The organism is Vibrio sp. YMD68 (genome assembly GCF_029958905.1).
GTDB lineage: Bacteria > Pseudomonadota > Gammaproteobacteria > Enterobacterales > Vibrionaceae > Vibrio.
Genome location: NZ_CP124614.1, coordinates 230,686 through 343,813, shown reverse-complemented (window position 1 = coordinate 343,813; position 113,128 = coordinate 230,686). Strand labels below are relative to the sequence as shown.

Below are 113,128 nucleotides of genomic sequence, written 5' to 3'. Positions count from 1 at the left end.
AACCTGGCTTGAACACTGCGTAATGTAAGTGTACAAGGAACTCACATCCCCCCACTAAATGGCAAACTTGTTCTGTCTCCACGCGCTCTAAACGCACGGTTGGCAAGACTTCTAAATAAGGTGTGTGCCAAATCCCCATTCGAGCTTCAATGTCATTCGATACGATAGGGGTTAGATTGCCGATGTCATCGTGTTCTTCGTCGAGTAACCAATCATCATCGGGTTCAAGAAATAGAATTTCAAAACGATTTCTCCCCAATTGAAGATAGGGAAGCACATCTTTTCGATAGTGTTCTTGAAAGTCGTCACAATCAAAAATGGCCTCTCCATTGATTCGAATTTCAGCATGATAACCAATACCTGATATCACTAGATCTACCGCTGAATTAGCCAACATCTCTTCATCAACGTCAATATCATGCATTAGGTGCCATTCCTGCTTCAAGATATCGTCTTCCGAAAGGTTACTCGGCAACACCGCGCTGAGTGGCCCTGGAAAAGTAATATCATCTTGAGGGATAGAAAGGTCAGTCAGTGGCGATAGCTGCCATAAACCGGCTAAAGGGATGTGCATAATAAGTTTGCGCTAGATCAAGTTTGCTAAAGTATAGGGAATTCACTGTTCTAAATAAACCGCTAAATAACGGCCAAAAAAAAAGACCTAGCAACGAGCTAGGCCTTTAATAGCAAAATATCTTACTGTGCGATTAAGCCAGCAGCTCTTTTGCTGTGTTAACAACGTTTTCAGTCGTGAAACCAAACATCTTGAATAGCTCACCCGCTGGTGCAGATTCGCCGAACGTTGTCATACCGATGATCTTGCCACCGAAACCAACGTACTTGTACCAGAAGTCAGCGATGCCAGCTTCCACTGCGATACGAGCTGTTACGTCAGACGGCAGTACAGACTCACGGTACTGTGCGTCTTGCTTGTCGAACGCATCAGTTGCAGGCATAGAGACTACGCGTACCTTTTTGCCTTCAGCCGTGAGTTCAGCAGCCGCGTTAACCGCTAGCTCAACTTCAGAACCGGTTGCAATAAGGATTAGCTCTGGCTTGCCTTCACAATCTTTCAGGATGTAACCGCCCTTCGCGATGTTTGCTACTTGCTCTTCGCTACGATCTTGCTGTGCAAGGTTTTGACGAGAGAAGATTAGAGACGTAGGACCATCTTTACGCTCAATCGCCAGTTTCCACGCCACGGCTGATTCAACCTGGTCACATGGGCGCCATGTGCTCATGTTTGGAGTCAGACGTAGAGAAGCGATCTGCTCAACCGGTTGGTGAGTAGGGCCATCTTCGCCAAGACCGATAGAATCGTGCGTGTAAACTTGGATGTTCTGAACTTTCATCAGAGCCGCCATACGCATCGCGTTACGAGCATATTCCATGAACATTAGGAACGTTGCGCCGTACGGTACGAAACCACCGTGCAGAGCGATACCGTTCATGATCGCCGTCATACCGAATTCACGTACACCGTAGTGGATGTAGTTACCAGAGAAATCATCCGCCGTCAGAGACTTAGAACCCGACCACATGGTTAGGTTAGATGGCGCTAAATCCGCAGAGCCACCCATAAATTCAGGAAGCATAGCACCGAACGCTTCCAGTGCATTTTGAGAGGCTTTACGTGATGCGATGTTTGCTGGGTTGGCTTGAAGATCAGCAATGATCGCGTTTGCTTTCTCTTCCCACTGCGTTGGAAGCTCGCCGTTAGTTCGACGTTTAAATTCTGCCGCCAACTCTGGGTATGCTGCTGCGTAAGCATCAAACTTAGCATTCCAAGAAGCTTCTTTGGCTGCGCCTGCTTCTTTCGCATCCCACTCTGCTGCAATATCTGCTGGGATTTCGAAAGGACCGTGATTCCAACCAAGGAATTCACGTGCTGCTGCAATCTCTTCGTGACCAAGTGGTGCACCGTGACAATCGTGAGAGCCCGCTTTGTTTGGCGAACCAAAACCAATGATAGTTTTAGTACAGATAAGTGTCGGACGACCTGTTTCAGCTTTAGCCGCTTCAATAGCTGCGTTAATCGCTTCAGGATCGTGACCGTCTACGGCTGGAATGACATGCCAACCGTACGCTTCAAAACGCTTAGGGGTATCGTCAGAGAACCAACCTTCAACTTCACCATCGATAGAAATACCGTTGTCATCCCAGAAAGCAACCAGCTTACCAAGACCAAGCGTACCCGCTAAAGAACAGGCTTCGTGAGAAATACCTTCCATCAGACAGCCATCACCCATGAATGCGTAGGTGAAGTGATCAACGATGTCGTGGCCTTCTTTATTAAATTGTGCCGCCAGTGCTTTTTCAGCCATCGCCATACCAACAGCGTTAGTGATGCCTTGACCTAGAGGACCCGTCGTTGTCTCGATACCAGGAGCATAACCGTACTCTGGGTGACCAGGTGTCTTAGAGTGAAGTTGGCGGAAGTTTTTCAAGTCTTCAATAGAAAGCTCGTAACCGGCTAGATGAAGCAGAGAGTAAATCAGCATTGAACCGTGACCGTTTGAAAGAATAAAACGGTCGCGATCTGCCCACTCTGGGTTTTGTGGGTTGTGGTTCAAGTGACCACGCCAAAGAACTTCAGCGATGTCAGCCATACCCATAGGTGCGCCAGGGTGGCCTGAATTTGCTTGTTGAACACCATCCATACTAAGTGCGCGGATTGCATTGGCTAGATCTTTACGAGAAGGCATGTCTGCTCCTGAGTGCGTAAGCGATTTAAAAAATTATAGGATCTGAATTATTCGTTGAATTCAGGCGCCATATTCTCTCAAAGCCCCCCTGCTACTGCAAACGTTTTACTGGAGATTTCGCTCAAATTTACAACTATTTTCACAACGGCATACATTCACCGAATCAAAGAGCAATATTCAGACGCAAACGTTTAGTTATGATATATCCAAAAAAGAACTTGTAATTCACTCGTTCAAAATTAGAATGGACGTCTAGATGTAGAAACACCTACAATTATTTATCCAACATTATTGTGGTGAATGCTAACGTTCATCATCAACAATCAAATTAGTGGAGCTCTCATGGCTAAGCACCTATTTACTTCTGAGTCTGTTTCAGAAGGTCATCCAGATAAAATTGCAGATCAAATTTCTGATGCTGTTCTTGATGCCATCATTGAACAAGATCCAAAAGCCCGCGTCGCCTGTGAGACTTATGTAAAAACTGGCATGGTGATGGTTGGCGGTGAAATCACAACGTCAGCTTGGGTTGATATCGAAGAGATCACTCGCCAAACCGTTCGTGAAATTGGCTACGTCCATTCAGACATGGGCTTTGATGCCGATTCTTGTGCTGTACTCAACACGATCGGTAAGCAATCACCAGACATCAACCAAGGCGTTGATAAAGCCGACCCGAAAGAACAAGGTGCTGGCGACCAAGGCATCATGTTTGGTTACGCCACAAACGAAACGCCAATTCTAATGCCTGCTCCAATTACTTACTCTCACCTTCTGGTTAAGAAGCAAGCGGAAGTACGTAAGAGCGGCAAACTCGATTTCCTTCGCCCTGATGCGAAATCTCAAGTTACTTTCCAGTACGACCAGGGCAAGATTGTCGGTATTGATGCGGTTGTTCTTTCAACTCAGCACAGCGATTCAGTCTCTACACCGGACCTTCGTGAAGCGGTAATGGAAGAGATCATTAAGCCAGTATTGCCTTCTGAGTGGATCAACAAAGACACGAACTTCTTCATCAACCCAACCGGCCGTTTTGTCATCGGTGGACCAATGGGAGACTGTGGTCTGACCGGTCGTAAGATCATCGTTGATACCTACGGCGGTGCTGCTCGTCACGGTGGTGGTGCATTCTCTGGTAAAGATCCATCAAAAGTTGACCGTTCTGCAGCTTACGCAGCTCGTTACGTTGCGAAAAACATCGTTGCTGCTGGCATGGCTGACCGCTGTGAGATTCAACTTTCTTACGCAATCGGTGTTGCAGATCCAACTTCAATCATGGTTGAAACATTTGGTACTGAAAAAGTCTCTCAAGAGATCATTGTTGAAGCGGTTCGCCAAAACTTTGATTTACGCCCATACGGTCTGCAAGAAATGCTGAACCTTCTTCAGCCAATCTACAAACAAACAGCCGCTTATGGTCACTTCGGTCGTGAAGAATTCCCTTGGGAAGCGACGGACAAAGCTGAAATGCTGCGTGATTTTGCTGGTATTAAATAAGCGGTTATGAAATAAACTGTTTAACCGCTACATACGTTAAGCCCTTGCATATTTGCAGGGGCTTTTTATTTTTGGCTAAAAATTCATCAAATAATTTGTGTTTTTTTCTATTCACACCAATAGTTAATAAAGTGTTAAATGTACTCTCTTGGTCGAAGCTCGTTATCGAAGTTCTATATCGACGCTTTATATAGAATCGGGCAAGTGAGTCACTCCAACACCGTCAGTCGGCCACCAAGGTCATTTACGATTCATGAGAATAGATCAAGGAGGGTGTATGCCTCGTACGGTGAACCCAACAGATTTTGAACCAAAAGATAACAAAATTCCTGATAATGAATATGCTCGAACTCTACCCTGTAATCAGTTAAGCGTTTCAGCACCTTTTCACTGGCTATCACTCGGGCTTCATGATTTTATACGAATGCCTCTCATCAGTATGTTCTACGGCGTCTGTTTTATGGCTGCTGCTATAGGGATTGTATTGCTCGTACAGTGGCAAGGTACGCACCTTGTTGTCATGCCTAGCTTGATTGTGTATATGCTGATTGGGCCTTTCCTTGCTCTCGGGATGTACGATGCCAGTTGGGAAAGAGAAAAAGGCCACCAGCCAAGCCTGATGCACTCTATGAAAGCGATCACTAGAAACTCGACTTCACAGTGGGCGTTTGCCGTTTTGCTCACCGTGGCTATGATTTTTTGGATGCGTGTTGCTGCTTTGATTCATGCTCTCTACCCCGCAGTACAAGGAGCGTCACTAACTGAGTTTGCGCCATTTTTAATTATTGGCTCAATAGCCGGTTTTGTCTTTGCGGTGATCATCTTCAGTATTTCCGCCTTTTCTATCCCATTAATGATGGAGAAACGAGTGGATGTTATGACCGCGGTTTTCTCGAGTTTTAATGCCGTCAAAAGTAATATACCCGCGATGATCGTTTGGGCTCTAGTGATTACGGGTGGGATTCTCATCGGCTTTGCCACTTACGGTATAGGGATGTTTTTCACCATGCCTATTCTAGGGTATGCCACTTGGCATGGTTACCACGAAACCATCAAAAAGAAACATAACATCTAGCCTAGCTGTTGATTGACCTTATTTTCAAAACATGATTTTTAAAATACGGCTTTCATAGCATGACTTACATAATAAAATTTAATGCTATTATCTTAGCCTCAGCTTTCATGCTGGGGCTTTTTATCATCCAAAGCATCATTAACAGAGCTTCATCAACAACACCAATTATGATCGTGCGTTATTTCAAGGAAAGACAGTGGAAGATTTTGAACTTCATTACCGTGCCCAAACCAAGTTAAAATCTTGTGTTGACCTCGCCTCTCAATACTTCCAATGCATATTCAAACTTCCAACACTGAGCTATAAACTCCGTGGTAAAGCAGCAGGAAAAGCCTACCTTCAACTCTGGGAAATCCGTTTAAATCCGGTTCTTTTTGCTGAAAACCCGCAAGCTTTCTTAGATGATGTGATCGCTCATGAAGTTGCTCACCTAATTACATTCCATCAATTTGGCCGCGTTAGACCGCACGGGAAAGAGTGGCAATCGGTGATGACACTGGTATTTGGATTGAATGCCAACACAACTCATAACTTTTCAGTACGCTCCGTTCAAGGAAAAACCTTTGAATATACCTGTGGCTGCACGCAACATTCACTCTCGATCCGACGCCATAACAAGGTAGTCAGGCAGCAAGCCAACTATCGTTGCCAATCTTGCCAGAAAACACTGACCTATTCAGGGCGGTAAGCAAGAGCAGGACATAAAGAAAAAATCAGAGAACTAAACGCACAGAATCGAAGCCAATCAAGAAAATCAAAAGAGACAGCCGGCATACAAACCAATGACGACTTTAATCCCTGTGACACCTTGTTTTTTGCCCTAAAAGCATCCATGTTAGGGTCTAACTCTTTTTCACTTAGGACCTTGCAATGAGAACCCCTCGTATCTACCACCCACATCCGATTCTACAACTGGGTATGCTTGATCTGGATGACGATGCCGCAGGCCACATTGGACGTGTTTTACGAATGAAGACAGGGCAAGGTGTTATCCTATTTGATGGCAGTGGTGCCGAGTTTCCAGCAACCATCCAAGAAGTCACCAAAAAGCGAGTAAGTGTTGAACTGTCTGAACGAGTGGAACACAGCAGTGAATCTCCTTTAGATCTTCATCTTGGTCAGGTTATCTCTCGCGGTGACAAGATGGAGTTTACGATTCAAAAATCGGTCGAGTTAGGGGTTAACACCATCACTCCTCTGATTTCTGAGCGCTGCGGGGTTAAACTCGACGCGAAAAGATTTGAAAAGAAATTAGCTCAATGGCAAAAAATCGCTATCAGCGCTTGTGAGCAGTGTGGACGTAATACGGTTCCTGTTATTCGCCCAATAATGCAACTTGAAGAGTGGTGCAGCGAACCCAGCAAAGCGTTAAAGCTAAACCTTCATCCTCGTGCAAAATATTCAATAAACACCCTTCCAGAACCGATCAATAAGGTGCGCCTGTTGATCGGCCCTGAAGGTGGATTGTCAGCTGAAGAAATCAGCATGACAGAACAATACAAATTTGAAGAGACGCTACTCGGTCCACGAGTTCTTCGTACCGAAACAGCGGCTCTAACCGCAATTACCGCCTTACAAGTTCGTTTTGGCGATCTTGGCTAACTGGAGAATTTCAATGATTAAACTGGGTATTGTGATGGATCCGATCTCATCCATTAACATTAAGAAGGATTCAAGCTTTGCCATGATGCTAGAAGCGCAGCGTCGTGGTTATGAAATCCACTATATGGAAATGAATGATCTACACTTAGATCAAGGTGAAGCGATTGCAGACACAAAAGTCGTCGAACTTAAAGAAGATCCAAACGGTTGGTACGAATTTAAATCAGAACAAACCATCAAGCTATCTGAATTAGACGCGGTACTAATGCGTAAAGATCCACCTTTTGATACTGAATATATCTACGCGACCTATATTTTAGAAAGAGCCGAAGAAAAAGGAACATTGATCGTCAACAAGCCACAAAGCTTACGTGACTGCAATGAAAAGCTCTTTACCGCGTGGTTCCCTGAACTCACACCAACAACCATTGTGACGCGAAAAGCAGAAAAGATTAAACAGTTCCAGCAGCAACACGGCGATATTATTTTAAAACCATTAGATGGCATGGGTGGCGCTTCTATATTCCGAGTGAAAGCCAACGACCCCAATGTGTCAGTCATCATTGAAACGCTGACCAATCACGGTCAAAACTATGCCATGGCGCAGACTTTTGTACCCGATATCAGCAATGGCGATAAACGTATTTTGGTCGTCGATGGTGAGCCAATGCCATTTTGCTTAGCGAGAATCCCGGCAAAAGGAGAAACGCGTGGCAATCTAGCAGCCGGTGGTCGGGGTGAAGCTCGCCCGCTTAGCGAAACCGATAAACAGATCGCACTGGCTGTTGCACCGACACTCAAAGAAAAAGGCCTTATCTTTGTAGGCTTAGACGTTATTGGTGATAAGTTGACGGAAATTAATGTCACAAGCCCAACCTGCATCCGAGAAATTGAAGCTGCATTTGATATATCAATCACAGCGAAATTAATGGACGCAATAGAGCGACGCTTAAAAGCCTGATATTGAGACACCTAATGTTATTTGGGCAGTTTTTCTGCCCACTTCCTGATTGGAGTTGTTATGAATCTAACAAATCACTTCTTAGTTGCGATGCCTGGAATGGAAGACCCCTATTTCAAGGACCGAGTCATCTATCTTTGTGAACATAATCAAGACGGTGCTATGGGATTAGTGATCAATGCGCCGATTGATATTACCGTTGGTAATATGCTGAAAAAAGTCGATGTTGAGTCGACCCAGCCTCAGCTCCGCACAGACAGTTTAGATAAGCCGGTTCTCAATGGCGGTCCCGTTTCTGAAGATCGCGGATTCATCCTCCACCAACCAAAGGATGAATATGAATCCAGCATTCAAATGACCGATCAAATCTCTGTCACCACCTCTAAAGATATCTTAGCGGTATTAGGAACAGAGGCTGAACCAGGCAGCTACGTTATCGCTCTAGGTTACTCAGGTTGGGAAGCTGGGCAGTTAGAAACTGAATTAGCAGAAAACACCTGGCTCACGATTGAGGCCGATCCCGATGTAATCTTTAATACCCCCATCCATGAGCGTTGGCGAAAAGCAGTCCAGATGCTGGGAATAGATGCCGCGCAGCTATCCACACAAGCAGGGCACGCTTAATCTCTCCCGCAGAATCTTTTGAACTCTTAGCCACATCATACGGTTGTTTGCAGATAAAGAAGTGATGGCCAGTTCAATACTGGCTATCTCTATACCGGTTAACGGTTAACGGTTAACGGTTACATTCATTTTGGAATAAGAAATGTCTCGCACAATAATGGCGTTTGACTACGGTACAAAAAGTATTGGTAGTGCAATTGGCCAAGATATTACAGGTACCGCCTCTCCTTTAAAGGCATTTAAAGCAAAAGATGGGATCCCACAGTGGGATGACATTGAAAAACTGATTAAAGAGTGGCAGCCCGATCTCATCATCGTAGGGCTACCCACAGATTTGCACGGAAAGGATTTGGCAACCATTACACCCAGAGCCAAAAAGTTTGCCAATCGCTTGTTTGGCCGATATGGCATTCCCGTTGAACTGCACGATGAACGCCTTTCTACAACAGAAGCTCGATCTGACTTGTTTAATATGGGGGGGTATAAAGCGCTCAGCAAAGGCAATGTGGATTGCCAATCTGCGGTGGTGATTTTAGAGAGTTGGTTTGAGTCTCAGTGGGACGAATAGCTCAGCAATAAAAACTCGGTTAGCAATGGATATTACTTACGCTTCTATTGCTTATCAGAACGTGCTTATCAGAACGTGCTTATTAGATCGCTTAGAAACGTCTTACGTCGCCTAGAAGCTTATTATAGCGCCTAGCACATCGTGAATATAAAAAGCTGACCGAGTCCTACACTTAATCCATATCTATTTTAACGTTCTGCAACGTGCCAGTATCGAAGCTTTCCCCACGCTGAGTTTTCAACATCAATCTCAGATCATTGGCAGAATCAGCGCTGTGGAGTGCATCCTGCTCGCTGATCTTTCCATCAACCACCAACTGGTAGAGAGCTTGATCAAACGTCTGCATTCCGATCTCTTTCGACTTCGCCATCGTTGTTTTTAGTTCATGAAGATCACCACGACGGATAAGATCCGATACTCTTGGGCTATTCAAAAGCACTTCAAACACACCATGACGGCCTTGACCATTTTTGTCACGGATCAGCTGCTGACCAATCACACCTTTTAGATTCATTGAAAGATCAAACAAGAATTGCTCTTTTTGCTCTTTCGGGACCAGGTGTAAAATACGTTCCAGTGCTTGGTTGGCATTATTAGCATGCAGTGTTGCCATGCATAAATGACCCGTTTCGGCAAAGGTCATCGCGTATTCCATGGTTTCTCGACTGCGTATCTCACCGATCAAAATCATGTCAGGAGCTTGGCGCAGCGAGTTTTTCAGCGCAACTTCATAGCTTTCAGTGTCAAGCCCGACCTCACGCTGGGTTACTATGCAGCGTTGGTGCTCATGGACAAACTCGATAGGATCTTCAACGGTAAGAATATGCCCAGTTCGATTCGCGTTGCGGTACCCTGTCATCGCGGCCATCGTGGTTGACTTCCCTGAGCCTGTCGCTCCAACCACCAAAACTAAACCTCGCTTTGCGATTGAAAGGTTTTGCAATACATCGGGCAGTTTCAACTGCTCAAAGGTTGGAATTTGCGTTTCAATACGACGAATTACGGCGCCCGGCAACTCTCGCTGATAAAACGCACTGACTCTAAATCGCCCGATATCTCGCACAATTGCGAAGTTCGCTTCTCGGGTTTGCTTGTATTCTGAAGCGCGCTCTTGATCCATCATTGCGCCCAGCAATTGCTCAACCTCGGCTTCCCCTAACTTGGCACCTTCCGCTCTAAGCTCGCCGTCAACACGAAACAGGATTGGCGCACCAACGGTAATATAAACATCCGAAGCTTTCTGCGTAATCATGCCTTGCAAACACTGATTCAGTTCCATTTACACTTCTCATTTACACTAGATTATTCATTCCAAATACATTGGCTACTTACAATAGAATCCGTTTGTACAAAAGGGGCTGTTTGTAAAAAGTAGAATGCATGACTGCGTTTGTTTCTATCTAAAAGCTCGATGATTCAATTTCGATTTTTTTCGCTACTTCTTGTGGATCAACCAAACCTTTTGCGATCAATTGTTTCGCATTTTGCTCCATGGTTTGCATGCCATGGGCCGCACCGGTTTGAATAATCGAATACATCTGTGCCACTTTGTCTTCTCGAATCAAGTTTCGGATCGCTGGCGTCGCAAGCATCACCTCATGACAGGCGACCCTTCCCCCACCGACTCGTTTCAATAGCTTCTGCGCAATAACCGCCCTCATTGATTCAGAAAGCATCGAACGCACCATGTCTTTATCACTACCAGGAAACACATCGATAATCCGGTCAACAGTTTTCGCCGCCGAGCTGGTGTGAAGCGTACCAAAAACTAAATGCCCCGTTTCAGCCGCTGTTAAGGCGAGACTGATGGTTTCTTGATCTCGAAGCTCACCCACTAAGATCACGTCTGGATCTTCACGCAGTGCCGAACGGAGGGCATTCTTAAAACTATGGGTATCTTTGTGTACTTCTCGTTGATTCACCAAGCACTTGTTGTTCTCATGAACAAATTCAATCGGATCTTCAATGGTTAGAATGTGTTTATTATGATTACGGTTAATGTAATCCACCATCGCCGCTAAGGTTGTTGATTTACCTGAGCCTGTAGGCCCTGTGACGAGCACTAGGCCTTTTTCATAATTTGCTATTTTTTCAAAGATATCGGGAGCTTCAATTTGCTCTAAGGTAGGGATATGCACTGGGATTGTACGAAATACCGCAGAGCTACCACGCGTCTGATTAAACGCATTCACACGAAATCGGCCAACATTCGGCAGTTCAAAAGAAAAATCCACTTCAAGCTTTTCTTCATATTCACTGCGCTGAGCATCGTTCATGATCTCAAAAACAAGTCGATGAACCTCTGCATGGCTAAAAGCAGGAACACCAAGCTTTCTTACTTCACCATCTATCCGTACCATTGGAGGCACCCCTGCAGAAAGGTGTAGATCTGACGCATTATGCTTTACACTAAAATCCAATAACTCTGCAATATCCATTAAATATCCTTAAAAAGTTAGCTATGAGTAGTATTGAACAAAATATTGAACATATCACCTCACAAATAGAAAGCGCACAACAAAAGTGTGGACGACCTCGAGAGTCCGTGCAACTTTTAGCAGTGAGTAAGACTAAGCCTCTTGAAGCCATTCTCGATGCGGCTCAGTGCGGGCAGCGACGGTTTGGTGAAAATTACGTGCAAGAAGGGGTCGATAAAGTGATTCACTTTAATCAATCTCATCCGTCACTCGACCTCGAATGGCATTTTATTGGCCCAATTCAATCCAATAAAACCCGCTTGGTGGCCGAGCATTTTGACTGGGTTCATACCATTGACCGAGCAAAAACAGCACAAAGGCTCAATGATCAACGACCTGACGCTATGGAGCCACTTCAAGTGCTTATTCAGGTCAACACCAGTGGTGAAAAAAGTAAATCTGGGATCAGCGGTGACGAGTTATTTACACTGGCGGAGTTGATTTCTACCCTTCCAAACCTCACGTTAAGAGGAGTGATGTCCATTCCCGCTAATGTGGCTGATTACCAAGCCCAGCGTGCTGAATTTGACAAACTAGCGCTACTAAAGCAACAACTTAGCGAGAAATATAGCGAAATAGATACTCTATCCATGGGGATGAGTGGGGATATGGAAGCGGCGATCCATGCGGGCAGCACGATGGTACGCATCGGCACCGCTATTTTTGGTGCTCGAGACTACGCCAAAAAACCGTAGTCGCTTTGCTTTATGCGTTCTTATCACATGCAAACTGATGACATAAGAACGAGATATATAAAACGAGAGACAAACGATCGAGTAACTTTGCTGGCTCTCGCCATGAGTTTCGATATCGACAACGGTCATTAACATTTAGGTTGAATAGAATGGAACATAAGAAGATTACCTTCATTGGTGCTGGGAACATGACTCGCTCAATTATTGCGGGCCTGGTGGCGAGTGGCTACCCAGCGTCTTTAATCACAGCGACCAATCCAAGTCAGCCTAAACTTGATTATCTCAGTGAGCAGTACGGCATTAACACTCAATCAGACAACACCACAGCCGCAAAAAATGCCGAAGTCATTGTCCTTTCAGTGAAGCCTCAGCTCATGGAAACGGTTGGTAAAGAACTCCAAAGCGTCGACTATAGCGACAAACTGGTCATCTCGATTGCAGCAGGCATTAACTCTGCTCGCCTCAATGAAATGTTTAATACAACATTAAGGCTTGTTCGTGTTATGCCGAACACGCCTTCTTTAGTTGGCCAGGGCATGAGTGGATTATTTGCCGCTGATGAGGTACAAGAACAGGATAAAAAATTTGCCGCTGAACTCATGAGTGCGGTGGGTAAGGTGTGTTGGGTTGGGCAAGAATCGGGCATTAATAGCGTGATTGCAGCAGCGGGCAGCGCACCGGCTTATTTCTTCCTATTTATGGAAGCCATGCAAGCGGAAGCGATAGCTCAAGGTTTTGACCAAGAAACCGCACGGCTATTGGTTCAACAATCAGCGCTAGGTGCGGCAGAAATGGTGGTAGCAAATCCAGAAACTGAGCTAGCAACCTTACGTGAACAGGTGACCTCAAAAGGCGGTACAACAGCCGAAGCATTGAAAACATTTAATCAGCATCAGCTTTCAAGTATTGTTGCTAAAGCCATGCAATCAGCAGTGGCAAGAGCACAAGAGATGGAAAAAGAATTTTAATTTTACCGTTTGTTTAAACGATTTTACTTTTACTAGTGACGATTATTTTTTGTCGTAAGGACCCATTATGAGCTCAATGAGTTTTTTAATTTCAACGCTGTTTGACCTATATATCATGGTTGTCTTGCTGCGTATTTGGCTGCAAATTTCTCGCGCCGATTTCTACAATCCGTTTTCCCAGTTCATCGTTAAAGCGACTCAACCTGTGGTCGCTCCACTGCGCAGAGTGATCCCTTCAATCGGTAGCTTAGACGTTGCAACGGTTTTATTTGCGTACGTTCTTTGTGTACTCAAATTTGTCGCTTTAGTTCTTGTAAGCTCTAGTGGATCATTTGTCTTCAGTGCAGATTTCTTATTCTTAGGCTTATTATCACTGCTTAAAGCCGCCGGAGGCCTACTGTTTTGGGTATTGCTGATTCGCGCTATTTTAAGCTGGGTGAGCCAAGGCCGTAGCCCAATCGAATTTGTATTCCACCAGCTAACAGAGCCAATGCTGGCGCCCATTCGCCGTATCTTGCCTGCGATGGGAGGCTTCGACTTAAGCGTTCTCGTTCTCTTTATTGGCTTGCAGTTTGCTAATTTCTTAATGGGTGATTTAATCGGTCCTATCTGGCATCAGCTATAATAGCCAGCTATCAGCCCAAGTGACGTCAAAGCCATCTCACGATGGCTTTTTATTTACATCAGAAGTAAGGAAACAAGATGAACCGATGGATACTCATAGTAATCAGTGCCATTCTAGCAAGCCCTTCTTGGGCCGGTCAGTTCACAAAGATAAAGGATGTAGAGGTCCACTACTCCGCCTTTAACTCGACGTTTTTAACGAAACAGGTAGCAACCAGTTACAAATTAAAACGTAATGGCTATTCCGCTGTTTTGAATATCAGCGTACTGGATAACTCACTGGTTGGAAAACCCGCCGTCACCGCTAAAGTGTCAGGAACCGCCAGAAACTTACTCGGACAAACTCGCACGTTAACGTTTCGCGAAATCAAAGAAGCCGATGCCATCTATTACTTGGCCGAATTTCCAATCAGCAATGAAGAAAATCTCACCTTCAATCTAGACATTCACGCTGGTAATTCAGGCGCGGGTCCGTTAACGTTCAGCCAAAAATTTTACGTTGAAGAATAACCCCTTCATCCACTCGATTTGAGAACATCATGAAAAAAATAGTATTAGCGACAGGAAACCAAGGCAAAGTCCGTGAGATGGCCGATTTGCTTGCCGACTTTGGCTTTGATGTGGTGGCACAAAGTGAACTCAATGTCTCTGACGTTGCAGAAACAGGCACAACCTTTATTGAAAATGCTATCATCAAGGCTCGCCATGCGGCAAAAGAAACCGGCCTCCCTGCGATTGCTGATGATTCAGGTTTAGAAGTGGATTTTCTTCAAGGCGCTCCGGGTATTTACTCTGCTCGGTATGCTGGTGAAGGAGCAAGCGATCAACAGAATCTAGAAAAATTGCTTGATGCATTGAAAGACGTTCCAGAAGCACAAAGAACCGCTCGTTTTCACTGTGTCCTAGTTCTGATGCGCCATGAAAACGATCCGACTCCCGTGGTTTGCCATGGCAAATGGGAAGGCCATATTCTGACACAAGCAGAGGGCGAAAACGGCTTTGGTTATGACCCTATTTTCTATGTCCCTGAAGAAGGTTGTTCGTCAGCATTGCTTGAATCATCACGAAAAAAGCAGTTATCACATCGTGGTAAAGCTCTAAAAAGCTTATTTGCAACATTAGAAAAGCAGTCATAACGGTCATGCTAATCCCCCCAGCACTCAGTCTATACGTGCACATACCCTGGTGTGTGCAAAAGTGTCCATATTGCGACTTCAATTCTCATGCGCTGAAAGGCAACATCCCTGAAGACGAGTACATCTCAGCCTTGTTAGATGACCTTGATAGCGACATTGAACGCTACCAATTGAATGCAAACCCTCGCCCTATACATTCAATATTTATTGGCGGTGGTACACCCAGCCTGATTTCAGCCAGTGGCATTAAAACCTTGCTCGATGGAATTGAAACGCGAATTCCATTTAAGCACGATATTGAGATCACGATGGAAGCCAACCCGGGTACGGTTGAAGTGGAACGCTTTAAGGGCTATAAGGCCGCTGGAGTGACACGAATATCTATTGGTGTGCAAAGCTTTGAACAAGAGAAGTTGGAACGTCTTGGCCGTATTCATGGCCAGCAAGAAGCGGTGGATGCCGCTAAACTCGCTCATCACATCCAGTTAACTAGCTTCAATCTCGATCTGATGCACGGCTTACCCGATCAAAGCATCGATCAAGCACTATCGGATCTCGATAAGGCGATTGAGCTTAACCCTCCGCACCTATCTTGGTATCAACTCACCATTGAACCGAACACCTTGTTTTACTATAAAACGCCAACACTGCCAGATGACGATGATTTGTGGGATATCTTTGAGCAAGGGCACAAGAAACTCAGTGATGCGGGGTATGTTCAATATGAAATTTCGGGTTACAGCAAACCTGAGTTTCAGTGTCAGCACAACCTGAATTACTGGCGCTTTGGTGACTACTTAGGGATTGGTTGTGGATCTCACGGTAAACTCAGCTTTGCCGATGGACGCATTGTCCGCACGACAAAAATCAAACACCCAAAGGGGTACTTGTCGGCTTATCAAAACCTCACCAAACCTTATCTGTCTGATGAAAACTGTGTAGAGAATGACGATCGCCCATTCGAGTTCTTTATGAACCGTTTTCGATTGATAGAAGCCTGCCCCAAACAAGACTTTATAAATACCACAGGCTTACCACTGAGTGCGATTAACGACACCATTCATTGGGCACTGGATAAGCAGTATCTGACAGAGACGCAAACTCACTGGCAGATAACCCAGAAAGGAAAACTGTTCCTCAATGATCTGCTTGAAGCCTTTATGGTGGAAGAGTCGTAGCGGTCATACGAGAAAGAAAAAGCAGAAGAAAAAAGTGAAAAGATAAGGGGAAAAAGGGGAAGAAAAACAAACTAGGAAACTCGCGTCCTGTTTATTTTTCTTCCCTATTTTGACTAAAATATTGAGCGTCCAATTCGCCCGGATAGCAATTCTAACGCTTGGGTACCCGCTAACGAATTGCCAGATGGATCCAGCTCAGGGGACCATACCGCAATACTCATTTCATTCGGTACAATCGCCACAATCCCACCGCCAACTCCCGATTTCCCTGGCATGCCCACTCGATAAGCAAACTCGCCCGCTCCATCATAAAGACCACACGTTGCAAGCAGAGCATTCAATTGTTTCGTTTGGGTTGGGGTAATGATTTGTTTACCACTTTGCACCGACACCCCTTTATTGGCCAAGTAACTAAACGTCTTCGCCAAATCAACACAGCTCATTTTCAGCGCACAAGAGTGGAAGTAATTGTTGAGTACTGGAATGACTTCATTTTCAAAATTACCAAATGAACGCATCAAATAGGCAATCGCCGCATTCCGGTCGCTGTGCATCATTTCTGATGCGGCGACGACTTTATCGTACACAATGTGTGTATCACCCGCTAACTGACGCACAAAATCGAGTAAGTGCTGTCTCGGAGCAGACAAGCGGCTATGAAGTAAATCTGCAACCACAATGGCACCCGCATTAATAAACGGGTTTCTAGGAATCCCTTGCTCCATTTCAAGTTGAATCATCGAGTTAAATGCTTGCCCAGAGGGCTCTTTACCCACACGCTGCCAGATTTCTTCTGGTTTATACAAAGCCATAGCGAGCGTTAAACTTAGTGCCTTAGAAATCGATTGAATAGAAAAAGCATCGTCTGCATCGCCGGCCTTTATCACTTCACCTTCTTTGGTATAAACGGCAATCGCCAATTTATCGTTGGCTACTTTTGCCAGTGCGGGAATGTAATTAGCGACCTTTCCTTGGCCAATCAAAGGGCGAACTTCTCGTAAAATATCTTCCAAGATCAATGGTGTCGGTTTCATACTGCAATCCAAATAAGAGAGTAGCCACAGCATCTGTGAATGAAAGGAGATGCTCTAAGGTCAAAAAAGCCAACATAGATATGCTGGCTCTTACTTCATTGTTTATTCATTGCGAGATACTCGCTATCAGCATCAAGCGGTGCGACGATACTTAATATCCCAAACGCCATGACCTAAACGGTGGCCGCGAGCCTCAAACTTGGTCAAAGGACGCTCATCCGGACGCGGAATGTAATCCCCGTCTTTGGCAATATTCTCAAAACCTGGGGCAAGGTTCATAACGTCAATCATGTGCTCTGCGTAGTTTTCCCAATCTGTCGCCATATGGAAAATACCCGTGTCCAATTGAAGCTTAGCTCGGACCATTTCAGCAAACTCGGCCTTAACAATACGGCGCTTGTGATGACGCGCTTTATGCCAAGGGTCTGGGAAAAAAAGTTGTAGTGTATGCAGGCTATCGTTTGGAATCATATGCTCAAAAACTTCAACCGCATCATGACACATCACACGCAAATTCGTTACCCCAGCATCACGTGCTGAACCTAAACATGCACCAACACCTGGGCTATGAACTTCAATACCTAGAAAATTCTTTTCCGGTGAGTTCTTCGCCATTTCAACCAATGAAGCCCCCATACCAAAGCCGATTTCTAGTACAACAGGGTTGTCGTTACCAAACACTTCGCTCCAATTTAGCAGCTCAGGGCGATAATCAATCCCCATCGTAGGCCAGCAATTATTCATCGCGTTTTCTTGGCCTTTTGTTAAGCGGCCTTCTCGACGGACAAAACTACGTATTTTACGTACTAATTTTCCGTCATCGGTATATTCGTTAGTGGTCACTTCACTCATTGGTCTTGCCTGCACATTCATGAATCAAAGCGGGGATTATCCAAAGAATTGACGCTGGTGCAAGTCTTTCTATCGATTAATTACCGCGCAATTTATCGGTTTTACGCCTTTAGTTTTTACTTCTGAGATTTGGCTTTTACTTCTAGCGGTAAGTATGGTGCAATTTTACTCCCAATGATAATTAAAAATTGAGTAACCTGTGACCCCTTTTGCACACGCTATTTTACAATGGTACGACGCCTACGGGCGAAAAGAGCTACCTTGGCAACAAAACAAATCGGCCTACAGTGTTTGGCTATCTGAAATTATGTTGCAGCAAACGCAAGTTGCGACCGTTATTCCTTATTATCAACGGTTTTTAGAACGCTTCCCTACCGTGATTGATTTGGCCAGTGCGAAACAGGACGAGGTATTGCATCTATGGACTGGGCTTGGGTACTACGCCAGAGCACGAAATCTCCATAAAGCGGCGCAAATTGTGGCGACAGAGTATCACGGTGAATTTCCACTCGAGCTGGAAAAAATGAATGCACTACCGGGCATTGGACGCTCGACAGCGGCGGCCATCCTCTCTTCGGTTTACAAACAGCCTCATGCGATATTAGACGGTAATGTAAAAAGAACTCTCGCTCGTAGCTTCGCCGTAGAAGGTTGGCCAGGGCAAAAGAAAGTCGAAAATAAATTGTGGGAAATTGCTGAAGCACACACTCCCGATAAGAATGTCGATAAATACAATCAAGCGATGATGGACATGGGCGCTATGGTCTGCACACGCAGCAAGCCTAAGTGCACATTGTGCCCAATTGAAGATTTATGCGTTGCAAACAAGCAGGATAACCCACTCGATTACCCAGGGAAAAAACCAAAAAAAGAGAAACCAGTTAAAGAAACATGGTTCTTGATTTTACATTACAAGAATCAAGTTTGGTTAGAGCAGCGCCCACAAAGTGGTATATGGGGTGGTCTGTATTGTTTCCCTGAGCATACTAATCACGAATTATCACACCTACTTGATCAGCGTATGATTCAAGATAAAGACATCGTGAAACAGCAAACCCTGATCTCATTTCGACACACTTTTAGCCATTATCACCTCGATATCACCCCAATATTGGTCGAGTTGTCTAAACAACCTAACATGGTAATGGAAGGAACGAATAGTCTTTGGTATAACTTGTCTCAACCCGATGAAGTCGGCTTGGCAGCGCCAGTAAAACTGTTACTAGAGAGTCTGCCTTATGAACTTCAATCATCATTAAAAAAGGAATCACTATGAGCCGTACAGTATTTTGTGCTCGTTTAAATAAAGACGCGGAAGGATTGGATTTTCAACTGTATCCAGGAGATTTAGGTAAGCGTATTTTTGACAACATTTCAAAAGAAGCCTGGGCGCAGTGGCAAAGTAAACAAACGATGCTGATCAACGAGAAAAAGCTCAATATGATGGATCCAGAGCACCGAAGCTTGCTGGAAACAGAAATGATGAATTTTCTTTTTGAAGGTAAAGACGTTCATATTGAAGGTTATACTCCACCAAGCGCCTAACTCGCATAGTGTTATGAGCTAGTAGAAGTTATGGCATAGTTGAAGTTATGGCATGGTGAGAGCATCAATGATATTTATCGATGCTCTCACTGGCATTTTGGGAAGCAAAACATAAGGACCCTATGAAAAAGTTAGCTTACTTTTTTACAGCAGCGCTCATTAGTTCAACGACCCTGACAGGGTGCAGCCGAGAGTTCATTGAAAACATTTACACCGTAGATTATGAACCAACCAATCGTTTTGCTACCAATCTCGCCGAGCTTCCTGGTCAGTTTGAAAAAGACATCGGAGCGTTAGATGCTCTTATCAGCAGCTTTAACGGCAACATAGAGAAACGCTGGGGTAGCCGTGAGGTTAAAGTCGCGGGGAAAAGTAATTATGTAAAATATATTGACAATTATCTGAGCCGCTCTGAGGTAAACTTTGACAAAGGAACGATCATTGTAGAAACGGTATCTCCTACCGATCCCAAAAAGCATCTAAAGAACGCCATTGTTACGACTTTACTCACCCCTGATGACCCCATGAATGTCGATCTATTTTCGTCTAAGGACATCAAACTTGAAGGTCGACCTTTTCTCTATCGACAAGTGCTCGATCAAGATAAAAAGCCCATTCAATGGTCTTGGAGAGCGAATCAGTTTGCCGACTATCTCATCGCCAACCACCTAAAAGTCAAAGATGTTGATTTCAAGAAAGCGTATTATGTTGAGATCCCGATGGTGGAAGATCAAGTAGAGATCCGCAGCTACAAATACGCAGATATCGTCCGTCGCGCCTCCAATAAATACGACATTCCAGAAGATCTTATCTACGCGATCATCAAAACAGAGAGCAGCTTTAACCCTTACGCGGTCAGTTGGGCTAACGCTTATGGATTAATGCAAGTCGTTCCCAAAACAGCAGGGCGAGATGTTTTTACCTTAGTTAAGAAAAAATCCGGGGAGCCTTCACCTGAATACCTTTTTGATCCAGAGAAAAACATCGATACGGGTACTGCGTACTTCTATATTCTAAAAAATCGTTACCTCAAGGACGTCAATAACCCTCTGTCTCTCGAATACAGTATGATCTCTGCATACAACGGGGGCGCTGGCGGAGTACTAAACACTTTTAACCGGAGTGATCGTAAGCGCGCAATGCGAGACCTTAACTCGTTACAACCTAACCAAGTGTATTGGGCTCTAACTAAAAAGCACCCCAATGCAGAAGCTCGACGCTATCTAGAAAAAGTAACGAACTACAAGAAAGAATTTAACGCAGGGAAAATATAAATCACACAATTGCTTAAATCATCAGCAGTTAAACGGTTTTTTGCGTTTTTTTATAAAAATCAGTTGACGAAGCAACAGAAAATCCGTTTAATAGCGCTCCGTTGCCCGGATAGCTCAGTCGGTAGAGCAGAGGATTGAAAATCCTCGTGTCGGTGGTTCGATTCCGCCTCCGGGCACCACGATTTATTTTGTTGGTGTCTACGTAAAATTAAACACGAACAGAAGCAATAAGAATTTAGTGTGCCGACTTAGCTCAGTAGGTAGAGCAACTGACTTGTAATCAGTAGGTCACCAGTTCGACTCCGGTAGTCGGCACCATTCTTTTGCCTCGATAGCTCAGTCGGTAGAGCAGAGGATTGAAAATCCTCGTGTCGGTGGTTCGATTCCGCCTCGAGGCACCATTATTTGGTGCTTAATGTTGAAAAACATTACACAAATAATTCCCCTTTAGTTCAGTTGGTAGAACGGCGGACTGTTAATCCGTATGTCGCAAGTTCAAGTCTTGCAAGGGGAGCCACTTTTAAAAAGGCCTCATCATCTGATGAGGCCTTTTTGCATTTAGGCTCATACTGCTACCCTTCACTTAATAAACACCCTCACTACCCTACCATTGAGCCGACGAAACATTTACCTGCCATGATTAAAACTTCACGACTCATAATGAACAACTGTTCCTTAATGAAGGATTGATACAATCAGTTACATATAGAAGTATTTGAAAATGACTTTTTTTGCGGTAGAAATTTAATCTCTATCATACTTTGAGGCTAACGATATTTTCGCGGCTATACTTCTAAACTATGCTTCTGAACTATGCTTTATTGATACATCCGCTGATACGACGGTATCACTTTTAAAACCACGTAATGTGTGGGGACTGCTTAATGAAACTAAAAACACAGGCTTATTTGCTTTCAGGGATCATCTTGATTGCACTACTCGCTCTAACCATGACCGGTTTATGGACACTTCGCGTTGCCAGTAATCTTGATAACAAAGCGCGAGTGACTGAATTATTTAAAAGTGCTTATAGTATTTTAACCGAAGTCGAGAAAATGGCGGCTGATGGTACACTCGAAGAGGAAGAAGCCAAGCAGCTTGCGACACGCCTTCTACGAAATAATATTTATAAAGACAATGAATACGTTTATGTCGCTGATGAAAATATGATATTTGTTGCAACGCCACTTGATCCTCAGCTTCATGGCACAAGCTTCCACGATTTTAAAGATGGAGATGGGAATAGTATTGGTGAAATACTGATTAATGCAATCCGTAAAACACCATCAGGTATCGCAGAATATGAATGGACTTCGGCCTACCCTGATGGGTCAATTGACTACAAACTGTCCATAGCTCAAAAAAGCCCAAGATGGGGCTGGTTTGTTGGAACGGGAATCAGTTCTGATGAAGTAAATGAGCGATTTTGGTCTACGGCTCAGTGGCAGCTTATCTTATGTCTGATTATCGCAAGCTCTATTCTTACGATCGTCATCATTTCTATTAGAAAGATCTTGGCTTTACTTGGTGGAGAGCCTCAAGAAGTAAGCGATGCCGTACAAGCTGTCGCCAAAGGGGAAATTCAGGTTTCGTTTACTACAAACCCACCCAAAGGGAGTATTTACTACGCTGTTCAAGATATGAGCCGCTCTCTTGCCGAGCTGGTCAATAACCTTGACACCTCCATGCACGCGTTGCGCAATGAGTTAAGCCATGTGGAGTCCCGTGCGGGCAGTATCGCCAGCCTAACGGATACACAACAACAATCTACGGCTATGATAGCAACAGCGATGACGGAGATGGCTTCCTCAGCAAATAACGTTGCAGAGTCTGCACGAGATACGGCCAGCAATACTGATGAAGCAGATAAACAAAGCCAACATACTCAGCAGTTGATCCACAATACCGTGCATAATATCGAAGGACTGGCGACCCAATTAGGTACCGCTAGTCAGGCGGTGGCTGACCTAGATAATGATGTCAACAACATTGTAAAAGTGCTGGATGTTATCGGCGGTATTGCCGAGCAAACCAACTTACTCGCGCTAAATGCAGCGATAGAAGCAGCGCGTGCAGGTGAACAAGGACGTGGTTTTGCGGTGGTAGCAGATGAAGTTCGCAACCTCGCAGGTCGAACTCAGGACAGTACCAAAGAAATCCAACAGATGATTCATAACCTACAAGAAGGCTCTCGTAAGGCCATTGATACTATGGAAATCTGTGCTGAAACCAGTCAAAGTACTGTCACCGAGTCTCAAAATGCCTCAGAAGCCTTACAGCAAATTGTAGTGGCACTTGAGTCTATTTCTGCAATGAGCCATCAAATTGCCACAGCGGCTGCAGAACAGACACAGGTTGGGGACGATATATCAATGAGAATCAACATGATTGAAGAAAGCGGCACACAGCTCAGTAGCGTCGTTACAGAAAGTCATGACAGCACACAAACACTTGCCTCTCTTTCTAATGAATTAGAAACCTGGGTGAACAAGTTCACTGTTAAGCAGTAATTCTATTATTTGATAGTAAAAAGCACGCTTTCTAGTGTGCTTTTTTTATACTTATTCAAGCTAGGTAGAGTGTTCAGACCTCATCAGAATCACCATATACAGACGTTTCATGGTGAATAATGAGCAAAAAGGCCTCACTGAGTATAGAAAAACAACAAACGATATTTTTTTTGCAATTTAATGTTGACGTTAAAAGAGAAAAACCGTTTAATACACCTCGTTGCCCGGATAGCTCAGTCGGTAGAGCAGAGGATTGAAAATCCTCGTGTCGGTGGTTCGATTCCGCCTCCGGGCACCATCATTTAAAATTGTTGGTGTCTTGATATCGACAATTATAAAATAAGAAGAATACAATGTGCCGACTTAGCTCAGTAGGTAGAGCAACTGACTTGTAATCAGTAGGTCACCAGTTCGACTCCGGTAGTCGGCACCATTCTTTTTACACCTTCTCATAGAGAAGTAAAATCTGTTCCCTTTTAGTTCAGTTGGTAGAACGGCGGACTGTTAATCCGTATGTCGCTGGTTCAAGTCCAGCAAAGGGAGCCATATTAGAACTAACGTGAAAACGGTAGTTAAAAAATTAGTGCCGACTTAGCTCAGTAGGTAGAGCAACTGACTTGTAATCAGTAGGTCACCAGTTCGACTCCGGTAGTCGGCACCATTTCTTCCTTTTGAAGAAACACAAAATCTGTTCCCTTTTAGTTCAGTTGGTAGAACGGCGGACTGTTAATCCGTATGTCGCTGGTTCAAGTCCAGCAAAGGGAGCCATATTTGAAGAAGCCTCATCTTATGATGAGGCTTTTTTTTTGCTCACTTAAAACACCCCTACCTAAACCTAAAACATTCCTATAGATTTTACCGCTTTCCAAGGTCCACGAATCGAATACTGTGCAGGTATCATTTTTCTCGAAAGCAGCAGAGTTTACTTTCCCTCTCTATCAACAAGCCCCAGAAGGCCGTTCAATCTAAACTTGAAGTATAAGCTTTCGCTTATTTCATTCGATAATACTGTGCAGTCACATAGAGAGCCCTAACGTGGCTTCAGCTAAGCATTTACTGCCGACATAAAAAAACCAGCACATAGGTGCTGGCTAATCAATGAACGTTGAATTTAATGCGAGTGAATCGCTTACTCTTTTACTGCGCCCGATTGATTCAGTATTTCCACTTCTTTATCTAGCGCTTCAAGCTTTTCTTTCATTCGCTCACGGCAGTCATTAGCAAGTTCTCGAACATTAGTTTTGCTGTAACCCTCTGTACTGACAGGTGGCAACATTTCGACGATGACATGACCGTTATCCCATCGATTAAGCTTAACATTCTGTGTAGAGCTACATACGATAGGGACAAGAGGAACTCTCGCACCAATAGCCGCATGAAAAGCGCCCGTTTTAAATGGAAGCAACCCACGGCCTCGTGAACGTGTGCCTTCTGGGAACATCCACACCGAAACGCCACTGGTCTTAATGTTATCCACCACCTGATCAATGGTACCTTTTGCTTTAGAGCTGTTAGCGCGATCAATCAGTATATTACCCGTTAACCAATACAACTGACCGAACAAAGGCATCCAGGCTAAGCTTTTTTTACCAACAGTAACAACCTTAGGAGTTACTGCGGAAGAAATCGTAAACAAATCCCAGCTATTTTGGTGGTTGGCAATATAGACATGCTGCCCACGCTCATAAGCATCATCAGGTATGCGCAACTCAAGTTTAATGCCAAAAACCTTCGACATACGGCCGAAATAACGCCCAAATGTGAATACATGTTTCGGGTTACGCGGACTAAATAAACAGTAGCCACAACCAAATACAAACATGACGATCGCAAAAACAGCCAAAGCCAATATACGAAAGAGTGCAATCATTTTTGTTCTCCAGTAGAACCTTATAAAAAAGCCGAAACGCCAGTTCTAATCAGACAAATGCCCCATTAGACTCAGGTTTCGGCTCTAATTCTTACGCAAACATTAACTTGATTCTTTGAATCGCTCAATATTTGCGCCTAGCCCAGACAATTTATCTTCTATCTTGTCATAGCCACGATCGATGTGATAGATACGGTCAACGATGGTTTCACCCTGAGCAATACAGCCAGCAATAACGAGGCTTGCTGAAGCTCGAAGGTCCGTAGCCATCACTTGAGCGCCGCTTAGTGACTCGACATCGCCACAGATTACGGTATTACCTTCAATCTCGGCTTTCGCTCCCATACGCATAAGTTCAGGAACATGCATGAAGCGGTTTTCAAAGATATTCTCAGTGATTATACCCCCGCCTTTCGCCATTAAGTTCAACAGCGTGAATTGAGCCTGCATATCGGTAGGGAACCCAGGGTGAGGCGCAGTACGAATGGTGACGGCTTTTAACTCTCGAGCGGTCATATCAACACTGATCCAATCATCGCCCGTTTCCACCAGTGCGCCCGCTTCTTCTAACTTTGCTAATACCGCTTCTAGTAAGTGTGCTTTAGTATTACGACAAACCACCTTACCGCCAGAAACCGCTGCTGCGACTAAGAATGTACCGGTTTCAATGCGATCGGCGACAACTGAATGGCTTCCACCACCAAGACGCTCAACACCTTCGATAGTGATGGTATCGGTACCCGCACCGGTAATTTTGGCACCCAGCTTATTGAGGAAATCAGCGGTGTCGACAATCTCAGGTTCTCTTGCTGAGTTATCCAGTACGGTTGTACCCGTTGCCAGTGTTGCTGCGCACATGACCGTTATGGTGGCTCCAACGCTGACTTTATCCATCACGATATGAGCCCCTTTCAAGCGCCCATCGACCGATGCTTTAACATAACCATCTTCAAGTGTAATGGTCGCGCCAAGCTGCTCTAATCCGTGAATATGCAAATCCACAGGGCGAGCGCCAATCGCACAACCACCAGGAAGTGACACTTGACCATAACCAAATCGAGCGACAAGTGGACCTAACGCCCAAATTGAAGCGCGCATGGTTTTCACTAAATCGTAGGGAGCGCAATATTCGTCAATGTTACTCGGGTCAACATGCACTGAACCATTACGTGATACTTTTGCGCCTAAACGTTTTAGTAGCTCCATTGTCGTATCAATATCACGCAAGCGAGGGACATTGCTGACTTCAACGGGCTCTTCCGCCAGGATAGATGCGAATAAAATAGGAAGTGCTGCATTTTTAGCACCAGAGATCGTTACTTCGCCGCATAGCGGTTTGTCCGATCCAATGACTCGAAACTTTTCCATTAAATAACCTTACAACGACATCAGTTTTTTATCGCGCGCCCATTCATCAGGCGTGAACGCTTTTATTGATACTGCATGGATGTCGTTTCTTTGAATGAATTCCATCAGAGGTGCATAAATCAATTGTTGTTTTTTAACGCGACTCATCCCATCAAAACAAGCATCAACAGCAACGACTTCGTAATGGCTTCCTTCGCCTTTTACGTGCACTTCTTGAAGGCTCAAAGCCTGCTCTAATATCTGTTGTACTTTTGCGTTATCCACAATTCACCTCTGCTTAATGTTTATGTGGTCCGTTAAGACTGATTCTATATGGCTTAACTTGAACAAAGTGCTCAGCTGTTCTGGCACGAAGCTGAGCATTATATGACAGTTTTGTTTTTTTGCATGCTCTATTAAGTGAATTAACATCACCATTCCCGCAGAATCGATTCTTTCGACGTTTTTCAGCGAAAGTTGCACCTCTTTTTCGCTCGTTTTCCAACGTTGAGCATAATCCCAAAGTGACGGAACCGTGTCTCTGTCAATAATGCCAAGTAAACTCACACTATCAAAACTTGATTGTTGCCATTGAGGATGACTCATTGCTGAACGCTCTTGAATTGAATAGGTTGAGCTGCCAGCGATTCTAATTCTTTAGCCACCGCTAGAATGCCTTCCTGGCGAATTTTACCACTCCACTCTGACTGCTTACTAGAGAGCAAACTGATCCCTTCCGCAATAATATCAAACGCTAGCCACTCGCCTGTTTTCTTATCTTTACGTAACTTAAACTCAAGATGAATATTTGGCCTTGGTGGATCGAGAATATCAACTTTAATGGAGGTTATTCGTTTATTCTCTTCAAGATAGGGCTCTGGTCCTAACTCTATCGTCTGATCGGTATATTGGGTTAATACTTGTGCATAAGAGGTCACCATATACTGACGAAACGCCTGCATGAATACACCAACATCGCTGCGATTGGCGCCTTTCACATTTTGTCCAAGTAACTTGAGCGCTGCGTATCGGTCGTTGACATAAGGCATTAACTCTTCTTCAACGATCACCTTGAGATGCTCTGGGTTTTTCTGAACAATGTCTTGTTCTAATTTTAGTCGCTCAAAGGCCTGTTCAGACACTCGCTTCATCATTTGATATGGCTGGGTCTTATCCAGTACCTCAGCCTGCACTGAGGAAGAGACTAAAAGACTGCCTATAAGCCCCCACACAATAGTTAAAATGGATGCTTTCAAAGAATGAATCCGTCTTAATTGAGACTGTAACATCAAACTACTCCCCCGATTCATTTTCGTCAGAGCCACCGAGACTGTAGAGTACTTGGCCTATCAAATTCTCAAGTACCAATGCAGATTTGGTGTCTTCGACATAATCCCCGTCTACTAACATTTCTTCGTCATCAAAAACGAAGCCAGGCACGAGACTGATGTATTGCTCACCGATAAGGCCAGAGGTCAATATTTGTAAGCTTGAGGTTTCCGAAAACTGCTGATAATCACTGTTAATATCCATGGACACGACTGGCAATAAGCTGTTTGGGTTTAAACCAATGCTGGTGACTCGTCCAATCACAACCCCACCAACTTTGACTGGAGATCTGACCTTTAGGCTGCCGATATTGTCAAACTCTGCATTTAGAGAGTAAGTATCGTTTGAGCCTAGACCTTTAACGTCAGCAACTTGAAAGATCATTATCAAGATGGCGCAAATTCCAACCAATACAAAACTGCCAACCCAGAATTCCATTTTTTTATTTTGTTGCATGATTAATTCCCAAACATCAATGCGGTCAGTATAAAGTCTAGCCCTAATACGGCTAGAGACGAATGCACAACAGTGCGTGTCGTGGCTTGGCTAATTCCTTCTGAAGTAGGAACTGAATCATAGCCATTAAACAAAGCAATCCAAGTAATAGTGAAAGCAAACACCATACATTTGATGACGCTGTTACCGATATCTTTACCCAGCTCGACAGACGATTGCATTGCCGACCAAAAGCTTCCGTGATCGATGCCCTTCCAATCTACCCCAACAATCTGGCCACCCCAGATCCCCACGGCAATAAAAATCATTGCTAGAAGCGGCATAGAGATGATCCCAGCCCAAAACCTTGGAGCAACAATACGCTTTAAAGGATCAACCGCCATCATCTCAAGGCTTGAGAGCTGCTCAGTCGCTTTCATTAAACCAATTTCCGCGGTTAATGCAGAACCTGCTCGTCCGGCAAACAACAAGGCCGTCACCACAGGACCAAGTTCACGCAATAACGATAATGCTACCATTTGACCCAAGCTGCCCTCAGCGCCGTAATCCACCAAGACAACATAGCCTTGCAAGCTCAAGACCATACCAATGAACAGCCCTGACACGATAATGATCGCTAAAGACTGGACGCCGACACTGTGGAGTTGCTTAACCAATAGTGGAAAGTTTTTGCGCGGTTGAGGGCGAGATACAAGTGCGCCAAAGAGCATAAAACTTGCACGACCAAACGCCTCACACACAGAAATAGCACGCCGACCCGTAGCATTGATAAACGTCTTCAACGTCGTCATCATTGGAATAGCTCCTGTTTAAGATCACCTGCAGGATAGCGAAATGGCACCGGACCATCTGCGATCCCCTGTAGGAACTGCACTACTTTAGGATCAGGGTTTGCTTCTAATTCCTGTGGCGAGCCTTGCGCTATAACTTTCCCATCCGCAATCAAATACACCCAGTCAGCAATACTCATCACTTCAGGGACATCGTGAGACACCACAACAGCAGTCACACCTAAGGCTTGATTCAGGTTTCGGATTAATTCAACCAGAACACCCATGGTAATGGGGTCTTGGCCGACAAAAGGTTCATCGTACATAATCAGATCAGGGTCCAGAGCAATGGCCCGCGCCAAAGCAGCACGTCTTGCCATTCCGCCAGAAAGCTCACTCGGCATCAATTGAGCCGCACCACGCAGGCCCACCGCCTCAAGCTTAAGCAGTACTAAGGTTTGAATTAACGCTTCATCTAAATCGGTATGCTCTCGCAAAGGAAAGGCGACATTATCAAACACACTGAGATCAGTGAACAGAGCACCGGATTGAAACAACATGCTCATCTTTTTCCGCGCTTGATAAAGCTGGCTGCGATTTAATTGAGGGATGTTTTCGCCATCAAACCAGATTTCACCAGAATCAGGAGCCAATTGACCACCAATCAAACGCAATAAGGTTGTTTTTCCGATGCCCGATGGCCCCATAATTGCGGTAATTTTTCCTGTAGGGACAGATAAACTTATATCATCAAAAATCACTCGGCCTGAGCGAGAGAAATTCAATTGATTGATAGTAATTAAATCGTTTGAAGACATAGGCACTCTATAACATCCATCAATGTGCATCCTTTAGATGATGAATCATAAGCATATTGCTTATGAAATTAAAGTAATTGGCATCGAAATCAGTATTGAATCGAAATTCACCAAACTTATTGTAGTAATAAGAAGATAATACACACTGACTGCGAATTAATTTCATCTAAATCTTCCCTTTTACGAATCAAACCGTCAAAATTAACGGTTAATTCACTTCTTTATATTTTTAGGAATCATCATGCTGGAAGCGGTAGCATTTCTCATTGTCGGACTGATATTTTTAGTATGGAGTGCGGACAAACTGGTTTTTGGCGCCGCTGCACTGGCACGAAATGTCGGTATCTCCCCTCTCGTTATTGGTATGACTATATTAGCAATGGGATCGTCTGCGCCAGAAATGATGGTTTCAGCCACAGCGGCTTTAGACGGCAAGACTGATACGGCTGTCGGAAACGTTCTCGGGTCCAACATTGCTAACATCGCGTTGATCCTCGGTATTACCGCATTAATTAAACCGCTCTCTATTAGCTCCGCAGTATTAAGACGCGAACTTCCCCTGATGATAGGGGTGACTCTGGTTGCTGGGGCTATTTTATGGAACAACCACTTAGGCCGAGCCGAAGGTGTGTTGCTTTTTGTACTCTTTGCTTTTTTCATCTTAGCGATGCTACGTATTAGCCGCAACGAAAAGAAAAATGGTGACGCACTCATTGATGAGCAAGAATCGGAAGTCCCAGAAGGGGTCAGCAACGTCAAGGCCGGAATATGGGTCGTGGTGGGATTGATTATCCTTCCTGTTGCAGCAAGTGTGTTAGTTTCAAACGCCGTCATTATCGCTAAATTCTTTGGTATGAGTGACCTGGTCATTGGCCTAACCATCATTGCAGTCGGCACCAGTCTGCCTGAACTTGCTGCCTCGTTAGCCGGTGTCTTAAAAGGCGAAGATGATATGGCCGTTGGCAACATTATCGGCTCAAATGTCTTCAACATCCTCGCAGTCATGGGGATTCCCGGTATTTTAAACCCGTCTATCATCAATGAGCATGCAATGGGAAGAGACTTTTGGGTCATGCTTGGTGTCTCTTTGCTACTGGTGGTAATGGCATTAGGTAAATCACGCAGTATTAACCGCATTGAAGGAGGGGTATTATTCACTCTTTTCATTGCATACCAAGCTTTCCTCGTCATTAATATGACTGCGTAACGCAGAATTGGAGTCGCCCAATGTCATCAACTTTTGACTATCACCGTGTTGCTAAACAAGTTCTGACGACAGAAATTCAAGCGCTTGAACAACTCGAGCAGTATTTTAATCAAGACTTCAACGGCGCTTGTGAACGAATATTAAGTAACAAAGGCAAAGTCGCCGTAATGGGTATGGGAAAATCTGGCCATATTGGTAATAAAATTGCTGCCTCACTTGCTAGCACGGGTACCTCTGCCTTCTTTGTTCACCCTGGCGAAGCCGCCCATGGCGATTTAGGTATGATTGGAGCGGGTGACATTGTGCTTGCCATTTCAAACTCGGGCGAGTCTTCTGAAATACTCTCACTCTTTCCAGTGTTAAAGCGCCGTAATATTTGCATTATCAGCATGACAGGCAAGCCAAGTTCTAACATGGCAACGCTAGCGGACTACCATCTACAAATCACTGTACCAAAAGAAGCGTGCCCACTGGAACTTGCTCCAACCTCTAGCACAACCGCTACATTGGTGATGGGTGATGCATTAGCCGTCGCTCTAATGGAAGCTCGTGGTTTTACCGCCGAAGATTTTGCCCTGTCTCATCCTGGCGGTGCGCTAGGCCGTAAATTGCTGCTCAAACTCTCCGACATCATGCATTCAGGTAACGCTCTACCGGCAGTAAAAGCAGAAACATTAATACGTGATGCATTATTAGAAATCAGCCAAAAAGGCTTGGGAATGACCGCCGTTACTGACCATAAGCAACAACTGGTTGGAATATTTACCGATGGGGATTTAAGGCGTATTCTAGACAAGCGTATTGATATCCACAGCTCGACGATTGGTGAAGTGATGACAAAGAATCCAACCGTGGCGCATCCTGATATGCTGGCCGCTGAAGGACTCAACCTGATGCAAGATAAGAGTATTAACGGCTTAATGCTTTGTCATGATGGTCAACTGGTTGGCGCATTGAATATGCACGACTTACTAAAAGCGGGAGTAATGTAATGACTACCTTAGTAGAAACACTGTATGGCGACGTCGACGCTGAGATTCTCGCCTTGGCAAAAGAGATCAAGCTTCTCATTTGTGACGTTGATGGTGTCTTTTCTGATGGCCGTATCTACATGGGTAACAATGGCGAAGAACTCAAAACGTTTCATACTCGTGATGGCTATGGGGTTAAATCTCTGATGAACGCAGGTATAGAAGTCGCCATCATTACAGGTCGTCAATCTCAGATTGTAGAGAATCGCATGAAAGCGCTGGGCATTTCACTGATCTATCAAGGTCAAGACGATAAAGTCAAAGCGTATCAAGACATTTGTGACAAACTCAATATTGCCCCACAGCAAACAGGCTATATTGGTGATGATTTAATTGATTGGCCAGTCATGGAAAAAGTAAGCTTAAAAGTCTGTGTCGCAGATGGGCACCCTCTACTCGCAAAACGGGCGAACTATGTGACATCCATTAAGGGTGGCTATGGCGCGGTGCGTGAAGTGTGTGACTTGATTCTTCAGGCGCGTGATGAACTCGACTGCCATAAAGGGCTCAGTATATGAGTCTAGCCCGCATTGCTTATATCTTGCTGTTTTTTGTTGCTACGTGGTCTGGCTATTATCTGTATGACAAAGAGCAAGAGTTTGATATTCAAGTCGCTCCCAATCAAGAGCTACCGATGTTTACTGGTCGTAATATTGAGAATACCTCTTACACCGAGCAAGGCCTTCGTAGCTATATCATAACCTCGGTATATTTAGAGAACTTCGCTGAAAATGGGGATACTTGGTTTGATCTACCGGTACTTAAAGTGTACAAAGATGGGACCATTCAGGAGTGGGAGATCACCGCAGATAGAGCGAAACTCGATAGCGATCAGATACTCACTCTTTATGACAACGTGATTGCGAATAACATGCTCGATGAATCCGGCTTCGATACAATGACCACATCAGAGCTCAGCATCAAATTAACCAATCGTGATTTTTGGGCCGATAACCAAGTTGTCCTTATAGGCCCACAATTTGAAACGGAAGGACAAGCGATGAAAGGCAATTTTGCTGACAATAACGCTGTTCTTTATAACTATGTTCAAGGTAGATATGAAACTCTCGCACCTTAGCCTGATAGCTTGTTTGGTCGCATCAGGTAGCGCTCTGGCGCTCTCGACAGATAAAGACCAACCTGTTTACATTGATTCAGATAGCCAAAATCTTGATATGCAAAGTAATCGAGTCACCTTCTTAGGTGATGTAAAACTTAGACAAGGCAGCATTAATATTAATGCCGACAAAGTCATCGTTTTGCGTAACCCTACCGATGGCACGATTGAAGAAATCGAAGGTTACGGCGATCTCGCGACTTTTTCACAGCTAACCGATGATGGCAAAACACTTTACGGTGAAGCTGAAGAGCTATACTACAAGCTTGTCGATGATCGCTTAACCATGATAGAACGAGCGATGCTTTCCCAAGATGGCAGTATCATCCGTGGTACCAAGATTCGCTACCAAATCACCGAACAAAAACTAATGGCAGATGGTAAAGAAGGTGATCGTGTCTCAACCGTTCTTCAACCTCAAACTGTCCAAGAGTAATTATGTCGATACTAAAAGCGGAAAACTTAGCCAAAAGCTATAAAAATCGTCGAGTGGTTTCTGACGTGAGTCTTCAAGTTGAGTCCGGACAGATCGTTGGCCTGCTTGGCCCCAATGGTGCCGGAAAAACCACATCGTTTTACATGATCGTCGGCTTAGTCGCACGGGATGAAGGCAAAATCAGCATTGATGGCAAAGACATTAGTATTTTGCCAATGCACAGCCGCTCTCGAATGGGTATCGGCTACTTGCCACAAGAAGCCTCCATTTTTCGCAAGCTATCAGTAGAAGATAATATTATGGCGGTTCTTCAGACTCGTGAAGAGATCACCCATGAAGAGCGCCAGGACAAACTGGAAGACTTACTGGAAGAGTTCCACATACAGCATATTCGTAAGAGCGCAGGTATGGCTCTGTCTGGTGGTGAAAGACGTCGAGTAGAAATTGCTCGAGCCTTGGCTGCTAACCCTCAGTTCATTTTGCTTGATGAGCCCTTTGCTGGTGTTGACCCTATCTCCGTCATCGATATAAAGAAGATCATTGAACACCTCCGAGATCGTGGATTAGGCGTGCTGATCACCGATCACAATGTTCGCGAAACCCTTGATGTTTGTGAAAAAGCTTACATCGTGAGCCAAGGGCACCTCATCGCAGAAGGAACTCCGGCGGACGTTCTCAATAATGAACAAGTAAAACAAGTTTATCTCGGTGAACAATTCCGTCTATGATTAAATAGAGAGCGAAGTGGATTATAAAAATAACAAGGTAAACGATACTGAATGAAACCCTCATTACAGCTCAAGCTAGGTCAACAGTTAGCCATGACACCACAATTACAGCAAGCGATTCGCTTGTTGCAATTGTCTACTCTCGATCTTCAACAGGAAATTCAGGAAGCGCTTGATTCTAACCCTTTACTCGACGTGGAAGAATCTAACGATGAGCCGAGCGTTAATGAGGAAAAAAACACCCAGGCAGAACAAGCGCCCACAGTCGAAGTCACAGAACCGGATCAAAAAGACAGCTCTGAGCTTATTGAAAAGTCAGAGATCAGTAATGAACTTGAAATCGACACCACATGGGAAGATGTTTACTCAGCAAATACGGGCAGTACTGGTATTGCATTTGATGATGATGCCCCGGTCTATCAGGGTGAAACCACTCAATCACTTCAAGACTACCTGCTATGGCAGCTCGATTTAACACCATTCAGCGATACCGATAGAACCATCGCTTTGGCGATCATAGATGCGATTGATGATTACGGTTACCTCACGGTTTCAACCCAAGATATTTTAGAAAGCTTTGATAACGAAGATATCGAGCTAGATGAAATTGAAGCGGTTCGAAAACGCATTCAGCAATTTGACCCATTGGGTGCAGGCTCCGTCAACCTACAAGACTGCTTATTGCTGCAATTGGCGACCTTCCCAAAAGAAACCCCCTGGTTAGAAGAGGCTAAACTGGTCCTCAATGACCATATCGATCAGTTGGGCAATCGTGATTATAAGCTGATCATCAAAGCCACCAAGCTGAAAGAAGACGACTTACGTAGCGCATTATCTCTTATTCAACAGCTTGACCCACGGCCAGGCAGTCGAATTACGCCAGACCACGCTGAATATGTCATTCCAGATGTCTCTGTTTTTAAGGATCACGGTAAGTGGGTTGTCACCATTAACCCAGATAGCGTGCCAAAGCTTAAAGTCAACCAGCAATACGCCAGCCTTGGAAAAGGTAATAGCCCCGATAGCCAATACATCAGAAGCAATCTTCAAGAAGCAAAATGGTTAATCAAAAGCTTAGAAAGTCGAAACGAGACGCTGCTCAAAGTTGCTAAATGCATAGTTGAACATCAGCGCGATTTCTTCGAGTATGGGGAAGAGGCGATGAAACCTATGGTACTCAACGATGTAGCATTGTCGGTTGAAATGCATGAGTCCACCATCTCCCGAGTCACAACACAGAAATTTATGCATACCCCGAGGGGTATCTTCGAGTTGAAATATTTCTTCTCTAGCCATGTCAGTACAGACAATGGAGGAGAATGCTCCTCAACTGCAATACGTGCGCTTATCAAAAAGCTGGTTGCTGCAGAAAATACAGCCAAGCCACTTAGCGATAGTAAAATTGCAGCCCTACTGGCCGAACAAGGGATTCAGGTAGCTAGAAGGACGATAGCGAAGTATCGTGAATCTTTGGGGATTGCCCCGTCGAGTCAGCGCAAACGCCTGTTATAAGGCAACAAATCGAAAAGGAAAGTCTATGCAAATCAATATTAATGCCCATCACGTTGATCTTACCGATTCAATGCAAGACTATGTAAACACCAAATTTCAAAAGCTTGAGCGATTTTTCGACCACATAAATAACGTTCATGTGGTTTTGAAGGTTGAAAAAGTAAGCCAGATCGCTGAAGCTACCCTCCATATCAATCAGGGAGATATTCACGCCACTGCAAATGATGAAAATATGTATGCAGCGATAGATGCACTCGTGGATAAACTCGTAAGACAACTGAACAAACACAAAGAAAAGCTAAGTAGTCATTAATCATGCAATTAAGCGAAGTATTGTCACTGGACTGCACGAAAAGTGCCGTCCAGTGCACCAGTAAAAAAAGAGCCCTTGAAATGATCAGCGAGATCGTTGCAAACCAAACAGGGCAAGACTCTACAGAGTTATTTGAATGTATGCTAAGCCGAGAAAAGGTTGGCAGCACCGGCATTGGCAATGGTATCGCCATTCCTCACGCACGAATGAACTCTAGCGATCATGCCGTTGCAGTACTGCTGCAATGTGAGCAACCAATCGAGTTCGACGCGATCGATAACCGACCAGTAGACTTACTCTTCGCATTACTTGTTCCTGAAGATCAGTGTAAAGAGCACCTAAAAACATTGTCATCAATGGCTGCTCGCCTTAATGATAAACAAGTTTTAAAGCAGCTTCGTAATGCGCAAAATGACGAAGAATTGTATAACATCATGATCAATCACTGAGTTCTACTATGCGTCTAATTGTTGTAAGTGGCCATTCTGGGGCCGGAAAAAGTGTCGCTTTACGCGTGCTGGAAGATCTTGGTTACTACTGTGTGGATAACCTTCCGGTCAACTTGTTAGATGCATTCATGGAATCGGTGAATGACAGCACACAGAACGTTGCCGTCAGTATCGATATTCGGAACCTGCCCAAAGAACCGAATTTAGTGGATGACCTTCTTGCAAAACTCAAAGAAAACGACAGCATCAGCGTTCTCTTTTTAGATGCTAACCAAGAAACGCTCCTCAAACGCTATAGTGAAACTCGCCGCATTCATCCACTGTCATTAAGTGATTCAAAGCCCTCTCTCGCCCAAGCCATTTCTTTAGAGAAAAAAGTCCTATCACCACTCAAAGAACACGCAGATTTAGTCATCGACAGCAGCAATCAATCGCTGCATGAACTCAGCGAGACGGTCAGGGTAAAAGTAGAAGGCACTGAGAGCAAAGACCTCATCATGGTCTTTCAATCCTTTGGCTTTAAATATGGCCTGCCGAATGATGCCGACTATGTTTTTGACGTGAGGTTTCTCCCTAACCCACATTGGGAGCCAGAACTTCGCCCAATGACAGGACTTGATAAGCCTATCATTGAATTTTTAGAAGGTCATGATGAGGTCGGTCAGTTACAAGAACAGATTCAAACCTTCATCTCTAACTGGCTACCTAAGCTTGAAAAGAATAACCGTAGCTATTTAACGATTGCTATCGGTTGCACTGGCGGCAAACATCGCTCTGTTTATCTGACTCAGCAATTAGGCGAGTATTTTTCAAAGCAAGGCAAACAAGTTCAAATTCGACACGCCTCTTTAGAAGAGCATCATTCGTAGCCAAGCCAGAATGCCCTCAACAACATAACTATTTGGAAGGTAGTAGCATGCAGCAACAAAGCCGTACCGTTTTAATTCAAAACCGTCTTGGGCTACATGCGCGAGCGGCGGTTAAGCTCGTTGAACTGGCTCAGTCTTTTGATGCCATTCTTACCATTGTTAATCATGAGGGTACAGAAGCCACGGCCGACAGTGTCATGGGGCTACTGATGTTAGAGTCCGCCCAAGGCCAATACGTGACGATTAATGCTGAAGGTGACGATGCCATCAACGCTTTAGAAGCGGTTTGTCATCTTATTGAAGACCGATTTGAAGAAGATGAGTGATTTTTATCGCTACTTCTCGGTGTTTTTGGTCTGTCGATTATTATCCAATATTCAGTCACATAAGTAGTTGCTTAGGTATAGAATTAAGTTACTATTCAAAATATTGTAAGCATATAGAGTTAGGGGGAATCAATGGCAGAGCAAACTGAATTTGACCAGGCTCACCAAACCCTCCAAGAAGTGACCGATGCACTGGAAAACGGTCGTTTTGTTCATGTCCGACGCCAATTGCAGGACATGGAACCTGAGGATATCGCTCACCTGTTGGAAGCCTCGCCACGCAAAGGCCGAAATGTTCTTTGGCAATTAACCGATCCCGAAGACTATGGTGAAATCCTCGATGAACTAAGCGAAGACGTTAAAGATGAACTCGTCTCTAAAATGGCGCCAGAAACCATTGCTGAAGCCACCGAAGGGATGGACACAGATGATGTAGCGTATGTCTTACGTAGCCTTCCTGATGATGTCTCACGCGAAGTCCTTTCTCAAATGGACATCGCTGATCGCCAACGTGTAGAAACCGCTCTGTCTTACCCCGAAGATACCGCGGGTGGGATCATGAATACTGACGTCATCACTATCCGTGCGGATGTGGATATTGATGTTGTTCTTCGCTATTTGCGCATGAAAGGTGAGTTACCCGAGGCGACCGATGCTCTCTATGTCATTGATGAACAAAGCCGACTTATCGGCCATCTTTCACTAACCGCCCTACTAACAACCCAACCTGATACACCGATTACTGATGTGATGGATGACGCTGATGAAGCGATTTCCGTCGACACCAGTGATACCGATGTCGCCAGTTTATTTGAACGACGAAATTGGGTTTCAGCGCCCGTCGTAGATAAAGATCAACACCTAGTTGGCCGAATTACCATCGATGATGTGGTTGATGTCATTCGTGAAGATGCCGAGCACTCCATGATGAGTATGGCCGGTCTTGACGATGACGAGGATACCTTTGCACCCGTGGTGAAATCGGCGCGAAAACGAAGCGTATGGCTTGGTGTCAATGTACTCGCGGCGCTCACCGCAGCGTCTGTTTCTAATATGTTTGAAGCCACCCTTGAGCAGATGGCAGCCATTGCGGTACTGATGACCATCGTTCCTTCGATGGGCGGTGTTGCCGGTAACCAAACGGTCGCTCTGGTCATTCGCGGCTTAGCGCTTGGACATATCGGCGACTCTAACAAGCGAGAGTTGTTACTAAAAGAAGCGGCAATTGGCTTCTTAAATGGCATTCTTTGGGCTCTGATTATTGGTGCGATCGTTGTCGCATGGAAAGGAGACTGGGTGCTTGGTGGGATCCTGTCTGCCGCCATGATGGTCAACTTACTGGTTGCAGGCGTAGCCGGTGTGAGTATCCCTATCCTACTTAAAAAAATGGATATTGACCCAGCATTGGCGGGGGGAATGATGCTGACCACTATCACAGACGTGATTGGATTGTTTGTCTTCCTTGGACTGGCAACGCTCGTTATCTAGCTGAGTGGTTCAAATCAGCGTCGATCGTATCAAAAGTACCTATTAGCTCGATCCAGACCGGCTAAATAAAACTCAACAAAAAGACTTAATAAAAAAGGCTTAACAAATAATGTTAAGCCTTTTTCAATGTTATCGATTCAAGCTCTGGCGACTCAATCAAACTCTGGTTATTTTTATTTCATCAGATGACATCAAACTTTCATCTACCAACAGCTTACTCACCAGCAATCTTCATATTATCTAACAAGATAGAGCCCGTTTGAATTTGAGAGCGCGTTTCTACATCACTGCCAACCGCAACGATTCGAGAGAACATGTCTTTTAACTCACCCGCGATGGTGATTTCAGAAACTGGATACTGAACCTCTCCATTTTCGACCCAAAAACCCGCAGCGCCACGAGAGTAATCACCAGTGACGATATTGACCCCTTGCCCCATCACTTCAGTAACCAGCAGCCCCGTGCCAAGCTCTTTTAGCATTTGATCAAAGTTCTGACCGGTTGATTTCACATACCAGTTGTGAATACCACCAGCGTGACCGGTGACTTGTCGATTCATCTTACGAGCAGCGTAACTGGTGATCAGGTAAGTCGCGAGAACACCATCCGTGATGATTTCACGATCTTGTGTGAATACGCCTTCACTATCAAAAGGACTGGACGCTAAACCGCGTAAAACATGCGGGCGCTCAGAGATATTGAACCACTCAGGTAGAATTTGCTCTCCGAGTTTATCCAATAAGAAAGAAGATTTGCGATATAAATTGCCGCCACTTATCGCCATCACCAAGTGACCAATAAGCCCCGTAGCAACATCCGAAGCAAACATAACTGGGTAGCTGCCCGTCGGCAGTTTTCTGGCATCCAAGCGACTGATTGTCTTCTCAGCGGCCTGCTGACCGACAGTTTCTGGCGTCCACAGGTCATCACGGTGACGGGCAACGGTATAGCTATAATCGCGTTCCATTTCACCGTTTTTCCCTTCACCAATCACACTACAACTGATGCTGTGACGGCTAGAGGCATAACTCGCAAGCAAACCGTGGCTATTACCATAGACTTTCACGCCATAATGGCTATCGTAACTTGCCCCATCACTTTGCTTTATTTTATCGCTGTAAGAGAGGGCTTTCTGTTCTGTCGCAATCGCCACTTGTGCCGCATAGTCGGGATCAGGCGTATCCGGATGGAACAGGTCGAGATCAGGGATATCCTTGACCATAAACTCTTCTGGTGCAGGGCCAGCATACGGGTCGGTTGAAGTATACTGAGCAATATCTAACGCGGCTGCGACGGTTTGAGCTATCGCTTTATCACTCAGATCAGAGGTGGACGCACTGCCCTTTTGCTGATTTCGATATACGGTAATCCCTAACGCACCATCACTATTAAATTCAACATTCTCTACTTCACACATTCGTGTCGAAACACTAAGACCTGTGGATTTAGTAATGGCTACTTCTGCTGCGTCTGAGCTGACTGAAGCCATCTCTAAGGCTTTCGCGACCGCGGCTTCTAAATCAACACGTTGTTGAGCGACTTGCTGTTTTACATCCATATCTAATTCTAATCTGAGTCATTTGTGAATTATATTGCTTAGGATAACAAGAATTTCGCAATCTCCCCACGATTGTTGTTAAAATAGGCCTAATATTAGTTTAAGACAGTGATATAGGCAGAAAAGATGGCACGTAAAAATCAGAAAGCGCCTTGGGAACCAGAAGAAGAGATCATTTGGGTCAGTAAAACCGAAATGAAACACGACATGGACATACTACAAAAGCTAGGTGAAGAGCTTGTCGCTCTGACACCAACCATGTTGAAGAAGATCCCAATGAGCGAAGACCTTGCTGATGCGATTAAAGATGCACAGCGATTCAAAAATGAAGCAAAGCGTCGCCAGCTACAATACATTGGCAAAATTATGCGTAATATCGATACGGAACCTCTGCAAGCAGGGTTAGATAAAATCCGTAATAAACACTCACAAGCGACTGCAGAGCTACATAAAATTGAAAAACTGCGAGACCGAGTGATTGAAGAAGGTGATAGCGCCATTGCTGATGTAATGGATTTATATCCAGAAGCAGATCGCCAGCGTTTACGCCAACTCGCTCGTCAAGCGAATAAAGAGAAAAAAGCAGGCAAGCCAGCAAAGGCTTTCCGTGAAGTATTTCAGGTGCTAAAAGAGCAGCATGAAAAGTCGCAAGACTAGCGCACCTATTTAGGCTGTGGTTTTGATCACTGGCTTTTGATAGCCTGTTTTCAATAGCTTGTTTCAATAGCGTAGTTTAGACAAAAAAGGTTGATGACTTTCATCAACCTTTTTTGTTGCCCAATTTTCATTACCCAACAGAGTCTTTACTGACCGAAAAATCACGGTCAATACGATGTACTATTGTGCGGCTTTCACAAATTCAGCCAGTTGCTCGTTTGAATGAAACGCGGTTAATTGATCGATTCGGCCGGTACTTTCTACCTGAAAGTTTGCAATAAAGGCAAAGTGGCTGGCCATCGCTTTAGCATCATTAACGTGATGGGTCACCATCAATACGGTAATGTTTCTCTCCGTGGCTAAACGCTTAACGAGCGTCAACATCTCTTCTCGCAACACAGGGTCTAGCGCCGAAAATGGTTCATCTAAAAGCCAAATAGGATGAGCTTGCACAAAGCACCTTGCCAAAGCGACACGTTGCCGCTGACCGCCAGACAAATGCTCAGGGAGCCTATCCAATAAGCTATCGACACCCACTTGCTCTGCGGCATGAATAACTTTCAGCTTTTGTTCATCGGTTAACGTTAGCCCAGGGTGGAGCCCCAACCCTATATTCTCTCGTACGCTCAAGTGAGCAAAGAGATTATGCTCTTGAAATAACATTGAAAAAGGGCGTTGGTAAGGGTCTTTGCCGATGACAGACTGACCGGACACTTCAATAGCGCCCGATACGGGATCGATAAAGCCAGCCACCAAACTCAACAAGGTTGATTTCCCTGCCCCACTCGGCCCCATTAAAGCCGTGATTGAGCCTTCTTCAACCTCTAAATCAAAGCGAAAGGATTCTTGTTGGTAGCGGTAATCAATCTTTTTTAAACTTAGCATTTATCGATACTCTTACTTGGCTTTAAACAGTGTTTCTATCACAGCAAAGCAGCTGATACTTAATAATAATAATGTCACCGATACCACCGCAGCCGCATCCATTTGATAACTTCCTAGTAGCTGAAACAGATACAGGGGCAGTGTTCTAAACTCTTGGCTACCAAAAAGAGCGATGGCACTTAAATCCCCCATCGAAAACATAAAGCTGATGGCAAAAGCGTGAGCAAACGGTTTGCGGAGGGCTCGAAACTCAATAACTCTAAAGCGCTGCCACCCCTTCATCCCCAAACTCGCGCAAACATACTGATACTGTTGAGCAATATGCAACATAGGTTGAGCCAGTGTTTTTATCACGTACGGCAGCGCCATCAATGCATTCACCGCAATAACAACTGCCCCTGCCACACTGAATACATCGGTGATATTACGCAATAAAAGAAACAAGCCAGTACTCACCACTAAACCGGGTGTCACCAAAATAATGGTTCCCATAAGTTCGATTTGATCCGCTTGTCGCGATTTACTTTGTAAACGAAGGGCTCGGCTGGTCACAAGTATGGCAATACCCACGGTGACAGCAATAATACTGGCTAAACTCGCTACTTTCAGTGAAGACCATAGGGCAGACCAAAAACGAACATCGGTTAACACGTGTGGAAGCTGGCTGTTTATCCCACTAATAAAGACCATGAATAATGGGGGTAATACAAGCAATAGAGCACCGATGATCCAAACGCTATCCCACCCTCTCGATACCCAGGAGTCATTAACCAAATAAAGGCGCTTTTGCATTGCGCCAGTGCTGACCGACAACGGAGCTGATAGACGCTGAATACTGAGTGCGATAAGACCACAGAGCAGCATTTGCCAAATCGCCAATAAAGCACCGGCCTGCAAATCGAAATCAAACTTGATGGCTTGATAAATCGCCAATTCAATGGTTGTAGACTTTGGCCCGCCACCCAATGCCATTACGGTCGCAAAACTGGTGAAACAGAGCATAAACACTAAGCCAAACACATGGGGTAATTGTTGCTTCAGCCTCGGCCATTCTACCCATTTAAATTTTGTCCAGTGGCTCATTCCTAGGTGGGCGCAAAGTTTATGTTGCTCGGCGGGCACGGTTTCCAATGCTTGCAGAAGTAATCGGCTCGCATAGGGAAGATTGAAAAAAACATGCGCGAGCAAGATCCCATTTAACCCATAAATTGAAAATGGCATCGAAGTGTCGAATTTATGTAGCCAAACAGATATCAACCCACTATTGCCATAGATGGCGAGCAAACCAAACACACCCACTAATACGGGCAGAACTAATGTTGTTGCAAACAATTTAAGTAAGAGCTCTTTGCCTTTGAAATGGCGACGCGATAAAGCATGAGCCACTGGAATAGCAAAACCAACACTCAATACACTTGAAAGCAATGCCTGATAGAAGCTGAACTTGGTGACATGTCGATAATACGGATCACTCCATATTTGACGCATGTCCAGTGAAGGCGCTTCAAACAACAGCGCTGCTAACGCAGAAACAACAAAGGTCGCGATAGCAATCGCGACCCAAAACCCTATTTTAGGAATAGCGTTCAAAATAGATTCTCAACCAACATCATCGACATTGGTTACATGGTTAATGCATTCTGCCATTCTCTGATCCATGTTTTACGCTCTGTCGCAACGTCATCAGAACTGAAGCTTAATGCTTTTTCAGGGACGGTTAACGTTTCATAGCCTGTCGGAAGTTCAATCCCCGTTACAGGGTACATCCAGTTACCCGTTGGCATCGCTGACTGAAACTCATCACTCAAAATAAAAGCCATGAATTCATCCGCCAATTTTTGATTGGTTGAACCGTTCACTTTTGCCGCTACTTCTACCTGTGTGTAATGCCCTTCAGAAAAATTAGCCGCTGCGTATTTGTCATCATTTTCAGCGATGAGGTGATAAGCAGGCGATGTCGTGTAAGAAAGCACTAAATCAGACTCTCCTTTTAAGAACATGGAATAGGCTTCAGACCAACCCTTAGTAACCGTCACGGTTTTCTTCGCCAATTGTTGCCATGCCTCAGTGCTTTGATCACCATACACCGACTTCATCCAAAGCAGTAAACCTTGGCCTGGTGTTGAGGTGCGAGGATCTTGATAGATAACGGTCAGATCATCCCGTTGTTCAACCAATTCTTTTAAGCTTTTTGGTGGGTTAGTCAGCGCTTCTTTGTTATACACAAAAGCAAAGTAGCCGTAATCGTAAGGGACAAAGGTATCGTCATTCCAACCGTTTGGAAGCGTTACAGAAGAAGTATCAACACCATGAGTGGTCAACAGCCCTGTTTTTTTCGCCTCTGCCATCAGATTGTTATCTAGACCTAAAACGATATCCGCTTTGCTATTTTTTCCTTCTAAGCGAAGGCGATTCAAAATAGACACACCGTCATCAAGTGCCACTAATTTCAAGTCACACCCACATTGAGCTTCAAAGGCTTTTTCAACAACGGGACCTGGGCCCCAATCTGCGGCAAATGAATCGTAGGTGTATACGGTCAAAGTGTCGGCGGCATGAAGCGATAGAGGGGCCACTGATAAAGACGTTATGGCCGCTAAGGTAAATAGATTTAGAGGGGTTTTCACTGCTCTCTCTCCTTGGTTGAGCAGCGTAGATAATCGGGTGGAGATATGTAGGCACAGAGAGCGATGATATAGAGCACTGCTACTGTAGAGAGCTATTGTATATAACGCTATGATGCCGCAATAAAATCCACACTCAATTCCTACGCCAGCATTATCTGGTTCAGGTTCGGTATCACTGTTGCTTAAAGCATTAGCAATAGTACGGGTCCCAAGCTTGGCTTGATCTCAGCTGATACCTAGTGGGTATCTGGCTCCCCGATGAGTGGTTTCGATTGTATGTGGTATTGAGAAACATATCTATAAAGATTAACGTTAATTCAACAATTAACCCGGTGAATCATTTCACGCCGTTACTTCGTGTATCCCCAACGAGGAACAAGGCCTTGATCGATGCCTAAATGATCTAAAATTCTAGCGACCATAAAATCCACAAGATCGTCAATCGACTGTGGTTGATGATAAAAACCCGGTGCAGCTGGCATAATAGTGACGCCCATTTGAGAAAGCTTGTGCATGTTTTCTAAATGAAGCGTAGAAAATGGCGTCTCGCGAACAACAAGTAACAACTGGCCACGCTCTTTCATTACCACATCTGCAGCGCGTTCAATGAGATTATCAGACATACCATGCGCTATCGCGGCGACACTTCCTGCCGAGCAAGGACAAACCACCATCTGCTTTGGTGCTGCCGACCCCGATGCCACGGGAGAAAACCAATCTTCTTTGCCACTGACAAGCAGCTTGTCTCCATCACACCCTAAATGCTCGACCAATGCTTTTTTGCAAGCGTCTGGCCCACTGGGTAATTTCAAATCATGCTCCGTGGCTAAGACCACCCTAGCCGCAGATGAGATTAATAAATGCACGGTATAATCGGCGGCCAGCAAACATTCTAATAAACGAATTCCGTAAGGAGCCCCCGATGCTCCAGTAAAGGCTAAGGTAATGGCTTTATTCGTTGCTGTTTTCATTTATCGATCACTTACTATTTAGGGTTATTGAGAGAAGAACCGGGCGCTTCTAACGCCGCAAGCAACTTGCCATGTATGCCTTCAAATCCGCCATTACTCATGACGAGTATTTGATCACTAGGCTGAGCTTCTAAAGCAATTTTAGCAACAAGTTCATTGATATCATCGCTGACATACGCCGGTTGCTCACATCGGCTTGCCACATCTTGAAGCGACCAATCGATATTATCCGGTTGATAGAGGTAGACGGAATCCGCTTTCGAGAGTGATAAGGCCAGGGTGTCTTTATGAACCCCTCGCTTCATCGTTGCTGATCGGGGTTCTAACACCGCGATGATTTTTTTATCACCTACTTTATTACGTAAGCCATCCAAGGTGAGATCAATCGCGGTTGGATGATGGGCAAAATCATCGTAGACCGTCACTTGATTCACCACACCTTTTAACTCTAATCGGCGCTTAGTATTAATAAACTTCCCTAAAGCGTCACAAGCTAAATCCGCAGTGACGCCAACGTGTCTCGCTGCGCTAATCGCCATCAGTGCGTTTTCGACATTATGATCACCCACCAGATCCCAGCCCACACGACCAACGCACTGATTTTTGAAATACACATCAAAGACCGAGCCATCTTTGACGATTTTTTCCGCGCGCCAATCCCCCTGAGAGCCCATTGACTCCGTTTCACTCCAACAGCCACGCTTTAGAACATCATCAATGTCTGTGCTTTGCTGCGGATGGAAAATACGCCCATTACTGGGAACCGTTCTGATCAAATGATGAAATTGGCGCTTGATCGCTTCAAGATCATCGAAGATATCAGCATGATCGAACTCTAAATTATTCATCACCAGCGTCCGAGGGTGGTAATGCACGAACTTAGAACGCTTATCAAAAAAAGCACTGTCGTATTCATCAGCTTCAACAATGAAAAACATGCTGTCACCTAGCCTTGCTGATACCCCAAAGTTTCCAAGAACCCCACCAACCAAAAAGCCAGGTTGATAGCCGCAGGATTCAAGAATCCAAGCGAGCATGCTGGAAGTCGTTGTTTTCCCATGAGTACCCGAAACAGCCAAGACCCAGCGATCATGCAGCAGAAATTCTTGAAGCCATTGTGGACCAGACGTATAACGAATATTGCTGTTTAATACATGCTCGACACAAGGGTTCCCACGGCTCATCGCATTACCGATAACGACTAAGTCAGGTTGAGGGCTAAGCTGAGAAGGATCGAAACCTTCAATTATTTCAATACCTTGAGATTCAAGCAAGGTACTCATTGGTGGATACACGTTGGCATCTGAGCCTGTGACCTTATGCCCGAGTTGACGAGCCAATACTGCTGCGCCTCCCATGAATGTGCCACAAATTCCCAAGATATGAATATGCATACAACTTTGCCTTACGAAGTGATTTTCGATTGAGACTCTCATTATCGCCATTTCAACATCAAAAGAAAGCGCGAATGTAAATCGCTGGAAATCGACAAATGAATTGAGAACTCAAGCGGTTAGTTCATTACCATAAATAAGATCTAACGCTTACACTACAATGAGTGTGATGACCTACAGCCCAACAAGAGGCAATGGTTATCGCTATGCCCCCATACTCATAATTGTTAAGGATATAACATGTCTGAAATGCGCACCCTTGGCGAGTTCATTGTTTCAAAACAAGCGGACTTCCCCCACGCTAGCGGTGATCTTTCATCTCTTATCTCTTCGATTCGACTTGCTGCAAAGATCGTAAACAGAGAAATCAACAAAGCTGGTTTAGTCGATATTACTGGTGCTGTCGGTACTGATAACATTCAAGGTGAAGAGCAACAGAAGCTGGATCTTTACGCGAACGACAAATTTAAAGCCGCACTTGAAGCGCGCGATCAAGTTTGTGGTGTTGCCAGTGAAGAAGAAGATGAAGCCGTTGCTTTTAATAAAGAACTGAACAAAAACGCGAAATATGTTGTGCTAATGGACCCGCTGGATGGTTCATCAAATATCGATGTTAACGTTTCTGTTGGTACGATTTTCTCAATTTATCGCCGCGTTTCCCCCGTTGGTACCCCTCCAACACAGGAAGACTTCCTTCAGCCTGGGAACAAGCAGGTTGCCGCGGGTTATGTCGTTTACGGCTCATCGACCATGCTGGTTTACACCACCGGCAACGGCGTGAACGGTTTTACTTATGATCCTTCGATTGGCACTTTCTGTCTTTCTCATCCAGATATGATGACGCCCGACGATGGTAAAATTTACTCTATCAATGAAGGGAACTACATTCGTTTCCCGACAGGGGTAAAAAAGTACATTAAATACTGCCAAGAAAATGTGCCGGAAGATGGTCGCCCGTATACGTCTCGATACATTGGTTCACTGGTTTCAGACTTCCACCGTAACCTGCTTAAAGGCGGTATCTACCTTTACCCAAGCACTCAAAGCCACCCTAACGGTAAACTGCGCTTGTTGTACGAATGCAACCCAATGGCATTTATCATTGAACAGGCAGGGGGTTCTGCTTCCGATGGTGTTAATCGCATCTTGGATCTAAAACCCACTGAATTACACCAACGCGTGCCTTTCTTTACGGGCTCTAAAAGCATGGTTGAAAAAGTTGAAGAGTTCATTGAAAAGAACCAAGACTGATCATCGATAAAATTAAAGGTAAGCGATGAGTACGTTCGCTTACCTTACTTTATTTCTTGCATGCTTTTTTTGCTTTAATTCAGTAACCACCAGCCAAGGTGTCACCGATCTCTTCGCCCTTCTTGAACAACACTCCACTCCCGACAGATTCATCGCCAATGATTAAAGTGATGATATTTTTCAATTCTAAATCTACCAACTAGACTTACATAGCTGACTAATTATTCCTTAGAGGAGCTCGAAATGAGTCTAAAAAATGTCCCCGCAGGCCTATCTCTGCCTGACGATATTTATGTCGTTATCGAAATTCCTGCGAATGCAGATCCTATCAAGTACGAAGTAGATAAAGACACGGGCGCCGTTTTCGTCGACCGCTTCATGTCGGCCCCGATGTTTTATCCATGTAATTATGGCTACATCAATCACACTCTTTCTTTAGATGGTGATCCTGTCGATGTACTGGTCCCGACGCCTTTTCCGTTGATACCTGGATCGGTGATTCGTTGTCGACCGGTTGCTGTATTGAAGATGAGCGATGAGTCAGGGGAAGATGCGAAAGTCTTTGCGGTACCGCACCAAAAGCTATCAAAAGAATACGACAATATTCAAGATGTCGACGACATACCAGCGCTTCTAAAAGCACAAATCACGCACTTTTTTGAGCGTTACAAAGAATTAGAAAGTGGTAAATGGGTAAAAGTGGAAGGCTGGGAAGATATCAATTCAGCAAAAGAAGAGATTGTTCAGTCTTTTAAACGAGCTAAAACATAAGCACGATGTGTAGTGATGAAAAGAGTGATAAAGCTTAGCTGCCTGTAACCCATTAAGCAGCTAAGGCTCTACGAATCAACATGCTGTCTCTACATGAGTGATCCTGACTCTCTGCCAGAGTCATAATCCGCACGGAAAAAGACGTTTACGTCATCGCATATTCCTCGGTAAGGCTTTCCTGACACGCCGAGCATACGAGCATCTTGAGCGCAATATTCTGCTTTACCTTCTTGGTAACCCTTATCGTACGCCATGTATAGGTTGTCGTTGAGCACACCTTTTTCATCGAGCTTATTTAGCCTAGATTGAGAGTCATACAGCTGGCCGTCTATTGCTCTTTGCTTACCGAACTCAGCCCAATCATTTACAGCGTATGAATCTGGCGTTTGTACCTGTGCACAGCCCACCATAAATAAGACCACTAATAAATATAAGTACTTCATTGTTTATCCCCCGTGACATGAAGTTGAAGCGATAACCACTATCGTTCATCCACTTACAACGAGACCCGATAGCCATTAGTTTTCTTTCACTTATCAATACGTGTATCGAATAAAAAAGATCACTCAAATTCAAATTGATAAAGCAAATCGACGGCATTATCAGCACCCGATAAGACTTCAAGGTAAAGATCACTCATTAAACGGTATCGGACAGTAAACTCCCCAATGGATTCGAAAATCCCAACCCCATACTTAACTTGCAGTCCAGGTAACACGTAACCACTAACTGTGACTTGAGATTCCTCACCAGAGCCCGCCGTATCTAATTGTAGGTCTTGGACACCAAAAGCTTCACCAATTTCGCCAACCACCTTACCGCTTTTCGCTAAACTCAGGCCAATCAATGTGGTTGTCATCGCATTGCCGCCGGTTTCGGCGTCGATATCCTGCCCTCGTAGAAGATATGACAACGCATTCGCTTGTGGCATAGCGGGCTCAGAGAAAATAGTAACACTAGGCTCGTCAGCCGGGCCATCCACTCGTACCCCTGCAACGACATCATCTCGGGTATTGTCTGGATTCCGAATCGCACTAATGGAGACATACGGTTGATCCGCCGGGCCATTCATTAGAATCTTGCCTTCATCTATAATCAATTCTTGACCAAAAGAACGATACGAGCCATCGACGATATTAATTTCACCGTGAATGATTGGGCCTTTGTCTTTTTGCGTGACGTTCAGCTTACCTACTAGATTGCCTTCGAGCCCAAAGGCGGACAACGTGAATTCATCACCAATAGAAATGTTGATATCCGTTTCAATAGCAAAAATACTCGAGCCCGAGTCATCGATAGGTTCGAGCTGAGCATTCAAAATAACCTGATCTTTTGAGATACCAATGGCACTTGGTGGAAGCTCTTCTACAACAATGTTACCCCATGGTAAATCGATGCTTCCCGTCACCTTAGCGTATTCTGGCGATAGGCTGATCGTCATGTCTGGACTCACTTTCATTTCAATCATCGGGGGCTGACTGACCAACAACTTATCAGCAAAAACTCGAATATTGCTATTCCAGGCCTCAAGATCCGTCCAGTTAGCATCGCCTTGAATATTCAGTGGTCCGTCTGGAGTATCGATGTTTGCCTCTAAATTGGCTTTCGTCCCTGAAAATTTAGCAACCACTTCTCCACTTTGGATATCCAGAGGAGAGACCTCACCTTTCAGTATTAGATCATCGACTCTTAGATCGCCAATCACCTTAGGCTGAGCGAGTGAGCCACTTAACGCCAATTGTGAATTGATCTGCGCATCAAACTCACTGTACTCACCAAGAAGCGGGGCAAGAAAATCCAATCCAATTTGAGACACACGAATATCACCGGCTAACTCTTTATCTGCAACAGTAATATTGGGGATCGTAATATCACCTGACAACTCGCCATTATCGGTAAAGTCCAACAGCCAATTGGCTTGCAGTTGGTTTTCAGCAAGATTTGCATTAAACGCCATCGAATTCCAGCCAATCACTAGTGGGGCATCTGGCATGCCGCTGAACTGACCTTTTGGCATTTCAACGTCAACCGTAACCTCAGGTGCAACGTCTGGCGCCCACTTGGCGCGTGCTTGAGCATTTACCTCTCCATCGACGACGACACCTTGTGGCATAAAAGCAGCCAATTGAGAAAAACTGAACCGGTTAACCGACAATCGTGCTTCACCTTTCTCACCGACACTGATGTCGTTATCGAGACACACCGACGCATTGTCTTGCAGCCAGCAGTGAGCAGCAATGAATGCTTGCTGGTTATCCGTATCGAAACCAACCGGTGTGCTCTTGTTGAGCGTCCACTGACCTTGCTCTGTACTGAACAACATACGCTCTAAATCACCACTCCAGCTTAGCGTTGGCTCTTGCTGAAGCTCCCCTGAAATGGCGAGATTGGTCGCCACAATATCGGACCCCACCTCTAGCATCAGGTTATGATCATTCAGTGATCCTGCAAGTTTAAGATCGACACTATCCACCACATTGTTCTGGTACTGAATAGTACTCGCTTGTAAATGAAGGTCGGCATAAGGTTCTGGAAGTGGTTTAAGATCGCCAGAGATCGTCAGCTGTTGCAGGCTTGCTTCTTCACGCCAATCGACGTTGTTTGCGGTTAATGTTAGGGTGACGCTTGGCTCTTCAATCTTCCCTTTTAGCGACACATCCCCTACCACTGAACCGTTAAGATCAGGCACCGACTTGGCGAGATCAGGAATATTTAAAGCCACGTTCATTTGCCAAGTTTGACTAAGCTCTCCTTTGGCTTGGACAGAGTTAGGCCCGTGAGCAAGCGTCAAACTTGGGGTTTGAATGCTGAACTCCCCCTTTCCTTCTTTATCGGACGCGAACAATGAGCCAGCAATATTAAGCGGGTAGTCCCTTAAAATCCCGTCGATATCAATGACCGTGGTCTCGGTTATCCACCCCCCTTCCGGAGTTAACGAACCTTGGGTATGAATATCCCCGCTGATGTTCCCTTCAGCCTCAGGCCAATACAGGCCTGGCTGAATTTGATTCAGATGAAGTTTTCCTTGCCAATTGATGGGCGCATTCCAATTTGCAAAGACTTCACCCTCAACGGTTCCACCAAGCGTTGATAATGCTATCTCGCGCAGCTCTATTTGTTCTAGGTTGCCATTGCCTTTCACCTCAACATCGAGATCAGGGAGACTCACCCCTTTGATGCCCGCTTTTAAATCAAGTTCGTAGCCTTCTAAACTGCCCGAACTGGACAATTTATTAATCGCTACCTGATAATCAGCCGCCCCAGTAAGAGGCCACTGTGCATTCATTTTGTTGAGCAAGAGTTGATACGGCAACGTCGGCTCTAGTGGTTTTACGTTGCCTTGTAGATGGGCTTCGATTAATCCACTCAACTGACTTTCAATGGTAAGATCAGCCACACTTCCCGAGGCTGATAGAGCAATTTTTTGTCCATTCGCTTGAGGGTGTTTCACATCTGCAGATAACTTGGCATTCAGTGGGTAAGCCCCTTGAAGATCCACATCGGCAAACAAATTAGCTTTCACTTCTGGCATATCAAGATCAAGCGTTTTAATGACTACCTTCGAACCAGACGCACTCGCTTCTAACCCGAGATGATTGATTGAAATCGGCGACTCTTGCTCTAGCTTAAACTGCTTAATATCGAACCGTTCAACGACTAACGATAATGGCATCGTAAACGGGGGCAATACGATAGGGCTAGGGTCTGAGCTGTTCTCTATAGGTGACGTCGATGAGCTCTCTTTCCCCTCTACTGAAGGCGCTAAAGATAGCGAAATATCCTGCCAAAGGGTCGGGAATAGTCGCAGCTGATTGTTCTGGAATCTTGCTCCGGCATTTAGGCTTTGCCAAGTGACTCTGTTATGTAAAATATCGAGATCAATATTGGATAGCCTGACACGGCTAATGTGAATTGGGATCGGGGTGGATAATTTAAAAGGTTTATCGTTTGTGTTAACCGTGGCTTCCGGCTCTTCTGACTCGGCCAGCTCAGGCATTGAAAAGTTCAAGCCATCGACGGCCAGATCGTTAATGCAAATGGATGGTTCTAAGAAGCAACTCGGATTCACGGCAAGCGTCAATGATTGAGCGTCAAACTGAATCAATAACGCCTCATCCTGAAAAGCGACTTTTTTTAGAGTAAATCTGGGAAATACAGAACCTTGGGTGCTTCCGATTTGTAACTGAGGCACCGCGTTCTGCGCTCCCCACACAAGCACATTTAACCCCGTATTGGTGTACAGTAAACCAATCACGAAAACCAACACCAGTAACACCAACGAGGTCACCGTAATGGACAACCATTTTGTCCATTTTAAGACGATTTTCTTCATAACTCAGGACCTAGTGTAAAGTGGATCTGATATTCATCGCCTTCTTCTGCATCTAACCCTAACGCAAAATCAAGCCGAATAGGCCCCACTGGCGATGCCCATCGAACCCCAACACCTGTGCCCGCTTTAAAGTCGGCTTTTTGGTTAAATGCACTACCATAATCATAGAAAGCCGCTACCCACCAATTACCCACTAGGCGATATTGATACTCTAACGAGGTGGTCACCATATATTGGCCCCCGGTCAATGCACCACTTTCATCTTTTGGCGAAATAGATTCATAGCTATAGCCACGTAAGTTGTTATCGCCCCCGGCAAAAAACAGCAATGATGGGGAGAGTTTTTCAAACTCTTCAGTAAAGTTAGCGCCTCCATCAACCCGAAATAGGCCTCGGTGATTATTGCCTATTCCTCTAATCCATGACGTCCCACCAACCAAACGCACTAAACGGGTTTCAGACAATAAAGCCGGATCGCCATATTCAAACGTTATGGTTTGGCGATCCCCCCACATTGGCATGCTGCCACCTTTCGTGCGTGTACGAGAAAAGGACACACCTGGCAAAACAAAGTGGCCAACATCGTCTTGTAACCCTTGTTCATAGTTTTCAATCAAATAGCGTGCTCTCACCGTTTGATGCCAACCATTATCAAGTAACCAATGTCGACCAATAGACAGGTTAGATTCCAGACTGTTGGTATCGCGGCTATCGACCTTTTTCATACCGTACTGAATTTTATAATACTCATGCAAAGCATCATCTAACGGGATCTTATAACCTGCAACCACACTCTGCTCTGGCTTTGACAAAGAAATACTGCTGTTAAAACTGTGTCCACGATCGTTCACCCAAGGTTTATTCCACTTCAAGGTTCCTCGAACACCCACATCGGTTGAATAACCCAGACCGGTTTCTAATTGATTTCTTGATTGAGGAGATAAAGACACCTTCATTGGGAGCTCACGACCTTCATCTAAGCGAGTTAGATCTGGCTCAACAAAGACGGAGGAAAACCAATCGGTATTAGAGAGATTTTGATTGTATTCTCCGACCTTTGACACAAGGTATGGATCGCCGGATTGATATGGCTGCAAAGATTGAACCCGTTCATCTCTGATTTGGCTACCAGAAATCGATGTAGACCCAAAGTGATAACGCATGCCACTGTCGTAGTGTAAGCGCACCATTGCCTTGTTTTGGCTCGGCACGATTTCTAAGCTGCTCTTAGTAAAATCACCTTTAAAGTACCCTTTTTGTAAAGCCTGACTGCGAATGGATGATTTCAGTGCATCATAACGTCCATGGTTAACGGGTTGATTTAGCGTCAATCCACTTTCTGCAATGAGTTTTGAAAAGGCAGGGTCTTGTTGAGCTTCGCCTGTGACGATGATGTCCAGTTCCGTAAGCAGTACGGGATCGCCTTTCTCCACATGGACAATGAGCTGTTTATCTTCAATAACTTCAAAGCGAAACTTAGGGTTGTAGTATCCGAGGGCATTAAGCGCTTCGGTCATGCTATTACTCAAGCGAGACTTAAAACGCAATGTGATTTCATAATCATTTTCAGGAATCGACAACAAGTAAGCATCAACATTATCCAGCAATTCCCCCTCTAAGCCGACAATACTTAACTTAACTTCGTTAGCATTAACAAAGCCAGATAAGACAAGGCTGAATATAAAAACTGGAAATCGCTTAATGAACATGCTTAATTATTACAAACCTAAAATGAGTATTACGGCGAATAAAAATGATACCTAGATTAACTCGGTTAGTCTTTAGCTATGTCAACGTATTCGCATTATTTGTTCATTCTCCCGTACTAATAAGGTCTTACATACCATGGGCTCAACCGCGAACAACATAAAAACAAGCTTGGTGTCACCTCAAGATGCTCTTAAAGGCAGAGAGGAAAGTATCCTGGCGCCAGCCGTTCACTTTGTCACTCAAACCCCTATCCGTCATTCACCTCAAGAAGGCCAACAGCAGGTTTTATTGGGGTTAGGCTGCTTTTGGGGTGCAGAACGCCTATTCTGGCAGCTTGACGGCGTGACCTGCACAACCGTTGGATACGCGGGTGGTTACACAAAAAACCCAACCTATAACGAAGTGTGCACAGGCCAAACGGGTCACACTGAAGTCGTTCAAGTGTTCTTTGATCCTGCGGTTATTTCTTTTTCGCAACTTCTGACATATTTTTGGGAACGACACAACCCGACTCAAGGTATGCAACAAGGAAACGACTCCGGGACTCAATATCGATCGGCTATTTATGTCTATGATGAAGAGCAAGCAAGCACGGCTATAGATTCGCAACAACGCTACCAAGCACTATTGACCGAGCAAGGAAAAGGCATCATTACGACCGAAATACTGCCAGCAGGCCAGTTCTACTATGCGGAAGAATATCACCAGCAGTATTTGGCGAAGAACCCCAATGGGTATTGCGGGCTAGGTGGAACCGGTGTGTGCTTTGTCAAATAATCCATCAAGATCACAGCTTAGCCATTTGATTATCAGCCTTTTTCTCGGCTTGGGACTATACTTTTTCGGCGTAATTAAAAGGAAAAAAATAATGACTAAAAAACCACTTGTTACCCTACTACTCGCTTGCTCTCCATTGTTCGCTGCGGCTCATAACCTATCTTTGGGCCAACCCGTGATTGATGTTGAGGTCACAAGCTATGGTGAGATCATACTGACGGATAACGAAACCCGTTATCAACCTTGGGACAATCAATCCATGCTTGGTAAAGTTCGTGTCATTCAAGCCATTGCAGGACGCGGTAGCTCCAAAGAACTCAATGCGCCTCTTATGGCAGCCATTACCGCCGCAAAATTCCCAGTAGAAGCGTACCAAACGACCACCATTATTAATCAAGATGATGCAATGTGGGGAACAGGCTCTATTGTGAAATCTAAAGCTCAAACCAGTAAAGAAGAGTTCCCTTGGTCATCAATGGTACTCGATTCCGATGGTGTGGTAGCCAACACCTGGGGGCTAGAAAAAGAATCGTCCGCCATCATCGTTCAAAGTAAATCAGGTGAAGTACTGTTTATTAAAGAAGGCGCACTCGATGACAGTGACGTGACATCAGTATTAGCACTAATTCGTGAGCACTTGTAATCGACCATTTGGAAACACCACAACGAAATAAAGCGATGGCCTGAATGCTGTCGCTTTTTTAAGTGAACACAGAAGTGGACATAAACAAAAGTTCTTAACGTTAGTTCAAATTGTGCTGACAATTCCCCAAGGGTTATTGTTATACTATAACATTGAAACTCCATAGGACCTTTCTTTTGCCATCAACTCATCCAATACAGTCTGTAAATAGATTTGTCGTTGCTTGCGCACTGATCGGCGTCTTGTGGCTCAACTTCGCCTATATTGAACATCAAACCGACTTAACGCCTGAGCATCACAATCAACACCAATGTGAGCTTTTTTCTGGCTTAGGTAATGGGTTAAACCATTCACTGACACTCGCCGATATGACTGTAACCCAATACAGTCCGTTACTGACTTACATGGCAAACACGGTTACTGCTTCTTTTTATGCCTATTTGGCTCGCTCACCACCGCGTTCACTGATCTCTGAACAATCGTGTTTTTTATATTAACCATTTAGGATTAGAACCAATGCAAATTAAGACAACTATCGCGACCAGTATCGGCTTACTTTTGAGCTTTCCTTCTCTTGCAGACGATACGTTCCGTCAGCATGATGCCCACGTACATGGCCATGTTGAGTTCAACATTGCGCAAGATGCCCACGAGCTACTGATTGAAATTACCGCACCTGGTGCTGACGTTGTAGGCTTTGAACACCAACCCCAAAATGAACAGCAAACAGAGCAGTTATCAAACGCTGTCAAAGTGCTCAATGAAGCGAGCAATGTTGTCTCTTTAAATAGCTCAGCCAAATGTCATATCGAGTATAAATCCGTGACTCATACTTTGGGTGATGACAATCATGATCATGATGAAAAACACGAACATCATGACCATGACAAACATGCACATCATGATGATGAAAAACACGAGCATCATGACCATGACAAACATGAACATCATGATGATGAAAAACACGAGCATCATGACCATGACAAGCACGAACATCATGATGATGAAAAACACGAGCATCATGACCATGACAAGCACGAACACCATGATGATGAAAAACACGAACATCATGACCATGACAAGCATGAACATCACGATGATGAAAAACACGAACATCATGACCATGATCACAGTGATGGGCACGGAACCTTCACCGTTGAGTACCATTTTCATTGTGATGACATAAACAAACTGCAAACTGTCTCGACAGATTGGTTTACATTGTTTGAACCAACTCAATCGATCAGTGTCAACTTACTCACAGATAAAGCGCAATCCGCGACTAAGTTAACGCCAAAAAACAACACACTATCTTTCTAACCTGTTTTGTTAGGGGGTGATTCCCCCTAACAAACTTTTAATGATTGGAATTTGAGATGGACAGCACCCTGTCTGATGCCGTGACTCCGGTTGTCAACATTACGAACTTACGTTTCTCTTGGCCAAATGCCCACCAAGCGATTTTAGATATCCCTGAATTCTCTATTTTAGAAGGTGAACACGTCTTCATTAAAGGCCCCAGTGGCTGCGGAAAATCGACACTTCTAGGATTGCTTACTGGCATCAACCAAGTTCAACAAGGCCGAGTGGATGTGCTAGGGACGGAGATTCGATCACTAAGCCCAAGCTTACGCGATAAATTCCGAGCGGATAACATCGGGTATATCTTTCAGCAATTTAACTTATTGCCTTATTTAAGTGTGATTGAAAATGTCATTTTACCCTGCCAGTTTTCTTCTCGACGCAAGCAGCAACTTCAACAATCGATGCAGCAAGAAGCGAAAGATCTATTGAGCCGTTTGCATTTGCCGCAAGAGCTCCTCGACAAGCCGGTGATTGAACTCAGTATCGGCCAACAACAGCGTGTGGCTGCCGCGCGAGCATTAATCGGTTCACCCAAGCTGATTATCGCGGATGAACCAACCTCCGCACTCGATCACGACAACCGAACGGCCTTCATTGAGTTACTTCTAGAGCAAGCGAACCTAGCCAACTCAACCTTAGTGTTTGTGAGTCACGATCCAACTCTCGAAGCACTCTTTGATCGCTCCATTAACCTAAAGCAACTGAATAAAGCAGGTGAAAGCCAATGACTGCGATAACTAGCCTAGCTTGGAAGAGCGTTCGAAACCGCAAAACTACCGCCATTCTAACTATTTTAACCGTCGCTATTTCCGTCATATTGCTGATGGGTGTCGAGCGGATCCGAACTCAAGCCAAAGACAGCTTTGCCAATACCATATCGGGCACCGATTTAATCATCGGTGGCCGTTCAGGGCAGGTGAATTTACTGCTCTATTCTGTGTTCAGAATCGGAAATGCCACCAACAACATCGACTGGAAAAGCTATCAAGAGTTCAGTCAACATAACGCGGTTGACTGGGCCATTCCAATTTCACTGGGGGATTCTCATCGTGGATTTAGAGTCATGGGAACCAATGAAAGCTACTTCCAACACTATAAATACGGAAGTAAGCAATCACTAACCTTCAATAGTGGTCAGTCATTTAATCAGCTATTTGAAACGGTGGTGGGCTCGGATGTGGCTAAATCTCTTGGTTACCAGGTTGGCAGTGAAATCATTATTGCCCATGGCATCGGAGATGTCGGGTTTGCGAGACACGATAATCTTCCCTTTACCGTCGTCGGTATTCTTGCACCAACAGGAACTCCAGTAGATAAAACTGTGCATGTTTCACTGGAAGCGATTGAAGCCATTCATGTCGGCTGGGAGTCAGGTGCGCACTTAGGGAACACGCCATCAGCCGAACGACTGAGTCAACATCAATTTGAACCGAAGCAAATCACAGCAATGATGGTGGGACTGAAATCAAAAATTCAGACCTTTGCATTGCAACGCCAAATTAACACTTACACGCAAGAGCCTCTTAGCGCCATCATGCCTGGTGTTGCACTTCATGAACTTTGGGGAATGATGTCTGTCGCAGAGCAAGCCCTTATGGCTGTTTCGGTATTTGTTGTTATTGCTGGTCTCCTTGGTATGCTCAGTAGCCTCTTAACCAGCTTGCAAGAGCGCAGAAGAGAAATGGCCATCCTCAGAGCAATGGGAGCGCGACCAAGGCATGTGTTTGCACTATTGATAAGTGAAGCGAGTGCGCTGACATTTTTAGGTATCTTAGTCGGCGTAGGCGGCTTATATTTCGCTTTGGCCATTGGGCAACCTATCATTCAGCAACAATTTGGGATCACCATCACCATGGGGGCCATTACAGCCTATGAATGGATTCTATTAGGGTTTGTCCAACTTGCTGGTATCATCATCGGCTTTATTCCAGCGCTAAGAGCTTATCGACAATCGCTTAGTGATGGCATGACAATCAGAATTTAGGTAACACTATGAACAAAATTTTCTTATCGATAATGCTGTGTTTTTCGGCCCTGCTACCCAATATCGCCCTAGCGTCTGACGATGCAATGGTACTTGATTGGATTGATTTAGTGCCTGAAAATGAGCGTAATCAATTTGATGCGGTAGGGATGCCGGCTTTAGATCACTCTGGTGATGTAATGGCACAGTCTAAGGTAGGTTCGGTACGCCAAGAACTGAACAACAGCATAGTCAAAATACCGGGCTTTGTTATCCCACTCGAAGGGGATGCAAACAAGGTAACTGAATTTCTTTTGGTGCCGTATTTTGGAGCATGTATTCACGTTCCACCGCCGCCACCAAATCAAATCATTTACGTGAAATTCCCTGAAGGCGCACCCGTTCAACAACTGTGGGATGTGATATATGTAATAGGGACGTTAAAAACAGAAACGCTCAGTCACGAACTTGCTGAAACCGCGTATTTAATAGAAGGGACAGCCATCGCTGAATACGATGATATGTAATTGTTAAATCAGTTTAAAGCCTATCAATCCTCTATTTTATGATAGAAAACTAGATAAATACGCTAGCACAGCCATATATAGCAGTAATAGCAAAGCGATTGATAGGTGCTTCTTAAATTTATTCTCTTTTACGTACTTCATAAACCCTCACAACCAATGATAACAACTTTAACAAATTGTTATCATTTTGGGTAGTCTCATTTTTTAACTGCCATTCTTTGTTTCTCTAGAACTCCGATTCATAACACGTTACATTTTAATCAGTTGAAACTACTCAGTGGCATGAGGAAATATGCATGGCAAACGATAATAAGCCCGTCACTATCGAACACGAATCGACAGGCAGTAGCACAAAGCAGCAAGAGAAAAAGTCGAGTTATATTAAAGACAGCGCAAGCTGCGTGCTGAATATTGCTCAAACCTACGGCTTAGATGCGTTACTTCAAGACGATTCTGGTGACCTATCTCCTCTTGACCGTGCACTGAAAAGAGAACGAAAACGTCAAGAACAACGCCAAAAAAATCTAGAGCAAATTTTAAAAGCCACGCACATGGCATGTCGTGATGAAACGGCAGGAAAACCAGACAAAGATTGGCTATATCGCTACTTTGATATGGCGCAAGAGATACACAACCCTTCAATGCAGAGGCTATGGGCTCAAGTTTTAAAAAGAGAAATTACCAACCCAGGCTCAACCTCAATGAAAGCACTCAAAATATTACAAGACATGAGTCCGAAGGAAGCACAAGTTCTGCAGAAGGCAGCGTCTCTAGCCTGCAGTTTCGGTGCAGACAACAGTAAGAAGCTATTGGTTGGCTATAAAGCACGCAATGGTATTTTTAGCTTAGGGAAACGAGATACGACAACCGCGGTCAATACAGGCAACTTCCAATTACCCTATTCAAGCCTCTTAGTGCTGATCGAGCTCGGTTTACTGCACGGTACTGAACTCGAATCTGGAGAGATCGAAGTGGATCCACCCCTTCCACTCAGTTATCAAGGGAAGAATCACTCTCTCCAACCTCAAGGGAAAGGAACTCGGCTGCTCTATTACCGCTTTACCCCGACGGGAAATGAACTGTGTAAACTACTCGGAAATAAACCGAATACTCAGTACTACGACCAAGTGATCGCACTACTGAGTCAAAAATTTATCGTGCACTCAGATGTAAAAGGCACAATACATCACACCGTTTAATCGGCTTGAATAATGCCTTGAGCTTTCAGTACCACAAGGCATTGTTCGACTAACTCGTCAATCGTGTACTTACCCGCCAGTAAATCAATCTCAGGATCAACAGGCGCCTCATACACGGAGTCAATGCCAGTAAAGTTAGCAATTTCACCCGCTCTCGCTTTCTTATAAAGACCTTTAGGATCACGCTTCTCACACACATCTAAAGGTGCATTGACAAAGACCTCCAGAAACTCACCATCAGGCAGCATCTCACGGACTAACTGACGCTCTGAACGGTGTGGAGAAATGAAAGCAGACAATACTATAAGCCCAGCATCGGCCATCAATTTAGACAACTCGCCAATGCGACGAATGTTTTCTCGGCGATCTTTTTCTGAGAAGCCCAGATCACTGCATAAACCGTGACGAACATTATCACCATCAAGCAAATACGTGTGGTAGCCCATTTCTGCAAGCCTATTTTCAAGTGCGCCGGCAACCGTTGATTTCCCAGCACCAGACAACCCAGTAAACCAAAGCACTGATGGCTTCTGTTGCTTTATCTTCGCTCGGTATGTTTTATCTATAACATGTTGGTGCCAAACAACATTTTCATCTTTATTTTGCGTCAATGTCGTCATTGCATGGCCCTCATAGTTCGTTTCTTAGCACTCTTTCTCACAATACAGTCCTTTAAATTAAAATGGAAAGAAAACAGGGATTAGGCTTAATACAAGCACTGAATACACAATCGAAATTGGGATCCCTATTTTGATATAATCGGTCAGCCTATAGTTGCCAACACTGTAAACCATAAGGTTCGTTTGGTACCCATAAGGGGAAATAAAACTCGCACTTGCACCAAATAGTACCGCCATGATGAATGGCATAGGATCAACGTTGTATCCCAATGCCATGCTATAAGCGATGGGAAAAGCTAAGGCTGCTGCTGCATTGTTGGTCACTAACTCGGTTAAGATCAACGTCATCAAATACACCGCGATCAATGCCCCAAAGACGCCCCAACCATTAAAGGCTTCCATAAACATTTCGCCCATCCTCATCGACAAACCGGAAGAGAGCATCAACTGAGCGATCGACAGCGCGGATCCAACGATAACAACGATATCGACGGGAAAACGGCGGCGTAATTCGTTGATTTTGACAATTCCACACGCCAGCATCACCAGCAAATAGACAAGCAGCCCTTTGATAATAGGCACGACTTCAGTCAAGGCCAGACTAATAACCAAAGCAAAACCGAATAGCACGATGCTGGATTTATTGGCATCAAGCTTGGCACTCGAATCCAAATCATTAATCAATACAAATTCACGGCGATGAGCACGGCGCTCCGTTTCAAAACGCTTTCCTGGCACCAACACCAAGGTGTCTCCAGCCGCTAAAACAATATTACCTAAGCCGCCTTCTAGACGCTCATGGCCTCTTCTGATAGCGACCACAACGGCATCAAATCTGTCTCTGAAGTGGCTCGATTTGAGTGTTTTGTTGCAAAAGCTCGCCGATGAGCTCACGACAGCCTCTATAAAGCCCTGACCATTAAGATGATGCTGTCCGAACAGGGTTAAACCTTGAATTTCTTGCAGCGTTGCTACGCTTTCTATGTCGCCACAAAACAGTAATCTGTCTTTGGCTTGAAGCACAAAATCCGGTTCAACCGATGGGACACTTTTCCCATCACGAATCACCTCTGCGAGAAAGAGTTTTCTCAAAGCGCGCAATTTATTTTCGCTAATACTTTTGTCCACCAGCGGAGAACCGGGCTCAACGATGGCTTCTAAGAAATAAGGTAAGTCATCTTGTCCATGATCATCATAATCCGGGAGAAGATAACTGAGTGGAATCAAAATTAGTACCCCACCGACTAATACCGCGAGGCCAATTAATGTCGGGGTAAAAAAGGTTAAACTGGGTAAGCCTACATCTTCAACAAAGCTGTTGATGATAAGGTTTGTTGAGGTGCCAATGAGAGTGAGTGTCCCCCCTAAAATCGCCGCATAAGAAAGTGGAATGAGGAGTTTTGACGGCGCATGTCTCTGGTTGCGTTTTATCGCCCCAATTAACGATACAACCACGGCAGTATTATTAGTAAAGGAAGACAATAATGCCGTGGATATACCCAGTTTTGCCACCACAGTGCCCAAGCGACCTTCAGAAATATTTCGGCTAACCCAACTGATTAAACGCGTTTTTTCTAAAGCACACGAGGCTAAAATCAACAAAACCAATGTTAATAAGGATGAATTAGTGAAATTAGTCGCAATGGATTTCAGCTCAATAGATCCAACCATAAAAGCTAAAAACGACGCTCCAGCAAAAATGATACTTGGCTTAATCCGTGTGACGAGCAAGCACGTGATGATGCCAAGTAGCATCGCCATAACCAATCCTTGCTCCCACATAATTCATCCTTAAATATGATAGTGACTGCTCACTTCATACTGTTACTTTTCCAATTGTTACTTTAATTTCTGGGTTTAAATACTTAACTATGTCTATTTAGCTATGTACGTTTCACTCGGCGCGCTTACTTTAGTAGCTGACTCAGATCTTTTGCACCCCAATGAGGGAAATGCTTACGAACCAGTGCATTAAGCTCTATTTCAAACGCTGAAACATTGCTAACCGGCTGTTCAACCTGTGCCAAGCTTTCTCGCACTAAACCTGCACCAACCGTCACGTTTGTAAGACGATCGATAATGATAAAACCACCGGTGTCTGTACAAGCTTGATAGCTATCTAAAGCCACTGACTCAGTAAATGACCACTCACATGAGCCTATTCCATTCAAAGGAAGCTCAGCGGCTGAATGCGTCGAAAGGTTGTTGATATCGTATTGGTAACGAATGGATTCCACTCGTCCAACCGTCTTTTTACCTGCGATCTTGATGTCGTACTCTCGACCAGGCTGCAGCGGTTGCTCTGTCATCCAAACCACATCAGCAGTAAGATGATTTGATGATTCCACTTTTGACTGCTCTAACACAATCAAATCACCACGGCTGATATCGATTTCATCTTCTAACGTTAAGGTCACAGCAAGACCCGCCTGTGCTTCTTCTAAATCCCCATCAAAAGTAACGATTCGAGCCACTTTGGAGCGTTTTCCAGAAGGTAACGCTTTAATCTCATCTCCAACTTTAACGATGCCAGATGAGATCGTACCGGCAAAGCCGCGGAAATCGAGATTCGGACGATTCACGTATTGAACTGGGAATCTAAATTCGCCTTCCGTTTTAGAACGATCGACATCAACGGTCTCTAGAAGGTGAAGCAGCGTTGGACCTTCAAACCACGTCATCTCTTGGCTTGGAGAAGCTACATTCTCACCTTCTAATGCTGAAAGCGGAACAATCTGAATATCGGTTTCACCTTGTAGATTCTCAGCAAACGCTAAGTAATCATCGCGAATGGCTTCAAACGTCTGTTGCGAATAATCAACCAAGTCCATTTTATTGACCGCAACAACAAAGTGCTTAATGCCAATTAAATTAGAAATGAATGAATGACGACGTGTTTGGTCCAAAATACCTTTACGTGCATCGATCAAAATGATGGCAACATCACAAGTAGACGCACCTGTGGCCATGTTTCTTGTGTACTGCTCGTGCCCAGGAGTATCGGCAATAATGAACTTACGTTTCTGCGTCGAGAAATAACGATACGCCACATCGATCGTAATGCCTTGCTCTCGCTCAGCCTGTAAACCATCAACTAGAAGCGCTAAATCTGGCTTCTCACCTGTCGTACCGACACGTTGGCTGTCGTTATGAACCGCCGCTAACTGATCTTCATAAATCTGATGCGTGTCATGCAGCAAACGTCCAATTAAGGTACTTTTACCATCATCTACTGAACCGCAAGTCAGGAATCTAAGTAATGATTTATGCTGATGTTGGTTTAGGTAACCTTCAATACCAAGCTCTTCTAACTGAGCTTCAATTACATTGTTCATAGTCTGTCCTTAGATCCTTAGAAATAACCTTGTCGCTTCTTCAATTCCATCGATCCTGATTGATCGTGGTCGATCGCACGCCCTTGGCGCTCACTTGAGGTCGCCACCAGCATTTCTTCTATAATGCCCGGCAATGTATTGGCTTCTGATTCAACCGCTCCGGTTAATGGGTAGCAGCCAAGAGTACGGAAACGAACCGACTTCTCTTCAATGACTTCGCCTTCTTGCAGTTCCAAACGATCATCATCAGCCATGATGAGCATGCCATCTCGTTCAACGACTGGACGCTTATCAGCAAGGTAAAGCGGTACAATTTCAATGTTTTCTAGATAGATGTATTGCCAGATATCAAGCTCTGTCCAGTTGGATAGTGGGAACACTCGGATGCTTTCGCCCTTATTCACTTGGCCGTTGTAGGTTTTCCAAAGCTCTGGACGTTGGTTCTTAGGATCCCAAGTGTGATTTTTATCTCGGAATGAATACACACGCTCTTTCGCTCGTGATTTTTCTTCATCTCGACGTGCACCACCAAAAGCAGCATCAAAACCATACTTATTTAACGCTTGCTTTAAGCCTTGCGTTTTCATGATGTCGGTATGCTTTGAAGAGCCATGCTTAAACGGGCTACACCCCATTGCCAGACCCTCAGGATTCTTATGAACCAAAAGATCAAAACCATATTTCTCAGCGATACGATCTCTAAATTCGATCATTTCTCGAAACTTCCAATCCGTATCAACGTGAAGTAACGGGAAAGGAATCTTTCCTGGGTAGAAAGCTTTGCGTGCAAGGTGAAGCATGACCGAGGAGTCTTTACCAATCGAGTACATCATGACTGGGTTATCAAACTCAGCAGCGACCTCTCGAATAATATGAATACTCTCAGCTTCAAGTTGCTTCAAGTGAGTTAAGCGTTGTTGATCCATGTCTATTTCCTTGTAAGCCTTTAGGCTTAATTTTATCCCTAAATCTTTGGTCAAGATTATATTGAGTTGGCAATAGCACTATTGTTGATTTGAGCATTAGATAAGAACCAATCTAACTTTTGAGACAGGACATTCATCTCACTCTATAACAACAGCGCTTTAAACTTGTCACACCGTTAGACACGCTTCGTATCCATACGATGAATCCCTAAATACTCTATAGTCACCTAGGCATCATCCAGGTAAAAAAAGATGGGAAAGGAGGGCTTTAACCGTCGCTATCGAGGCATTCCCTCTTGATGTTTATCCATTATGGCGATCTCTTCATATTACTTGAAATTCTAAAAGTGTCTTTTTTATAACCTAATAACATAAAGGTTCTATAACGGTGATTTTTCAATTCACTATTAATCAGTCAGACAATCTATATTTATGGGATCTTGTAGGCAGTTACAGCACTCTAGGTATGGATTCGTCACACTTTAACTAAACGGTAACGCATTGTTACATTATGTTTTGTTACATTACTCGTAGTTATTCTTTATCCTCGTAATGGAGTAAACAATGAAAATTGCAGTGAAACCTATTTCAATGGCGGTACTTGGTGGCATGCTAATGATGGCTGGCCCAGTCATGGCTGACACTATCAAGCTACGAATTATTGAAACAACCGATATACACACGAATGTGATGGATTATGATTACTACAAAGACAAACCATCACAAAAAATTGGCCTTGCTCGCGCAGCCACTCTTGTTAAACAAGCCCAGCAAGAAGTCACAAATAGTGTGTTGGTTGATAATGGCGATCTGATTCAAGGCAGCCCTATGGGTGACTACATGGCGGCCAAAGGCATTACGGAAGGTGAAGTTCACCCTGTCTACAAGGCGATGAATCAACTCAATTATGATGTAGGTAATATTGGTAACCACGAATTTAACTACGGGTTAGAGTTCTTAGCCGAAACCATCAATGACGCAAACTTCCCTTATGTCAGTGCCAACGTATTCGATAAAAAAACCGGTGAGCACTACTTCAAACCCTATTTAATCAAAGCGCATAGCTTTACCGATATGGATGGGCAAACCCATGAGATCAAGGTGGGTTACATTGGCTTTGTACCGCCACAGATCATGGTTTGGGATAAGAAGAATCTCGAAGGTAAAGTCTTTGCCAAAGATATCAAGCAAATAGCTGAAGAACTTGTGCCTCAAATGAAGAAAGAAGGGGCGGATGTTATTGTTGCGATTCCTCACTCTGGTGTTTCTTCCGATCCTCATAAGCTAGGTGCAGAAAACTCGACTTATTACCTCTCAGAAGTCGACGGTATTGACGCTATTGCTTTTGGCCACTCTCACTCTGTGTTCCCAGGTAAAGGTTTTGATAATATTCAAGGGGTCGATAACGAAAAAGGCACCATTAATGGTGTGACTGCCGTTATGCCTGGTCGCTGGGGAAGCCATGTTGGCGTGATGGACTTAGTTCTTAAGCAAAAAGACGGGAAATGGGCGGTTGCTGAAGGGCAATCACAGGCACGTCCTATCTTTGATAAAGCCAGTAAGGCATCACTAGCGGAAGCCGATGCAGGCATTATCGACGCGCTGAAAGACGATCACAAGGGAACGCGTGAATTTGTAAACCAGCCCATTGGTAAAGCAAATGATGTGATGTACAGTTTCTTGTCGCTGGTTCAAGATGATCCTACCGTGCAAATCGTCAACCTTGCGCAGAACGATTATGTAGAAAGGTTTATCCAAGGTGATCCAGACCTAGATGGTATTGCGGTACTTTCAGCTGCGGCTCCATTCAAAGCAGGTGGGCGTAAAAATGATCCCGCCAACTTTACTGAAGTTGAATCGGGGCAGCTAACATTCCGTAATGCGGCGGATTTATACCTCTATCCGAACACACTGGTTGCACTTAAAGTCACGGGCCATGAAGTTAAAGAGTGGCTAGAGTGCAGTGCAGGTCAATTCAAACGCATTGATACCAGTGTCACAGCACCACAATCGCTGATTGATTGGGATGGCTTCCGTACTTACAACTTTGATGTTATCGACGGGGTTAATTACCAAATCGATGTAACCCAGCCCGCCAAATATGATGGCAACTGTAAAGCGGTTAACCCTGATGCTTCACGTATCATTGGTTTAACGTATCAGGGTAAGCCTATCGACCTTAAACAAGAGTTTATTATTGCAACAAATAACTATCGTGCTTTCAGTAACAAATTCCCAGGAACAGGTTCTGACTACATCGCCTTTGAATCACCAGATGAGAACCGAACGGTTGTTGCCAACTATATATCTCGCGTAAGCCAAGATAAGGGTGAAGTGACACCAAGTGCTGATAACAACTGGTCGTTTGCGCCAATTATGGCAGAGCAAGCGCTGGATATTCGCTTCGAGACCTCTCCAAGCGATAAAGCGGCACAGTTTATTAAAGACAAAGGCCAATACCCAATGCAAAAAGTGTCAACAGACGATGTTGGGTTTGCTGTTTATAAGATAGATCTACAAAAATAACTGACAGTTCGTTAGAGTAATAAGCCGCTACTCTGGCGTAGCGGCTTTTTTATGGGGCAAAAATGACGGAACGTTTTAAAACATATCTAACTGAGCAACATTTCAGCTCTACCGATATTGATGCGCTTGTTCAATCTAGCTCGCTGCTTGAATTACCGACTCGCCATATCTTAGTCAATCAAGGTGATCTTGCTGACGGGATCTATTTTGTCTTAGAAGGGATCTGTCACGCGAGCTATCTTACCGAGAAAGGAAAAGAGTTCAGTAAAGAGTTTTATTGGGAGCAAGACTGGATGATAGGTTTTGAAAGTGTCATCAAAGCTGAGCCTTCGCCCTACCTGCTAGAAACATTGACTCCAACGCTTCTCGTTCACCTTCCAATCGATGTCCTTCACCACTGGAGATCTGAAAAACATAGCGTCTATCTGACCTTACTGGAAAGCCAGCTCATGTTTAAAGAAAGCAAAGAACGTTTTATGCTGCTGTTCACTCCTCGCGAACGCTACGAACTATTTTGCCAACACTACCCTGAACTTCTCACCCGTCTTAACGACTATCAGATCGCGGCTTATCTGGGTATTACAGCGATTAGCCTAAGTCGAATCAAGAATACTCCTCAGTAATTAACAATTGTTAATGCGTTGAAAAATAGTTCATTGGTATAGTTGCAAGATACTTTTCTTAATGAGCAATTATTGGATGCAACATATCGAGTGGCAAACGCTACCCTTTGATCAGCTGTCGACATTTCAGCTTTATGAACTCCTAAAATTGAGAGTCAACGTATTTGTTGTTGAACAAAACTGCCCTTACCCAGAACTTGATGACAAAGATCATTTCGACGATGTCCATCACTTACTGGGGTATTATGAAGGTAAGCTTGTCGCTTGTGCACGTTTGCTTCCACAGAAAACCAGCTATGCCGACGTCAGTATTGGTCGTGTTGCCACATTGGATAGCGCTAGAGGGTTGGGACTGGGGCATCAACTCATTACACGAGCCCTGCTTGAATGCCAATCACTCTGGCCAGATCAATCGATCACTATCGGTGCCCAACAACATTTGTCGAATTTCTATGGTTCGCATGGATTTACCTCTATCTCCGACATGTATTTAGAAGATGGTATTCCACACATAGATATGAGACTGGAAAAATAATGTGCTGAAACTATCCGCTGTATCGTTAGGTATTGTTTTACTCATAATAGGCAATTTAGCGGCCTCGCTCTCTGATGTCGCAGTAAAGCTCCTAGAGGGAGGGATATCTCCTTTCCAGTATATCTTCCTTAGACAACTATTCTCTCTAGTGCTTTTAGTCCCATTTTGGCTACGCTTACCAAAACAACAAAAAGTACTTGATAACCCAGTTATCACGTTAGCTCGTGCCGTATTAGTGCTCATTGGTAGTGGATGTATGATGGTCGCCATCACCCATTTACCTTTAGCAACGGCAAATGCGATCTTTTATGCAGCACCGCTACTGATGTTGCCACTGTCGTTGTGGTTATTGAAAGAGAAACCGAATATGAGCAAAGTGCTTGCAACCATGATTGGTTTTGCAGGGGTTTTGATCGTTCTGCGCCCATCTCAGTTCCATTGGGCAGCGATTTTTGCTCTAGGAACCGCATTAACACTCGCGCTATTCAATGTTCTGGTTCGACTCATTCCCAAAGAACAACCGGTCATAACGACTCTAGTATGGACAACATTGTTTTCGTTACCCATCTCAGGGTTACTTGCTTGGGTAGTTTGGGAACCTATTGAAATGGTCCAGCTCGGCTGGGTAGCATTAAGCGCATCCCTCATTCTTGTTTACAATGCATTCGCTGTTATGGCTTATAAGCAAACACACGCTTACCAAATTGCGATAGCAGAATATACTGGCTTACTGTTCGTCACTTTGTTTGGGATATGGTGGTTTGCTGAAATTCCGGATATGCTGACCATATTGGGAATCGCTTTGATAGTCCTACCAATACTTCCGGTCAAGAAACTGTTGAAAGCGTCATCACTACTTGCTTCGGCCAAAACCTCCGTCGGACAATCGGAAAAACATCACTGAATCTTTACTTTTTGACAGCTGTAGTATGTCTAACCTACCATCTTCTGATAGTTTGAATCTGACCAATTGCCCTTGCTTAATCCGGCTCAGCGGCTTATCACCGCCTTCAATTTCAACAAGCGCATTCAAATCGCTCATGGGTAATTCGTTAATCCGAAACACTTTCGCTAATGTGTCACCAGTCTTTACCGTATATTCATTCCATACCTCAGAATCAGGTGAACTACTTTTTTGACCTGATTGCGCACTTAACCCTTGTGTATTGATAGCTATTTCTACACGCTCTTTCGTCGGTGTTTTAACGGTTTCTTTGATGGCAACGCTTGGTAAAAGCAACAGAATAATCAACCCTGGTATAAGTACCGTCAACGCACGCTGGTGAAGCTTGGGAAGTTGCAGCCACAGAGTTCGTAGCGTTTGCACGTACCGATGCCACTCAATGCTTTTCAATTGAGTCAGGACAAGCCCCAAATAGTTCGTACTTTGTGGCTTCTTTTTACGACGATTCATTACTATCCGCCTCCGAAATATCATTACTAGAGTATAAGAACCAAGAAACAACGAGTATATCTCATTTCTAGACAGAACGTCATTGAGCGGTAAAATCTCATCGTTATTGTGCTGATGTAAGATAAAGCTCACATTGTGATAGCTCAGAAGTAGCAATTCTTCTCAGCCGTTTAAACCTGTATCGTTAACTGGTATCCTTTACCGCTTATATTTATTTAACTAAGAGTGACATTCATGTCTGAAGTAAAATTCGAAACTGTTGAGCAAAAAGCAAGCTACGGAATTGGCCTACAAATGGGTCAACAACTCGCTGGTAGTGGTCTAGAAGGCCTAAACGTTGACGCTATCGCTGCTGGTATCGCAACGGCTCTCACTGGTGACATGCCAGCAATAGAAATTGATGAAATTAACAACGCACTACAAGAGTTACACACTCGTGCTGAAGCGACTCGTGCCGAAGCGGCAAAAGCAGCATCTGCAGATAGCGAAGTTTTCCTAGCAGACAACGCTCTACGTCCAGAAGTGACGGTTCTTGAGTCTGGCCTACAATACGAAGTAATGACTGAAGGTACAGGTGAAATCCCGACTTCAGACAAGCAAGTACGCGTTCATTACCACGGTGAGCTAACCGACGGTACTGTATTTGATAGCTCTGTATCTCGCGGCGAACCTGCTGAGTTCCCAGTGACAGGTGTGATTAAAGGTTGGGTTGAAGCGCTTCAGCTAATGCCTGTGGGTTCTAAGTGGAAACTATACATCCCACAAGATCTTGCATACGGTGAGCGTGGCGCTGGCGCTGCAATTCCACCATTTGCTGCTCTAGTATTTGAAGTTGAGCTTTTAGCTATTCTATAAGTACAGAGACGATTCATCGCTATTTAGCTATTTAGCTATTTAGCTATTTAGCGACTGAGACAAAAAAGGATTAGCGTAATGCTAATCCTTTTTTTATGTGGACCTTTAAATATCTTAGCCTCTTAAAAGAACGTGGAATATTCAAGACACAAAAAAGCCGAGCTTTCGCTCGGCTTTTATAAGTTCAAACGAACTATTACTCAGCTGCTTCTTCTGCTACTGGGCGATCTACAAGCTCAATGAATGCCATTGGAGCTTTATCACCAGTACGGAAACCAGCTTTTAGGATACGAGTGTAACCGCCTTGGCGGGCAGCAAAACGTGGACCTAGTTCGTTAAACAGTTTTGCCACAACTTCGTTATCACGAGTGCGAGCAAATGCTAAACGACGGTTAGCAACGCTATCCGTTTTAGCTAGCGTAATCAAAGGCTCAACGACGCGGCGAAGCTCTTTTGCTTTTGGCAAAGTAGTCTTGATAACTTCATGACTAACTAGAGAGCATGCCATATTGCTAAACATCGCTTTACGATGTGAGCTGTTGCGGTTGAGTTGACGACCACTCTTACGATGGCGCATGACCTAATCCTTCTAACTAATATCGATTAATCTTCAGCGATAGACGCTGGCGGCCAATTTTCTAGGCGCATGCCCAGAGAAAGACCACGTGATGCAAGTACGTCTTTAATCTCTGTAAGAGATTTCTTACCAAGGTTTGGCGTTTTAAGTAGCTCAACCTCAGTACGCTGTACAAGATCACCGATGTAGTGAATCGCTTCTGCTTTCAAACAATTGGCAGAGCGAACTGTTAGTTCAAGATCGTCTACAGGACGCAGTAGGATAGGATCGAATTCTGGCTTCTCTTCCTTCTCCTCAGGAACACGTACATCACGAAGATCTACGAATGCATCCAGTTGTTCAGCTAAAATAGTAGCTGCACGACGGATAGCTTCCTCAGGTTCTAGAGTGCCGTTCGTTTCCATATCGATAACAAGCTTGTCTAAATCGGTGCGTTGTTCAACACGTGCCGCTTCAACAGAGTAGGCAATTTTGTCTACTGGGCTGTATGTAGCGTCAACGAGCAAACGACCAATAGGACGCTCATCTTCTTCGGTATGAATGCGAGCGGAAGCTGGAACGTAACCACGACCACGTTCAACTTTGATACGCATAGCGATCTCAGCGTTGTCATCCGTTAGGTGACAAATAACGTGTTCAGGATTTACGACCTCTACATCACCATCATGGGTGATGTCACCTGCAACCACAGGGCCTGAGCCTGATTTGTTCAGTGTTATAAACACTTCATCTTTGCCTTCGGCAACGCGAACAGCTAAACCTTTTAGGTTAAGAAGAATCTCAAGGATATCTTCTTGTACACCTTCTTTGGTGCTGTATTCGTGTAATACGCCTTCAATCTCAACTTCTGTTACAGCACAACCTGGCATAGAAGATAGAAGAATGCGGCGAAGAGCATTACCTAGAGTATGACCGAAACCACGCTCTAACGGCTCAAGAGTTACTTTTGCGTGTGTCGTGTTGATCTGTTCGATGTCAACAAGACGTGGCTTAAGAAATTCTGTTACAGAACCCTGCATTGTGTCCTCTCTTTAGTTTAAACCTTACTTAGAGTAAAGCTCGACGATCAATTGTTCGTTGATGTCAGCTGATAGGTCAGAACGCTCAGGCATACGCTTGAATGTACCTTCCATTTGGCCAGCATCTACTTCAATCCAAGTTGGTTTCTCACGTTGTCCTGCAACTTCTAGTGCAGCTGCTACACGAGCTTGCTTTTTAGCTTTCTCGCGAATAGAAACAACGTCGTTAGCCGAAACTTTGAATGAAGGAACGTTTACAACGTTACCGTTAACTAGGATAGCTTTGTGGCTAACTAGTTGACGAGATTCAGCACGAGTAGCGCCAAAGCCCATACGGTAAACTACGTTGTCAAGACGACCTTCTAGAAGCTGAAGCAGGTTTGCACCTGTGTTGCCCTTAAGGCGAGCAGCTTCTTTGTAGTAGTTACGGAATTGTTTTTCTAGAACGCCGTAGATACGACGAACTTTTTGCTTCTCACGAAGCTGAACGCCATACTCAGATAGACGACCGCGACGAGCGCCGTGTACACCTGGTGCGTTATCAATTTTACACTTGGTATCGATCGCACGTACACCAGACTTAAGGAATAAGTCTGTGCCTTCGCGACGGCTAAGCTTAAGCTTAGGGCCCAAATATCTTGCCATGATTCTTCTCCAATATTCCTAAAAACGAAACTTAAACGCGACGTTTCTTAGGTGGACGACAACCGTTATGAGGGATTGGTGTAGCATCAACAATGTTTGTGATGCGGTAACCAGCAGCGTTCAGTGCGCGAACAGTAGATTCACGACCTGGACCTGGACCCTTAACCATAACTTCCAAGTTCTTAAGACCGTATTCTTTAGCCATTTCAGCACAACGCTCAGCAGCAACTTGTGCAGCGAACGGAGTAGATTTACGAGAACCACGGAAACCAGAACCACCAGCAGTAGCCCAAGCAAGAGCATTGCCTTGGCGATCTGTGATAGTTACGATTGTATTATTAAAAGAAGCATGAATGTGCGCTACGCCATCAGCTACTTGCTTGCGTACGCGCTTACGCGCGCGAGTTGGTTGTTTTGCCATTGTACTCTACCTTATCCGATTATTTCTTGATCGGCTTGCGCGGACCCTTACGGGTGCGAGCGTTGGTTTTAGTACGCTGTCCACGTAGTGGTAGACTGCGACGATGACGAAGACCGCGGTAACAGCCAAGGTCCATAAGACGCTTGATGTTCATCGATACTTCACGACGTAGATCACCTTCTACAGTGTATTTAGCCACACCATCACGCAGTTGATCGATCTGTTCTTCAGTTAGTTCACTGATCTTAACATCTTCAGCAATACCTACTTCAGCTAGAATAGCTTGAGAGCGAGTTTTGCCAATGCCATAAATTGCTGTTAAAGCAATTACAGCGTGTTTCTGATCAGGAATGTTAATGCCAGCTATACGGGCCACTATTCACTCCTAGTACTTTGATAAAGAATTATCCGCAGCAGAGCCCGTGAGGATACGCTGCGGCATACTACTTCTTTTGCACGCAAAAGGTAGGCCGAGGAATATACTCGACACTACCTAGTTTTACAAGTAAAAAATTCTGCTAATTAGCCTTGGCGTTGTTTATGCTTTGGCTCACTGCAAATCACGCGAACGACACCGTTACGCTTGATAACTTTACAGTTACGGCAGATTTTTTTAACGGAAGCACGAACTTTCATTGCTAAACTCCGTAAATGAAATCTGAATTAACGGCCGTAGCCTTTCAGATTTGCTTTTTTCAACACAGAATCATACTGTTGTGACATCAGATGAGTCTGTACCTGTGCCATAAAGTCCATGATTACAACCACTACGATAAGTAGTGATGTGCCGCCAAAATAGAAACGTACGTTCCATGCGACCATCATGAACTCAGGAATCAGACAAATAAAGGTAATGTATAGAGCACCTGCAAGGGTAAGTCTAGTCATAACTTTATCAATGTATTTCGCTGTCTGCTCACCTGGGCGGATACCGGGTACGAATGCACCAGACTTCTTCAAATTATCTGCTGTTTCACGCGGATTGAAAACCAATGCCGTGTAAAAGAAGCAGAAGAAAATGATTGCTGCTGCATAAAGCATTACATACAAGGGTTGACCTGGGCTAAGAGCCAAAGACACATCAGTTAACCAACCGAATGCGCTGCTCTCGCCATTTTGACCAAACCACTGTGCTAATGTTCCTGGGAACAAAATGATGCTTGATGCAAAAATCGCTGGTATTACACCTGCCATATTAATTTTAAGTGGCAAGTGAGAACTTTGCGCTGCAAACACTTTACGACCTTGTTGACGCTTCGCATAGTTAACGACGATACGACGTTGACCACGCTCCATGAAAACGACGAAGTAAATAACAGCAAAAGATAATACTGCAATTAACAATAGAAGAAGTACGTGCAATTCACCTTGACGCGCTTGCTCAATTGTTTGTCCGATTGCCGAAGGCAACCCAGCAACAATACCTGCGAAAATGAGTATCGAAATACCATTACCAATTCCACGCTCTGTAATCTGTTCACCTAACCACATTAAAAACATGGTGCCGGTTACTAAACTTACGGTAGCAATTAGCGTAAACATGGTTTGGTTGATAACAACCAGATTATCGACCATGTTTGGTAGGCCAGTTGCAATACCTATGCCTTGGAATGTTGCAAGTACAAGCGTGCCATAACGCGTATATTGGCTTATCTTACGACGGCCTGCTTCACCCTCTTTCTTGAGTTCGGCTAACGCTGGATGAACTACAGTTAGCAATTGGACAACAATAGATGCTGAAATATACGGCATAATGCCCAATGCTAATATAGATGCACGCTCAAGAGCACCACCGGAGAACATGTTAAACATTTCAACGATGGTACCTTTTTGCTGATCGAACAAATCGGCAAGTACAGCTGCGTCAATACCAGGAATCGGCACAAAAGAGCCGGCTCGGAATACTAAAAGTGCACCAATTACGAATAATAAGCGCGACTTCAGTTCACTTAAGCCGCTCTGAGCACTACGAAAATCTTGTCCTGGTTTCTTAGCCATCTGTACCTCGTTCCTCGAGATTATTCCTCGATTTTACCGCCTGCAGCTTCGATTGCAGCTTTAGCGCCTTTAGTCACGCGTAGACCTTTAACAGTTACCGCTTTACCAATTTCACCAGAAAGAACGATTTTTGCAAATTCGATGTTCTTAGTGATGATGTTAGCAGCTTTAAGGCTGTTAAGATCAACAACGTCACCTGTTACTTTCGCTAGCTCAGCTAGACGAACTTCAGCAGACACTAGGCTCTTACGAGAAGTGAAACCGAATTTTGGTAAACGCTGTTTCAAAGGCATTTGACCGCCTTCAAAGCCTGGACGAACAGAGCCGCCAGAACGTGACTTTTGACCTTTGTGACCACGGCCACCTGTTTTACCAAGGCCAGAACCGATACCACGACCTACACGCTTCTTAGAAGGTTTAGAGCCAGCAGCCGGTGATAGAGTATTCAAACGCATTCTGATTACTCCTCAATCTTAACCATGTAGTAAACCTTGTTGATCATACCGCGTGTACACGGAGTATCTTCAAGTTCTACTGTATGGTTGATGCGACGAAGGCCTAAACCCTTTAAGCATGCTTTATGCTTAGGTAGGCGACCAATTGAGCTTTTAGTTTGAGTTACTTTAATAGTTGCCATCGTGTTCTACTCCGAAATACTTTCAACAGTTAGACCACGCTTAGCAGCAACCATTTCTGGCGACTTCACATCTACTAGACCAGCAACTGTTGCGCGAACAACGTTGATTGGGTTTGTAGAACCGTACGCTTTCGCAAGTACGTTATGTACACCAGCAACTTCAAGTACTGCACGCATAGCACCACCAGCGATAACACCAGTACCTTCTGCTGCAGGTTGCATGTAAACTTTAGAGCCCGAGTGACGACCTTTCACCGCGTGGTGAAGAGTGCCTTCGTTAAGTGCGATAGTAACCATGTTACGACGCGCTTTTTCCATTGCTTTTTGAATCGCAGCTGGTACTTCACGTGCTTTGCCGTAACCGAAACCAATGCGACCATTACCATCACCAACTACTGTTAGTGCTGTGAAGCTCATGATTCGACCACCTTTAACCGTTTTAGAAACACGGTTAACTGCGATCAGTTTTTCTTGCAAATCATTCGCTTGTTGTTGTTCTTTAGCCATCTTCCAACCCTACCTTAGAATTTCAGACCAGCTTCGCGAGCAGATTCTGCTAGCGCCGCTACTCGACCGTGGTATTGGAAACCAGAACGATCAAATGCAACTGAAGCTACGCCTTTCTCAAGAGCGCGCTCTGCAATAGCTTTACCTACTGCTTGTGCTGCATCGATGTTACCAGTGTTCTTAATTTGCTCACGGATCGCTTTTTCTACTGTAGACGCTGCAGCGATAACTTCAGAGCCATTAGATGCGATAACCTGAGCGTACACGTGACGAGGAGTACGGTGTACTACTAGGCGAGTTGCACCCAGTTCTGCAATCTTACGACGTGCGCGTGTAGCACGACGGATGCGAGATGCTTTCTTATCCATAGTGTTACCTTACTTCTTCTTAGCTTCTTTAGTACGCACGATTTCATCGGCGTAACGAACACCTTTGCCTTTATAAGGCTCAGGCTCACGATAAGAACGAATGTCCGCCGCAACTTGACCTACTAATTGCTTGTCGCAACCAGTAATAACGATCTCAGTTTGGCTAGGGCATTCAGCCTTAATACCTTCTGGAAGAGCATGCTCTACCGGATGGGAGAAGCCAAGGGTTAGACCTACAGCGTTGCCTTTCATAGCAGCACGGTAACCTACACCTTTAAGAGTCAGCTTCTTAGTGAAGCCTACAGTAACACCAACAACCATGTTGTTCACTAGTGCACGAGCAGTACCTGCTTGTGCCCAAGCGTTAGAAACACCTTCGCGTGGACCGAAAGTTAGGTTGTTTTCTTCCTGCGCAATAACTACAGCGTTGTTTAGAACGCGAGTTAATTCACCCTTACCACCTTTTACAGTGATTTCTTGGCCATTCAATTTCACCTCTACGCCGGTTGGAATAGCGACAGGTGCTTTAGCAACACGAGACATAGTCTACTCCTTAAGCGACGTAACAGATGATTTCACCACCAAGACCGGCTTTACGTGCAGCACGATCGGTCATAAGACCTTTGGAAGTGGAAACGACAGCAATACCAAGTCCACCCATCACTGACGGAAGCGAGTCTTTGTTCTTGTAGACGCGCAGGCCAGGACGTGAAACACGTTGGATTTGCTCAATTACTGGTTTAGCTTGGAAGTACTTAAGAGTAACTTCTAGCTCTGGTTTTACTTCGCTGTTTACAGCGAAATCAGCAACGTAACCTTCAGCTTTAAGTAGTGCAGCAATTGCAACTTTAAGCTTTGAAGAAGGCATTGTAACAGCAACTTTATTTGCTGCCTGACCGTTACGTACTCGGGTCAGCATATCCGAAATCGGATCTTGCATGCTCATAAGATTTACTCCAAATGATTAAGTGGCAATTACCAGCTAGCCTTACGAAGTCCCGGAATCTCGCCTTTCATGCAAGCTTCACGAACCTTAATACGGCTTAGACCGAACTTACGCAGGAAACCGTGTGGACGACCAGTTTGGGCGCAACGGTTTCTCTGACGAGATGCACTTGAATCACGTGGAAGAGACTGCAATTTAAGAACTGCATTCCAACGATCTTCTTCTGATGCGTTTACATCGCTAATGATAACTTTTAACGCAGAACGCTTTACAGCGAACTTTGCTACTAGTTTGGCACGTTTAGCTTCACGTGCTTTCATTGATTGTTTAGCCATAACAGTAACCCTTCACCTTACTTACGGAATGGGAAGTTAAATGCAGTCAGCAGAGCGCGCCCTTCCTCATCGGATTTAGCAGTCGTCGTGATAGTAATATCAAGACCGCGAATACGATCTACTTTATCGTAGTCGATTTCCGGGAAGATGATTTGCTCGCGAACGCCCATGCTGTAGTTACCGCGTCCGTCAAAAGACTTAGCGCTAACACCACGGAAGTCACGTACACGTGGAAGAGCAATTGAAACTAGACGCTCAAGAAACTCCCACATACGTTCGCCACGTAAGGTTACTTTACAACCAATTGGGTAGCCTTCACGAATTTTGAAACCTGCAACAGATTTACGCGCTTTAGTGATAAGTGGCTTTTGACCTGAGATCATTGCCATATCAGCAGCTGCGTTTTCCAGCAGTTTCTTATCGTTGATTGCTTCACCAACGCCCATGTTTAGGGTGATTTTATCAATCCTAGGGACTTGCATGACGCTTGAGTAGCTGAACTCTTTGGTCAGTTCAGCGACTACAGACGACTTGTAGTAATCATGCAGTTTCGCCATAGTAGAACTCCAAATTACATTCTAATTAGTTAGAAACGATTTCGCCGTTAGATTTAAAGAAACGAACTTTCTTTCCATCTTCGATACGGAAACCGATACGGTCTGCTTTACCAGTAGCCGCGTTAAAGACTGCAACGTTAGAAGCATCAATAGCTGCTTCTTGTTCAACGATGCCACCTTGTTGACCTAGAGCCGGTACAGGCTTTTGGTGTTTTTTAACAAGGTTGATACCTTCAACGATTAACTTACCAGTAACCAATACCTTAGTTACTTTACCTTTCTTGCCTTTATCTTTACCAGCAAGAACGATTACTTCGTCATTTTGACGGATTTTAGCTGCCATGTTGCCGCTCCTTACAGAACTTCTGGTGCAAGTGACACAATTTTCATGAATTTCGCATTACGAAGTTCACGAGTCACAGGACCAAAGATACGTGTGCCGACTGGTTGCTCAGTAGTGTCATTCAACAATACGCAAGCATTTCGGTCGAAGCGAATGACAGAACCGTCTGGACGACGAACGCCTTTACGAGTGCGCACGACCACCGCTTTCAGAACGTCACCTTTCTTAACTTTACCGCGAGGAATTGCTTCCTTAACAGTAACTTTAATGACGTCTCCGATATGTGCATAACGGCGATGTGAACCACCCAGGACCTTAATACACATTACTCTACGAGCGCCGGAATTATCCGCAGCGTCGAGTGTACTTTGCATTTGGATCATGTTAGTGCTCCGCTAAATATTAATACTAGACCCTCTCGGGTCGGGCTGCCCTATATATAAGGGACGCGAATTGTACCACCCTTTCTTTCGATTGGGTAGACAAAAAACAAGCGGCTCCAAAAATAATCTGGAGCCGCTTGATCATCAAAGAAAAATCGAAATTAACCTTTCGCTTTTTCTAAGACTGATACCAATGTCCAAGACTTAGTCTTAGACAGAGGACGACACTCAGAAATTTCAACTTTGTCGCCTAGGCCACATTCGTTGTTTTCATCGTGTGCGTGTACTTTAGTCGTACGCTTAGTGTACTTACCGTAGATAGGGTGTTTCACTGTGCGTTCGATAGCAACAACGATAGACTTGTCCATCTTATCGCTAACAACACGACCTTGCTGGGTACGTTTCTGTTCGCTCATTATGCGCCTGCCTTTTCAGTCAAAACAGTTTTCACACGTGCGATGTCACGGCGTACAGCTTTTAGAGTATGAGTTTGCTGAAGTTGACCAGTCGCAGCTTGCATGCGCAAGTTAAACTGTTCACGTAGCAATTCTAATAGCTCAGCATTAAGCTCTTCAACGTTTTTCTCGCGTAGATCTTGTGCTTTCATCACATCACCTGCTTAGTTACAAATGTAGTTTTGAACGGCAGTTTACGTGCCGCAAGACGGAACGCTTCACGAGCCAATTCTTCAGGTACACCGTCCATTTCGTACATAACCTTTCCAGGTTGGACTTGGGCAACCCAGTATGCAACTGAACCCTTACCCTTACCTTGACGAACTTCAAGTGGTTTTTCAGTGATCGGCTTATCTGGGAACACACGGATCCAGATTTTACCTTGACGCTTAACGTGACGCGTCATTGCACGACGTGCCGCTTCAATTTGACGAGCAGTCAGACGACCACGGCCAACAGCTTTAAGACCAAATGTGCCGAAGCTTACATCTGTACCTTTAGCTAGGCCACGGTTACGACCAGTCATAACCTTGCGGAACTTAGTACGTTTAGGTTGTAGCATCTGTCGACTCCTTACTTACGGCCTTTACGCTGCTTCTTAGGCTTGTCGCCTTTTGGCTCAACAGCGTTAGCTGCTGGCATACCACCTAGAATCTCACCTTTGAAGATCCAAGTTTTAATGCCGATCACACCGTATTGGGTGTGAGCCGAAGAAGTTGCATAATCAATGTCTGCACGTAGAGTGTGTAGAGGCACACGGCCTTCACGGTACCACTCAGAACGTGCGATTTCAGCGCCGCCAAGACGACCGCTTACTTCCACTTTGATGCCTTTAGCGCCTAGACGCATAGCATTTTGTACCGCGCGCTTCATAGCACGACGGAACATAACACGACGCTCTAGTTGAGACGCGATGCTATCACCCACAAGTTGAGCATCAAGCTCAGGCTTACGTACTTCAGCGATGTTAATTTGCGCTGGTACACCTGCGATTTTTGCTACAGCTGCGCGTAGTTTTTCTACGTCTTCACCTTTCTTACCGATAACAACACCTGGGCGAGCAGTGTGAATAGTCACACGAATACTCTTAGCAGGACGCTCGATAACGATGCGTGATAGAGATGCTTTTTTCAGCTCTTTAGTTAAGAACTGACGTACCTTGAAGTCGCCGTCTAGGTTGGCAGCGAAATCTTTGGTATTAGCAAACCATGTAGCATTCCAAGGCTTAACGATGCCAAGGCGAATGCCATTAGGATGTACTTTCTGACCCATTGCTTACTCTCCTAGTCTAGCGATCAGCTACAACAATACTGATGTGGCTTGAACGCTTCAAGATACGATCCGCACGACCTTTAGCACGAGGCATAATACGCTTCATGATAGGGCCTTCGTCTACGAAGATTTTAGCGACATTTAGATCGTCGATATCTGCACCTTCGTTGTGTTCCGCGTTAGCGATTGCTGATTCAAGAACTTTCTTAATCAGTACAGCAGCTTTTTTGTTGCTGAACGTCAGAATTTCTAGAGCCTGATCAACAGATTTACCGCGAATTTGGTCTGCAACTAAGCGAGCTTTCTGAGGCGAAATGCGAGCAAAGTTATGTTTAGCTAGTGCTTCCATCATCTACTCCTAACGCTTCTTAGCTTTCTTATCTGCAGCGTGGCCGCGATAAGTACGAGTTGGTGCGAATTCGCCCAGTTTGTGACCGATCATTTCTTCGGTAACAAATACTGGAACGTGCTGACGACCATTATGGACAGCGATGGTCAAACCAATCATTGTTGGGATGATCATTGAGCGACGGGACCAAGTCTTAATAGGCTTTTTGTCTCCGCTTTCCACCGCTTTCTCTACCTTCTTCAGCAAGTGTAGGTCAATAAAAGGACCTTTCTTGAGAGAACGTGGCATGGCGATTCCTCTTTATAGATTATTTAGTACGACGACGTACAATGTACTTGTCGGTGCGTTTGTTTTTACGAGTCTTGAAGCCTTTGGTAGGTTGGCCCCATGGTGATACAGGGTGACGACCGCCAGATGTGCGTCCTTCACCACCACCGTGTGGGTGATCAACCGGGTTCATTACCACACCGCGAACGGTTGGACGAACACCACGCCAGCGACTAGCACCAGCTTTACCTAATTCACGTAGCATATGCTCAGAGTTACCAACTTCACCGACCGTTGCACGGCCTTCAGAAAGTACTTTGCGCATTTCGCCAGAACGTAGACGGAGAGTAACGTATGCACCGTCGCGAGCGACGATTTGAGCATAAGCACCAGCCGAACGAGCTAGCTGTGCACCTTTACCAGGCTTAAGTTCAACACAGTGTACAGTAGAACCTACTGGAATGTTGCGCAATGGCAGAGTGTTACCTGCTTTAATTGGCGCATCAGGACCTGATTGAATCTGGTCACCTGCGTTAACACCTTTAGGTGCGATAATGTAACGACGCTCACCGTCTGCGTACAGAACTAGAGCGATGTTAGCGCTACGGTTTGGATCGTATTCTAGACGCTCAACTTTCGCTGGGATACCGTCTTTAGTACGTTTGAAGTCAACTAGACGGTAATGGTGCTTATGACCACCACCGATGTGACGTACTGTAATACGACCGTTGTTATTACGACCACCATTCTTAGAGTTTTTCTCTAGAAGTGGTGCGTATGGCTTACCCTTGTGTAGGTCAGCGTTAACAACTTTAACAACGTGACGACGACCAGGGGAAGTCGGCTTACATTTAACAATAGCCATTTTTAACTACTCCTGTTACTCAGCACCGCCAACGAAGTCAAGATCTTGACCTTCGTTCAAGGTAACGTACGCTTTCTTAACGTCGCTGCGGCGACCTTGGCGTAGACCTTGACGTTTGGTCTTACCCTTAGTAATAAGAGTATTTACAGACTTAACTTCAACTTCAAATAGCTTCTCTACAGCTGCTTTGATCTCTTTCTTAGTTGCATCGATAGATACTTTGAAAACGATAGTGTTCGCTTTCTCAGCAGCCATAGTTGCTTTTTCAGAGATATGTGGAGCACGTAGAACTTTTAGTAGACGCTCTTCAGTGATCATGCTAGAAGCTCCTCAACTTGCTTAACTGCTTCAGCAGTTATTAGAACCTTGTCGAATGCGATTAGACTTGCAGGATCAATACCAGCAACATCACGTGCATCAACTTTGTACAGGTTACGAGCAGCTAAGAATAGATTCTCATCTACTTCGGCAGTCACAATTAGAACATCACTTAACTCAAGTTCATTAAGTTTAGCTACAAGTTCTTTTGTTTTTGGTGCTTCTACTGAGAAGTTATCAACAACGATTAAACGCTCTTGACGAACAAGCTCAGAAAGAATGCTTTTCATAGCACCGCGGTACATTTTCTTGTTAACTTTTTGGCTGTGATCTTGTGGTTTCGCAGCAAAAGTAACACCACCTGTACGCCAGATTGGGCTACGAATTGTACCAGCACGTGCACGGCCAGTACCTTTTTGACGCCATGGCTTAGCGCCACCGCCAGAAACTTCTGAACGCGTCTTTTGAGCACGAGTACCTTGACGAGCACCTGCTGCAAATGCAACAACTACTTGGTGAACAAGGGCTTCGTTGAACTCACGTCCGAAAGTAGTTTCGGAAACAGTTAGTGCATCAGCACCTTTAACCATCAATTCCATTACTTACTCCTAGACGTTATGCTTTAATAGCTGGTTTTACGATCACGTTGCCACCTGTTGAGCCCGGTACTGCACCTTTAATAAGGAGAAGATTGCGCTCAGCGTCAACACGTACGATCTCTAGGTTTTGAGTCGTTACACGCTCAGCACCCATGTGACCTGCCATTTTTTTGCCTTTGAATACGCGACCTGGAGTTTGACATTGGCCAATTGAACCCGGTGCACGGTGAGACAAAGAGTTACCGTGAGTCATATCTTGAGTAGAGAAATTCCAACGCTTGATAGCGCCTTGGAAGCCTTTACCTTTAGATGTACCAGTAACGTCTACTTTCTTAATTTCATTGAATAGTTCTACGTTTAGCTCAGCGCCAACTTCAAACTCTTCTCCGTTTTCTAAACGGAATTCCCAAAGACCGCGACCAGCTTCAACACCTGCTTTCGCAAAGTGACCAGCTTCTGGCTTAGATACACGGTTAGCTTTCTTAGTACCAGCAGTTACTTGGATTGCTGCGTAGCCGTCGTTCTCAATAGTACGTACTTGAGAAACACGGTTAGCTTCAACCTCAACAACAGTTACTGGGATAGAAACGCCTTCTTCGGTAAATACGCGGGTCATACCCACTTTACGTCCGACTAGACCAATCATTATTCTAATCTCCCTTAACCTAGGCTGATTTGTACATCAACGCCTGCAGCAAGATCTAAACGCATAAGAGCGTCAACAGTTTTATCTGTTGGCTCAACGATGTCGATCAAACGCTTGTGAGTACGAATTTCGTACTGGTCACGTGCATCTTTGTTGACGTGTGGAGAGATAAGAACAGTGAAACGCTCTTTACGAGTAGGTAGTGGAATAGGACCACGAACCTGTGCGCCGGTACGCTTTGCTGTTTCTACGATTTCCGCAGTAGAAGCATCGATTAGCTTGTAATCAAATGCTTTAAGGCGGATTCGAATGCGTTGGTTCTGCATGAGACAGAGCTCCAATAATTAAATATTACACAAACAATATCGCCACTCAAACTCGTTAATACGAGAGAATGCCGATTGATTTATGTGAAACCGTAGCATCCAAGATTAGGACGCATTGTCAGTTAATTTTCGATTAGCTATCCCTATGGCTAAAGTCACCTTTAGTATAGTTATCTCGAAAGATAAATAGATAATTGTATTAACCGCGAACATAAGCTGAGTTTACATTACCTAACTTATCTGACGAAAAGTTAGCTCCTCGATGCTCATTGGTTCACAACTGGCTTAACCAGTGCGGTGCATTATACAGATCACAGTTTCACATGCAAGGGTTGTTTGAATATTAATCGGAAGGGCGTTATAACAAGGAAGGAAATAGGATGAAGGAAAGAATAAAATAGGAGGATAAGAGGTTAAACAAAGATGGCAAAAAGACGAACGTATAAGATACAAACAGGGCAAGCTACCTTTGTTCATCCTCATCTCTTATTCCTTTTCCCTACCTCTGTTCATCCTCTCTTCATCATCTTTTATCCGAATTTACGCTAAGCGCTGACGGACGGCTTCAAACAAGCAAATGCCAGAAGCTACCGATACATTCAGGCTTGATACGCTGCCTGCCATCGGGATTTTTATCAAATCATCACAGGTTTCACGAGTCAGTCGGCGCATGCCGTCACCTTCGGCTCCCATCACGATCGCTAATGGACCAGAAGATAGCTTAGCCTGATAGATATTGTGCGTCGCTTCGCCTGCCGTTCCCACAAACCATACACCTTTTTCTTGCAGTGCACGCATGGTACGAGCCAGGTTGGTCACTCTTACTAGCGGTACAGTTTCAGCAGCACCACAAGCCACTTTACTCACCGTTGCAGTTAATGGTGATGAACGGTCTTTCGGCACAATAACCGCAGCAACACCAGCCGCATCCGCATTCCTTAAGCAAGCACCTAGATTATGCGGATCCGTCACACCATCGAGAACCAACAGCAAAGGTTGATCTTGTTGTTCCAATATGGCTTCAAGGTCATTTTCATTGAGCGGCTTTGCGGCTTTCACTTTTGCGATTAGCCCTTGATGATTCGCACCTTGTGCTTTGTCATCCAGCGCTTTACGGCCCATTTGCTGAATCGAAACACCACACACTTGCAGCTCTTGTAGTAAAGGCATGACACGATCATCCTGACGCCCCTTTAGTACATACGCTTCTATTAGCCTTGCAGGGTCTTTTTCTAGCACCGCTTTCACAGCGTGAATGCCATAAATAAATTCGTTACTCATTCTATAATCCAGTCATTACTGCTTTGCACTAGGTTTGCTAGGGCTTGTACGTGGTTTCTTTTTACGGCCTTTCGAGGCTTTTTTCTTACTTGCGCCTTTTTTCGGCTTATCTTCATGACTGCCATCAGGTCGCTTAGTCGGTTCAACCAGAGGTTTAGCAGCAGAACCTTTACTTCTGTCTGTCCGCCCTTTTGTTGACGCGCGTCGTTTATTTTTGGCTTTTTCTTGTGCTTCCGCTGCACGCTTCTTGGTTGTCTTGCCTTTTCCGCGAACTTTTCGCTCGGTTCCAACCAGTTCAAAATCAATTTGGCGGCTGTCTAGGTTGACGGCTTTCACCGTGACTTTGACTGAATCACCTAACCGATAGGTCATTCCACCACTTTCACCTACCAGGCGCTGCCCCATAGGATCAAACTGGTAATAGTCGTTGGCAAGTGATGAGATATGAACTAACCCATCAATGTGTAACTCGGTTAAGCGAACAAAGAATCCAAAGCCGGTGACATTGGCGATAACGCCATCCATTTCCTCGCCAACATGGTCTTGCATGTATTCACACTTAAGCCAGTCATTGACTTCACGCGTCGCGTCATCTGCACGTCGTTCTGTCATTGAGCACTGCTCACCGTAAAAATCCATATCATCAAATGAGTAATGATAACCGCCCGTTGGTGTCCAACGATCGGTATTACGGCCTTCACCTTTAGCGATAAGGTATTTGATTGCTCGATGTAAAAGCAAATCAGGGTAACGACGAATTGGTGAAGTAAAGTGGGCATAACGCTTTAGTGCTAAACCAAAGTGTCCACAATTATCGGCGTTGTACACGGCTTGCTTCATTGAACGCAACAGCATGGTTTGAATCAGCTCTTTATCTTCTCGTTCTGAGATTTGGTGCATCAGTTGAGCGTAATCCGTTGGCGACGGTGATAAGCCCCCCTCCAATGTTAAGCCCAATTCGGCCAAGAAACTTTTGAACCCCGTGAGTCTCTCTTCCCCTGGAGTTTCATGTATTCGATACAGAGCCGCTTCTTTTGCTTTTTCAACCAAAGAGGCGGAAGCGATATTGGCTAAAATCATGCATTCTTCGATGATTTTATGGGCATCGTTGCGAATCACAGGCTCAATACGATCAATTTTACGATCCGCATTGAAGATAAATTTAGTTTCAACCGTTTCAAATTCAATCGCACCACGCTTGTCACGCGTTTGCTTTAGAATTTTATACATTTTATGGAGTTCTTCTAAATGAGGGACTTCTTTTTCGTAACGCTGACGAAGCGCTTCATCGCCCTCTAAAATCGATCCTACTTTATTGTAAGTCAGTCGAGCATGAGAATTCATTACCGCTTCATAATGCTTGTAACCCGACAACTTACCACTTGCCGAGATCGTCATTTCACAAACCATACATAAGCGGTCAACTTGCGGGTTCAATGAGCACAATCCGTTGGACAGCACTTCAGGCAGCATAGGAACGACTTGCGAAGGGAAGTAAACCGAGTTGCCTCGATTGATCGCTTCTTTGTCTAGTGCGGTGTCGGTACGCACGTAATAGCTCACATCAGCAATCGCGACCCAAAGACGCCATCCTCCGCCTTTTTTGGCTTCACAGTAGACAGCATCATCAAAATCACGCGCGTCTTCACCATCAATGGTGACTAAAGGAAGATCTCGAAGATCGACACGACCTTCCTTGGCTTCTTCTGGTACATGTTCGCCCAGATTAGCAATTTGCTTATCGACGGCCTCTGGCCATTCATTCGGTATTTGGTGGGTGCGGATGGCGATTTGCGTTTCCATACCTGGTGCCATATTTTCACCAAGAACCTCGGTCACTTTCCCCATCATTCCGCGGCTTTTTGTACCACGGTCTGTCAGCTCAATCACGACGACATTCCCCATTCGAGCACCACCTTTATGCTCATTTGGGATCAATATGTCTTGAGTAATACGTGAATCGTCAGTCACGACAAAAGAATGGCCGTATTCAAGGAAGAATCGCCCAACCAGGGGGGTTTTGCGTTCCTCTAACACTCGAACTAAGCGCCCCTCTTTGCGACCGCGCTTATCGGTACCAGCAGGTTGTACTAAAACTAAATCACCGTGAATAATGCTGCGCATTTGGTGATGAGGTAGCAGCACATCGTTGTCTTTACCTATGCTCCCCTCAGGTCGTACCCAACCAAAACCATCTTTGTGCCCAATAACCAGGCCTTTTACCAGTTCCAGTTTTTCAGGTAATGCGTAGCATTGACGACGGGTAAAGATAAGTTGACCATCTCGCTCCATTGCTCGAAGACGACGGCGCAAACCTTCGTATTGCTCTTCTCCTTGCAACTTTAATGCTTCAAATAGGTCGTTACGGTTCATTGGTACATTCGCCGCTCTCAGAAATTCAATGATGAACTCTCTGCTCGGAACGGGGTTTTCATAATTTTTGGATTCACGATCCGCAAAGGGATCGATATTCACTTTATCTGACATAGACTCGCCTACTGAAGCAAGGAGGGATAACTCTAAGTATATCTGAGTCCTCTATTAAGCTACAGAATTGCTTTTAAGATTAAGAAACAAAATGCCTAGCAGAAGCTAGGCATTAACAAATAAAACTCAGTGACTATTACCAGAATGTATCGCGCCGTTTGGCTCTAGCGATGATATTCTCTGGCATGCGGTTTTCCAGACCTTGTCTTAACACCGATATACGCCGATGCGTTCGTTGGTCTGCGCTGATCGAGTTATAAAGCCATCGATACGCATCTTCATAGTCGAGAGGGCTGCCATAGTCACGTAAAAGTAACTCGGCCAAATGAATACGTGCGTTTAAATTGCCCATAGCGGCGGCTTCGCGCAAATAAGGAATCGCTCGTTCTTTATCTTGCTGTACCAGTGTACCACGAGAATAATAACGACCGAGCTGCTCAAGGGCTGAAGGCAAACCTTGATGTGCCGCATTTTCCATATAGTAAATGCCTAACTCAACGTCTTGCTCAACACAAACGCCCCACGCCAGCATGTCACCATACAGGAATTCGTAAGAAGGCAAACTAATACGAGTCGCTCGAGCAACGATATCTTCCACTAACTGGCATTTATCGGCTTTGACTCGTTCTAGATGCTTATTTTGTTCGATCAGTTTAATTAATTCAGCTTCAGTATAAATGGGAATAGGCTCACCCACTTCCGCCACTTTTGCATGACTCAATGATGAACTTAGTACCATGATTAACGAAGCTGCTACTATTCGTAGCTTCATATCTGCACTCTTTATCAAATTCCGAACGCCCCATCAGTATAGTGAACTTTCACATTGGGGGCATGGGCTTGATTTATGTATCGGCAACAGAGATAAACTCTTTAGACAAAACTTGCCTAGCTCGGCAACTTCTTGCCACTGATGAACAAAATAACATCAAACAGGACATAAAAAAACCGACCATTTAGGCCGGTTTTTGCAATTACTTATATTTCAACCATTTCGCTTTAGCTTTGGCTTTAGCATTAAGCGCTAAATGGGTGAACCTTAATAATTGTTTCATTACGATCTGGACCCGTTGATATAATATCAATCGGAACACCGGTCAGTTCTTCAATACGGCTGATGTAATCTAGAGCCGCTTTTGGAAGCGCGTCGATAGATTGGGCACCGAACGTATTCTCAGACCAGCCTGGCATGGTTTCGTAGATTGGCGTTGCTTCTTCAAATGACTCCGCAGCCATTGGAGAAACTTCCAAGATAGAGCCGTCTTTCATCTTGTAACCAGTACAGATTTTCAACTCTTCTAGGCCATCAAGTACGTCTAGTTTAGTGAGACACATGCCCGAAAGAGAGTTGATCTGGATAGCACGACGCATTGCAACGGCATCAAACCAACCAGTACGGCGTAGACGACCTGTTGTCGCGCCAAATTCATGACCAACATCGCCCAAGTGCTTACCGACTGGGTCTTGCTTATCAAGGCCATCGTACAATTCAGTTGGGAACGGACCAGAACCGACACGAGTACAGTAAGCTTTAGTAATACCCAGGATGTAACCGATGTGACGTGGACCAAAACCAGAACCCGCAGAAACACCACCAGCAGTCGTGTTTGAAGAGGTTACGTATGGGTAAGTACCGTGGTCGATATCAAGTAAAGTGCCTTGTGCGCCTTCAAACATGATTTTATCACCGCGTTTGCGCGCAGCATCAAGTTCATCAGTTACGTCAATAACCATTGACGTTAGCATGTCAGCATAGCCCATCGCTTGCTCTAGAACTTCTTCATAGCTAACTGGGTCAACTTTGTAGAAATGCTCAAGTTGAAAGTTATGGAATTCCATAACTTTCTTTAATTTTTCAGCAAATGCAGCTTTATCGAAAAGATCACCAACGCGAAGACCGCGACGAGCAACTTTATCTTCGTATGCTGGACCAATACCGCGACCAGTTGTACCAATCGCTTTTTTGCCAAGAGCAATTTCACGCGCCTGATCAATAGCAATATGGTATGGAAGAATGAGTGGACAAGCTTCAGAAATGAATAGACGTTCCATTACCGGAATGCCGCGCTCTTCTAGAGGTTTCATTTCTTTAAGAAGTGCTTCAGGCGATAATACAACTCCGTTACCGATAACACATTTTACGTTATCACGAAGGATGCCTGATGGAATTAAGTGAAGAACGGTTTTCTCACCGTCAATGACTAGAGTGTGACCTGCATTATGTCCACCTTGGTAGCGAACAACATACTTTGCATCTTCAGTTAAAAGGTCAACTATTTTGCCTTTACCTTCGTCACCCCATTGGGTGCCTAGAACGACTACGTTATTTCCCATCTTTCCAGTTCTGTTAGTTGTTAAAAATGGATTCTAGCACCGAATCACACTTCTTGCAGTCATTTTTTAATCATAACTATTCAATGTCACACTAACTGACTGAGCTATTTGAGAAACAAGCCGAGGAGTATCACTGTGAATATTAGCTCTGTTGCAGATGTATTTTTAACCCAATACTTTCAGGTGATTACCTTGTGGGATTACCTTGTGAGATTAGTTTGTGCGATGGCATGGAAGATAGAGGACCGCATGTTGAAACTAACCACCGAATTCTGTTTCAAAATAAAAACGCCACCGATTAGAAGATGGCGTTTTCTCTTGTTCAGTATGCCGCTCCTTCATTGGAGCAGGCGCACAATATACCTGACAAATTAATGTGAGCTGCAATTACCGCTTCCGCAGCAACCGTCTTTCTCTTTTTTCTCGCCGTGACCTTCACCACCACAACAACCACCTTCATGGTCATGATCATGATCGTGACCACCACAACCGCCTTCTTTATGAACATGACCATGCTCAAGCTCTTCTGCAGTGGCTTCACGAACAGCAATAACTTCTACGTCAAATGTTAAAGTCTGACCCGCAAGCATATGGTTACCGTCTACCACGACTTCATCACCATCGACTTCTGTAACTTCCACAGGGATTGGGCCTTGATCGGTATCCGCAAGAAAGCGCATGCCAACTTCAATTTCTTCGACGCCTTGGAATACATCAGCAGGAACACGTTGAACAAGCTCATCACTGTGCTCACCGTAACCATCTTCAGGAGAGATCGTCGCAGAGAACTTGTCGCCAGCTACCTTACCTTCTAGTTTGCTTTCTAGACCCGTAATCAAATTGTTGTGACCATGAAGGTAATCAAGAGGCGCATCAGCCGTTGATTGATCAACAACTGCACCTTCAACTTTCACTTCATATGCCAAGCTAACGACAACGTTCTTTTCAATTTTCATATTTGCTCCAAGGCAGTTAAAGCTTGAGACACTCCCCAAGCAAAAATTCAGGACTTGAGTTTTCCCCAAATCAGTTGGCTATATTATGGGGATCAAATAAAGAAACTCAATTATTCCGGCTTAAAAATTCCAATCATTTCCTGTGACGCATGTTCACTAGAATCTACAGATTTCGGTTTACGCTGATCCACATGCTGACACTCAACACACTCAACCATTTCTATGTTGTTCTCTATCCACCAACGCAAAGCGTCTGGCGCTTGACACTTCGGACAGCTTGCGCCTGCGATAAAGCGTTTTTTTACTTTCTTTTCAAGATGACTCACAATCACTCCTTTGGTATCTGGGGTTCCACACCACCAGCATGACTACTTATCCCAATAATTATGAGATTGACTATCGTTATCCATCTCTCGGCCAAAGATCTCTTCCAACTCTTTGCGTGCTTCTTTTGCTCTTAACGCGAGTTGTTTGTCTTGTTTATGCTGAGGTAATAACTCTTTTAACATTGTGTTATCGAGCTTTCTAAAGTGCGCTTCCGCACGTTTTGCTTGATATGGGTGCATCCCTAGTTCGGTCAACGCTTGTTTGCCAAGATCTAATGCACCTAGAAAGGTCTCACGCGAGTACTTATCGACGCCATGATTAAGCAATTGATACGCTTCAACCCGGCTACGCGCGCGCGCCAATATTTTTAGCTTTGGAAAGTGCTGTTTACACAAGTCTACGATTTTAATGATTTCATCTGGCGTATCGGTGCATATGACGATCGCTTCGGCTTTGTCTGCCCCCGCAGCACGTAATAAATCGAGCTGAGTGGCATCACCATAAAAGACTTTATAGCCAAACTTTCTCAATAACTGAATTTGGCTTGCGTCACTTTCTAACACGGTAATCTTGATTTTATTGGCGTACATCAATCGCCCAACAACCTGACCAAATCGACCAAAACCGGCAATGATGACTCTCGGTTCTTTATTGATGATATCGGATGAGATCCCACTCGACTCTTGCGCATTTAAAAATTTGGCAAACCACTTTGCTTGGACCATCAACAAAATGGGCGTCGTGACCATAGATAAACTCACTACAACCAACAAGAACGACAGTTGATCAGCACTCAGAAGACCTTCGGCGGTAGCGGCGGTAAAAATAACAAACGCGAATTCACCACCTTGGCTAAGAATCGCGGACATTTTACTGCGAGCTTTAGCGCGAATACCAAAGAAGCGGGCGAGCAGATAAAGCACCCAACCTTTAACAAAGACAAGACCCGCAACCGCTAACAACACCTTCATGGGCTCTAACGCCAGCAAACCCAAATTGGCAGCCATTCCCACCGAAATAAAGAACAGACCAAGCAGTAAACCTTTAAAAGGCTCAATGGCGATCTCTAGCTCGTGGCGATATTCACTTTCAGCCAAAAGAACCCCGGCAAGGAACGTGCCTAAAGCCATCGATAAGCCCAGTTGCTTCATGGTCAGCGCAATACCAATGACCAATAATAGCGCAGCAATGGTGAAGACCTCTCGAACACCACTCAACACAACATATCGAAACAAAGGACGAAGCAGAAAATGTCCTCCAATGAGCAATCCAGCAACGCCACCGAGCATCCAGATGGCATCGAGCCAGTTCCCTGCTGTGTTCCCTGCCAGAATCGGCAGTATCGCTAACATAGGAATGACCGCGACATCTTGAAACAGTAACACCGCAAAGCCCGACTGACCTGTTTCTCCGCCGGCTAATCCACGCTCTTCTATTACTCTCAGTGCGATGGCTGTAGAAGAGAGCGCGAGCCCCATACCGATCACAAGACTGGTCTGCCAACTTAGATCAAACACGCTAACAATAGCGGAGATAATGACAGTGGTAATCACCACCTGAGCGCCGCCTAAGCCTAAAATGGGCCCCCGCATTTGCCACAGCTTTTTCGGGTTCAACTCCAAACCAATGAGAAACAACAGTAGAACAACACCAAACTCAGCAAAGTGCAAAATAGCTTCTACATCACTGATTAACCCCAGTCCCCAAGGACCTATTGCGACCCCCGCGATCAAGTACCCCAAAACGGAACCCAAACCCACTCGTTGCGCTAGCGGTACAGCAACAACAGCCGCGGTAAGGAAAATGACACTGCTTTGCAAAAAATCATACTCAATTGCCATGCTGATCTCCTTGCGTGCCATTCTGTTCTATTTGACCAGATTCTACTGTGACGTCGAATTCGGTGATTGGAGATTGTAACCATTGACGATAAAAATCAGCATGCTGGTAACGTTCTGCATCCGTCACGTTTCTCGACCAATACAGCACTAAGGGTTCAACCCAAGTCATACGACACAGGGACGCCATTAACTCAAAAGGTTGTAAAATTTGCTCTAATGGGTACTTGTTGTAACCTTTCTCACAAAACGCCTCAGCATTCCCCCCAGTGGTGATCACATTGCGCCAAATCTTATTTTCTAATTGGCATGTATCACCAAAAGCAAACCCCTTACTCAATACTCGATCAAACCACTCTTTAAGCAGTGATGGGCAAGAGTACATATAAAGAGGGTGTTGAAACACAATGACATCATGCTCTAGCAAAAGCTGATGTTCGAAGGCAACATCAATAAAAAAGTCGGGATAATGGGCATAGAGGTCATGAATGGTCACATGTTCAAGTGATTCGATTTTTTTTAGCATCACCTGGTTAGCGATTGAGTTATTAGGCTCTGGGTGAGCGTAAATCACTAATACTTTGAGAGGTTTTTGATTTGAGCTATTGAGTTCCGTCATTTCGCAAGCAATCATCCTAGCATGTTGTAAAGTTGTTATTCTTTTTTAGCATCATAACCCAATTTGTATAATGATCGACATTTATCCTTATTAGACCTACTATTTGTCGCCATAAATGCCACCACGTGCAAGTTAATATTTTATGATTATCTTTTCTGACATTCAGTTACTTAGAGGCGGAAAGCCTCTCTTAGAACAAGCCTCTGCCACAATCCACCCTGGTGACAAGGTGGGATTAGTCGGTAAAAACGGCTGCGGAAAATCCACACTTTTTGCTCTACTTAAAGATGAGCTGTCTATCGATGCTGGATCATTTAGCCAGCCTTCTCATTGGGAGTTAGCCTGGGTAGCACAAGAAACACCGGCACTTGAACGTGGTGCGCTTGAGTATGTCATTGATGGTGATCGTGAATATCGTGCCCTAGAACAAGCACTGTTAGATGCAGAAGCCGCTGATGATGGAACTCTGGTCGCAGAACTGCACGGAAAAATTGAAACCATTGGTGGTTATACCATTAATTCAAGAGCCGCTGAGCTTCTCGATGGATTGGGATTTAGCCAGGAGCAAATGAGTTGGAGTCTGACCCAATTCTCGGGGGGCTGGCGAATGCGCCTCAACCTTGCTCAAGCGCTTCTTTGTCGCTCTGATTTATTACTTCTCGATGAGCCCACCAACCACTTAGATTTAGATGCGGTTATGTGGCTTGAGCGCTGGCTACAAAGCTACCCTGGCACATTGCTTCTTATTTCCCATGACCGAGATTTCCTAGACCCGATCGTTGGCCGAATCGTACATGTAGAAAATCAACAGCTTAACGAGTACACCGGTAACTACTCTTCTTTTGAAACACAACGAGCGCAAAAGTTGATTTTGCAGCAAGCTATGTTCCAAAAACAGCAGAAACAAATGACGCATATGCAAAGCTATATTGACCGTTTTCGCTACAAAGCGTCGAAAGCACGACAAGCTCAAAGTCGAATTAAAGCGTTAGAAAAAATGGAAAAAGTGCTACCCGCGCAGTTTGATAACCCATTCAGCTTTGAATTTAAAGAGCCAGCCGCCCTACCTAATCCAATCATGATGATGGATGATGTCAGTGCAGGTTACGATAACACTCTGATCTTAGAAAAAATCCGCCTTAATCTTGTTCCCGGTAGTCGTATCGGTCTTTTAGGACGCAATGGCGCAGGTAAATCAACGTTAATCAAACTCCTATCAGGTGAATTAAAGCCTCAATCTGGTGATTTAGGCTATTCTCAAGGCGTTAAAATTGGTTACTTTGCTCAGCATCAACTCGAAACCTTACATCCTGATGAAACGCCGTTACAGCATATGATGCAGATAGCGCCTGGTAAGACCGAGCAGCAACTGCGCGATTACCTAGGCAGCTTTGGTTTCCAAGGTGAAAAGGCACTGGATAAAGTAGCACCCTTTTCTGGCGGAGAAAAAGCACGCCTTGTTCTCGCTCTCGTTGTGTGGCAAAAACCGAATCTATTGCTACTCGATGAACCAACCAACCACCTTGATTTGGATATGCGCCAAGCTCTGACGTTTGCTCTGCAGACCTTTGAAGGGGCTATGGTGATTGTCAGTCACGATCGTTACTTACTCAGAGCAACAACCGATGACCTGTATTTGGTCCACGATCGTCAAGTCGCCCCTTTTGATGGTGACCTTAGTGATTATTACAAGTGGCTCACTGAACAACAGAAAATTGAACGGAAAGAAGCCCAAGCAGATCTGCCAGAGAAAAACAGCAGCAACAGCGCAGCTGGGAAAAAAGAGCAAAAACGCCGGGATGCCGAGTTTAGAAAATTAACCGCGCCATTGCGTAAAAATCTCACTCAGTTAGAGAAAAAAATGGATAAGCTCAATGACGACATTTCCACCGCTGAGCAGCATTTGTCAGACACTTCTCTTTATGATGCAGAAAATAAAGCTAAGCTTAATGAAGTACTCGCGCTTCAGGCAACCAGTAAATCTCAACTCGAGCAGGTTGAAATGGAGTGGATGGCCGAGCAAGAAGCCTTAGAGCAAATGGAAGAGGAATATAACCAGTAATGACTCAAACACGCGCGAATATCTCCTTAACACTTGAAAGGCTATGGCAGTTTAGTCTTCAATATTACAGTGTGCGTGAGGTTAAGCAGGCGTGTTTGGAGCTTCAAAATCAGTTCCATGGCAACGTCAATTTATTGCTACTTCTGAAATGGTTAGATGAACAAAAAGTCAGTTTTCAAGACGAAGACTGGCACAAAGTTGAAGAATGTCTCGGGCGCTCAGAGGCATTGCTTCATAGCTACCGAGAGCTCAGACGGAAACTCAAACGCCATGTTCCCGATACTCTTTATCGCGAATCACTGCAATTTGAGCTTCAACTAGAAAAACAACAGCAATCTGATCTCGTTGATTGCATTAATGGGCTGCCTTTGAACCATTGCGAACACCAATCACTCACGCAACGCTACTGCCGTCAACTGGGCGGTGAGCACCTATACCAAGCTTTTTCAGCTCCAGCGCCTTGCGATAAACACTAACGGTCCCCTATGACTCAATTTCATCCAGCTACGGGCATAAAAAACCCGCATCTACAAACCATTGTGCCACGCTTTATACGTAAAAATGCCTTATTTGAACCTATCTGGCAGACGCTAGACACGCCAGACGGTGACTTTGTTGACCTAGCTTGGAGTGAAGATCCGCTATCAGAGAGTGCAATACAAAAGCCCATTTTTGTTCTATTTCACGGATTAGAGGGCAGCTTTTATAGCCCATACGCCAATGGATTAATGCACGCTTTTGCCAAGCAAGGCTGGCTTTCGGTTATGATGCACTTTCGCGGTTGCAGTGGAAAACCGAATAACCTCGCACGAGCGTATCATTCTGGCGAAATAGAAGACGCTCGCTTTTTTCTGAACTACCTAAACATGCGTTTTCCCACCAATCCGAAAGTGTCCGTCGGTATCTCACTGGGTGGCAACATGTTGGTCAACTATCTTGCCCACTACCAAGACAATCCACTGTTGGATGCGGCGACCATAGTATCCGCACCACTGGATCTGTCCGCGTGTTCTGAGCGAATTGAGCAAGGGTTTTCGAAAGTGTATCGGCGTTATTTAGTCTCTTCTTTGAAAAAAAGCGCTCTGCACAAACACCGCCTGCTTAAAGGTGAGCTTGGGCTTTCTTATCAACGTATCAAGCGCATCTCCAAGTTGTATGAATTTGATGAACTGATTACTGCGCCCTTACATGGTTTTGAAAGTGCGCAGAGCTATTATCAACGTTGCTCTGGTATTCATCGATTACAAGACATCACCTTACCCTTGCAGATCATTCATGCCAAAGACGATCCCTTTATGACCCAGGCGGTGATACCGAGTTTCATTTTACCCGATAACATCAATTACCAGTTATTGGAGCATGGCGGCCATGTTGGGTTTATCTCAGGGAGTTTAACGAACCCAGGTTTCTGGTTAGAACAAGTTCTCCCAGATTATTACGAAACATTAAAGCACGCACCATCAAATCAAAACCACGAATAGGCCACTATGATTATTCCTTGGCAACAAATAGAAAACGATACTTTAGACAACCTTATTAAGGAGTTTGTCCTTCGCGAAGGAACCGATTACGGAGAGATTGAATGCTCTTTGCAAGATAAAATTGAACAGGTAAAAACGTTACTTAAAAGCGGCGATGCGACAGTTGTGTTCTCAGAGTTGCATGAAACAGTCGACATAAAAATGCGTAAATCGCTATAGCCTTCTCGCTTTTCGTTTCACTCACTTTACTGGCGTAGACCTTTCCATTTGGCATGCTATAGTGAAACGCTAACGTTAAGATTTATCGAATACTCAACAAGTAAGTTACATTTACGACAAGGTTAGTCATGTCAGCAAAACATCCTATTATCGCGGTAACTGGCTCTTCTGGAGCAGGAACCACCACCACATCAGAAGCGTTTCGCAAAATGTTCAATATGATGAACGTGAAACCAGCGTGGGTGGAAGGTGACAGCTTTCACCGCTTCACTCGACCAGAAATGGATGTGGAGATCCGAAAATCCAGAGAACAAGGTAAACACATCAGTTACTTTGGTCCGCTGGCCAACGACTTTCCTACCCTAGAGGAATTTTTCCGTACTTACGGTAACGAAGGAACTGGGCAGGTACGACGTTATCTTCATACCTTCGATGAAGCGGTCCCTTACAATCAAATGCCCGGCACCTTCACACCGTGGCAAGATTTACCTCAAGACTCAGATGTGCTGTTTTACGAAGGGCTGCATGGTGGCGTTGTCGACGGGGATGTCAATGTTGCCCAACATGTTGATCTACTCATAGGCATGGTTCCGATTGTTAACTTAGAGTGGATTCAAAAGTTTGTTCGAGACACACGAGACCGTGGCCACTCACGCGAAGCCGTCATGGATTCGATTGTTCGATCTATGGATGATTACCTCAATTATATTACCCCTCAGTTTTCTCGCACTCATATTAACTTTCAGCGTGTTCCTACGGTTGATACATCAAACCCACTTAACGCAAAAGGCATCCCTAGTCTGGATGAAAGCTTTGTCGTTATTCGCTTACGTGGCATAAAGAATGTCGACTTCCCATACCTCCTCGCTATGATTGATGGCTCTTTCATGTCACGACATAATACATTGGTGGTACCAGGTGGGAAGATGAGCTTTGCGATGGAACTGATTGCAAGACCAATCCTGCAGCAGCTGATCGAAACCGGGAAAATTGGATAAACTCTCATCAAAGAAGTCGATTACTTTTCATACCGTGATCATGTGCACATTTTTGCGTAAAATAACCGCGTATAGAAGCGATTAAAATCAAGAAATTTGAAGTAAAAAAGGATACTATTCTTAACCGAGATACTAGATAGCTTGCAGCATGAATAACGTGCTCTTATCCTAAGCAGGCTTATTTTAGGCTAGCTGACTGTATGGAAAGCGACAAGCACACCGCGGAAAGCGACAAGCACACCTTCAGAGGAAGTGAGATATTATGGTTTTAGGTAAACCTCAAACAGATCCAACACTAGAGTGGTTTCTTTCACACTGTCATATTCATAAGTACCCTTCAAAAAGCACGCTGATTCACGCCGGCGAAAAAGCCGAAACGTTGTACTACATCGTTAAAGGCTCTGTAGCGGTACTGATCAAGGATGAAGAAGGTAAGGAAATGATTCTTTCTTACCTAAACCAAGGTGATTTTATTGGCGAGCTAGGCTTGTTTGAAGAAGATCAAGAGCGTACTGCATGGGTTCGTGCTAAATCTCCTTGTGAAGTTGCTGAGATTTCTTTCAAGAAATTCCGTCAACTTATCCAAGTTAACCCAGACATTCTAATGCGTCTTTCATCACAAATGGCTAACCGTCTACAAGTGACAAGCCAAAAAGTGGGTGATTTAGCCTTCCTAGATGTGACTGGCCGTATTGCACAAACGCTGCTTAACCTAGCAAAACAACCTGATGCAATGACTCACCCTGACGGCATGCAGATTAAGATCACTCGTCAAGAGATTGGTCAAATCGTTGGCTGTTCTCGTGAGACCGTTGGTCGTATCTTAAAGATGCTAGAAGAACAGAACCTAATTTCTGCACACGGTAAAACTATCGTTGTATACGGAACTCGTTAATTTCTAATGATTAGAAATTGATAAAAATCAGAAAGCCACCCTCAGCAATGTGGGTGGCTTTTTTATGTCTACGGCTAATCAAAACGAAAAACGGTTCTATTGGCTATCAGTACTTTTGACTATCAATACTTTTGGCTATCAATACTTTGTGCATTGAGTTATCAGCTATCAGTGCTTTCAAAAATCTTATCGGCTGAAGCCGCAACAAAACCCGTATAAAGTTCACCATTTGCCATCGGATAACGCTTGGCAAACTCATAAAAGCCACCTGGTATCGTTTTCTTGCCCTCGCTAAATGTCACCTCGACCTTATCGGCCATCGTCGAAGACTGCTCAAGCAGCACATCTGGTGAGCCTTTCACTTCGCCACCCGATTCATTTATCTTAAAACCCGATTGACGAAGATGATCGTTGACGTCTTTCACTTCTGAAAATTGATTGAGTTGATTCACACTCACAGTGAAGTGATTGGCTCCATAGCCATGGGCCGCTAGCCATGCTGCATATTCACTCTCGCTGGCCAATGTTTGGTAATCGGTATCACTTAGATCCCAAAGCCGGCCACCGAACAAGAATTCATGACCTTTCAGCTTACTAGGATCCAATTGCTCAACAAGCTTAGCAACGATCTGTTGTAGCTCACTTGAGCACTCATCCACTTTAAGCTCACTAATAAACACTTTAGGTTGCTTAGGGTCAGGGTGTTCATAGTGTTTGGCAACGAGTTTTTTACTCTCGAACTCATAGTCACCGCATGCCACGTACCCGGCATCTAAGAATGGCTTCGCTAACGTAGCAATCCCAAGAGGGGAAGAATTGAAGGTTCTCAAGGCGATATGGTCATTAATCAAAACGTCCTCTTCGCGCAACAATTTATGCACAATCTCAGCCGATGGGCACAGACGGTCAATATAATCATTCCATAAAGCCGTAAATAAAGTATCCGGTGTCATAACGAGTCCTTAATTCGGTGATTGATATATAAATAGAAAGCTACAGTTCAATCCCTGGGCTAAACGTCGCTGGTAAAAGAGTTTCGTCGCCTTCCATTGAAGCCATTGGATAAGCGCAGTAGTCAGCAGCGTAATAAGCACTTGGCCTTAGGTTGCCCGACGCCCCAGGGCCTCCAAATGGTGCATCACCACTGGCCCCAGTCAACTGTCTGTTACGGTTCACAATACCGGCACGAATGTGGTCAACAAAGTAATCCCATTCGCTGTCGTCAGTTGAAATAAGCCCCGCGGATAATCCAAAGCGAGTGTCGTTAGCCATCTCTACCGCTCGTTCTAGGCTGTCATAGCGAACGACTTGCAATAACGGCCCAAAATATTCTTCATCTGGTAATTCATCGACCGCAGTCACATCTATGATACCTGGTGAAACAAATGCCGCTTCTCCTGCTTTGGCTTCTACCAGACTTTCGCCCCCAAGAGAATGAAGGTTAGCTTGAGCGTGTAAAATAACCTTAGCGGCATCCATCGAGATTTGAGGGCCCATAAATGGCGCAGGTTCAGCAAAAGGTTGATCAACTTTTATTTTTTTTGTGGCCTCAACAAGACGACCGAGCAACACATCCCCTTTCTCACCGTGCGGAACGTAAAGGCGACGAGCACAGGTGCAGCGTTGACCTGCGCTGATGAAAGCAGACTGGATGATGGTATAAACCGTCGCGTCAACATCCCCAAATTGCTCAGAGATCACCATTGGGTTGTTTCCGCCCATCTCTAGTGCCAGCATTTTGCCTGGCTGACCTGCAAATTGGCGGTGTAATACGTGCCCCGTATTGGCACTGCCGGTAAAGAGCACACCGTCAATGCCTTTGGAATCGGCCAGTGCAATCCCTGTTTCTTTGGCACCTTGAACCAGATTAAGCACACCAGCAGGTAAACCTGCCTGTTGCCATAGCTTCATGGCAAACTCACCAATCCACGGCGTTTGCTCTGAAGGTTTAAACACTACCGTGTTTCCCGCCAGCAATGCAGGCACGATGTGACCATTTGGAAGGTGGGCAGGGAAATTATAAGGCCCGAAAACGGCCATCACACCTAATGGTTTATGACGCAGAACGATTTGGTTTCCGGCGGCTTCGCGTCTCGCTTCCCCTGTGCGCTCATGGTATGCGCGGATTGAGATAGCGATCTTTCCAGCCATCGCGCCAGCTTCGGTGCGCGTTTCCCAAATAGGCTTGCCGGTTTCTTTGGCAATAATCTCAGCAATCTCTTCACTGTGTTCTTTTACTTTCTCGGCAAAAGCTAACACCACTTTCTCTCGCTCAGCAAAGCTTCGATTCTTCCATTCAACAAGGGCGCTTCGAGCCGCAGTGACCGCCGATTCCACCTGAGTGGGAGTCGCGCTATCACCCTGCCATATTTGTTGGTTGTTGTATGGGCTTGTTGAAACCATCGCATCGCCTTGTCCTGCGATCCACTCGCCACCAATCCAATGAGTCATAATGAAATCCTTGTACTTTTTACTGAGAAAATTAGGTTACCGAAGAAAAAATTACAGATAAAAACCGTTACTGGGCGAGCATACGCACATAGTCATCCTGAGAAACCTGCAATGCTTTAGCGACATCAGACGCTAAAATCACCGTGTTACTTGCATGGTCATACGCTGCTTTTGCTGCGGTGGCACGGAAGTTCTCAAATGAAGTATTTGATATTAAGTAATGATCAGCACTTGTGTGCTCTGAAATCACCACTTTGGCTCGAAATGAGTGGCGTACTGACTCAATATTTCGAGCATCACACTCTACGGTAGGGCCTGCATCAAAAATATCGACGTAGTTTCGACAGGTGAAGCCTTCACGCTCTAGCAGTTTCAGTGCTGGCAATGTGTTGTCATGAACTTTACCAATCACAGCCTGAGCTTCTTTACTCAGCAAGTTGATATAAATTGGCAGCTTAGGCATCAGATCGGCGATAAAGCCTTTCTTACCAATACCGGTTAAATAATCGGCCATGGTGAAGTCAATCGAGAAGAAATGCTCCTGGAGCCATTGCCAAAATGGGGAGTTTCCTTCGTCATCGGATACCCCACGCATCTCCGCGAATATGGTTTTTGAGAATCGATGTGGGTGTTCCGCCAACATCAAGAATCGACACTTAGACATCAAACGTCCATTCAACCCACCACGAAAACTTGGTCGTAAAAACAGCGTGCAAATTTCAGTACAGCCTGTGTAGTTATTACCAAACGTCAGCAATTTAACCACGTTATTCACGCCCAATTTAGGCGATGCGTGGACCACAGTACTGATGTGATAGGAATAAAAAGGCACATCCCAACCGATAGAAGCTTCCACTCCCGTACAACCTGCCACTTCACCACTTTCACTATCAAAGCCGACCATTAGGTAGCCTTCATCCCCCGGCTCTGTCACGTCGCCTTTTGCAAAGCTGTATTCAGAGTGTTGGATACGATTAGTCAGCAGTTCTTCGTTAACAGGAAGAGATGTAAAACCGTGACCAGATTCCACTGCACAAGTGTGCAAGGCATCGTAGTCAGACATTGAAATGGGACGAATAACCAGCATCGAAATTCCCTCCTGATGCAATAGGGGCTAAAAAGAGTCTCTAGCCCCTGAACGGTATTCAGACGAATACGTATAGGTTGTTAACTTATTTCGAGGTTAACGATGCGATTGCCGCATCAAGCTTAGCAAGCCCTTCTTCGATCTCTTGTGGAGAAATCACCAAAGACGGCGTAAAGCGAACGACATTGGCACCCGCGACCAACACCATAAGCCCATGTTGACCAGCTGCCACTAACACATCACGAGCACGACCTTGCCACTGATCATTAAGTGCAGCGCCTAGTAACAAGCCTTTGCCACGTATTTCAGCAAAGATTTGGTACTTATCATTAATCTTAGCTAATCCCTGACGAAAGAGCGCTTCACGTTCTTTAACACCCGCTAATGTTTCAGGCTGGCTGACAACATCAACCACCGCTTCTGCAACGGCACAAGCAAGTGGGTTACCGCCATAAGTCGAACCATGAGTGCCCACTTTCAGGTGTTCAGCCAACGCTGATGTGGTGAGCATGGCACCAATTGGGAAGCCGCCACCGAGTGATTTCGCCGTGCTCAAAATATCCGGTGTGATTCCTAACCCTTGATAAGCATAGAAATCGCCAGTACGGCCATTGCCGGTTTGAACTTCATCAAAAATAAGCAGAGCGTTGTATTTATCACACAGCTCGCGAACCGCTTTCATAAATTCATTGGTCGGAGAGATGATGCCGCCTTCTCCTTGAAGTGGCTCCATCATGATGGCGCAAGTGCGCTCCGACATATGTGCTTCTAGTGCCGCGATATCATTGTATGGTAAATGCGTAACATCGCCAGGTTTTGGGCCAAAACCATCTGAATAAGCCGCTTGACCACCCACAGTAACGGTGAAAAAAGTACGGCCATGGAACCCTTGTTCAAAGGCAATGATTTCTGATTTTTCAGGGCCATGAACATCCGCTGCCCAACGACGAGCAAGCTTTAGGGCCGCTTCATTGGCTTCCGCACCAGAGTTAGCAAAGAACACTTTTTCAGCAAAGCTAACCTCGGTCAGCTTTTTAGCCAATCGCAGTGCCGGCTCATTCGTCATGACATTACTTAAATGCCAAATTTTATTACCCTGTTCTGTTAGTGCGTTGACCATAGCTGGGTGACAATGACCTAAACAGCTCACTGCAATACCACCAGCAAAGTCGATGTACTCATGACCTTCTTGATCCCAAACTCGCGCGCCTTCCCCTTTTACTGGAATCATTTCCATTGGGTTATAACAAGGAACCATCACCTCGTTAAATAATTCGCGTTCTACCTTTTCTTTCCCTGAACCAAAATTTTCAGCTGTCATTGCACATTCCCTCTTAACACGACCAACCAGCAGTTCTGCGTATTACCCTCTCAAAATGAAGGAATATAAAATTTCGCATTTTTACTGCTGCAGCATTGTATTTACATTCAATTAACCATTTCAATAGTGAATTATTCTTTTCAAGCGTGGGGTCATCCACAGATAGTCACTACACATGACTATTTATGCATCAAGTTGGTTCTTTTATGAAGCTTTTTTTTTGTAAGGGTCGCGAGTGACAGCAACAACTCAGTCGTATCAAGGTGATAAATTGTTAGAGAATATCTGTTGCGAATAGTTTTTCATTCGCTGATGCGCACTAAGAATATGAAAGAAATGTTAAGAAAGGTGATCGCGGTCAGATCGAACGATCCGCCTAGCGGGCTAAGAAGTTGGCGAGTAACTCGTGGCCTTGCTCTGTTTTGATCGATTCAGGGTGAAACTGAACCGCATCGATGGGCAACGTTTTGTGCTGATACCCCATTATTTCATCGAGGGAACCATCGGAAAGTGTGGTCCACGCGGTTATTTCAAAACAGTCTGGCAGGGTGCCATTTTGTACTACTAGCGAATGGTATCGAGTGACCGTTAGGGGGTTGTTTAAGCCACGAAAGACGCTGCGATTGGTATGAGTAATTGGGGATGTTTTGCCATGCATGACCTGTCGAGCACGCACGACGTTTGCACCAAAAACCTGGGCAATGGCTTGATGTCCTAAGCACACTCCCATCATAGGCAACTTACCAGCAAAGTGTTCGATGGCAGCCAGAGAGATACCCGCTTCATTAGGCGTACAAGGACCAGGAGAAATAACAAGGTGTGACGGCTTTAACGCTTCGATTCCAGCGACATCAATCGCATCATTACGCACAACCTTAACCTCTGCACCCAATTCACAAAAGTATTGGTACAGGTTATAGGTAAACGAATCGTAATTATCGATAATCAATAGCATGGCAACAATACAGCTCAACACATTGAAACATTTCAGAGGGCGGTATTGTGCAATACCAAGTAGGAAAGGCAAGTATTAACGCTGAAAAAAATGAAATAAGGCCAGTAAACACTGGCCTTAACGTTTTACACTTGAATGAGCTAGACGCTAGGAATCACGACGTCGCCACATCATCAGACCGAACATCGACACTAGTGCGCCTAGGCCAAATGAACCTCCCATCTGTAACTCTAGAACGGCAGGATCATGGTCAGATGAACGGTAGTGATCTTGGTATTTCGGAAAATCACCTTTGAACTCTTCGTTGTAATCAAACAGCGTCGATTCTCCGCCATTGATATGCCAATCTGTCGCGTCCACCACTTTTTCCGCTAAGCTCTCACTGATCAGTAAGTGATCTAAAGCACCGACTTCATCATTGTATGAGTAACTCCAACTTTTTGGATGGTGCATCTCAACCGCATTGATGTAACCGAAACTCTTGGTGATCACAGCGCCGTCATCTCCAAATTGTGGTTCACCCGCAATAAAGGTATTACGTGCTGCTTTGATCGCTTTGCCGTACTTCTCAGCACTGTAATCGGTAAGGATAAGCATTGGATCTTCCTTACCATACGCATTCATATCGCCAAGAATGACTTTATGCCCTTTGATCTCTTCCAGTGCTTCACCTAACGCAACCACTGCCGCAACTCGGAAATTTTCACACGACCCTTGCTTGTCGGCGTCAACCCCACCCTGACCACCTTGCTCTATCGGAGCTGCATCCTCCCAACATTTTGAGCCTTTCGATTTAAGGTGATTCACCGCAACGGTGATTCTCTCTTTGGTCCCTTTCACTTTAAACGTAGGAGCAAGAGAATCACGTTGATAGTTTTTACCACTTTCAATCACTTTGCCCTTATCATCGATCACTTCAGGTGCCAGTTGACTTGGCATCGCAATCACACGGCTCTGTTTTAACTTCACAGCCTTACTGCGATAAATCACACCCGTGGTAATAACATCGGTCCCAATAGAATCTAGGTGATTCGTCTCACCGTCTTGATTCGAATCGATCGCCACAAATTTATAGTGATCTTTTTGTTTCGGGATGCGCAAGTTAATTTGATCGACGAGTTGCGTAATCGCTCCGCTGGCACCAAACCCATTGTTTTCAATTTCCATCAAGCCAATGATGTCGGCATCAAGTAACAAAATAGCATTGACGATTTTTTGCTGTTGAACTTCAAACTCTTCGTAGCTATTTGCACCGCGGTTGTCGCCATGTAAATTCGCATCACCACCAAATGGAGAATTGAAGTAGTTCAATACATTGAACGTCGCGATACGTAAATCACCTCGATTCATTTGAGGGCGTTCAGTACGAGGATCGTTGCGAACAAAATTATCACGGCTCAATTGATTGGTCGCAATGAGTCGATACTCGCCGTAGCTATAACTTAAAACACCTTCTAGACCAATAATCGAATCATCGATGCGAATGTAATCTTCCGTTGACCCATTTTGATCGATATCTGTGCGGCCAAAGTCTGGATAGTACGGGATCTGTCCGTTGGGGGCTTTCTGATCGGTCTCAACAAATACTCGAGCCAGTTTATTACGCAGATTTTGCTCATTCGCTTGCTCAGAGCCTGCCGCATACAATTGGTTTGGCTGCATATTAATTTCACCTTGCGCCAGCACCATATTGTTACGACGCCCGGCATAGTCATAGCCAAATGTACGTGTCACACGCATATCAAGCGCTTCTGTGGTTTTGACCAACATGCCTTCATAGCGCTCTAGAGTTTGTTCGAAATTCTCATCGCTTTCTAGTATTTCAATGGCAACAGCGGAAGGTGCCGTTTGATCACTGACCTTGATCCAGTTGTTGTTTTCCACTTTTAGCTGAGTATGGCTGTAATACTCTTGAACCTTGCCTTTGACACAAACAACATCACCAGCCACTAAGTCTGATTGAGATGAGTTGGTATGAACAAACAATCCTTCAGACGTGCTTGAGTTATAGTCGTCATTTAAAGCCTGAAGATAAAACCCTTTCGTCAGCCCTGTGGTCACCGCCGTTACCACACCTTCAACGAAATGTTCCTCATCCGTAATATATGGGTAGCCACTGATAAACGGAGAGCTGGCCCCTTCTCCTTGGATATCTTGAATAGCAGTAAAGACTGGCGTTGAATCGTTTTGAGTACAAGCAAAGGCTTGTGGCAATTCAACCGCTTCCAACGCTCCTAAGCCTTCAATATTGTCAGTCGCTTGTGCCACCCATTGAGATGCTTGGTAAGTGCTAGAAGGGGTAAGGTCAGCGCGAACCAAAGTCACATCTTTACCCCAATCAACATCGCCCATAATGCCTAACATGTCATGAACTCTGCCATCAGCATTGAGCAGTGCTATCGGATCATCGCCATTAAAGTTCACCACTGAGCCGTTATTCTCATTGGTGACGTCTTGTATCGCCTGGCTTGCGCTTGAGTGAGAAATCACTAAGACTTGATTCGCCTCAATCACTTTGCCGGCAAGAGACAAAGTGCTTCCCCATGAGCCATTACCATTGCTTGATTTAGCCAATTGAAAGTCATCTAAACTCACGGCGGTATCACCGGTGTTGGCAATTTCGATGGCTTTGTTGTAACTGGTGCCTTCCACATATTGAGAAAGAATCACATCAGCGAGTGCGGGTGCAGCCAGCGTTGAACCCACCACAAGAGCAAGCAAGCTACGTGTAAATTTGGTTTCCATTATCTACCTCTGAGTACCATCAAGAATGTCGTGTTGCATTTAAGATGGTGTTCCATGTCACGTTAATTGAATTGTCGTTTTTATTTTGCCCGCTCAGTGTTGGACTTTTATGTAAGCAATAGAAACATTCACCCTATTTATCGAGATCTCGATCTCATATCCAAATCAAATAGCTGAATGGAGCGCATGCTTTCAACAAGCAAAGTAAACGGAAAGATAGGTTTGGTCGGGACTTGTAGATAACTGATGGATTTATAAATAAAAAAGCCCTTAGCATGGCTAAAGGCTTTGAACAATCACGGTGCTATTGTCGTAATAGAATCAACGAAGACTCTGTGTTCGTATTATGGACGGGTAACAAAACCCACCGCTTCGTACGCTTTTTTCAACGTTACTTCTGCTCGTGCTGATGCTTTTTCAGCACCCGTTTTCATGACACTGTTTAAGTACGTGCGATCTTCACGAATACGATGGTATTCCGCTTGAATGGGCTCCAACATAGCGACAATCGCCTGACCCACATCTTTCTTAAATGGGCCGTACATTTCGACGCCTTGATAGTCAGCCTCAATCTCTTCGAACGTTTTACCCGTTGCCGCAGAGTACAAACCCATTAGGTTCGAAATACCCGCTTTGTTTTCCCAATCATTAGCAATACGTGGCGGTGTTTCTGTATCCGTTTGAGCTTTATTAATCTTTTTAAGGATCGATTTAGGATCTTCAAGCAGAGTAATTACGTTCTTACGATTATCGTCTGACTTAGACATCTTCTTAGAAGCGTCTTGTAAGCTCATGACACGCGCATTTACGGTTGGAATGTAAGGCTCTGGGATTTGGAAGATTGGTTGTTCTGGTGTGCTATACACATTGTTAAAACGTGTCGCGATATCACGAGCAAGCTCTAAGTGCTGCTTCTGATCATTACCAACCGGAACTTGATGTGTTCCGTACAGTAAAATATCCGCCGCCATCAACACTGGGTAACCAAATAGACCCGCATTAACATCGTTTGCATAGCGAGCTGACTTATCTTTAAACTGAGTCATTCGGCTCAGCTCGCCCATTTGAGTGTAACAGTTAAGAAGCCAACCAAGCTGAGCATGCTCTGGTGCATGTGACTGAACAAATAGCGTGCTCTTCTTTGGATCAACACCAACCGCAAGACAAATTGCGAGTGCATCTAGAGTCGCTTCATTGAGTGCTTTTGGGTCCTGACGAACCGTAACAGCGTGAAGGTCTACAACACAGTAGTGGCAATTATAGTCATCTTGCATCTGTTGCCATTGACGTAGAGCACCCAAGTAGTTGCCGATACTAAGTTCACCTGACGGTTGAACGCCACTGAATACAATGGGTTTGCTCATGCTAATGATTCCTTTGACTTCATAATGATTAATTAAAAAAACCGTGTCGAATTGATCAACACGATTTTAGCAGTGTACTCATTGGCAAGTATATTACTAGAGGATTGTGGTAACTTTTCTGAGCTTTACGCTGAAACGAGAACGACTTCGAGCAATTGACCAATATCATCAGCCACATAGTCAGGGTTAGACGCAGAAATCGGCTCACCGTGGTTATAACCATAGGTAAGACCAAATGAATAGCAACCGGCGTTTTTGGCGGCTTTGATATCATTACTCGAGTCCCCGACCATCAGCATTTCATCCGCTTTAACGCCATGTTTTTCTAGCAACCAGTTTAACGCCATCGGATCCGGTTTTTTGTTCGCGAAAGTATCGCCACCAATGACATCAGTAAAGTACTGAGCAATATCATGCTGAGCAAGCACGTCCGGCACAAATTTCGTCGGCTTGTTGGTCACGATAGCCATCGTAAAGCCCGCTTTGGAGAGCGCAGCGAGAGTCTCTTTAACCGATGGGTAAAGGTGGCTCAGCTTATGACCGCCTTGCTCATAAAAGTCATCAAACAAGATGCGCGCTTTGCGGCGAGTCTCTTCACTCAACTCTGGATTCACGGTTAAATTCTGGCTGAGCGATCGGCCAATTAATATGTCTGCACCGTTACCAACATAGTCACGAACTTGTTCTTCCGTTACAGATGGGAAACCCAAGGCTTTGACAGCAAGGTCAGCAGCGATCGCCAGATCTGGCACGCTATCTAACAGGGTTCCATCTAAATCGAAGGCAATCAGTTTTATTGAGCTTAATGGCATCTTACTTTCCTATTTATTATGTTCGTCTTAAAGGTTGAGCAACAAGACGTAAAAAAGGGGCTAATGAGCCCCCCTTAATCTAAATTTTTGATTTTAGGTCAACAGATCTTAGTTCTACTTTTATGCGTTAACTTTTGCAAGCTCAGCGCGCATTTCGTCAATGACTTCTTTGTAATCAGGACGACCAAATATCGCCGAACCTGCAAC

General features: G+C 44.7%; 124 protein-coding genes, 9 tRNA genes and 1 pseudogene (2 of these 134 running past the window's edge). 60 read left to right on the top strand and 74 right to left on the bottom strand.

The features are described from left to right. Positions 1 to 574, bottom strand: the 5' portion of a protein-coding gene (locus QF117_RS07660; protein ID WP_282388442.1) for a hypothetical protein. Its footprint begins 257 nt before the window's first position; 574 of the gene's 831 nt are visible here — the first part of the coding sequence; its start codon is at positions 572 to 574; the stop codon falls past the left edge of the window. A gap of 133 nt (positions 575 to 707) precedes the next feature. Further along, positions 708 to 2,705, bottom strand: a complete 1,998-nt coding sequence (gene tkt, locus QF117_RS07655; RefSeq protein WP_282388441.1) for a transketolase — start codon at positions 2,703 to 2,705, stop codon at positions 708 to 710. A 342-nt stretch (positions 2,706 to 3,047) separates the two neighbouring features. Here tkt and metK point away from each other — a divergent pair, with 342 nt between their 5' ends. From metK to ruvX, 7 genes are all read left to right on the top strand, one after another. Beyond that, positions 3,048 to 4,202 carry a methionine adenosyltransferase gene (metK, locus tag QF117_RS07650; protein ID WP_282388440.1) on the top strand — a complete coding sequence of 385 codons (1,155 nt, stop codon included), beginning with the start codon at positions 3,048 to 3,050 and terminating at the stop codon, positions 4,200 to 4,202. 277 nt (positions 4,203 to 4,479) lie between these two features. Then, positions 4,480 to 5,277 (top strand): DUF2189 domain-containing protein, encoded by a 798-nt coding sequence (locus QF117_RS07645; RefSeq protein ID WP_282388439.1) that lies wholly within the window; start codon positions 4,480 to 4,482, stop codon positions 5,275 to 5,277. Positions 5,278 to 5,473: 196 nt separating this feature from the next. Beyond that, positions 5,474 to 5,965: a SprT family zinc-dependent metalloprotease gene (locus tag QF117_RS07640; RefSeq protein WP_282388438.1), complete on the top strand. Its 492-nt coding sequence runs from the start codon at positions 5,474 to 5,476 to the stop codon at positions 5,963 to 5,965. A 182-nt stretch (positions 5,966 to 6,147) separates the two neighbouring features. Further along, positions 6,148 to 6,879, top strand: a complete 732-nt coding sequence (gene rsmE / locus QF117_RS07635) for a 16S rRNA (uracil(1498)-N(3))-methyltransferase (protein WP_282388437.1) — start codon at positions 6,148 to 6,150, stop codon at positions 6,877 to 6,879. A 13-nt stretch (positions 6,880 to 6,892) separates the two neighbouring features. Continuing rightward, the gene (gene gshB, locus QF117_RS07630; protein WP_282388436.1) at positions 6,893 to 7,840 is read left to right on the top strand and encodes a glutathione synthase; all 948 of its coding nucleotides are present in this window, start codon (positions 6,893 to 6,895) and stop codon (positions 7,838 to 7,840) included. A gap of 60 nt (positions 7,841 to 7,900) precedes the next feature. After that, the gene (locus tag QF117_RS07625; RefSeq protein WP_282388435.1) at positions 7,901 to 8,464 is read left to right on the top strand and encodes a YqgE/AlgH family protein; all 564 of its coding nucleotides are present in this window, start codon (positions 7,901 to 7,903) and stop codon (positions 8,462 to 8,464) included. A gap of 142 nt (positions 8,465 to 8,606) precedes the next feature. Next, the gene (gene ruvX, locus QF117_RS07620) at positions 8,607 to 9,032 is read left to right on the top strand and encodes a Holliday junction resolvase RuvX (RefSeq protein ID WP_282388434.1); all 426 of its coding nucleotides are present in this window, start codon (positions 8,607 to 8,609) and stop codon (positions 9,030 to 9,032) included. 172 nt (positions 9,033 to 9,204) lie between these two features. Here the strand turns inward: ruvX and QF117_RS07615 are convergent, their stop codons facing one another. Both QF117_RS07615 and QF117_RS07610 read right to left on the bottom strand, forming a co-directional pair. Further along, positions 9,205 to 10,311 carry a PilT/PilU family type 4a pilus ATPase gene (locus tag QF117_RS07615; RefSeq protein WP_282388433.1) on the bottom strand — a complete coding sequence of 369 codons (1,107 nt, stop codon included), beginning with the start codon at positions 10,309 to 10,311 and terminating at the stop codon, positions 9,205 to 9,207. 121 nt (positions 10,312 to 10,432) lie between these two features. After that, complete coding sequence (locus tag QF117_RS07610; protein ID WP_282388432.1) at positions 10,433 to 11,470, bottom strand: type IV pilus twitching motility protein PilT; 1,038 nt, start codon at positions 11,468 to 11,470, stop codon at positions 10,433 to 10,435. A 23-nt stretch (positions 11,471 to 11,493) separates the two neighbouring features. Between QF117_RS07610 and QF117_RS07605 the strand changes: the two genes are divergently transcribed. From QF117_RS07605 to hemW, 6 genes are all read left to right on the top strand, one after another. Beyond that, entirely contained in the window at positions 11,494 to 12,204 is a 711-nt protein-coding gene (locus QF117_RS07605; protein WP_282388431.1) for a YggS family pyridoxal phosphate-dependent enzyme, read from the top strand. A 149-nt stretch (positions 12,205 to 12,353) separates the two neighbouring features. Then, positions 12,354 to 13,172 (top strand): pyrroline-5-carboxylate reductase, encoded by an 819-nt coding sequence (proC, locus tag QF117_RS07600; RefSeq protein ID WP_282388430.1) that lies wholly within the window; start codon positions 12,354 to 12,356, stop codon positions 13,170 to 13,172. Positions 13,173 to 13,239: 67 nt separating this feature from the next. After that, positions 13,240 to 13,797 carry a YggT family protein gene (locus QF117_RS07595; protein ID WP_017034529.1) on the top strand — a complete coding sequence of 186 codons (558 nt, stop codon included), beginning with the start codon at positions 13,240 to 13,242 and terminating at the stop codon, positions 13,795 to 13,797. A 77-nt stretch (positions 13,798 to 13,874) separates the two neighbouring features. After that, positions 13,875 to 14,306: a DUF4426 domain-containing protein gene (locus QF117_RS07590; RefSeq protein WP_282388429.1), complete on the top strand. Its 432-nt coding sequence runs from the start codon at positions 13,875 to 13,877 to the stop codon at positions 14,304 to 14,306. Between the two features lie 29 nt (positions 14,307 to 14,335). Next, the gene (locus QF117_RS07585; protein ID WP_282388428.1) at positions 14,336 to 14,932 is read left to right on the top strand and encodes an XTP/dITP diphosphatase; all 597 of its coding nucleotides are present in this window, start codon (positions 14,336 to 14,338) and stop codon (positions 14,930 to 14,932) included. 5 nt (positions 14,933 to 14,937) lie between these two features. Further along, positions 14,938 to 16,110: a radical SAM family heme chaperone HemW gene (gene hemW, locus QF117_RS07580; protein ID WP_282388427.1), complete on the top strand. Its 1,173-nt coding sequence runs from the start codon at positions 14,938 to 14,940 to the stop codon at positions 16,108 to 16,110. Positions 16,111 to 16,223: 113 nt separating this feature from the next. Here the strand turns inward: hemW and glsB are convergent, their stop codons facing one another. Both glsB and trmB read right to left on the bottom strand, forming a co-directional pair. Further along, positions 16,224 to 17,144, bottom strand: coding sequence for a glutaminase B (gene glsB, locus QF117_RS07575; RefSeq protein ID WP_282388426.1), 921 nt, complete (start codon positions 17,142 to 17,144; stop codon positions 16,224 to 16,226). 132 nt (positions 17,145 to 17,276) lie between these two features. Next, on the bottom strand, positions 17,277 to 17,996 hold the full coding sequence (gene trmB / locus QF117_RS07570) for a tRNA (guanosine(46)-N7)-methyltransferase TrmB (protein WP_282388425.1): 720 nt from the start codon (positions 17,994 to 17,996) through the stop codon (positions 17,277 to 17,279). A 199-nt stretch (positions 17,997 to 18,195) separates the two neighbouring features. On the opposite strand from trmB, the gene mutY reads away from it, so the two are divergent. From mutY to QF117_RS07505, 13 genes are all read left to right on the top strand, one after another. After that, positions 18,196 to 19,272: an A/G-specific adenine glycosylase gene (gene mutY / locus QF117_RS07565; protein WP_282388424.1), complete on the top strand. Its 1,077-nt coding sequence runs from the start codon at positions 18,196 to 18,198 to the stop codon at positions 19,270 to 19,272. Beyond that, complete coding sequence (locus QF117_RS07560; RefSeq protein ID WP_282388423.1) at positions 19,269 to 19,541, top strand: oxidative damage protection protein; 273 nt, start codon at positions 19,269 to 19,271, stop codon at positions 19,539 to 19,541. Before mutY ends, QF117_RS07560 begins: the two co-directional genes overlap by 4 nt. 122 nt (positions 19,542 to 19,663) lie before the next feature. Next, positions 19,664 to 20,815 carry a membrane-bound lytic murein transglycosylase MltC gene (mltC, locus tag QF117_RS07555; protein WP_282388422.1) on the top strand — a complete coding sequence of 384 codons (1,152 nt, stop codon included), beginning with the start codon at positions 19,664 to 19,666 and terminating at the stop codon, positions 20,813 to 20,815. 103 nt (positions 20,816 to 20,918) lie between these two features. Beyond that, positions 20,919 to 20,994, top strand: a tRNA-Phe gene (locus QF117_RS07550). Between the two features lie 63 nt (positions 20,995 to 21,057). Further along, positions 21,058 to 21,133: transfer RNA gene (locus QF117_RS07545), tRNA-Thr, on the top strand. Positions 21,134 to 21,140: 7 nt separating this feature from the next. Next, positions 21,141 to 21,216 (top strand) — tRNA-Phe (locus QF117_RS07540). 40 nt (positions 21,217 to 21,256) lie between these two features. Then, positions 21,257 to 21,332, top strand: a tRNA-Asn gene (locus tag QF117_RS07535). A 367-nt stretch (positions 21,333 to 21,699) separates the two neighbouring features. After that, the gene (locus QF117_RS07530; protein WP_282388421.1) at positions 21,700 to 23,325 is read left to right on the top strand and encodes a methyl-accepting chemotaxis protein; all 1,626 of its coding nucleotides are present in this window, start codon (positions 21,700 to 21,702) and stop codon (positions 23,323 to 23,325) included. A 222-nt stretch (positions 23,326 to 23,547) separates the two neighbouring features. After that, positions 23,548 to 23,623: transfer RNA gene (locus QF117_RS07525), tRNA-Phe, on the top strand. Between the two features lie 59 nt (positions 23,624 to 23,682). Next, a tRNA-Thr gene (locus QF117_RS07520) sits at positions 23,683 to 23,758 on the top strand. Between the two features lie 37 nt (positions 23,759 to 23,795). Further along, positions 23,796 to 23,871: transfer RNA gene (locus tag QF117_RS07515), tRNA-Asn, on the top strand. A gap of 39 nt (positions 23,872 to 23,910) precedes the next feature. Further along, positions 23,911 to 23,986 (top strand) — tRNA-Thr (locus QF117_RS07510). Between the two features lie 31 nt (positions 23,987 to 24,017). Next, positions 24,018 to 24,093, top strand: a tRNA-Asn gene (locus QF117_RS07505). A 361-nt stretch (positions 24,094 to 24,454) separates the two neighbouring features. Here the strand turns inward: QF117_RS07505 and QF117_RS07500 are convergent. The 8 genes from QF117_RS07500 to mlaF all read right to left on the bottom strand — a co-directional run bounded on the left by QF117_RS07500 (position 24,455) and on the right by mlaF (position 29,915). After that, positions 24,455 to 25,195 (bottom strand): 1-acylglycerol-3-phosphate O-acyltransferase, encoded by a 741-nt coding sequence (locus QF117_RS07500; protein WP_282388420.1) that lies wholly within the window; start codon positions 25,193 to 25,195, stop codon positions 24,455 to 24,457. Positions 25,196 to 25,297: 102 nt separating this feature from the next. Next, positions 25,298 to 26,563, bottom strand: coding sequence for a UDP-N-acetylglucosamine 1-carboxyvinyltransferase (gene murA / locus QF117_RS07495; protein ID WP_282388419.1), 1,266 nt, complete (start codon positions 26,561 to 26,563; stop codon positions 25,298 to 25,300). A 9-nt stretch (positions 26,564 to 26,572) separates the two neighbouring features. Continuing rightward, entirely contained in the window at positions 26,573 to 26,827 is a 255-nt protein-coding gene (ibaG, locus tag QF117_RS07490) for a BolA family iron metabolism protein IbaG (RefSeq protein ID WP_017036126.1), read from the bottom strand. Between the two features lie 3 nt (positions 26,828 to 26,830). Next, positions 26,831 to 27,148 carry a lipid asymmetry maintenance protein MlaB gene (locus QF117_RS07485; RefSeq protein WP_282388418.1) on the bottom strand — a complete coding sequence of 106 codons (318 nt, stop codon included), beginning with the start codon at positions 27,146 to 27,148 and terminating at the stop codon, positions 26,831 to 26,833. Next, on the bottom strand, positions 27,145 to 27,831 hold the full coding sequence (locus QF117_RS07480; protein WP_282388417.1) for an ABC transporter substrate-binding protein: 687 nt from the start codon (positions 27,829 to 27,831) through the stop codon (positions 27,145 to 27,147). Before QF117_RS07480 ends, QF117_RS07485 begins: the two co-directional genes overlap by 4 nt. Positions 27,832 to 27,835: 4 nt before the next feature. Next, the gene (mlaD, locus tag QF117_RS07475) at positions 27,836 to 28,327 is read right to left on the bottom strand and encodes an outer membrane lipid asymmetry maintenance protein MlaD (protein WP_017036129.1); all 492 of its coding nucleotides are present in this window, start codon (positions 28,325 to 28,327) and stop codon (positions 27,836 to 27,838) included. A 2-nt stretch (positions 28,328 to 28,329) separates the two neighbouring features. Then, on the bottom strand, positions 28,330 to 29,121 hold the full coding sequence (mlaE, locus tag QF117_RS07470; RefSeq protein WP_282388416.1) for a lipid asymmetry maintenance ABC transporter permease subunit MlaE: 792 nt from the start codon (positions 29,119 to 29,121) through the stop codon (positions 28,330 to 28,332). Beyond that, positions 29,118 to 29,915 (bottom strand): phospholipid ABC transporter ATP-binding protein MlaF, encoded by a 798-nt coding sequence (gene mlaF, locus QF117_RS07465; protein ID WP_282388415.1) that lies wholly within the window; start codon positions 29,913 to 29,915, stop codon positions 29,118 to 29,120. Before mlaF ends, mlaE begins: the two co-directional genes overlap by 4 nt. Positions 29,916 to 30,156: 241 nt before the next feature. Between mlaF and QF117_RS07460 the strand changes: the two genes are divergently transcribed. From QF117_RS07460 to mgtE, 12 genes are all read left to right on the top strand, one after another. Continuing rightward, a complete protein-coding gene (locus QF117_RS07460; protein WP_282388414.1) occupies positions 30,157 to 31,122 on the top strand; it encodes a calcium/sodium antiporter in 966 nt (321 codons plus the stop codon). A 20-nt stretch (positions 31,123 to 31,142) separates the two neighbouring features. After that, positions 31,143 to 32,114: a KpsF/GutQ family sugar-phosphate isomerase gene (locus tag QF117_RS07455; RefSeq protein WP_282388413.1), complete on the top strand. Its 972-nt coding sequence runs from the start codon at positions 31,143 to 31,145 to the stop codon at positions 32,112 to 32,114. After that, on the top strand, positions 32,114 to 32,671 hold the full coding sequence (kdsC, locus tag QF117_RS07450; protein WP_282388412.1) for a 3-deoxy-manno-octulosonate-8-phosphatase KdsC: 558 nt from the start codon (positions 32,114 to 32,116) through the stop codon (positions 32,669 to 32,671). The genes QF117_RS07455 and kdsC overlap by 1 nt, the downstream gene beginning before the upstream one ends. Continuing rightward, entirely contained in the window at positions 32,668 to 33,231 is a 564-nt protein-coding gene (gene lptC / locus QF117_RS07445) for an LPS export ABC transporter periplasmic protein LptC (protein ID WP_282388411.1), read from the top strand. Before kdsC ends, lptC begins: the two co-directional genes overlap by 4 nt. Beyond that, positions 33,212 to 33,706 carry a lipopolysaccharide transport periplasmic protein LptA gene (gene lptA / locus QF117_RS07440; protein ID WP_017036136.1) on the top strand — a complete coding sequence of 165 codons (495 nt, stop codon included), beginning with the start codon at positions 33,212 to 33,214 and terminating at the stop codon, positions 33,704 to 33,706. The genes lptC and lptA overlap by 20 nt, the downstream gene beginning before the upstream one ends. 2 nt (positions 33,707 to 33,708) lie before the next feature. Beyond that, a complete protein-coding gene (gene lptB / locus QF117_RS07435) occupies positions 33,709 to 34,434 on the top strand; it encodes an LPS export ABC transporter ATP-binding protein (protein WP_017036137.1) in 726 nt (241 codons plus the stop codon). 51 nt (positions 34,435 to 34,485) lie between these two features. Next, complete coding sequence (locus QF117_RS07430; RefSeq protein ID WP_282388410.1) at positions 34,486 to 35,946, top strand: RNA polymerase factor sigma-54; 1,461 nt, start codon at positions 34,486 to 34,488, stop codon at positions 35,944 to 35,946. Between the two features lie 25 nt (positions 35,947 to 35,971). After that, a complete protein-coding gene (gene hpf / locus QF117_RS07425; RefSeq protein WP_017036139.1) occupies positions 35,972 to 36,259 on the top strand; it encodes a ribosome hibernation promoting factor in 288 nt (95 codons plus the stop codon). A gap of 2 nt (positions 36,260 to 36,261) precedes the next feature. Continuing rightward, positions 36,262 to 36,708, top strand: a complete 447-nt coding sequence (gene ptsN / locus QF117_RS07420) for a PTS IIA-like nitrogen regulatory protein PtsN (RefSeq protein ID WP_026026530.1) — start codon at positions 36,262 to 36,264, stop codon at positions 36,706 to 36,708. A gap of 8 nt (positions 36,709 to 36,716) precedes the next feature. Further along, the gene (gene rapZ / locus QF117_RS07415) at positions 36,717 to 37,577 is read left to right on the top strand and encodes an RNase adapter RapZ (RefSeq protein ID WP_282388409.1); all 861 of its coding nucleotides are present in this window, start codon (positions 36,717 to 36,719) and stop codon (positions 37,575 to 37,577) included. 47 nt (positions 37,578 to 37,624) lie between these two features. Continuing rightward, positions 37,625 to 37,903, top strand: a complete 279-nt coding sequence (locus QF117_RS07410) for an HPr family phosphocarrier protein (protein ID WP_282388408.1) — start codon at positions 37,625 to 37,627, stop codon at positions 37,901 to 37,903. A 132-nt stretch (positions 37,904 to 38,035) separates the two neighbouring features. Beyond that, positions 38,036 to 39,391: a magnesium transporter gene (gene mgtE, locus QF117_RS07405; RefSeq protein WP_017036143.1), complete on the top strand. Its 1,356-nt coding sequence runs from the start codon at positions 38,036 to 38,038 to the stop codon at positions 39,389 to 39,391. A gap of 214 nt (positions 39,392 to 39,605) precedes the next feature. On the opposite strand, the gene pmbA is transcribed toward mgtE, so the two are convergent. Further along, positions 39,606 to 40,949, bottom strand: coding sequence for a metalloprotease PmbA (pmbA, locus tag QF117_RS07400; RefSeq protein ID WP_282388407.1), 1,344 nt, complete (start codon positions 40,947 to 40,949; stop codon positions 39,606 to 39,608). 126 nt (positions 40,950 to 41,075) lie between these two features. On the opposite strand from pmbA, the gene yjgA reads away from it, so the two are divergent. Next, a complete protein-coding gene (gene yjgA / locus QF117_RS07395; protein ID WP_282388406.1) occupies positions 41,076 to 41,606 on the top strand; it encodes a ribosome biogenesis factor YjgA in 531 nt (176 codons plus the stop codon). 180 nt (positions 41,607 to 41,786) lie between these two features. Here yjgA and thiQ read toward each other — a convergent pair whose 3' ends face one another. The 5 genes from thiQ to mpl form a co-directional block, all read right to left on the bottom strand. After that, positions 41,787 to 42,491 carry a thiamine ABC transporter ATP-binding protein gene (gene thiQ / locus QF117_RS07390; protein ID WP_282388405.1) on the bottom strand — a complete coding sequence of 235 codons (705 nt, stop codon included), beginning with the start codon at positions 42,489 to 42,491 and terminating at the stop codon, positions 41,787 to 41,789. Positions 42,492 to 42,503: 12 nt separating this feature from the next. Beyond that, positions 42,504 to 44,081, bottom strand: coding sequence for a thiamine/thiamine pyrophosphate ABC transporter permease ThiP (gene thiP, locus QF117_RS07385; protein ID WP_282388404.1), 1,578 nt, complete (start codon positions 44,079 to 44,081; stop codon positions 42,504 to 42,506). Positions 44,082 to 44,113: 32 nt separating this feature from the next. Continuing rightward, entirely contained in the window at positions 44,114 to 45,118 is a 1,005-nt protein-coding gene (gene thiB, locus QF117_RS07380) for a thiamine ABC transporter substrate binding subunit (protein WP_282388403.1), read from the bottom strand. A 350-nt stretch (positions 45,119 to 45,468) separates the two neighbouring features. Beyond that, entirely contained in the window at positions 45,469 to 46,089 is a 621-nt protein-coding gene (locus QF117_RS07375; protein ID WP_282388402.1) for a flavin prenyltransferase UbiX, read from the bottom strand. Positions 46,090 to 46,103: 14 nt separating this feature from the next. Then, on the bottom strand, positions 46,104 to 47,483 hold the full coding sequence (mpl, locus tag QF117_RS07370; RefSeq protein WP_282388401.1) for a UDP-N-acetylmuramate:L-alanyl-gamma-D-glutamyl-meso-diaminopimelate ligase: 1,380 nt from the start codon (positions 47,481 to 47,483) through the stop codon (positions 46,104 to 46,106). 240 nt (positions 47,484 to 47,723) lie between these two features. On the opposite strand from mpl, the gene fbp reads away from it, so the two are divergent. Next, complete coding sequence (gene fbp, locus QF117_RS07365; protein ID WP_282388400.1) at positions 47,724 to 48,734, top strand: class 1 fructose-bisphosphatase; 1,011 nt, start codon at positions 47,724 to 47,726, stop codon at positions 48,732 to 48,734. Positions 48,735 to 48,977: 243 nt separating this feature from the next. Continuing rightward, on the top strand, positions 48,978 to 49,505 hold the full coding sequence (gene ppa / locus QF117_RS07360) for an inorganic diphosphatase (RefSeq protein WP_282388399.1): 528 nt from the start codon (positions 48,978 to 48,980) through the stop codon (positions 49,503 to 49,505). 89 nt (positions 49,506 to 49,594) lie between these two features. On the opposite strand, the gene QF117_RS07355 is transcribed toward ppa, so the two are convergent. The 3 genes from QF117_RS07355 to QF117_RS07345 all read right to left on the bottom strand — a co-directional run bounded on the left by QF117_RS07355 (position 49,595) and on the right by QF117_RS07345 (position 55,547). Then, on the bottom strand, positions 49,595 to 49,948 hold the full coding sequence (locus QF117_RS07355) for a DUF2799 domain-containing protein (RefSeq protein WP_282388398.1): 354 nt from the start codon (positions 49,946 to 49,948) through the stop codon (positions 49,595 to 49,597). Between the two features lie 119 nt (positions 49,949 to 50,067). Next, entirely contained in the window at positions 50,068 to 53,838 is a 3,771-nt protein-coding gene (locus QF117_RS07350) for a translocation/assembly module TamB domain-containing protein (RefSeq protein WP_282388397.1), read from the bottom strand. Next, the gene (locus QF117_RS07345) at positions 53,835 to 55,547 is read right to left on the bottom strand and encodes an autotransporter assembly complex family protein (RefSeq protein ID WP_282388396.1); all 1,713 of its coding nucleotides are present in this window, start codon (positions 55,545 to 55,547) and stop codon (positions 53,835 to 53,837) included. Before QF117_RS07345 ends, QF117_RS07350 begins: the two co-directional genes overlap by 4 nt. A 136-nt stretch (positions 55,548 to 55,683) precedes the next feature. On the opposite strand from QF117_RS07345, the gene msrA reads away from it, so the two are divergent. From msrA to QF117_RS07305, 8 genes are all read left to right on the top strand, one after another. Further along, positions 55,684 to 56,325, top strand: a complete 642-nt coding sequence (gene msrA / locus QF117_RS07340; RefSeq protein ID WP_282388395.1) for a peptide-methionine (S)-S-oxide reductase MsrA — start codon at positions 55,684 to 55,686, stop codon at positions 56,323 to 56,325. A 91-nt stretch (positions 56,326 to 56,416) separates the two neighbouring features. Continuing rightward, positions 56,417 to 56,968, top strand: coding sequence for a YtfJ family protein (locus QF117_RS07335; RefSeq protein ID WP_282388394.1), 552 nt, complete (start codon positions 56,417 to 56,419; stop codon positions 56,966 to 56,968). Between the two features lie 176 nt (positions 56,969 to 57,144). Further along, positions 57,145 to 57,465 (top strand): DUF2607 family protein, encoded by a 321-nt coding sequence (locus tag QF117_RS07330; RefSeq protein ID WP_282388393.1) that lies wholly within the window; start codon positions 57,145 to 57,147, stop codon positions 57,463 to 57,465. Between the two features lie 19 nt (positions 57,466 to 57,484). Continuing rightward, complete coding sequence (locus QF117_RS07325) at positions 57,485 to 58,288, top strand: DUF2796 domain-containing protein (RefSeq protein WP_282388392.1); 804 nt, start codon at positions 57,485 to 57,487, stop codon at positions 58,286 to 58,288. Positions 58,289 to 58,344: 56 nt separating this feature from the next. Next, on the top strand, positions 58,345 to 59,061 hold the full coding sequence (locus QF117_RS07320) for an ABC transporter ATP-binding protein (protein ID WP_282388391.1): 717 nt from the start codon (positions 58,345 to 58,347) through the stop codon (positions 59,059 to 59,061). Further along, on the top strand, positions 59,058 to 60,317 hold the full coding sequence (locus QF117_RS07315) for an ABC transporter permease (protein ID WP_282388390.1): 1,260 nt from the start codon (positions 59,058 to 59,060) through the stop codon (positions 60,315 to 60,317). Before QF117_RS07320 ends, QF117_RS07315 begins: the two co-directional genes overlap by 4 nt. Before the next feature lie 8 nt (positions 60,318 to 60,325). After that, positions 60,326 to 60,823: a DUF3299 domain-containing protein gene (locus QF117_RS07310; RefSeq protein ID WP_282388389.1), complete on the top strand. Its 498-nt coding sequence runs from the start codon at positions 60,326 to 60,328 to the stop codon at positions 60,821 to 60,823. Between the two features lie 296 nt (positions 60,824 to 61,119). Next, the gene (locus QF117_RS07305; RefSeq protein ID WP_282388388.1) at positions 61,120 to 62,022 is read left to right on the top strand and encodes a TIGR03899 family protein; all 903 of its coding nucleotides are present in this window, start codon (positions 61,120 to 61,122) and stop codon (positions 62,020 to 62,022) included. Here QF117_RS07305 and cysC read toward each other — a convergent pair. From cysC to QF117_RS07280, 5 genes and pseudogenes are all read right to left on the bottom strand, one after another. Then, positions 62,019 to 62,642 (bottom strand): adenylyl-sulfate kinase, encoded by a 624-nt coding sequence (gene cysC / locus QF117_RS07300; RefSeq protein WP_282388387.1) that lies wholly within the window; start codon positions 62,640 to 62,642, stop codon positions 62,019 to 62,021. The two genes, QF117_RS07305 and cysC, sit on opposite strands and share 4 nt — an antisense overlap. A 57-nt stretch (positions 62,643 to 62,699) precedes the next feature. Continuing rightward, positions 62,700 to 64,424, bottom strand: a complete 1,725-nt coding sequence (locus tag QF117_RS07295; protein WP_282388386.1) for an SLC13 family permease — start codon at positions 64,422 to 64,424, stop codon at positions 62,700 to 62,702. Positions 64,425 to 64,549: 125 nt separating this feature from the next. Further along, positions 64,550 to 65,977, bottom strand: coding sequence for a sulfate adenylyltransferase subunit CysN (gene cysN / locus QF117_RS07290; RefSeq protein WP_282388385.1), 1,428 nt, complete (start codon positions 65,975 to 65,977; stop codon positions 64,550 to 64,552). A 17-nt stretch (positions 65,978 to 65,994) separates the two neighbouring features. After that, positions 65,995 to 66,903, bottom strand: coding sequence for a sulfate adenylyltransferase subunit CysD (gene cysD / locus QF117_RS07285; protein ID WP_017036054.1), 909 nt, complete (start codon positions 66,901 to 66,903; stop codon positions 65,995 to 65,997). A gap of 56 nt (positions 66,904 to 66,959) precedes the next feature. Next, positions 66,960 to 67,061 (bottom strand): annotated as a pseudogene (locus tag QF117_RS07280) (uroporphyrinogen-III C-methyltransferase); the annotation flags it as partial. A 406-nt stretch (positions 67,062 to 67,467) separates the two neighbouring features. On the opposite strand from QF117_RS07280, the gene cpdB reads away from it, so the two are divergent. From cpdB to QF117_RS07260, 4 genes are all read left to right on the top strand, one after another. Next, positions 67,468 to 69,429 carry a 2',3'-cyclic-nucleotide 2'-phosphodiesterase gene (gene cpdB / locus QF117_RS07275; protein WP_282388384.1) on the top strand — a complete coding sequence of 654 codons (1,962 nt, stop codon included), beginning with the start codon at positions 67,468 to 67,470 and terminating at the stop codon, positions 69,427 to 69,429. A 62-nt stretch (positions 69,430 to 69,491) separates the two neighbouring features. Continuing rightward, positions 69,492 to 70,052 (top strand): Crp/Fnr family transcriptional regulator, encoded by a 561-nt coding sequence (locus tag QF117_RS07270; RefSeq protein WP_282388383.1) that lies wholly within the window; start codon positions 69,492 to 69,494, stop codon positions 70,050 to 70,052. A 76-nt stretch (positions 70,053 to 70,128) separates the two neighbouring features. Then, positions 70,129 to 70,587 carry a GNAT family N-acetyltransferase gene (locus QF117_RS07265; RefSeq protein ID WP_282389437.1) on the top strand — a complete coding sequence of 153 codons (459 nt, stop codon included), beginning with the start codon at positions 70,129 to 70,131 and terminating at the stop codon, positions 70,585 to 70,587. A 1-nt stretch (position 70,588) separates the two neighbouring features. Beyond that, positions 70,589 to 71,491 (top strand): DMT family transporter, encoded by a 903-nt coding sequence (locus QF117_RS07260; RefSeq protein ID WP_282388382.1) that lies wholly within the window; start codon positions 70,589 to 70,591, stop codon positions 71,489 to 71,491. Here QF117_RS07260 and QF117_RS07255 read toward each other — a convergent pair. After that, positions 71,441 to 72,001 carry a LysM-like peptidoglycan-binding domain-containing protein gene (locus QF117_RS07255; protein WP_282388381.1) on the bottom strand — a complete coding sequence of 187 codons (561 nt, stop codon included), beginning with the start codon at positions 71,999 to 72,001 and terminating at the stop codon, positions 71,441 to 71,443. The two genes, QF117_RS07260 and QF117_RS07255, sit on opposite strands and share 51 nt — an antisense overlap. Before the next feature lie 234 nt (positions 72,002 to 72,235). Between QF117_RS07255 and QF117_RS07250 the strand changes: the two genes are divergently transcribed. Beyond that, a complete protein-coding gene (locus QF117_RS07250) occupies positions 72,236 to 72,856 on the top strand; it encodes an FKBP-type peptidyl-prolyl cis-trans isomerase (protein WP_017036060.1) in 621 nt (206 codons plus the stop codon). Positions 72,857 to 73,052: 196 nt separating this feature from the next. On the opposite strand, the gene rplQ is transcribed toward QF117_RS07250, so the two are convergent. The 36 genes from rplQ to kefG all read right to left on the bottom strand — a co-directional run bounded on the left by rplQ (position 73,053) and on the right by kefG (position 96,531). Further along, the gene (gene rplQ, locus QF117_RS07245) at positions 73,053 to 73,433 is read right to left on the bottom strand and encodes a 50S ribosomal protein L17 (protein WP_282388380.1); all 381 of its coding nucleotides are present in this window, start codon (positions 73,431 to 73,433) and stop codon (positions 73,053 to 73,055) included. 26 nt (positions 73,434 to 73,459) lie between these two features. Next, on the bottom strand, positions 73,460 to 74,452 hold the full coding sequence (gene rpoA / locus QF117_RS07240; RefSeq protein ID WP_017036062.1) for a DNA-directed RNA polymerase subunit alpha: 993 nt from the start codon (positions 74,450 to 74,452) through the stop codon (positions 73,460 to 73,462). Positions 74,453 to 74,476: 24 nt separating this feature from the next. Further along, positions 74,477 to 75,097 (bottom strand): 30S ribosomal protein S4, encoded by a 621-nt coding sequence (gene rpsD, locus QF117_RS07235; RefSeq protein ID WP_282388377.1) that lies wholly within the window; start codon positions 75,095 to 75,097, stop codon positions 74,477 to 74,479. Between the two features lie 31 nt (positions 75,098 to 75,128). After that, positions 75,129 to 75,518, bottom strand: coding sequence for a 30S ribosomal protein S11 (rpsK, locus tag QF117_RS07230; protein WP_005597095.1), 390 nt, complete (start codon positions 75,516 to 75,518; stop codon positions 75,129 to 75,131). Positions 75,519 to 75,537: 19 nt separating this feature from the next. Next, a complete protein-coding gene (gene rpsM, locus QF117_RS07225; RefSeq protein WP_005450559.1) occupies positions 75,538 to 75,894 on the bottom strand; it encodes a 30S ribosomal protein S13 in 357 nt (118 codons plus the stop codon). 146 nt (positions 75,895 to 76,040) lie between these two features. Beyond that, complete coding sequence (gene rpmJ / locus QF117_RS07220) at positions 76,041 to 76,154, bottom strand: 50S ribosomal protein L36 (RefSeq protein ID WP_000868186.1); 114 nt, start codon at positions 76,152 to 76,154, stop codon at positions 76,041 to 76,043. Positions 76,155 to 76,181: 27 nt separating this feature from the next. Beyond that, entirely contained in the window at positions 76,182 to 77,516 is a 1,335-nt protein-coding gene (secY, locus tag QF117_RS07215) for a preprotein translocase subunit SecY (protein WP_017036064.1), read from the bottom strand. A gap of 20 nt (positions 77,517 to 77,536) precedes the next feature. Continuing rightward, a complete protein-coding gene (rplO, locus tag QF117_RS07210; RefSeq protein WP_017036065.1) occupies positions 77,537 to 77,971 on the bottom strand; it encodes a 50S ribosomal protein L15 in 435 nt (144 codons plus the stop codon). 5 nt (positions 77,972 to 77,976) lie between these two features. Further along, the gene (rpmD, locus tag QF117_RS07205) at positions 77,977 to 78,153 is read right to left on the bottom strand and encodes a 50S ribosomal protein L30 (RefSeq protein ID WP_017036066.1); all 177 of its coding nucleotides are present in this window, start codon (positions 78,151 to 78,153) and stop codon (positions 77,977 to 77,979) included. Between the two features lie 6 nt (positions 78,154 to 78,159). Beyond that, positions 78,160 to 78,660 (bottom strand): 30S ribosomal protein S5, encoded by a 501-nt coding sequence (rpsE, locus tag QF117_RS07200; protein ID WP_102406591.1) that lies wholly within the window; start codon positions 78,658 to 78,660, stop codon positions 78,160 to 78,162. 14 nt (positions 78,661 to 78,674) lie between these two features. Then, on the bottom strand, positions 78,675 to 79,028 hold the full coding sequence (gene rplR, locus QF117_RS07195; RefSeq protein ID WP_017036068.1) for a 50S ribosomal protein L18: 354 nt from the start codon (positions 79,026 to 79,028) through the stop codon (positions 78,675 to 78,677). Between the two features lie 9 nt (positions 79,029 to 79,037). Further along, complete coding sequence (rplF, locus tag QF117_RS07190; RefSeq protein WP_017036069.1) at positions 79,038 to 79,571, bottom strand: 50S ribosomal protein L6; 534 nt, start codon at positions 79,569 to 79,571, stop codon at positions 79,038 to 79,040. 10 nt (positions 79,572 to 79,581) lie between these two features. Next, entirely contained in the window at positions 79,582 to 79,974 is a 393-nt protein-coding gene (gene rpsH / locus QF117_RS07185; RefSeq protein ID WP_017036070.1) for a 30S ribosomal protein S8, read from the bottom strand. A 29-nt stretch (positions 79,975 to 80,003) separates the two neighbouring features. Then, entirely contained in the window at positions 80,004 to 80,309 is a 306-nt protein-coding gene (gene rpsN / locus QF117_RS07180; RefSeq protein WP_017036071.1) for a 30S ribosomal protein S14, read from the bottom strand. Between the two features lie 17 nt (positions 80,310 to 80,326). Next, positions 80,327 to 80,866, bottom strand: coding sequence for a 50S ribosomal protein L5 (gene rplE / locus QF117_RS07175; protein ID WP_017036072.1), 540 nt, complete (start codon positions 80,864 to 80,866; stop codon positions 80,327 to 80,329). Positions 80,867 to 80,891: 25 nt separating this feature from the next. Further along, entirely contained in the window at positions 80,892 to 81,209 is a 318-nt protein-coding gene (rplX, locus tag QF117_RS07170) for a 50S ribosomal protein L24 (protein ID WP_017036073.1), read from the bottom strand. Between the two features lie 11 nt (positions 81,210 to 81,220). Then, positions 81,221 to 81,592, bottom strand: coding sequence for a 50S ribosomal protein L14 (gene rplN / locus QF117_RS07165; RefSeq protein ID WP_017036074.1), 372 nt, complete (start codon positions 81,590 to 81,592; stop codon positions 81,221 to 81,223). Between the two features lie 161 nt (positions 81,593 to 81,753). Continuing rightward, positions 81,754 to 82,008 carry a 30S ribosomal protein S17 gene (gene rpsQ / locus QF117_RS07160; RefSeq protein WP_017036075.1) on the bottom strand — a complete coding sequence of 85 codons (255 nt, stop codon included), beginning with the start codon at positions 82,006 to 82,008 and terminating at the stop codon, positions 81,754 to 81,756. Then, positions 82,008 to 82,199 (bottom strand): 50S ribosomal protein L29, encoded by a 192-nt coding sequence (rpmC, locus tag QF117_RS07155; RefSeq protein ID WP_017036076.1) that lies wholly within the window; start codon positions 82,197 to 82,199, stop codon positions 82,008 to 82,010. Before rpmC ends, rpsQ begins: the two co-directional genes overlap by 1 nt. Next, a complete protein-coding gene (gene rplP / locus QF117_RS07150; RefSeq protein ID WP_017036077.1) occupies positions 82,199 to 82,609 on the bottom strand; it encodes a 50S ribosomal protein L16 in 411 nt (136 codons plus the stop codon). The genes rpmC and rplP overlap by 1 nt, the downstream gene beginning before the upstream one ends. A gap of 11 nt (positions 82,610 to 82,620) precedes the next feature. Further along, a complete protein-coding gene (gene rpsC, locus QF117_RS07145) occupies positions 82,621 to 83,319 on the bottom strand; it encodes a 30S ribosomal protein S3 (RefSeq protein ID WP_017036078.1) in 699 nt (232 codons plus the stop codon). A gap of 16 nt (positions 83,320 to 83,335) precedes the next feature. Continuing rightward, a complete protein-coding gene (gene rplV, locus QF117_RS07140; protein ID WP_026026743.1) occupies positions 83,336 to 83,668 on the bottom strand; it encodes a 50S ribosomal protein L22 in 333 nt (110 codons plus the stop codon). A 9-nt stretch (positions 83,669 to 83,677) separates the two neighbouring features. Further along, on the bottom strand, positions 83,678 to 83,956 hold the full coding sequence (rpsS, locus tag QF117_RS07135) for a 30S ribosomal protein S19 (RefSeq protein WP_005435078.1): 279 nt from the start codon (positions 83,954 to 83,956) through the stop codon (positions 83,678 to 83,680). A gap of 19 nt (positions 83,957 to 83,975) precedes the next feature. Then, positions 83,976 to 84,800, bottom strand: a complete 825-nt coding sequence (gene rplB, locus QF117_RS07130) for a 50S ribosomal protein L2 (protein ID WP_017036080.1) — start codon at positions 84,798 to 84,800, stop codon at positions 83,976 to 83,978. A gap of 15 nt (positions 84,801 to 84,815) precedes the next feature. Continuing rightward, entirely contained in the window at positions 84,816 to 85,118 is a 303-nt protein-coding gene (gene rplW / locus QF117_RS07125) for a 50S ribosomal protein L23 (RefSeq protein ID WP_017036081.1), read from the bottom strand. Beyond that, positions 85,115 to 85,717: a 50S ribosomal protein L4 gene (rplD, locus tag QF117_RS07120; protein WP_017036082.1), complete on the bottom strand. Its 603-nt coding sequence runs from the start codon at positions 85,715 to 85,717 to the stop codon at positions 85,115 to 85,117. The genes rplW and rplD overlap by 4 nt, the downstream gene beginning before the upstream one ends. A gap of 16 nt (positions 85,718 to 85,733) precedes the next feature. Next, the gene (gene rplC, locus QF117_RS07115) at positions 85,734 to 86,363 is read right to left on the bottom strand and encodes a 50S ribosomal protein L3 (protein WP_017036083.1); all 630 of its coding nucleotides are present in this window, start codon (positions 86,361 to 86,363) and stop codon (positions 85,734 to 85,736) included. 14 nt (positions 86,364 to 86,377) lie between these two features. Next, a complete protein-coding gene (gene rpsJ, locus QF117_RS07110) occupies positions 86,378 to 86,689 on the bottom strand; it encodes a 30S ribosomal protein S10 (protein WP_001181007.1) in 312 nt (103 codons plus the stop codon). Positions 86,690 to 87,229: 540 nt separating this feature from the next. After that, positions 87,230 to 87,970 (bottom strand): 23S rRNA (guanosine(2251)-2'-O)-methyltransferase RlmB, encoded by a 741-nt coding sequence (rlmB, locus tag QF117_RS07105; RefSeq protein ID WP_282388376.1) that lies wholly within the window; start codon positions 87,968 to 87,970, stop codon positions 87,230 to 87,232. A gap of 15 nt (positions 87,971 to 87,985) precedes the next feature. Next, positions 87,986 to 90,457: a ribonuclease R gene (gene rnr / locus QF117_RS07100; RefSeq protein WP_282388375.1), complete on the bottom strand. Its 2,472-nt coding sequence runs from the start codon at positions 90,455 to 90,457 to the stop codon at positions 87,986 to 87,988. A gap of 136 nt (positions 90,458 to 90,593) precedes the next feature. After that, a complete protein-coding gene (locus tag QF117_RS07095; RefSeq protein ID WP_282388374.1) occupies positions 90,594 to 91,229 on the bottom strand; it encodes a tetratricopeptide repeat protein in 636 nt (211 codons plus the stop codon). A 245-nt stretch (positions 91,230 to 91,474) separates the two neighbouring features. Continuing rightward, a complete protein-coding gene (locus QF117_RS07090) occupies positions 91,475 to 92,791 on the bottom strand; it encodes an adenylosuccinate synthase (protein WP_282388373.1) in 1,317 nt (438 codons plus the stop codon). Positions 92,792 to 93,162: 371 nt separating this feature from the next. Then, complete coding sequence (slyD, locus tag QF117_RS07085) at positions 93,163 to 93,747, bottom strand: peptidylprolyl isomerase (RefSeq protein WP_282388372.1); 585 nt, start codon at positions 93,745 to 93,747, stop codon at positions 93,163 to 93,165. Between the two features lie 110 nt (positions 93,748 to 93,857). Continuing rightward, positions 93,858 to 94,073, bottom strand: a complete 216-nt coding sequence (locus QF117_RS07080) for a YheV family putative zinc ribbon protein (protein WP_282388371.1) — start codon at positions 94,071 to 94,073, stop codon at positions 93,858 to 93,860. Positions 94,074 to 94,115: 42 nt separating this feature from the next. Further along, positions 94,116 to 95,915: a glutathione-regulated potassium-efflux system protein KefB gene (kefB, locus tag QF117_RS07075; protein WP_282388370.1), complete on the bottom strand. Its 1,800-nt coding sequence runs from the start codon at positions 95,913 to 95,915 to the stop codon at positions 94,116 to 94,118. Then, positions 95,905 to 96,531: a glutathione-regulated potassium-efflux system ancillary protein KefG gene (gene kefG, locus QF117_RS07070; RefSeq protein ID WP_282388369.1), complete on the bottom strand. Its 627-nt coding sequence runs from the start codon at positions 96,529 to 96,531 to the stop codon at positions 95,905 to 95,907. The genes kefB and kefG overlap by 11 nt, the downstream gene beginning before the upstream one ends. A 142-nt stretch (positions 96,532 to 96,673) precedes the next feature. Between kefG and QF117_RS07065 the strand changes: the two genes are divergently transcribed. The 6 genes from QF117_RS07065 (at position 96,674) to crp (ending at position 102,186) form a co-directional block, all read left to right on the top strand. Then, positions 96,674 to 98,593: an ABC transporter ATP-binding protein gene (locus QF117_RS07065; protein ID WP_282388368.1), complete on the top strand. Its 1,920-nt coding sequence runs from the start codon at positions 96,674 to 96,676 to the stop codon at positions 98,591 to 98,593. Beyond that, a complete protein-coding gene (locus QF117_RS07060) occupies positions 98,593 to 99,069 on the top strand; it encodes a TIGR02444 family protein (protein WP_282388367.1) in 477 nt (158 codons plus the stop codon). Before QF117_RS07065 ends, QF117_RS07060 begins: the two co-directional genes overlap by 1 nt. A gap of 9 nt (positions 99,070 to 99,078) precedes the next feature. After that, the gene (locus QF117_RS07055) at positions 99,079 to 100,074 is read left to right on the top strand and encodes a hydrolase (protein WP_282388366.1); all 996 of its coding nucleotides are present in this window, start codon (positions 99,079 to 99,081) and stop codon (positions 100,072 to 100,074) included. A 6-nt stretch (positions 100,075 to 100,080) separates the two neighbouring features. Further along, entirely contained in the window at positions 100,081 to 100,293 is a 213-nt protein-coding gene (locus QF117_RS07050; protein ID WP_282388365.1) for a YheU family protein, read from the top strand. 128 nt (positions 100,294 to 100,421) lie between these two features. Further along, positions 100,422 to 101,291 (top strand): phosphoribulokinase, encoded by an 870-nt coding sequence (locus tag QF117_RS07045; protein WP_017036096.1) that lies wholly within the window; start codon positions 100,422 to 100,424, stop codon positions 101,289 to 101,291. Positions 101,292 to 101,553: 262 nt separating this feature from the next. Then, positions 101,554 to 102,186: a cAMP-activated global transcriptional regulator CRP gene (gene crp / locus QF117_RS07040; RefSeq protein ID WP_017036097.1), complete on the top strand. Its 633-nt coding sequence runs from the start codon at positions 101,554 to 101,556 to the stop codon at positions 102,184 to 102,186. 161 nt (positions 102,187 to 102,347) lie between these two features. Here the strand turns inward: crp and QF117_RS07035 are convergent, their stop codons facing one another. From QF117_RS07035 to rpe, 9 genes are all read right to left on the bottom strand, one after another. After that, complete coding sequence (locus QF117_RS07035; RefSeq protein ID WP_282388364.1) at positions 102,348 to 103,139, bottom strand: DUF1338 domain-containing protein; 792 nt, start codon at positions 103,137 to 103,139, stop codon at positions 102,348 to 102,350. Between the two features lie 40 nt (positions 103,140 to 103,179). Further along, on the bottom strand, positions 103,180 to 104,637 hold the full coding sequence (gene astD / locus QF117_RS07030; protein WP_282388363.1) for a succinylglutamate-semialdehyde dehydrogenase: 1,458 nt from the start codon (positions 104,635 to 104,637) through the stop codon (positions 103,180 to 103,182). Between the two features lie 67 nt (positions 104,638 to 104,704). Then, positions 104,705 to 105,724, bottom strand: coding sequence for an arginine N-succinyltransferase (gene astA / locus QF117_RS07025; protein WP_017038796.1), 1,020 nt, complete (start codon positions 105,722 to 105,724; stop codon positions 104,705 to 104,707). A gap of 85 nt (positions 105,725 to 105,809) precedes the next feature. After that, a complete protein-coding gene (locus tag QF117_RS07020) occupies positions 105,810 to 107,045 on the bottom strand; it encodes an aspartate aminotransferase family protein (protein WP_282388362.1) in 1,236 nt (411 codons plus the stop codon). A 376-nt stretch (positions 107,046 to 107,421) separates the two neighbouring features. Next, positions 107,422 to 108,000: an aminodeoxychorismate/anthranilate synthase component II gene (locus QF117_RS07015; RefSeq protein WP_282389436.1), complete on the bottom strand. Its 579-nt coding sequence runs from the start codon at positions 107,998 to 108,000 to the stop codon at positions 107,422 to 107,424. A 147-nt stretch (positions 108,001 to 108,147) separates the two neighbouring features. Beyond that, entirely contained in the window at positions 108,148 to 110,745 is a 2,598-nt protein-coding gene (locus QF117_RS07010; RefSeq protein ID WP_282388361.1) for an ExeM/NucH family extracellular endonuclease, read from the bottom strand. Positions 110,746 to 111,089: 344 nt separating this feature from the next. Continuing rightward, positions 111,090 to 112,109, bottom strand: a complete 1,020-nt coding sequence (gene trpS, locus QF117_RS07005; RefSeq protein WP_282388360.1) for a tryptophan--tRNA ligase — start codon at positions 112,107 to 112,109, stop codon at positions 111,090 to 111,092. 125 nt (positions 112,110 to 112,234) lie between these two features. Further along, the gene (locus QF117_RS07000) at positions 112,235 to 112,921 is read right to left on the bottom strand and encodes a phosphoglycolate phosphatase (protein ID WP_017038791.1); all 687 of its coding nucleotides are present in this window, start codon (positions 112,919 to 112,921) and stop codon (positions 112,235 to 112,237) included. A gap of 120 nt (positions 112,922 to 113,041) precedes the next feature. Next, on the bottom strand, positions 113,042 to 113,128 hold the end of the coding sequence (rpe, locus tag QF117_RS06995; protein ID WP_282388359.1) for a ribulose-phosphate 3-epimerase. It continues 588 nt past the right edge of the window; the window shows 87 of its 675 coding nt (coding positions 589-675); its start codon lies off the right edge, out of view — the gene reads right to left on this strand; the stop codon is at positions 113,042 to 113,044.

What these genes read in the sequence shown, in the direction of transcription:
- tkt (WP_282388441.1), bottom strand. Translation starts at nt 2,705, where the DNA reads ATGCCTTCTCGTAAAGATCTAGCCAATGCAATCCGCGCACTTAGTATG.
- metK (WP_282388440.1), top strand. Translation starts at nt 3,048, where the DNA reads ATGGCTAAGCACCTATTTACTTCTGAGTCTGTTTCAGAAGGTCATCCA.
- QF117_RS07645 (WP_282388439.1), top strand. Translation starts at nt 4,480, where the DNA reads ATGCCTCGTACGGTGAACCCAACAGATTTTGAACCAAAAGATAACAAA.
- rsmE (WP_282388437.1), top strand. Translation starts at nt 6,148, where the DNA reads ATGAGAACCCCTCGTATCTACCACCCACATCCGATTCTACAACTGGGT.
- gshB (WP_282388436.1), top strand. Translation starts at nt 6,893, where the DNA reads ATGATTAAACTGGGTATTGTGATGGATCCGATCTCATCCATTAACATT.
- QF117_RS07625 (WP_282388435.1), top strand. Translation starts at nt 7,901, where the DNA reads ATGAATCTAACAAATCACTTCTTAGTTGCGATGCCTGGAATGGAAGAC.
- ruvX (WP_282388434.1), top strand. Translation starts at nt 8,607, where the DNA reads ATGTCTCGCACAATAATGGCGTTTGACTACGGTACAAAAAGTATTGGT.
- QF117_RS07615 (WP_282388433.1), bottom strand. Translation starts at nt 10,311, where the DNA reads ATGGAACTGAATCAGTGTTTGCAAGGCATGATTACGCAGAAAGCTTCG.
- QF117_RS07610 (WP_282388432.1), bottom strand. Translation starts at nt 11,470, where the DNA reads ATGGATATTGCAGAGTTATTGGATTTTAGTGTAAAGCATAATGCGTCA.
- QF117_RS07605 (WP_282388431.1), top strand. Translation starts at nt 11,494, where the DNA reads ATGAGTAGTATTGAACAAAATATTGAACATATCACCTCACAAATAGAA.
- proC (WP_282388430.1), top strand. Translation starts at nt 12,354, where the DNA reads ATGGAACATAAGAAGATTACCTTCATTGGTGCTGGGAACATGACTCGC.
- QF117_RS07595 (WP_017034529.1), top strand. Translation starts at nt 13,240, where the DNA reads ATGAGCTCAATGAGTTTTTTAATTTCAACGCTGTTTGACCTATATATC.
- QF117_RS07590 (WP_282388429.1), top strand. Translation starts at nt 13,875, where the DNA reads ATGAACCGATGGATACTCATAGTAATCAGTGCCATTCTAGCAAGCCCT.
- QF117_RS07585 (WP_282388428.1), top strand. Translation starts at nt 14,336, where the DNA reads ATGAAAAAAATAGTATTAGCGACAGGAAACCAAGGCAAAGTCCGTGAG.
- hemW (WP_282388427.1), top strand. Translation starts at nt 14,938, where the DNA reads ATGCTAATCCCCCCAGCACTCAGTCTATACGTGCACATACCCTGGTGT.
- glsB (WP_282388426.1), bottom strand. Translation starts at nt 17,144, where the DNA reads ATGAAACCGACACCATTGATCTTGGAAGATATTTTACGAGAAGTTCGC.
- trmB (WP_282388425.1), bottom strand. Translation starts at nt 17,996, where the DNA reads ATGAGTGAAGTGACCACTAACGAATATACCGATGACGGAAAATTAGTA.
- QF117_RS07560 (WP_282388423.1), top strand. Translation starts at nt 19,269, where the DNA reads ATGAGCCGTACAGTATTTTGTGCTCGTTTAAATAAAGACGCGGAAGGA.
- mltC (WP_282388422.1), top strand. Translation starts at nt 19,664, where the DNA reads ATGAAAAAGTTAGCTTACTTTTTTACAGCAGCGCTCATTAGTTCAACG.
- QF117_RS07530 (WP_282388421.1), top strand. Translation starts at nt 21,700, where the DNA reads ATGAAACTAAAAACACAGGCTTATTTGCTTTCAGGGATCATCTTGATT.
- QF117_RS07500 (WP_282388420.1), bottom strand. Translation starts at nt 25,195, where the DNA reads ATGATTGCACTCTTTCGTATATTGGCTTTGGCTGTTTTTGCGATCGTC.
- murA (WP_282388419.1), bottom strand. Translation starts at nt 26,563, where the DNA reads ATGGAAAAGTTTCGAGTCATTGGATCGGACAAACCGCTATGCGGCGAA.
- QF117_RS07485 (WP_282388418.1), bottom strand. Translation starts at nt 27,148, where the DNA reads ATGAGTCATCCTCAATGGCAACAATCAAGTTTTGATAGTGTGAGTTTA.
- QF117_RS07480 (WP_282388417.1), bottom strand. Translation starts at nt 27,831, where the DNA reads ATGTTACAGTCTCAATTAAGACGGATTCATTCTTTGAAAGCATCCATT.
- mlaD (WP_017036129.1), bottom strand. Translation starts at nt 28,327, where the DNA reads ATGCAACAAAATAAAAAAATGGAATTCTGGGTTGGCAGTTTTGTATTG.
- mlaE (WP_282388416.1), bottom strand. Translation starts at nt 29,121, where the DNA reads ATGATGACGACGTTGAAGACGTTTATCAATGCTACGGGTCGGCGTGCT.
- mlaF (WP_282388415.1), bottom strand. Translation starts at nt 29,915, where the DNA reads ATGTCTTCAAACGATTTAATTACTATCAATCAATTGAATTTCTCTCGC.
- QF117_RS07460 (WP_282388414.1), top strand. Translation starts at nt 30,157, where the DNA reads ATGCTGGAAGCGGTAGCATTTCTCATTGTCGGACTGATATTTTTAGTA.
- QF117_RS07455 (WP_282388413.1), top strand. Translation starts at nt 31,143, where the DNA reads ATGTCATCAACTTTTGACTATCACCGTGTTGCTAAACAAGTTCTGACG.
- kdsC (WP_282388412.1), top strand. Translation starts at nt 32,114, where the DNA reads ATGACTACCTTAGTAGAAACACTGTATGGCGACGTCGACGCTGAGATT.
- lptC (WP_282388411.1), top strand. Translation starts at nt 32,668, where the DNA reads ATGAGTCTAGCCCGCATTGCTTATATCTTGCTGTTTTTTGTTGCTACG.
- lptA (WP_017036136.1), top strand. Translation starts at nt 33,212, where the DNA reads ATGAAACTCTCGCACCTTAGCCTGATAGCTTGTTTGGTCGCATCAGGT.
- lptB (WP_017036137.1), top strand. Translation starts at nt 33,709, where the DNA reads ATGTCGATACTAAAAGCGGAAAACTTAGCCAAAAGCTATAAAAATCGT.
- QF117_RS07430 (WP_282388410.1), top strand. Translation starts at nt 34,486, where the DNA reads ATGAAACCCTCATTACAGCTCAAGCTAGGTCAACAGTTAGCCATGACA.
- hpf (WP_017036139.1), top strand. Translation starts at nt 35,972, where the DNA reads ATGCAAATCAATATTAATGCCCATCACGTTGATCTTACCGATTCAATG.
- ptsN (WP_026026530.1), top strand. Translation starts at nt 36,262, where the DNA reads ATGCAATTAAGCGAAGTATTGTCACTGGACTGCACGAAAAGTGCCGTC.
- rapZ (WP_282388409.1), top strand. Translation starts at nt 36,717, where the DNA reads ATGCGTCTAATTGTTGTAAGTGGCCATTCTGGGGCCGGAAAAAGTGTC.
- QF117_RS07410 (WP_282388408.1), top strand. Translation starts at nt 37,625, where the DNA reads ATGCAGCAACAAAGCCGTACCGTTTTAATTCAAAACCGTCTTGGGCTA.
- mgtE (WP_017036143.1), top strand. Translation starts at nt 38,036, where the DNA reads ATGGCAGAGCAAACTGAATTTGACCAGGCTCACCAAACCCTCCAAGAA.
- pmbA (WP_282388407.1), bottom strand. Translation starts at nt 40,949, where the DNA reads ATGGATGTAAAACAGCAAGTCGCTCAACAACGTGTTGATTTAGAAGCC.
- yjgA (WP_282388406.1), top strand. Translation starts at nt 41,076, where the DNA reads ATGGCACGTAAAAATCAGAAAGCGCCTTGGGAACCAGAAGAAGAGATC.
- thiQ (WP_282388405.1), bottom strand. Translation starts at nt 42,491, where the DNA reads ATGCTAAGTTTAAAAAAGATTGATTACCGCTACCAACAAGAATCCTTT.
- QF117_RS07375 (WP_282388402.1), bottom strand. Translation starts at nt 46,089, where the DNA reads ATGAAAACAGCAACGAATAAAGCCATTACCTTAGCCTTTACTGGAGCA.
- mpl (WP_282388401.1), bottom strand. Translation starts at nt 47,483, where the DNA reads ATGCATATTCATATCTTGGGAATTTGTGGCACATTCATGGGAGGCGCA.
- fbp (WP_282388400.1), top strand. Translation starts at nt 47,724, where the DNA reads ATGTCTGAAATGCGCACCCTTGGCGAGTTCATTGTTTCAAAACAAGCG.
- ppa (WP_282388399.1), top strand. Translation starts at nt 48,978, where the DNA reads ATGAGTCTAAAAAATGTCCCCGCAGGCCTATCTCTGCCTGACGATATT.
- QF117_RS07355 (WP_282388398.1), bottom strand. Translation starts at nt 49,948, where the DNA reads ATGAAGTACTTATATTTATTAGTGGTCTTATTTATGGTGGGCTGTGCA.
- QF117_RS07350 (WP_282388397.1), bottom strand. Translation starts at nt 53,838, where the DNA reads ATGAAGAAAATCGTCTTAAAATGGACAAAATGGTTGTCCATTACGGTG.
- QF117_RS07345 (WP_282388396.1), bottom strand. Translation starts at nt 55,547, where the DNA reads ATGTTCATTAAGCGATTTCCAGTTTTTATATTCAGCCTTGTCTTATCT.
- msrA (WP_282388395.1), top strand. Translation starts at nt 55,684, where the DNA reads ATGGGCTCAACCGCGAACAACATAAAAACAAGCTTGGTGTCACCTCAA.
- QF117_RS07335 (WP_282388394.1), top strand. Translation starts at nt 56,417, where the DNA reads ATGACTAAAAAACCACTTGTTACCCTACTACTCGCTTGCTCTCCATTG.
- QF117_RS07325 (WP_282388392.1), top strand. Translation starts at nt 57,485, where the DNA reads ATGCAAATTAAGACAACTATCGCGACCAGTATCGGCTTACTTTTGAGC.
- QF117_RS07320 (WP_282388391.1), top strand. Translation starts at nt 58,345, where the DNA reads ATGGACAGCACCCTGTCTGATGCCGTGACTCCGGTTGTCAACATTACG.
- QF117_RS07315 (WP_282388390.1), top strand. Translation starts at nt 59,058, where the DNA reads ATGACTGCGATAACTAGCCTAGCTTGGAAGAGCGTTCGAAACCGCAAA.
- QF117_RS07310 (WP_282388389.1), top strand. Translation starts at nt 60,326, where the DNA reads ATGAACAAAATTTTCTTATCGATAATGCTGTGTTTTTCGGCCCTGCTA.
- QF117_RS07305 (WP_282388388.1), top strand. Translation starts at nt 61,120, where the DNA reads ATGGCAAACGATAATAAGCCCGTCACTATCGAACACGAATCGACAGGC.
- cysC (WP_282388387.1), bottom strand. Translation starts at nt 62,642, where the DNA reads ATGACGACATTGACGCAAAATAAAGATGAAAATGTTGTTTGGCACCAA.
- QF117_RS07295 (WP_282388386.1), bottom strand. Translation starts at nt 64,424, where the DNA reads ATGTGGGAGCAAGGATTGGTTATGGCGATGCTACTTGGCATCATCACG.
- cysN (WP_282388385.1), bottom strand. Translation starts at nt 65,977, where the DNA reads ATGAACAATGTAATTGAAGCTCAGTTAGAAGAGCTTGGTATTGAAGGT.
- cysD (WP_017036054.1), bottom strand. Translation starts at nt 66,903, where the DNA reads ATGGATCAACAACGCTTAACTCACTTGAAGCAACTTGAAGCTGAGAGT.
- cpdB (WP_282388384.1), top strand. Translation starts at nt 67,468, where the DNA reads ATGAAAATTGCAGTGAAACCTATTTCAATGGCGGTACTTGGTGGCATG.
- QF117_RS07270 (WP_282388383.1), top strand. Translation starts at nt 69,492, where the DNA reads ATGACGGAACGTTTTAAAACATATCTAACTGAGCAACATTTCAGCTCT.
- QF117_RS07265 (WP_282389437.1), top strand. Translation starts at nt 70,129, where the DNA reads ATGCAACATATCGAGTGGCAAACGCTACCCTTTGATCAGCTGTCGACA.
- QF117_RS07255 (WP_282388381.1), bottom strand. Translation starts at nt 72,001, where the DNA reads ATGAATCGTCGTAAAAAGAAGCCACAAAGTACGAACTATTTGGGGCTT.
- QF117_RS07250 (WP_017036060.1), top strand. Translation starts at nt 72,236, where the DNA reads ATGTCTGAAGTAAAATTCGAAACTGTTGAGCAAAAAGCAAGCTACGGA.
- rplQ (WP_282388380.1), bottom strand. Translation starts at nt 73,433, where the DNA reads ATGCGCCATCGTAAGAGTGGTCGTCAACTCAACCGCAACAGCTCACAT.
- rpoA (WP_017036062.1), bottom strand. Translation starts at nt 74,452, where the DNA reads ATGCAGGGTTCTGTAACAGAATTTCTTAAGCCACGTCTTGTTGACATC.
- rpsD (WP_282388377.1), bottom strand. Translation starts at nt 75,097, where the DNA reads ATGGCAAGATATTTGGGCCCTAAGCTTAAGCTTAGCCGTCGCGAAGGC.
- rpsK (WP_005597095.1), bottom strand. Translation starts at nt 75,518, where the DNA reads ATGGCAAAACAACCAACTCGCGCGCGTAAGCGCGTACGCAAGCAAGTA.
- rpmJ (WP_000868186.1), bottom strand. Translation starts at nt 76,154, where the DNA reads ATGAAAGTTCGTGCTTCCGTTAAAAAAATCTGCCGTAACTGTAAAGTT.
- secY (WP_017036064.1), bottom strand. Translation starts at nt 77,516, where the DNA reads ATGGCTAAGAAACCAGGACAAGATTTTCGTAGTGCTCAGAGCGGCTTA.
- rplO (WP_017036065.1), bottom strand. Translation starts at nt 77,971, where the DNA reads ATGCGTTTGAATACTCTATCACCGGCTGCTGGCTCTAAACCTTCTAAG.
- rpmD (WP_017036066.1), bottom strand. Translation starts at nt 78,153, where the DNA reads ATGGCAACTATTAAAGTAACTCAAACTAAAAGCTCAATTGGTCGCCTA.
- rpsE (WP_102406591.1), bottom strand. Translation starts at nt 78,660, where the DNA reads ATGGCTAAAGAACAACAACAAGCGAATGATTTGCAAGAAAAACTGATC.
- rplR (WP_017036068.1), bottom strand. Translation starts at nt 79,028, where the DNA reads ATGGATAAGAAAGCATCTCGCATCCGTCGTGCTACACGCGCACGTCGT.
- rplF (WP_017036069.1), bottom strand. Translation starts at nt 79,571, where the DNA reads ATGTCTCGTGTTGCTAAAGCACCTGTCGCTATTCCAACCGGCGTAGAG.
- rpsH (WP_017036070.1), bottom strand. Translation starts at nt 79,974, where the DNA reads ATGAGCATGCAAGATCCGATTTCGGATATGCTGACCCGAGTACGTAAC.
- rpsN (WP_017036071.1), bottom strand. Translation starts at nt 80,309, where the DNA reads ATGGCTAAACAATCAATGAAAGCACGTGAAGCTAAACGTGCCAAACTA.
- rplE (WP_017036072.1), bottom strand. Translation starts at nt 80,866, where the DNA reads ATGGCGAAACTGCATGATTACTACAAGTCGTCTGTAGTCGCTGAACTG.
- rplX (WP_017036073.1), bottom strand. Translation starts at nt 81,209, where the DNA reads ATGGCAGCTAAAATCCGTCAAAATGACGAAGTAATCGTTCTTGCTGGT.
- rplN (WP_017036074.1), bottom strand. Translation starts at nt 81,592, where the DNA reads ATGATCCAAATGCAAAGTACACTCGACGCTGCGGATAATTCCGGCGCT.
- rpsQ (WP_017036075.1), bottom strand. Translation starts at nt 82,008, where the DNA reads ATGAGCGAACAGAAACGTACCCAGCAAGGTCGTGTTGTTAGCGATAAG.
- rpmC (WP_017036076.1), bottom strand. Translation starts at nt 82,199, where the DNA reads ATGAAAGCACAAGATCTACGCGAGAAAAACGTTGAAGAGCTTAATGCT.
- rplP (WP_017036077.1), bottom strand. Translation starts at nt 82,609, where the DNA reads ATGCTACAACCTAAACGTACTAAGTTCCGCAAGGTTATGACTGGTCGT.
- rpsC (WP_017036078.1), bottom strand. Translation starts at nt 83,319, where the DNA reads ATGGGTCAGAAAGTACATCCTAATGGCATTCGCCTTGGCATCGTTAAG.
- rplV (WP_026026743.1), bottom strand. Translation starts at nt 83,668, where the DNA reads ATGGAAGCACTAGCTAAACATAACTTTGCTCGCATTTCGCCTCAGAAA.
- rpsS (WP_005435078.1), bottom strand. Translation starts at nt 83,956, where the DNA reads ATGCCACGTTCTCTCAAGAAAGGTCCTTTTATTGACCTACACTTGCTG.
- rplB (WP_017036080.1), bottom strand. Translation starts at nt 84,800, where the DNA reads ATGGCTATTGTTAAATGTAAGCCGACTTCCCCTGGTCGTCGTCACGTT.
- rplW (WP_017036081.1), bottom strand. Translation starts at nt 85,118, where the DNA reads ATGATCACTGAAGAGCGTCTACTAAAAGTTCTACGTGCTCCACATATC.
- rplD (WP_017036082.1), bottom strand. Translation starts at nt 85,717, where the DNA reads ATGGAATTGATGGTTAAAGGTGCTGATGCACTAACTGTTTCCGAAACT.
- rplC (WP_017036083.1), bottom strand. Translation starts at nt 86,363, where the DNA reads ATGATTGGTCTAGTCGGACGTAAAGTGGGTATGACCCGCGTATTTACC.
- rpsJ (WP_001181007.1), bottom strand. Translation starts at nt 86,689, where the DNA reads ATGCAGAACCAACGCATTCGAATCCGCCTTAAAGCATTTGATTACAAG.
- rlmB (WP_282388376.1), bottom strand. Translation starts at nt 87,970, where the DNA reads ATGAGTAACGAATTTATTTATGGCATTCACGCTGTGAAAGCGGTGCTA.
- rnr (WP_282388375.1), bottom strand. Translation starts at nt 90,457, where the DNA reads ATGTCAGATAAAGTGAATATCGATCCCTTTGCGGATCGTGAATCCAAA.
- QF117_RS07095 (WP_282388374.1), bottom strand. Translation starts at nt 91,229, where the DNA reads ATGAAGCTACGAATAGTAGCAGCTTCGTTAATCATGGTACTAAGTTCA.
- QF117_RS07090 (WP_282388373.1), bottom strand. Translation starts at nt 92,791, where the DNA reads ATGGGAAATAACGTAGTCGTTCTAGGCACCCAATGGGGTGACGAAGGT.
- slyD (WP_282388372.1), bottom strand. Translation starts at nt 93,747, where the DNA reads ATGAAAATTGAAAAGAACGTTGTCGTTAGCTTGGCATATGAAGTGAAA.
- kefB (WP_282388370.1), bottom strand. Translation starts at nt 95,915, where the DNA reads ATGGCAATTGAGTATGATTTTTTGCAAAGCAGTGTCATTTTCCTTACC.
- kefG (WP_282388369.1), bottom strand. Translation starts at nt 96,531, where the DNA reads ATGACGGAACTCAATAGCTCAAATCAAAAACCTCTCAAAGTATTAGTG.
- QF117_RS07065 (WP_282388368.1), top strand. Translation starts at nt 96,674, where the DNA reads ATGATTATCTTTTCTGACATTCAGTTACTTAGAGGCGGAAAGCCTCTC.
- QF117_RS07060 (WP_282388367.1), top strand. Translation starts at nt 98,593, where the DNA reads ATGACTCAAACACGCGCGAATATCTCCTTAACACTTGAAAGGCTATGG.
- QF117_RS07055 (WP_282388366.1), top strand. Translation starts at nt 99,079, where the DNA reads ATGACTCAATTTCATCCAGCTACGGGCATAAAAAACCCGCATCTACAA.
- QF117_RS07050 (WP_282388365.1), top strand. Translation starts at nt 100,081, where the DNA reads ATGATTATTCCTTGGCAACAAATAGAAAACGATACTTTAGACAACCTT.
- QF117_RS07045 (WP_017036096.1), top strand. Translation starts at nt 100,422, where the DNA reads ATGTCAGCAAAACATCCTATTATCGCGGTAACTGGCTCTTCTGGAGCA.
- crp (WP_017036097.1), top strand. Translation starts at nt 101,554, where the DNA reads ATGGTTTTAGGTAAACCTCAAACAGATCCAACACTAGAGTGGTTTCTT.
- QF117_RS07035 (WP_282388364.1), bottom strand. Translation starts at nt 103,139, where the DNA reads ATGACACCGGATACTTTATTTACGGCTTTATGGAATGATTATATTGAC.
- astD (WP_282388363.1), bottom strand. Translation starts at nt 104,637, where the DNA reads ATGACTCATTGGATTGGTGGCGAGTGGATCGCAGGACAAGGCGATGCG.
- astA (WP_017038796.1), bottom strand. Translation starts at nt 105,724, where the DNA reads ATGCTGGTTATTCGTCCCATTTCAATGTCTGACTACGATGCCTTGCAC.
- QF117_RS07020 (WP_282388362.1), bottom strand. Translation starts at nt 107,045, where the DNA reads ATGACAGCTGAAAATTTTGGTTCAGGGAAAGAAAAGGTAGAACGCGAA.
- QF117_RS07015 (WP_282389436.1), bottom strand. Translation starts at nt 108,000, where the DNA reads ATGCTATTGATTATCGATAATTACGATTCGTTTACCTATAACCTGTAC.
- QF117_RS07010 (WP_282388361.1), bottom strand. Translation starts at nt 110,745, where the DNA reads ATGGAAACCAAATTTACACGTAGCTTGCTTGCTCTTGTGGTGGGTTCA.
- trpS (WP_282388360.1), bottom strand. Translation starts at nt 112,109, where the DNA reads ATGAGCAAACCCATTGTATTCAGTGGCGTTCAACCGTCAGGTGAACTT.
- QF117_RS07000 (WP_017038791.1), bottom strand. Translation starts at nt 112,921, where the DNA reads ATGCCATTAAGCTCAATAAAACTGATTGCCTTCGATTTAGATGGAACC.